The 112,687-nt window shown below is 64.0% G+C and carries 104 protein-coding genes (2 of these 104 running past the window's edge); 74 read left to right on the top strand and 30 right to left on the bottom strand.

Going from position 1 to position 112,687, the window contains the following annotated elements:
• Together exaC and KAQ61_RS13825 are read right to left on the bottom strand one after the other, a co-directional pair.
• Window positions 1-630, bottom strand: partial view of an acetaldehyde dehydrogenase ExaC gene (gene exaC / locus KAQ61_RS13830; RefSeq protein ID WP_043383123.1) — the beginning only. 891 nt of this gene lie to the left of the window's left edge; only the first 630 of its 1,521 coding nucleotides appear in the window; its start codon is at window positions 628-630; the stop codon falls past the left edge of the window.
• Window positions 631-761: 131 nt separating this feature from the next.
• A complete protein-coding gene (locus tag KAQ61_RS13825) occupies window positions 762-1,994 on the bottom strand; it encodes a multifunctional CCA addition/repair protein (RefSeq protein WP_210929546.1) in 1,233 nt (410 codons plus the stop codon).
• A gap of 116 nt (window positions 1,995-2,110) precedes the next feature.
• Between KAQ61_RS13825 and KAQ61_RS13820 the strand changes: the two genes are divergently transcribed.
• A complete protein-coding gene (locus tag KAQ61_RS13820; protein ID WP_210929545.1) occupies window positions 2,111-2,566 on the top strand; it encodes a hypothetical protein in 456 nt (151 codons plus the stop codon).
• Window positions 2,567-2,607: 41 nt separating this feature from the next.
• Here the strand turns inward: KAQ61_RS13820 and KAQ61_RS13815 are convergent, their stop codons facing one another.
• Complete coding sequence (locus KAQ61_RS13815; protein ID WP_210929544.1) at window positions 2,608-3,291, bottom strand: glutathione S-transferase family protein; 684 nt, start codon at window positions 3,289-3,291, stop codon at window positions 2,608-2,610.
• Window positions 3,292-3,355: 64 nt separating this feature from the next.
• On the opposite strand from KAQ61_RS13815, the gene queC reads away from it, so the two are divergent.
• Window positions 3,356-4,060, top strand: a complete 705-nt coding sequence (queC, locus tag KAQ61_RS13810) for a 7-cyano-7-deazaguanine synthase QueC (RefSeq protein ID WP_210929543.1) — start codon at window positions 3,356-3,358, stop codon at window positions 4,058-4,060.
• Window positions 4,061-4,363: 303 nt separating this feature from the next.
• Here the strand turns inward: queC and KAQ61_RS13805 are convergent, their stop codons facing one another.
• Both KAQ61_RS13805 and KAQ61_RS13800 read right to left on the bottom strand, forming a co-directional pair.
• Window positions 4,364-4,573, bottom strand: a complete 210-nt coding sequence (locus tag KAQ61_RS13805) for a hypothetical protein (protein ID WP_231907219.1) — start codon at window positions 4,571-4,573, stop codon at window positions 4,364-4,366.
• A gap of 74 nt (window positions 4,574-4,647) precedes the next feature.
• Window positions 4,648-5,220 carry a 5-formyltetrahydrofolate cyclo-ligase gene (locus tag KAQ61_RS13800; protein ID WP_210929542.1) on the bottom strand — a complete coding sequence of 191 codons (573 nt, stop codon included), beginning with the start codon at window positions 5,218-5,220 and terminating at the stop codon, window positions 4,648-4,650.
• 14 nt (window positions 5,221-5,234) lie between these two features.
• Here KAQ61_RS13800 and KAQ61_RS13795 point away from each other — a divergent pair, with 14 nt between their 5' ends.
• Complete coding sequence (locus KAQ61_RS13795; protein WP_210929541.1) at window positions 5,235-7,220, top strand: lytic transglycosylase domain-containing protein; 1,986 nt, start codon at window positions 5,235-5,237, stop codon at window positions 7,218-7,220.
• Window positions 7,221-7,263: 43 nt separating this feature from the next.
• Here the strand turns inward: KAQ61_RS13795 and KAQ61_RS13790 are convergent, their stop codons facing one another.
• Both KAQ61_RS13790 and KAQ61_RS13785 read right to left on the bottom strand, forming a co-directional pair.
• The gene (locus KAQ61_RS13790; protein WP_210929540.1) at window positions 7,264-8,208 is read right to left on the bottom strand and encodes an MBL fold metallo-hydrolase; all 945 of its coding nucleotides are present in this window, start codon (window positions 8,206-8,208) and stop codon (window positions 7,264-7,266) included.
• Between the two features lie 2 nt (window positions 8,209-8,210).
• Entirely contained in the window at window positions 8,211-9,932 is a 1,722-nt protein-coding gene (locus tag KAQ61_RS13785) for an AMP-binding protein (RefSeq protein ID WP_210929539.1), read from the bottom strand.
• Between the two features lie 217 nt (window positions 9,933-10,149).
• On the opposite strand from KAQ61_RS13785, the gene KAQ61_RS13780 reads away from it, so the two are divergent.
• From KAQ61_RS13780 to KAQ61_RS13735, 10 genes are all read left to right on the top strand, one after another.
• The gene (locus KAQ61_RS13780; RefSeq protein WP_042417951.1) at window positions 10,150-10,632 is read left to right on the top strand and encodes an Lrp/AsnC family transcriptional regulator; all 483 of its coding nucleotides are present in this window, start codon (window positions 10,150-10,152) and stop codon (window positions 10,630-10,632) included.
• Window positions 10,633-10,976: 344 nt separating this feature from the next.
• A complete protein-coding gene (locus KAQ61_RS13775) occupies window positions 10,977-11,687 on the top strand; it encodes a GNAT family N-acetyltransferase (RefSeq protein WP_210929538.1) in 711 nt (236 codons plus the stop codon).
• 115 nt (window positions 11,688-11,802) lie between these two features.
• Entirely contained in the window at window positions 11,803-12,687 is an 885-nt protein-coding gene (locus tag KAQ61_RS13770) for an HlyC/CorC family transporter (RefSeq protein ID WP_210929537.1), read from the top strand.
• Between the two features lie 2 nt (window positions 12,688-12,689).
• Complete coding sequence (gene lnt, locus KAQ61_RS13765) at window positions 12,690-14,255, top strand: apolipoprotein N-acyltransferase (RefSeq protein WP_210931925.1); 1,566 nt, start codon at window positions 12,690-12,692, stop codon at window positions 14,253-14,255.
• 172 nt (window positions 14,256-14,427) lie between these two features.
• On the top strand, window positions 14,428-14,952 hold the full coding sequence (fabA, locus tag KAQ61_RS13760) for a bifunctional 3-hydroxydecanoyl-ACP dehydratase/trans-2-decenoyl-ACP isomerase (protein WP_043383086.1): 525 nt from the start codon (window positions 14,428-14,430) through the stop codon (window positions 14,950-14,952).
• Window positions 14,949-16,169, top strand: coding sequence for a beta-ketoacyl-ACP synthase I (fabB, locus tag KAQ61_RS13755; RefSeq protein ID WP_210929536.1), 1,221 nt, complete (start codon window positions 14,949-14,951; stop codon window positions 16,167-16,169). The genes fabA and fabB overlap by 4 nt, the downstream gene beginning before the upstream one ends.
• A gap of 100 nt (window positions 16,170-16,269) precedes the next feature.
• The gene (locus tag KAQ61_RS13750) at window positions 16,270-16,830 is read left to right on the top strand and encodes a D-glycero-alpha-D-manno-heptose-1,7-bisphosphate 7-phosphatase (protein WP_183302841.1); all 561 of its coding nucleotides are present in this window, start codon (window positions 16,270-16,272) and stop codon (window positions 16,828-16,830) included.
• A 57-nt stretch (window positions 16,831-16,887) separates the two neighbouring features.
• Window positions 16,888-17,661 (top strand): lysophospholipid acyltransferase family protein, encoded by a 774-nt coding sequence (locus KAQ61_RS13745; protein WP_154163545.1) that lies wholly within the window; start codon window positions 16,888-16,890, stop codon window positions 17,659-17,661.
• Window positions 17,658-18,410, top strand: a complete 753-nt coding sequence (locus tag KAQ61_RS13740) for a M48 family metallopeptidase (protein ID WP_210929535.1) — start codon at window positions 17,658-17,660, stop codon at window positions 18,408-18,410. Before KAQ61_RS13745 ends, KAQ61_RS13740 begins: the two co-directional genes overlap by 4 nt.
• A gap of 154 nt (window positions 18,411-18,564) precedes the next feature.
• Entirely contained in the window at window positions 18,565-18,993 is a 429-nt protein-coding gene (locus KAQ61_RS13735; RefSeq protein ID WP_042417922.1) for a rhodanese-like domain-containing protein, read from the top strand.
• Window positions 18,994-19,000: 7 nt separating this feature from the next.
• Here KAQ61_RS13735 and galE read toward each other — a convergent pair whose 3' ends face one another.
• A complete protein-coding gene (galE, locus tag KAQ61_RS13730; RefSeq protein WP_210931923.1) occupies window positions 19,001-20,020 on the bottom strand; it encodes a UDP-glucose 4-epimerase GalE in 1,020 nt (339 codons plus the stop codon).
• 106 nt (window positions 20,021-20,126) lie between these two features.
• Window positions 20,127-20,606, bottom strand: a complete 480-nt coding sequence (gene lysM / locus KAQ61_RS13725; protein WP_043383079.1) for a peptidoglycan-binding protein LysM — start codon at window positions 20,604-20,606, stop codon at window positions 20,127-20,129.
• A 182-nt stretch (window positions 20,607-20,788) separates the two neighbouring features.
• On the opposite strand from lysM, the gene KAQ61_RS13720 reads away from it, so the two are divergent.
• The 5 genes from KAQ61_RS13720 to rfbC all read left to right on the top strand — a co-directional run bounded on the left by KAQ61_RS13720 (window position 20,789) and on the right by rfbC (window position 25,098).
• Window positions 20,789-21,562 carry a type III pantothenate kinase gene (locus KAQ61_RS13720; RefSeq protein WP_042418018.1) on the top strand — a complete coding sequence of 258 codons (774 nt, stop codon included), beginning with the start codon at window positions 20,789-20,791 and terminating at the stop codon, window positions 21,560-21,562.
• 74 nt (window positions 21,563-21,636) lie between these two features.
• Entirely contained in the window at window positions 21,637-22,707 is a 1,071-nt protein-coding gene (gene rfbB / locus KAQ61_RS13715; RefSeq protein ID WP_210929534.1) for a dTDP-glucose 4,6-dehydratase, read from the top strand.
• Entirely contained in the window at window positions 22,704-23,594 is an 891-nt protein-coding gene (gene rfbD / locus KAQ61_RS13710) for a dTDP-4-dehydrorhamnose reductase (RefSeq protein ID WP_210929533.1), read from the top strand. Before rfbB ends, rfbD begins: the two co-directional genes overlap by 4 nt.
• A 65-nt stretch (window positions 23,595-23,659) precedes the next feature.
• Entirely contained in the window at window positions 23,660-24,547 is an 888-nt protein-coding gene (gene rfbA, locus KAQ61_RS13705) for a glucose-1-phosphate thymidylyltransferase RfbA (RefSeq protein WP_210929532.1), read from the top strand.
• A complete protein-coding gene (rfbC, locus tag KAQ61_RS13700) occupies window positions 24,544-25,098 on the top strand; it encodes a dTDP-4-dehydrorhamnose 3,5-epimerase (protein ID WP_210929531.1) in 555 nt (184 codons plus the stop codon). Before rfbA ends, rfbC begins: the two co-directional genes overlap by 4 nt.
• A 132-nt stretch (window positions 25,099-25,230) precedes the next feature.
• Here rfbC and KAQ61_RS13695 read toward each other — a convergent pair whose 3' ends face one another.
• Window positions 25,231-26,391, bottom strand: a complete 1,161-nt coding sequence (locus KAQ61_RS13695) for a TFIIB-type zinc ribbon-containing protein (RefSeq protein WP_244982903.1) — start codon at window positions 26,389-26,391, stop codon at window positions 25,231-25,233.
• 111 nt (window positions 26,392-26,502) lie between these two features.
• Entirely contained in the window at window positions 26,503-27,633 is a 1,131-nt protein-coding gene (locus tag KAQ61_RS13690) for an SPFH and helix-turn-helix domain-containing protein (protein ID WP_210929530.1), read from the bottom strand.
• Between the two features lie 356 nt (window positions 27,634-27,989).
• Here KAQ61_RS13690 and glyQ point away from each other — a divergent pair, with 356 nt between their 5' ends.
• The 8 genes from glyQ (at window position 27,990) to KAQ61_RS13650 (ending at window position 36,107) form a co-directional block, all read left to right on the top strand.
• Window positions 27,990-28,928, top strand: a complete 939-nt coding sequence (glyQ, locus tag KAQ61_RS13685) for a glycine--tRNA ligase subunit alpha (RefSeq protein WP_210929529.1) — start codon at window positions 27,990-27,992, stop codon at window positions 28,926-28,928.
• A gap of 87 nt (window positions 28,929-29,015) precedes the next feature.
• Window positions 29,016-31,130 carry a glycine--tRNA ligase subunit beta gene (glyS, locus tag KAQ61_RS13680; RefSeq protein WP_210929528.1) on the top strand — a complete coding sequence of 705 codons (2,115 nt, stop codon included), beginning with the start codon at window positions 29,016-29,018 and terminating at the stop codon, window positions 31,128-31,130.
• A 201-nt stretch (window positions 31,131-31,331) separates the two neighbouring features.
• On the top strand, window positions 31,332-31,730 hold the full coding sequence (locus KAQ61_RS13675) for a sugar 3,4-ketoisomerase (protein ID WP_210929527.1): 399 nt from the start codon (window positions 31,332-31,334) through the stop codon (window positions 31,728-31,730).
• A complete protein-coding gene (locus KAQ61_RS13670; RefSeq protein WP_210929526.1) occupies window positions 31,727-32,248 on the top strand; it encodes a GNAT family N-acetyltransferase in 522 nt (173 codons plus the stop codon). Before KAQ61_RS13675 ends, KAQ61_RS13670 begins: the two co-directional genes overlap by 4 nt.
• Window positions 32,245-33,366 (top strand): DegT/DnrJ/EryC1/StrS family aminotransferase, encoded by a 1,122-nt coding sequence (locus KAQ61_RS13665; protein WP_210929525.1) that lies wholly within the window; start codon window positions 32,245-32,247, stop codon window positions 33,364-33,366. The genes KAQ61_RS13670 and KAQ61_RS13665 overlap by 4 nt, the downstream gene beginning before the upstream one ends.
• On the top strand, window positions 33,357-34,604 hold the full coding sequence (locus tag KAQ61_RS13660) for an O-antigen translocase (protein ID WP_210929524.1): 1,248 nt from the start codon (window positions 33,357-33,359) through the stop codon (window positions 34,602-34,604). The genes KAQ61_RS13665 and KAQ61_RS13660 overlap by 10 nt, the downstream gene beginning before the upstream one ends.
• A complete protein-coding gene (locus tag KAQ61_RS13655; protein WP_210929523.1) occupies window positions 34,601-35,230 on the top strand; it encodes an acyltransferase in 630 nt (209 codons plus the stop codon). Before KAQ61_RS13660 ends, KAQ61_RS13655 begins: the two co-directional genes overlap by 4 nt.
• The gene (locus KAQ61_RS13650; protein ID WP_210929522.1) at window positions 35,217-36,107 is read left to right on the top strand and encodes a glycosyltransferase; all 891 of its coding nucleotides are present in this window, start codon (window positions 35,217-35,219) and stop codon (window positions 36,105-36,107) included. Before KAQ61_RS13655 ends, KAQ61_RS13650 begins: the two co-directional genes overlap by 14 nt.
• Before the next feature lie 2 nt (window positions 36,108-36,109).
• On the opposite strand, the gene KAQ61_RS13645 is transcribed toward KAQ61_RS13650, so the two are convergent.
• Genes KAQ61_RS13645 through KAQ61_RS13635 form a run of 3 tightly spaced genes read right to left on the bottom strand, consistent with a single transcriptional unit; the run spans window position 36,110 to window position 39,110 of the window.
• Window positions 36,110-36,994, bottom strand: coding sequence for a glycosyltransferase family protein (locus KAQ61_RS13645; RefSeq protein WP_210929521.1), 885 nt, complete (start codon window positions 36,992-36,994; stop codon window positions 36,110-36,112).
• Window positions 36,994-38,142 carry a glycosyltransferase family 4 protein gene (locus tag KAQ61_RS13640; RefSeq protein ID WP_210929520.1) on the bottom strand — a complete coding sequence of 383 codons (1,149 nt, stop codon included), beginning with the start codon at window positions 38,140-38,142 and terminating at the stop codon, window positions 36,994-36,996. The genes KAQ61_RS13645 and KAQ61_RS13640 overlap by 1 nt, the downstream gene beginning before the upstream one ends.
• Entirely contained in the window at window positions 38,124-39,110 is a 987-nt protein-coding gene (locus KAQ61_RS13635) for an MraY family glycosyltransferase (RefSeq protein WP_244982902.1), read from the bottom strand. Before KAQ61_RS13635 ends, KAQ61_RS13640 begins: the two co-directional genes overlap by 19 nt.
• 259 nt (window positions 39,111-39,369) lie before the next feature.
• On the opposite strand from KAQ61_RS13635, the gene argB reads away from it, so the two are divergent.
• The 14 genes from argB to KAQ61_RS13565 all read left to right on the top strand — a co-directional run bounded on the left by argB (window position 39,370) and on the right by KAQ61_RS13565 (window position 54,731).
• Entirely contained in the window at window positions 39,370-40,260 is an 891-nt protein-coding gene (gene argB / locus KAQ61_RS13630) for an acetylglutamate kinase (RefSeq protein WP_210929518.1), read from the top strand.
• A 198-nt stretch (window positions 40,261-40,458) separates the two neighbouring features.
• Entirely contained in the window at window positions 40,459-41,181 is a 723-nt protein-coding gene (locus KAQ61_RS13625; RefSeq protein ID WP_154163522.1) for a response regulator transcription factor, read from the top strand.
• A 102-nt stretch (window positions 41,182-41,283) separates the two neighbouring features.
• The gene (locus tag KAQ61_RS13620) at window positions 41,284-42,357 is read left to right on the top strand and encodes an ATP-binding protein (protein WP_155895409.1); all 1,074 of its coding nucleotides are present in this window, start codon (window positions 41,284-41,286) and stop codon (window positions 42,355-42,357) included.
• A gap of 90 nt (window positions 42,358-42,447) precedes the next feature.
• A complete protein-coding gene (gene slmA, locus KAQ61_RS13615; RefSeq protein ID WP_043383042.1) occupies window positions 42,448-43,137 on the top strand; it encodes a nucleoid occlusion factor SlmA in 690 nt (229 codons plus the stop codon).
• Window positions 43,138-43,308: 171 nt separating this feature from the next.
• Window positions 43,309-44,004 (top strand): TetR/AcrR family transcriptional regulator, encoded by a 696-nt coding sequence (locus KAQ61_RS13610; RefSeq protein WP_210929517.1) that lies wholly within the window; start codon window positions 43,309-43,311, stop codon window positions 44,002-44,004.
• Window positions 44,005-44,049: 45 nt separating this feature from the next.
• Complete coding sequence (locus KAQ61_RS13605) at window positions 44,050-45,846, top strand: acyl-CoA dehydrogenase C-terminal domain-containing protein (RefSeq protein ID WP_210929516.1); 1,797 nt, start codon at window positions 44,050-44,052, stop codon at window positions 45,844-45,846.
• 57 nt (window positions 45,847-45,903) lie between these two features.
• Window positions 45,904-46,338 (top strand): DUF2147 domain-containing protein, encoded by a 435-nt coding sequence (locus KAQ61_RS13600; RefSeq protein WP_210929515.1) that lies wholly within the window; start codon window positions 45,904-45,906, stop codon window positions 46,336-46,338.
• A gap of 88 nt (window positions 46,339-46,426) precedes the next feature.
• A complete protein-coding gene (locus KAQ61_RS13595) occupies window positions 46,427-48,829 on the top strand; it encodes a 3-hydroxyacyl-CoA dehydrogenase/enoyl-CoA hydratase family protein (RefSeq protein WP_210929514.1) in 2,403 nt (800 codons plus the stop codon).
• A 168-nt stretch (window positions 48,830-48,997) separates the two neighbouring features.
• Complete coding sequence (locus tag KAQ61_RS13590) at window positions 48,998-50,191, top strand: acetyl-CoA C-acyltransferase (protein ID WP_210929513.1); 1,194 nt, start codon at window positions 48,998-49,000, stop codon at window positions 50,189-50,191.
• 4 nt (window positions 50,192-50,195) lie between these two features.
• Window positions 50,196-51,242, top strand: coding sequence for an alpha/beta hydrolase family protein (locus KAQ61_RS13585; RefSeq protein ID WP_210929512.1), 1,047 nt, complete (start codon window positions 50,196-50,198; stop codon window positions 51,240-51,242).
• On the top strand, window positions 51,220-52,077 hold the full coding sequence (locus KAQ61_RS13580) for an acyl-CoA thioesterase (protein WP_042418059.1): 858 nt from the start codon (window positions 51,220-51,222) through the stop codon (window positions 52,075-52,077). The genes KAQ61_RS13585 and KAQ61_RS13580 overlap by 23 nt, the downstream gene beginning before the upstream one ends.
• 86 nt (window positions 52,078-52,163) lie before the next feature.
• Window positions 52,164-52,952: an enoyl-CoA hydratase gene (locus KAQ61_RS13575; protein ID WP_210929511.1), complete on the top strand. Its 789-nt coding sequence runs from the start codon at window positions 52,164-52,166 to the stop codon at window positions 52,950-52,952.
• A gap of 506 nt (window positions 52,953-53,458) precedes the next feature.
• The gene (locus tag KAQ61_RS13570; protein ID WP_183302891.1) at window positions 53,459-53,947 is read left to right on the top strand and encodes a thioesterase family protein; all 489 of its coding nucleotides are present in this window, start codon (window positions 53,459-53,461) and stop codon (window positions 53,945-53,947) included.
• Between the two features lie 196 nt (window positions 53,948-54,143).
• Window positions 54,144-54,731: a bactofilin family protein gene (locus KAQ61_RS13565; protein WP_210929510.1), complete on the top strand. Its 588-nt coding sequence runs from the start codon at window positions 54,144-54,146 to the stop codon at window positions 54,729-54,731.
• A gap of 81 nt (window positions 54,732-54,812) precedes the next feature.
• Here KAQ61_RS13565 and KAQ61_RS13560 read toward each other — a convergent pair whose 3' ends face one another.
• Window positions 54,813-55,265 carry an acyl-CoA thioesterase gene (locus KAQ61_RS13560; protein ID WP_043383025.1) on the bottom strand — a complete coding sequence of 151 codons (453 nt, stop codon included), beginning with the start codon at window positions 55,263-55,265 and terminating at the stop codon, window positions 54,813-54,815.
• Window positions 55,266-55,307: 42 nt separating this feature from the next.
• Between KAQ61_RS13560 and KAQ61_RS13555 the strand changes: the two genes are divergently transcribed.
• From KAQ61_RS13555 to KAQ61_RS13535, 5 genes are all read left to right on the top strand, one after another.
• A complete protein-coding gene (locus KAQ61_RS13555; protein ID WP_210929509.1) occupies window positions 55,308-57,128 on the top strand; it encodes an ABCB family ABC transporter ATP-binding protein/permease in 1,821 nt (606 codons plus the stop codon).
• 38 nt (window positions 57,129-57,166) lie between these two features.
• Window positions 57,167-58,780, top strand: a complete 1,614-nt coding sequence (locus KAQ61_RS13550; protein WP_210929508.1) for a PIN domain-containing protein — start codon at window positions 57,167-57,169, stop codon at window positions 58,778-58,780.
• A 98-nt stretch (window positions 58,781-58,878) separates the two neighbouring features.
• Entirely contained in the window at window positions 58,879-59,820 is a 942-nt protein-coding gene (locus tag KAQ61_RS13545) for a 2-hydroxyacid dehydrogenase (protein WP_210929507.1), read from the top strand.
• Window positions 59,821-59,947: 127 nt separating this feature from the next.
• The gene (locus tag KAQ61_RS13540; protein ID WP_210929506.1) at window positions 59,948-61,786 is read left to right on the top strand and encodes a Na/Pi cotransporter family protein; all 1,839 of its coding nucleotides are present in this window, start codon (window positions 59,948-59,950) and stop codon (window positions 61,784-61,786) included.
• Between the two features lie 271 nt (window positions 61,787-62,057).
• Complete coding sequence (locus KAQ61_RS13535) at window positions 62,058-62,414, top strand: DUF1304 domain-containing protein (RefSeq protein WP_174435618.1); 357 nt, start codon at window positions 62,058-62,060, stop codon at window positions 62,412-62,414.
• A gap of 128 nt (window positions 62,415-62,542) precedes the next feature.
• On the opposite strand, the gene KAQ61_RS13530 is transcribed toward KAQ61_RS13535, so the two are convergent.
• From KAQ61_RS13530 to KAQ61_RS13520, 3 genes are read right to left on the bottom strand one after another with little or no spacing between them, the layout of a single operon-like run.
• A complete protein-coding gene (locus KAQ61_RS13530; protein WP_210929505.1) occupies window positions 62,543-63,583 on the bottom strand; it encodes a DctP family TRAP transporter solute-binding subunit in 1,041 nt (346 codons plus the stop codon).
• A gap of 55 nt (window positions 63,584-63,638) precedes the next feature.
• The gene (locus tag KAQ61_RS13525) at window positions 63,639-64,937 is read right to left on the bottom strand and encodes a TRAP transporter large permease (RefSeq protein WP_042418081.1); all 1,299 of its coding nucleotides are present in this window, start codon (window positions 64,935-64,937) and stop codon (window positions 63,639-63,641) included.
• Window positions 64,934-65,479, bottom strand: a complete 546-nt coding sequence (locus tag KAQ61_RS13520; RefSeq protein WP_210929504.1) for a TRAP transporter small permease — start codon at window positions 65,477-65,479, stop codon at window positions 64,934-64,936. Before KAQ61_RS13520 ends, KAQ61_RS13525 begins: the two co-directional genes overlap by 4 nt.
• 197 nt (window positions 65,480-65,676) lie before the next feature.
• Here KAQ61_RS13520 and KAQ61_RS13515 point away from each other — a divergent pair, with 197 nt between their 5' ends.
• The 5 genes from KAQ61_RS13515 to KAQ61_RS13495 all read left to right on the top strand — a co-directional run bounded on the left by KAQ61_RS13515 (window position 65,677) and on the right by KAQ61_RS13495 (window position 70,184).
• Complete coding sequence (locus tag KAQ61_RS13515; RefSeq protein ID WP_081770705.1) at window positions 65,677-66,627, top strand: LysR substrate-binding domain-containing protein; 951 nt, start codon at window positions 65,677-65,679, stop codon at window positions 66,625-66,627.
• 346 nt (window positions 66,628-66,973) lie between these two features.
• Window positions 66,974-67,873 (top strand): amino acid ABC transporter substrate-binding protein, encoded by a 900-nt coding sequence (locus tag KAQ61_RS13510; protein ID WP_045266183.1) that lies wholly within the window; start codon window positions 66,974-66,976, stop codon window positions 67,871-67,873.
• 107 nt (window positions 67,874-67,980) lie between these two features.
• Entirely contained in the window at window positions 67,981-68,736 is a 756-nt protein-coding gene (locus KAQ61_RS13505; protein ID WP_042418090.1) for an amino acid ABC transporter permease, read from the top strand.
• A gap of 3 nt (window positions 68,737-68,739) precedes the next feature.
• Window positions 68,740-69,411 (top strand): amino acid ABC transporter permease, encoded by a 672-nt coding sequence (locus KAQ61_RS13500; RefSeq protein WP_045266184.1) that lies wholly within the window; start codon window positions 68,740-68,742, stop codon window positions 69,409-69,411.
• A gap of 32 nt (window positions 69,412-69,443) precedes the next feature.
• Complete coding sequence (locus KAQ61_RS13495; protein WP_045266185.1) at window positions 69,444-70,184, top strand: amino acid ABC transporter ATP-binding protein; 741 nt, start codon at window positions 69,444-69,446, stop codon at window positions 70,182-70,184.
• Window positions 70,185-70,290: 106 nt separating this feature from the next.
• On the opposite strand, the gene KAQ61_RS13490 is transcribed toward KAQ61_RS13495, so the two are convergent.
• Window positions 70,291-71,073, bottom strand: a complete 783-nt coding sequence (locus KAQ61_RS13490) for a siderophore-interacting protein (protein ID WP_210929503.1) — start codon at window positions 71,071-71,073, stop codon at window positions 70,291-70,293.
• Between the two features lie 85 nt (window positions 71,074-71,158).
• Between KAQ61_RS13490 and pyrC the strand changes: the two genes are divergently transcribed.
• The 4 genes from pyrC (at window position 71,159) to KAQ61_RS13470 (ending at window position 75,105) form a co-directional block, all read left to right on the top strand.
• Window positions 71,159-72,202 carry a dihydroorotase gene (gene pyrC, locus KAQ61_RS13485; RefSeq protein WP_210929502.1) on the top strand — a complete coding sequence of 348 codons (1,044 nt, stop codon included), beginning with the start codon at window positions 71,159-71,161 and terminating at the stop codon, window positions 72,200-72,202.
• Between the two features lie 151 nt (window positions 72,203-72,353).
• Window positions 72,354-73,238 (top strand): NYN domain-containing protein, encoded by an 885-nt coding sequence (locus tag KAQ61_RS13480; protein WP_154163503.1) that lies wholly within the window; start codon window positions 72,354-72,356, stop codon window positions 73,236-73,238.
• Between the two features lie 198 nt (window positions 73,239-73,436).
• Entirely contained in the window at window positions 73,437-74,309 is an 873-nt protein-coding gene (gene htpX / locus KAQ61_RS13475) for a protease HtpX (protein ID WP_154163502.1), read from the top strand.
• Between the two features lie 142 nt (window positions 74,310-74,451).
• Window positions 74,452-75,105 carry a YXWGXW repeat-containing protein gene (locus tag KAQ61_RS13470; RefSeq protein WP_210929501.1) on the top strand — a complete coding sequence of 218 codons (654 nt, stop codon included), beginning with the start codon at window positions 74,452-74,454 and terminating at the stop codon, window positions 75,103-75,105.
• A 117-nt stretch (window positions 75,106-75,222) separates the two neighbouring features.
• Here KAQ61_RS13470 and KAQ61_RS13465 read toward each other — a convergent pair whose 3' ends face one another.
• Complete coding sequence (locus KAQ61_RS13465) at window positions 75,223-76,128, bottom strand: LysR family transcriptional regulator (protein WP_210929500.1); 906 nt, start codon at window positions 76,126-76,128, stop codon at window positions 75,223-75,225.
• 126 nt (window positions 76,129-76,254) lie between these two features.
• Between KAQ61_RS13465 and KAQ61_RS13460 the strand changes: the two genes are divergently transcribed.
• From KAQ61_RS13460 to KAQ61_RS13415, 10 genes are all read left to right on the top strand, one after another.
• Window positions 76,255-78,372, top strand: a complete 2,118-nt coding sequence (locus tag KAQ61_RS13460; protein ID WP_210929499.1) for a 3-hydroxyacyl-CoA dehydrogenase NAD-binding domain-containing protein — start codon at window positions 76,255-76,257, stop codon at window positions 78,370-78,372.
• Between the two features lie 286 nt (window positions 78,373-78,658).
• On the top strand, window positions 78,659-79,855 hold the full coding sequence (locus KAQ61_RS13455) for an acetyl-CoA C-acyltransferase (RefSeq protein ID WP_210929498.1): 1,197 nt from the start codon (window positions 78,659-78,661) through the stop codon (window positions 79,853-79,855).
• Window positions 79,856-79,996: 141 nt separating this feature from the next.
• Window positions 79,997-81,196 carry an acyl-CoA dehydrogenase family protein gene (locus KAQ61_RS13450; protein WP_210929497.1) on the top strand — a complete coding sequence of 400 codons (1,200 nt, stop codon included), beginning with the start codon at window positions 79,997-79,999 and terminating at the stop codon, window positions 81,194-81,196.
• A gap of 144 nt (window positions 81,197-81,340) precedes the next feature.
• Window positions 81,341-82,477 carry an acyl-CoA dehydrogenase family protein gene (locus KAQ61_RS13445; protein ID WP_210929496.1) on the top strand — a complete coding sequence of 379 codons (1,137 nt, stop codon included), beginning with the start codon at window positions 81,341-81,343 and terminating at the stop codon, window positions 82,475-82,477.
• An 82-nt stretch (window positions 82,478-82,559) separates the two neighbouring features.
• Entirely contained in the window at window positions 82,560-83,366 is an 807-nt protein-coding gene (locus KAQ61_RS13440; protein ID WP_042418126.1) for an oxepin-CoA hydrolase, alternative type, read from the top strand.
• 36 nt (window positions 83,367-83,402) lie between these two features.
• The gene (locus KAQ61_RS13435) at window positions 83,403-84,644 is read left to right on the top strand and encodes a CaiB/BaiF CoA transferase family protein (protein ID WP_042418129.1); all 1,242 of its coding nucleotides are present in this window, start codon (window positions 83,403-83,405) and stop codon (window positions 84,642-84,644) included.
• A gap of 101 nt (window positions 84,645-84,745) precedes the next feature.
• Window positions 84,746-85,747 carry a Bug family tripartite tricarboxylate transporter substrate binding protein gene (locus KAQ61_RS13430; RefSeq protein ID WP_210929495.1) on the top strand — a complete coding sequence of 334 codons (1,002 nt, stop codon included), beginning with the start codon at window positions 84,746-84,748 and terminating at the stop codon, window positions 85,745-85,747.
• 73 nt (window positions 85,748-85,820) lie between these two features.
• Window positions 85,821-86,789 carry a Bug family tripartite tricarboxylate transporter substrate binding protein gene (locus KAQ61_RS13425; protein WP_244982901.1) on the top strand — a complete coding sequence of 323 codons (969 nt, stop codon included), beginning with the start codon at window positions 85,821-85,823 and terminating at the stop codon, window positions 86,787-86,789.
• A gap of 168 nt (window positions 86,790-86,957) precedes the next feature.
• Window positions 86,958-87,707 carry an electron transfer flavoprotein subunit beta/FixA family protein gene (locus KAQ61_RS13420; protein ID WP_210929493.1) on the top strand — a complete coding sequence of 250 codons (750 nt, stop codon included), beginning with the start codon at window positions 86,958-86,960 and terminating at the stop codon, window positions 87,705-87,707.
• Window positions 87,708-87,727: 20 nt separating this feature from the next.
• Window positions 87,728-88,660: an electron transfer flavoprotein subunit alpha/FixB family protein gene (locus KAQ61_RS13415; RefSeq protein WP_210929492.1), complete on the top strand. Its 933-nt coding sequence runs from the start codon at window positions 87,728-87,730 to the stop codon at window positions 88,658-88,660.
• A 188-nt stretch (window positions 88,661-88,848) separates the two neighbouring features.
• Here KAQ61_RS13415 and KAQ61_RS13410 read toward each other — a convergent pair whose 3' ends face one another.
• A complete protein-coding gene (locus KAQ61_RS13410) occupies window positions 88,849-89,085 on the bottom strand; it encodes a hypothetical protein (RefSeq protein ID WP_043380634.1) in 237 nt (78 codons plus the stop codon).
• A gap of 177 nt (window positions 89,086-89,262) precedes the next feature.
• Here KAQ61_RS13410 and KAQ61_RS13405 point away from each other — a divergent pair, with 177 nt between their 5' ends.
• Window positions 89,263-90,654, top strand: coding sequence for an aminotransferase-like domain-containing protein (locus tag KAQ61_RS13405; RefSeq protein WP_210929491.1), 1,392 nt, complete (start codon window positions 89,263-89,265; stop codon window positions 90,652-90,654).
• Between the two features lie 274 nt (window positions 90,655-90,928).
• Here the strand turns inward: KAQ61_RS13405 and KAQ61_RS13400 are convergent, their stop codons facing one another.
• The 4 genes from KAQ61_RS13400 to KAQ61_RS13385 form a co-directional block, all read right to left on the bottom strand.
• Entirely contained in the window at window positions 90,929-91,984 is a 1,056-nt protein-coding gene (locus tag KAQ61_RS13400; RefSeq protein ID WP_210929490.1) for a porin, read from the bottom strand.
• A gap of 221 nt (window positions 91,985-92,205) precedes the next feature.
• Window positions 92,206-93,183, bottom strand: a complete 978-nt coding sequence (locus tag KAQ61_RS13395; RefSeq protein ID WP_043381330.1) for a GMP reductase — start codon at window positions 93,181-93,183, stop codon at window positions 92,206-92,208.
• Window positions 93,184-93,448: 265 nt separating this feature from the next.
• A complete protein-coding gene (locus tag KAQ61_RS13390; protein WP_210929489.1) occupies window positions 93,449-94,438 on the bottom strand; it encodes a Bug family tripartite tricarboxylate transporter substrate binding protein in 990 nt (329 codons plus the stop codon).
• 101 nt (window positions 94,439-94,539) lie between these two features.
• On the bottom strand, window positions 94,540-95,724 hold the full coding sequence (locus KAQ61_RS13385; RefSeq protein ID WP_210929488.1) for a M20 family metallopeptidase: 1,185 nt from the start codon (window positions 95,722-95,724) through the stop codon (window positions 94,540-94,542).
• 226 nt (window positions 95,725-95,950) lie between these two features.
• Here KAQ61_RS13385 and KAQ61_RS13380 point away from each other — a divergent pair, with 226 nt between their 5' ends.
• The 3 genes from KAQ61_RS13380 to KAQ61_RS13370 all read left to right on the top strand — a co-directional run bounded on the left by KAQ61_RS13380 (window position 95,951) and on the right by KAQ61_RS13370 (window position 100,589).
• Complete coding sequence (locus KAQ61_RS13380) at window positions 95,951-96,853, top strand: MurR/RpiR family transcriptional regulator (protein WP_210929487.1); 903 nt, start codon at window positions 95,951-95,953, stop codon at window positions 96,851-96,853.
• An 88-nt stretch (window positions 96,854-96,941) separates the two neighbouring features.
• Complete coding sequence (locus KAQ61_RS13375; RefSeq protein ID WP_210929486.1) at window positions 96,942-99,371, top strand: UvrD-helicase domain-containing protein; 2,430 nt, start codon at window positions 96,942-96,944, stop codon at window positions 99,369-99,371.
• A gap of 120 nt (window positions 99,372-99,491) precedes the next feature.
• Entirely contained in the window at window positions 99,492-100,589 is a 1,098-nt protein-coding gene (locus KAQ61_RS13370) for an NAD(P)-dependent alcohol dehydrogenase (RefSeq protein WP_210929485.1), read from the top strand.
• Window positions 100,590-100,651: 62 nt separating this feature from the next.
• Here KAQ61_RS13370 and KAQ61_RS13365 read toward each other — a convergent pair whose 3' ends face one another.
• The 3 genes from KAQ61_RS13365 to KAQ61_RS13355 form a co-directional block, all read right to left on the bottom strand.
• Entirely contained in the window at window positions 100,652-101,494 is an 843-nt protein-coding gene (locus KAQ61_RS13365; protein WP_210929484.1) for a BPSS1780 family membrane protein, read from the bottom strand.
• A 106-nt stretch (window positions 101,495-101,600) separates the two neighbouring features.
• On the bottom strand, window positions 101,601-102,572 hold the full coding sequence (locus KAQ61_RS13360; protein ID WP_042419260.1) for a homoserine kinase: 972 nt from the start codon (window positions 102,570-102,572) through the stop codon (window positions 101,601-101,603).
• Between the two features lie 72 nt (window positions 102,573-102,644).
• Window positions 102,645-102,980: a hypothetical protein gene (locus KAQ61_RS13355; protein WP_042419288.1), complete on the bottom strand. Its 336-nt coding sequence runs from the start codon at window positions 102,978-102,980 to the stop codon at window positions 102,645-102,647.
• A 137-nt stretch (window positions 102,981-103,117) separates the two neighbouring features.
• On the opposite strand from KAQ61_RS13355, the gene polA reads away from it, so the two are divergent.
• From polA to KAQ61_RS13335, 4 genes are all read left to right on the top strand, one after another.
• Window positions 103,118-105,913, top strand: a complete 2,796-nt coding sequence (polA, locus tag KAQ61_RS13350; protein WP_210929483.1) for a DNA polymerase I — start codon at window positions 103,118-103,120, stop codon at window positions 105,911-105,913.
• A 134-nt stretch (window positions 105,914-106,047) separates the two neighbouring features.
• Window positions 106,048-106,743, top strand: coding sequence for an AzlC family ABC transporter permease (locus KAQ61_RS13345; protein WP_210929482.1), 696 nt, complete (start codon window positions 106,048-106,050; stop codon window positions 106,741-106,743).
• Window positions 106,740-107,048, top strand: a complete 309-nt coding sequence (locus KAQ61_RS13340; RefSeq protein ID WP_210929481.1) for an AzlD domain-containing protein — start codon at window positions 106,740-106,742, stop codon at window positions 107,046-107,048. Before KAQ61_RS13345 ends, KAQ61_RS13340 begins: the two co-directional genes overlap by 4 nt.
• 170 nt (window positions 107,049-107,218) lie before the next feature.
• On the top strand, window positions 107,219-108,043 hold the full coding sequence (locus KAQ61_RS13335; RefSeq protein ID WP_042419270.1) for a ZIP family metal transporter: 825 nt from the start codon (window positions 107,219-107,221) through the stop codon (window positions 108,041-108,043).
• An 84-nt stretch (window positions 108,044-108,127) separates the two neighbouring features.
• Here KAQ61_RS13335 and KAQ61_RS13330 read toward each other — a convergent pair whose 3' ends face one another.
• Together KAQ61_RS13330 and KAQ61_RS13325 are read right to left on the bottom strand one after the other, a co-directional pair.
• A complete protein-coding gene (locus KAQ61_RS13330; protein ID WP_210929480.1) occupies window positions 108,128-108,907 on the bottom strand; it encodes a LytR/AlgR family response regulator transcription factor in 780 nt (259 codons plus the stop codon).
• Window positions 108,908-108,935: 28 nt separating this feature from the next.
• Window positions 108,936-110,015, bottom strand: coding sequence for a sensor histidine kinase (locus KAQ61_RS13325; RefSeq protein ID WP_210929479.1), 1,080 nt, complete (start codon window positions 110,013-110,015; stop codon window positions 108,936-108,938).
• A gap of 52 nt (window positions 110,016-110,067) precedes the next feature.
• Between KAQ61_RS13325 and argH the strand changes: the two genes are divergently transcribed.
• A complete protein-coding gene (argH, locus tag KAQ61_RS13320; RefSeq protein WP_210929478.1) occupies window positions 110,068-111,525 on the top strand; it encodes an argininosuccinate lyase in 1,458 nt (485 codons plus the stop codon).
• A gap of 219 nt (window positions 111,526-111,744) precedes the next feature.
• Window positions 111,745-112,687, top strand: the 5' portion of a protein-coding gene (locus tag KAQ61_RS13315) for a Bug family tripartite tricarboxylate transporter substrate binding protein (protein WP_210931919.1). The gene runs 50 nt beyond the window's last position; 943 of the gene's 993 nt are visible here — the first part of the coding sequence; the start codon lies at window positions 111,745-111,747; its stop codon lies beyond the right edge, outside the window.

Raw genomic sequence — 112,687 nt, 5'->3', positions numbered from 1 at the left:
GGGCGGCAGCAGGTCACCGACCAGGCCCATCAGCACCAGGATGGACACGGGCGTGGATTCGGCGGGCTTGAGCACCACGCAGTTGCCCGCGGCCAGCGCGGGCGCCAGCTTCCAGGCCGCCATCAGGATAGGGAAGTTCCAGGGGATGATCTGCCCGACCACGCCCAGCGGCTCGTGGAAGTGGTAGGCCACGGTCTCGTTGTCGATCTGGCTGATGCCGCCTTCCTGGGTGCGCACCGCGCCGGCAAAGTAGCGGAAGTGGTCGGCGGCCAGCGGAATGTCGGCGGCCAGCGTCTCGCGGATGGCCTTGCCGTTGTCGATGGTCTCCACATAGGCCAGCAACTCGCGGTGGGCATCGATGCGGTCGGCAATCTGCAGCAGGATGTTGCTGCGCTCGGTGGCCGAGGTCTTGCCCCAGGCATCGGCGGCGGCGTGGGCCGCGTCCAGGGCCTTTTCGATGTCGGCCGCCGTGCCGCGTGCCACGCGCGTGTAGACCTGGCCGGTGATCGGCGTGACCACATCGAAATACTCGCCACCGCTGGGCGGCACCCACTGGCCGCCGATGTAGTTGTCGTAGCGGTCTTGGTAGTGGTGCAGCGCACCGGATTGGCCGGGAAGGGCATAAGCCATGGCAAACCTCCAGAACAAAGGAAACGAGGGTGGGTGTGGGCCGACGGGGGCCCAACCGGCACATGTTCCTCTGTGTCCCTGTCCGGGTGTTTGGCGGTTTTCCCTGGGAAGCGCTGCCTCGGCGTCCCCGCCTACAGCACCTGGGCCACGGCCTGCTGGCGCGCGCTGGCCACGGCCTCGCCAATCGCCGGGCCCTTCAGCCCGCGCTGGGCGGCGGCCTGGGCGACGGGGGCGGTGTCCACGGCCAGGGCCGCGTCCAGCGCCGTCTGCAGGCGCTGGCGCTGGGGGTAGGGGCGGTCCTCGAAGCCGGTGCGGCCGCGGGCATCGCATTCGCAGGCCAGCAGGGCCTCGGCAAAGCGTGCGGGTTTGCGCAGGGCGTCGCAGCGCTCCAGCAGGCGCAGCACGGCCGCGGCGTTCAACTCCCCGCTGCGGTGGATGTTGCCGTGCTCGCGCGCCACCACGTCGGCCAGTTCCTTGCAATCGTTGGGCACGCGCCAGCGCGCGCACACGCCCTGCAGCAGCCGGGCGCTGCGCTGTTCGTGGCCGATGTGGCGCGGCAGCATCTCGGCCGGTGTGGTGCCCTTGCCGAAATCGTGGCACAGGCAGGCAAAGCGCACGCTCAGCGGCGATTGCAGCTGCGCGGCCATGTCCAGCACCAGCATGGCGTGCACGCCGCTGTCCACCTCGGGGTGGTATTCGGCGCGCTGGGGCACGCCCCACAGGCGGTCCAGCTCGGGCAGCAGCACGCGCAGGGCGCCGCAGGCGCGCAGCACCTCGAACATGCGCGAGGGCTGGGCTTCCATCAGCCCGCGGCTGATTTCCTGCCAGACGCGCTCGGGCACCAGGTGGTCGGCTTCGCCCGCGGCCACCATCTCGCGCATCAGCTGCAGGGTCTCGGGGGCCACATGGAAGTCGGTGAAGCGCGCGGCAAAGCGCGCCACGCGCAGGATGCGCACCGGGTCTTCGCGGAAGGCCTCGGTCACATGGCGCAGCACCCTGGCCTGCAGGTCGGCCTGACCGTGATAGGGGTCAAAAACGTCTTCAGCGCCCGTCCAGCCTGCGGGAGCTGCTATCGCATTGATGGTCAGGTCACGCCGCGCCAGGTCTTCTTCCAGCGTCACGTCGGGGGCGGTGTGGACCACAAAGCCGCGGTAGCCCATGCCGCTCTTGCGCTCGGTGCGCGCCAGGGCGTATTCCTCGTGGGTCTCGGGGTGCAGGAACACCGGGAAATCGCGCCCCACGGGCGTGAAGCCGCGCGCCGTCATGTCCTCGGGGGAGGCGCCCACGACCACCCAGTCGGTGTCGTGCACCGGGCGCTGCAACAGGCGGTCGCGCACCGCGCCGCCAACCATGTAAATCTTCATGCGGCCAAGTGTAGGGCCGCCGCCGTCCCCGACGCCCGGCAGCGTGCGATGCACCGCACCCGCCGAGGGACGGATTTTGTTTGTATAGTCGCCCCCTTCTTGCCCTGGGGTGCGCCATGTCCTTGCTTTCTTCCCTCACCATTGCCCAGTTGAACCCGGATGGCAGCGTGCCCGTGCCCGAGGCCCCGGACGCCCAGGCCCAGGCCGCCGCCGCGGCGCTGGAGCGCGAAGCGCAGCTGGAAACCCTGCAGGAACAAATGGAAGCACTGCAGGAGGTGCTGGCCAAGCCGCTCAAGGACATCCTGGCCGACCACGCGCACAGCCAGAAGACCGCCGCCGCCTGGGAGTCCTTTGGCGCCATGTGGATGCTGTCGCAGCGCGCCATGCGCCGCGTGGCCCTGGAGCTGGCCGCGCAGCAGGGTGTGAGCGAGGACGAGGTGGTGGCCCGGGCCCTGCGCTACGCCAACGCGGTGCTCAACACCGAGGACGAAGACCTGGGCGGCACCCTGGCCCCGGCCCAGCTGGCGCACATTGCGCGGCACAAGCCCATGCTGCGCAAGCAGTTCAAGTAGGCCTGGCCCGCCAGGGGGCACCGGTGCGCCGCCGGCGCGTTTCAGCGCTGGGTGCGGTAGGGCTCGTCGAAGTCGCGGAAGTCGTGTTCGGCCTCGGCCTGCGCGATCCAGGCCTGGACGGCCGGCACGGCGCGCACGCGCTGCACATAGTCGGCAATCGCGGGCGGCACGGGCAGGCCGTAGGTGTGCAGGCGCATGCACACCGGGGCGAAGTAGGCGTCGACCATGCTGAACCGGCCGAACAGCATAGGGCCGCCGTGGGATTGCAGCAGTTCGCTCCACATGTCGACCAGGCGGGCCACATTGGCGCGCACGGCCGCCTGCTCGGCCCAGATCTTGGCGCCAACTTCGGGCAGCCGGGCCTCGATGTTCATGGGGCAGTGGCTGCGCAGGGCAGTGAAGCCGCTGTGCATCTCGGCGCAGAGGCTGCGGGCGCGGGCGCGGTCGGTCACCGACGCCGGCCAGATGCCAGCCTGGGGGAAGGTCTCGGCCAGGTACTCGGCAATCGCCAGCGTGTCCCAGATGGCCAGATCGTCGTGCACCAGCACGGGCACGGTGCCCGTGGGCGCCAGCGGGCGCAGCGTGCGCTTGAACTGCGAATCGGGCGCGAAGCTGTCGAAGCGCACCATGACCTCGTCGAAGGCGATGCCCAGCTGGCGCATCGCCACCCAGGGGCGCATGGACCAGGAAGAGTAGTTCTTGTTGCCGATGTAAAGCTGCAGCATAGGGGGGCCGTTCTCACAACCATGTGACGTCGTGGCACTGTAGCGCGTGTTGTAATTCCGGCCTATGCATAACTCTGCGCTTGTGATGTTTTCGGGTGGACAGGACTCCACCACCTGCCTGGCCCACGCCCTGTCGAAGTACGACCGGGTCGAAACCCTGGGCTTTGACTATGGCCAGCGCCACAGCGTGGAGCTGCAGGCGCGGCTGACGGTGCTGCAGCAGCTGCGCGCGCAGTTTCCCCAGTGGGCGCACAAGCTGGGTGAGGACCATGTGCTGAGCCTGGACGTGCTCAAGCAGATCGGCGGCTCGTCCCTGACCGAGGATGTGGCCTTCGCCATGCAGGCGGACGGCCTGCCCAACACCTTTGTGCCTGGGCGCAACCTGCTGTTTCTGACGCTGGCAGGGGCTCTGGCCTACCGGCGCGGGCTGCAGGTCCTCGTGACCGGTGTCTGCGAGACGGATTTCTCCGGCTACCCCGACTGCCGCGACGACACCATGAAGGCCATGCAGCTGGCGCTGAACCTGGGGCTGGAGCGGCGCCTGCGCATCGAGACGCCGCTGATGTGGATCGACAAGGCCGCCACCTGGCAGATGGCCCAGGACCTGGGCGGTGACGCCCTGGTGCAGCTGATCGTGCAGGACACGCACACCTGCTACGAGGGCACGCGCGATGTGCTGCACGCCTGGGGCCACGGCTGCGGCCACTGCCCGGCCTGCGACCTGCGCGCCAAGGGCTGGCAGCGCTGGCGCGCAGCCCAGGCCGCCTGAGCGCGCAGGGGGCTGAAGCTGCGCCCGGGAAATGGCAGGCTGCCAAGCCCTCAGCCCTCAGCCCTCAGCCCTCAGCCCTCAGCCCTCAGCCCTCAGCCCTCAGCCCTCAGCCCTCAGCCCTCAGCCCTCAGCCCTCAGCCCTCAGCCCTCAGCCCAGGGATGGCGCGTCCGATGGACATGCCCGGCACCTGCTGCGTGCCATCGGGGGGAAGAAGACAACTGCTTATTTTCAGGAGCTGCCTGCGCACGCTGTCCAAGCGTTTGCAGGTGTTTTAAGCCTGCATCGCAAGGCAGGTGTGCGCATCACGCTTCCTTTTTTGAACGTGGACGCAGCCCGGCCTGGGCGGCGCGGGTTTGCGCCACCATGTCGGCCATCCAGGCCTGGCTTTCGGGCAGGGCGAACAGGAAGTCCCAGATGGCGTCGTGCTGGCGCGGCGTCAGGCTGTGCGGGCCGTGGCGGCGCATGTGGCCTTGCAGGCGCTGCACCTCGGCGCGGGTCAGTGGCAGGTGCATGGGGGTGAGGGGTGGGCGCGATTGCAGACGGCGCTGCGGGACGGATTTTTGCTTGCGAACGGGCATACCAACAGTCAAACAGGCCAGACCACGCCGTTGTCGTTCAGGATGGCATCCAGCGGCAGGTCGTGGGATTCCGGCAGGAAATCTTCAATGAAACCCTGGGTGAAGCCCAGCCCCACCGTGTGCGGGACAGGGCGCAGGCCGGCCAGGGTGCGGTCGTAAAAGCCCCCGCCGTAGCCCAGGCGGTAACCGCCGGGGCCGTAGCCCACGCAGGGCACGAACAGCAGGGTGGGGGTGATCACCTCGGTGTCCTTGGGCTTGGGAATGCCGTAGGCATCCTCCTCCATGGGACAGCCGGGGTGCCAGGCATGGAAGCGCATGGTCTTGGTGACCTTGTCGATCACCGGCAGGCCGATGCGGCGGCGCTGGGGCTTGTCCAGCAGTTCGCCGTCCTCCTTCCAGCGGTGCAGCACGGGCAGGGGGTCGAACTCGCCCTTGATCGGCCAGTAGGCACCGATCACGGTGTCCGGACGGTCCACCAGCCAGATGCGCATGACACGTTGCAAATCGTCTGCACGCTGTAGGCGATCCACCATAGTGAGGCGTTGCTGTACCAAGGTGCGTCGAAGGGCCGCTTTGTCCATCACATAATTCCTCTATGCCATTGCACAAGATTCTGACACCGCTTTGCGCGGCCCTCGTTTTTAGCGTTCCAGTTTTCTCGGCCGCTGCCCAGACCGCCGCGGGCGACAACGTGTTGCTGCAGATGCAGGAAGCGGCGCGCAAGGGCGACAAGGCACGGCTGGCGGCCCTGCTGCCCCAGACCGCCGGACACCCGCTGGAGCCCTGGGCAGCCTACTGGGAATTGAAGGCCCGCCTGGAAACCTCGAACCAGGCCGAGGTCGATGCCTTCCTGCAGCGTTGGCGCGGCACCTACCAGGAAGACCGTCTGCGCAACGACTGGCTGCTGCTGCTGGGGCAGCGCCGCCAATGGTCCGACTTTGCCCGCATGTTGGCCGATTTCCGCATGCAGGACGACCGCGAGGTGCGCTGCTACGACATGGCTGTGCAGACCATCGAGCGCCGCCAGCCCGAGCATGCCGCCCAGGAGGTGGTGCGCCTGTGGCACGCCCAGCGCGATGCCGACGATGGCTGCACCTATGCCGCCAGCGAGCTGTACGCCATCAAGCAGCTCGACGATCTGGCCGTGTGGAAGCGCGCGCGCCTGTCCGCCGAGCAAAACCGCCAGACTGGCACACGCCGTGCCGTCACCATCGTGGCGCCGGATGCCCTGTCGCACCTGACCGAAGTGTTTGCCTCGCCGGCCAAGTACCTGGCCGGCACCAGCAAGGTGCGCGGCAACACCCGGCGCGAACTGGCCGTGCTGGCGCTGATCCGCATGGCCAGCACCGACCCCGACCAGGCCGCCAGCCTGATGGACAACCGCTGGGCGGCCCAGCTGCGGGCCGAAGAGCGTGACTGGGTCTGGGGCGTCATCGGCAAGGTCAGCGCACGGCGCCTGGACAGCAATGCGGTGGCCTATTTCGACAAGGTCGGCAAGCCGGAGCGCATGTCCGACGAGTCGCAGGAATGGATGGTGCGCGCCAACCTGCGGGCCGGCCAGTGGCACACCGTGCGCAAGACCATCGATGCCATGCCACCGTCGCTGCAGGCCGACAGCGCCTGGGTCTACTGGAAGGCCCGGGCCCTGCTGAACGACCGCCGCGGCGGCGAGGCCGAGCGTGCCGAGGCCCAGCGCCTGCTGCAGAGCATTGCCAGCGTGAAGGGCTTCTACGAAAAACTGGCGCTGGAGGACCTGGGCCAGGCCGTCACCGTGCCGCCCGCCCCACAACCGCTGACGGCACAGGAACAGGCGGCCGCGGCCAGCAACCCCGGCCTGCAGCGCGCGCTGTATGCGATTCGCATCGGCCTGCGCAGCGAGGGCGTGCGAGAGTGGAACTACAGCGTGGGCCTGCATGTGCCAGGCGGCATGAATGACCGCGAGCTGCTGGCTGCGGCCGATCTGGCCTGCAAGGCCCAGGTCTGGGATCGCTGCATCAACACCAGCGAACGCACGCGCGAAGCCATCGACTGGAAGCAGCGCTTCCCCATGCCTTTCCACGACGCGGTGATCGCCAAGGCCAACAGCATTGGTTTGGACCCGGCCTACGTCTACGGGCTGATCCGCCAGGAAAGCCGCTTCATCATGGATGCGCGTTCGCACGTCGGGGCCTCGGGCCTGATGCAGGTGATGCCGGCGACCGCCAAGTGGACGGCGCGCAAGATCGGCATGACCGACTTCCAGCCGCAGATGATCAACGACCGCGATGTGAACATCACCATCGGCACGTCCTACCTGAAGCTGGCGTTGGATGACTTCGAAGGCTCCATGGCCATGGCCGCCGCCGGTTACAACGCCGGCCCGGGCCGCCCGCGCAACTGGCGCAACGGCCCGGTGCTGGAGGGTGCCATCTGGGCGGAGAACGTGCCGTTCACCGAAACGCGCGACTACGTCAAGAAGGTGCTGTCCAACACCACCAACTACGCGGCCATGATCACCGGCCGCCCCCAGTCGCTGAAGGCGCGCCTGGGCACGGTGGGCCCCAAGGTGACCACGGCCGAGTACAACCCCGACCTGCCCTGAGCGCCATTCGGCCCCAGCCCCACGGCGTGGGGCCTGCGCGATCTCAGCGGTTGAGCAGCAGCGGGGTGCCGTCGCGCACCTCCAGCGCGGCGGCCTGGCTGGCCACCAGCTCCTGCACCAGGGTTTCGACCCACTGCGCGGGCGACTGGGCGTCAAAGTACCGGGCGTGCAGCAGGCCCAGATAGGGCGTCTGCCGGCACCAGGCGTGCACCTGGTCCAGCGGCAACTCCTGCCACTCCAGCAGCTTGTACTTGAGCAACACTTTGGCGGCGTAGCGGGCATGGCGCTCGGGCTGGGCGATGAACCCCTGCAAACGCTGGCGCGCCCGGGCCAGGGCCGCGGCCACGTCCGTGAACAGCGGGCCGTGGCCGGGCAGCACCAGGGCGGGCTGCAACTGCTCGATTACGTCCAGTGTGGCGGCCACTTCGGCAAACGCCTGCGCCCCTTCGATTTCCGGAAACACCACACCAAAGCCGTGCTCCCACAGCGCATCGGCAGAGATCAGCAGCCGGCGCTCGGGCTCGAACAGCACGATGGAGTGCGGGTCATGGCCGGGCGCGGCGTGCACCTGCCAGGGGCGTCCGCCCAGGGTGACGGTGCTGCCGGGCTGCAGCACACCATCGGCCCGAAAACGGGGGCAGGACTGGCCAGTGGGGGTGTAGCTCAGGGCCACGGGGTCCCAGTCCTGCACCTGGGCAGCCTGCCCCGGTGCAATCCAGGTCTGCACGTCCGGCCAGCGCGCCTGCAGGGCGGCATTGCCGCCGCAGTGGTCGCTGTGCAGGTGGGTGTTCAGGACGTGGGTGAGCGGCCGAGTGTCCAGGGTGCTGACCACCAGGTCCACCGTCTGCTCCGCATGGCTGCAGTAGCCGGTGTCCACCAGGGCGGCGTCGTCGGGGCCCAGCAACAGGATGTTGTTGGCCGAGAGCCAGCCGCGTTCGAAAAAAAACATGCCGGGCCACAGGCCCGGCGTGGTCGAGTCCTGGGGCATGGCTAGTGGGCGGTGGTCTCGGGTCGGGCGGCCGGCGCGGGCGCTACCGTGGGGCGCAGCTCGCGGCGCAAGATCTTGCCGACGTTGGTCTTGGGCAGCTCGTCGCGGAACTCGATGTACTTGGGCCGCTTGTAACCCGTGAGGTTGTCGTGGCAGTAGCGCAGCAGGCGCTCCTCGGTCAGCGTGGGGTCGTTCTTGATGACAAACACCTTGATGGCCTCGCCGGAGTGTTCATCCGGCACGCCCACGGCGGCGCATTCCACCACGCCGGGGCACAGGGAGATGACGTTCTCCAGCTCGTTCGGGAAGACGTTGAAGCCACTGACCAGGATCATGTCCTTCTTGCGGTCGATGATCTTGAAGAAGCCCTGCGCGTCCATCAGGCCGATGTCGCCGGTGCGCATGAAGCCATCGGCGGTGAAGGCCTTGGTCGTTTCCTCGGGCTGGCGGTAGTAGCCCTGCATGACGTTGGGGCCGCGGATGCAGATCTCGCCGTGCTCACCCTGCGGCAGGGTGTTGCCGTCATCGTCCTTGATGGCCAGGTCAATCCCGGGCAGCGGCAGGCCAATGGTGCCGCTGAAGCGGGTGGCGTTGACCGGGTTGTTGGTGCCGATGGCGCAGGTCTCGCTCATGCCCCAGCCCTCAATCATGGCCTTGCCGGTCACTTTCTGCCATTCGCGGGCCGTGCCTTCGGAGGCCGCCATGCCGCCGGCCTGGGACACGGCCAGTGCCGAAAAGTCCAGGGCGCGGAACTTGGGGTTCTGCAGCAGCGCGTTGAACAGGGTGTTCACGGCCGGCAGGGTGTGGAAGGGGCGCTTGCGCAGCACCTCGACAAACTTGGGGATGTCGCGCGGGTTGGGAATCAGGCTGAGGCTGGAGCCCTGGCGCAGCGACAGCAGCAGCAGGGTCAGCGCGAAGATGTGGTACAGCGGCAGCGCAGCGATACCGTGGATCTTGCGCATGTCGCTCTGCCCGGCATAGGCCGGGGCAAACCAGGCCTCGGCCTGCAGCGTGGCGGCAATGATGTTGCGGTGCGTCAGGATGGCGCCCTTGGACAGGCCGGTGGTGCCGCCGGTGTACTGCAGGAAGGCGATGCTGTCGCCGCTGACGTGGGGCTTGCGCAGCTGCAGGCGCGCACCGCGCGCCAGGGCTTGCTTGAACGGGGTGACGCTGCGGCCGTTCAGGGGCAGCTCGTAGGCGGGCACCATCTTGGCCAGGTGGCGCACGGCGAACGTGATCCAGTGGCCGTACCAGAAGCCCAGCAGGTCGCCCATGGAGGCCATGCACACGTGCTGGACCGGGGTGCGCGGCAGGACGTCGGCCAGCGTGTGCGCGAAGTTTTCCAGGATGATGATGGCGGTGGCGCCGGAATCTTTGAGCTGGTGCTCCAGCTCGCGCGCCGTGTACAGCGGGTTGACGTTGACGCAGGTGTAGCCGGCACGCAGCACGCCGGCCATGCTGACGGCGAACTGCGGGATATTGGGCAGCATGATGGCCACGCGGGCGTCGGGCTCCAGGTGCAGGCTTTGCAGCCAGGCGCCCAGGTGCCGCGAGTGCTGGTCCAGGTCGCGGTAGCGCATCCATACGTCCATGCAGACCGTGAAGGGCTGGTCGGCATTGGTCCGCAAGGATTCCTCCAGCAGTTCCACCACCGAGGGGTAGGCCTCGGGGTCGATGGCATGGGGCACCCCGGCGGGGTAGTGGTTGAGCCACGGACGATCCATATCAGCGCCTTTCTGTCTGAAAACCACAATCAATATGCAGAGCCCATTGTTGGAGGGGCGGCTGACGCCCCGGGATGGGGCTTTTCCTAGGAACGCGGGCAAACCAGGGGGTGGGTAGGCCTGGACGCTCAAGAAAAATGCGTGCAACGTGCGGTTTTCGCAAATATCGTGGCACAACCCGCCTGCCTCCGTGGTGGGGTGCATAAAATCTTCCGACATGAGCACAGAACACACCCTCGATAAGCTGGACCGTTCCATCCTGCGTCGTCTGCAGGAAAACGGCCGTGAGACCTATGACGTGATCGGCGAGCAAGTCGGCCTGTCGCCCAGCGCCGTGCTGCGCCGGGTCAAGCGTCTGGAAGAGGCGGGGGTGATCGAGCGCTACGTGGCCCTGGTGCCGCCGGAAAAGGTGGGCCTGGGGCTGACGGCCTATCTGAATGTGCGCCTGGAAAAGAGCACCGAAATTCACAAGCGCAACCCCATGGATGCCTTCAAGCAGAGCGTGCAGAACTGGCCCGAGGTGGTGGAATGCGCCTCGCTGACCGGGGACATGGATTACCTGCTGCGCGTGGTGGTGTCGGACATGCAGCACTACAGCCGCTTCATCATGGAAACCCTGCTCAAGCACCCCAGCGTGGCCGACTGCAAGACCAGCTTTGTGCTGGACCGCGTCAAGGCGACCACGTCGGTGCCGGTCTGAGCTTCTAAAAGCAGAGCGCTGAGCGCTGGCTGCATCAGCGATTCAGATGTATACCTGACTGAATCAAAGATTGAACAAGCGCTGGCAGCTACGTTTTTTGCGAGTAGCGCTACAACTCGCCACCACAGCACCGACCGGTGCTGTTTTTTTGTGGTGCAAATGCTGCGCAGCGGTCGCCAGAATGACAGCCGCTTGCCCATGCGGGTACACAGTGCATGCGTTTTATGTTGCAATGCAGCAATTAAGCGTAAACCCTAGGTTTGTGCGCCGCCTGGGAAACACCGCTGTGGATGTGGCGCGCGATGCCTGAAAGAATGTGCCCAGCCGCACAGGACTTTTGACCCATGACCGAGCCTCTCCGTTGGATCACTGCCCCTTGGAAAGCCAGCCAGCAATGGCTGCGCAAAGCCGCGTCGGCCCGCAGCGTGCCGACCCTGGTGCCCATCCGTGAACTGTCGCCCCGCCACCGCGATCGCATCCGTGCGCACCTGCTCAAGCTGGACCCCAGCGACCGCTACCTGCGCTTCGGCTACGCCGCCAACGACGAGCAGGTCAAGCGCTATGCGGACAACCTGGACTTTGATCGCGACGATATCTTCGGCATCTTCAACCGCCGGCTGGAGCTGATCGCCATGGCGCACCTGGCCTATACCGACCTAGCGCACCACAGCAACTGCGCGGAATTCGGGGTGTCGGTGCTGAAGACCGCACGGGGGATGGGCCTGGGCACGCGCCTGTTCGCCCGCGCCGTCCTACATTCGCGCAACCAGGGGGTGGAGATGATGTTCATCCACGCGCTGAGCGAGAACACCGCCATGCTCAAGATCGCCCGCAACGCCGGTGCCCGCGTGCAGCGTGACGGTACCGAGTCCGAGGCCTACCTGCAGCTGCCCGCCGCCGGGCTGGACACCCATGTCTCCGAGCTGTGGGACAACCAGGTGGCCGAGGTGGACTACCAGCTCAAGAAGCAGGCCAAGCAGTTCTGGTCCATCTTGGCCGACGTGCAGGAAATCCGCCAGGACGTGCGCGAAGGCCGCCACAAATCGGCGCAGTAAGTCCCGCTCCCCGGGGCAACTGTGCCCAGGCGCGCGACACCGAGGTTGGAGGCCCGCAGTGAATCCGCTATCCTTGGTGCCCTCTCCACAACTGCATGTCCTGCACTGAACGTCTGTGTCAGACCCGCACCCTGCGCGCCACCCGGAGCGCGAAGACAAGCGCAGCTTTCTGCAAAAGATTGTCGAATTCATCCACCCGGGGCTCGACTCCAAGGATGAACTCATCGAAACCCTGGCCGAAGCCGAGGACAACGAAGTCATCGGCACCGAGGCCCGCGTGATGCTCGAGGGTGTGATCCGCATGGCGGACCGCACGGCCACCGACATCATGGTGGCGGCCCCGCGCATGGACGTGCTGGACATCCACGCCCCCTACGACGAACTGCTGGCCCAGGTGATCCGCACGGCGCACTCGCGCTTCCCGGTCTACGAGGGGGAGCGTGACAACATCATCGGCATTCTGATGGCCAAGGACCTGCTGAAGCTGCAGCGCTCGCCGTCCTTGAATCTGCGCTCCCTGCTGCGCCCGGCGATCTTCGTGCCGGAGACCAAGGGCCTGTACGACCTGCTGCGCGAATTTCGCACCAACCGCAACCACATGAGCATCCTGATCGATGAGTTCGGCAAGGTGTCGGGCCTGGTGACCATGGAGGACGTGCTGGAGGAAATTGTCGGGGAGATCGAGGACGAGTTCGACATCCCCGAAGAGCACGGCGACATTTTCGCCCTGGCCGACAACACCTACCGTGTGGCAGGGCACACCCCGCTGGAGCGGCTGGCCGATGCTTTTGGCGTGCGCTTCGACCAGGAGGCCCAGGCCGAAGACTTTGAAACGATTGGTGGCTGGGTGAGCCATGCCATGGGGCGCCTGCCCAAGCGTGGCGAGTCCTGGGAGGTAGCCGGTCTGCAGTTCGTGGTGTTGCACGCCAAGGGCGGCGCGGTGCGCTGGTTCCAGGTGCGGCGCATAGACGATGGAACGACGGAAAGTGTGAGCGAATGACGATGGCGCGGGCCCATGGGCTCTCTTTCAGGGCACCTGCCCGACCCGCCTGGGGATGGTGGTGCGGGGTGCTGCTGGCCGGTGGGCTGCAGGCTACGGCCCTGGCCTGGCCTGGCAGCGGACAACCGCTGTGGTGGCTGCAAATCCTGTCACTCAGCCTGCTGTGCCTGGGGGTGCAGCGCGCGTCCAGTGCCAGGCAGGCCGCATGGCGCAGCTGGCTGTTTGCCACCGCCTGGCTGTGCGGCACCTTCTGGTGGTTGTTCATTTCGATGCATACCTATGGCGGCCTGCCGGCGCCCCTGGCGGTGCTGGCCGTCCTGGCGTTGGCCGCCTTCCTGGGCAGTTACTACGCCGTGGCCGCCTGGGTCTGGCGCCGTGCGGACTGTGCCGGATGGCGCGCCGTGCTGTTGTTTGCCGCATGCTGGACCATCGCAGAACTGGCGCGTGGCACCTTGTGGACCGGTTTCCCCTGGGGGGCAGGCGGCTACGCCCATGTTGAGGGCCCATTGTCGGTTTGGCCGCGCTGGCTGGGGGTCTACGGCAGCGGTGCGGTGGCTGCCGCCTTGGCGATGGCGCTGGTCCAGGTGGCACCGCTGTGGCAGCGCGCCCGGGTGTCGCTGGGCGTGGGCGCGGTGGTGCTGGGTCTGTGGGTGGCTGCCGCCTGGGTGCAGCAGCAGGCCCAGGCCGTGCCGGGGCGTGCACCGGTGTCGGTGGCCTTGCTGCAGGGCAATATTCCGCAGGATGAAAAATTCATCCCCAGTGGCGGCATCGCGCGGGCCTTGGAGTGGTACGGGCTGCAACTGCTGCAAAAGCCCGCAGCGCTGGTGGTGGCGCCCGAAACGGCGATTCCGGTGTTGCCCCAGCAATTGCCTGCGGACTATCTGGCCGCTATCTCGGCCCCCTACCGGGAGCCGGGCAGCCCTTCGGCCGCCCTGATCGGCATGCCCTTGGGGAGTGAAACGCAGGGCTATAGCAATGCGGTGGTGGGTTGGTTGCCGGGGGAAATGACAGAATATCGGTACGACAAGCACCACTTGGTGCCCTTTGGCGAGTTCGTGCCGCCCTTGTTCCAGTGGTTCGTCCGCATGATGGACATTCCCCTGGGGAGCTTTGCCCGCGGCAGCGTCGGGCAGGCGCCGATGGCGTGGCATGGCGAGCGCTGGGCCCCGAATATCTGCTACGAAGACCTGTTTGGTGAAGAACTGGGGGCGCATTTCAGCCAGGCTGCGACCGCCCCCACCGTGCTGGTCAATGTGAGCAATATTGCGTGGTTTGGCGACAGCATTGCGGTGGACCAGCATTTGCACATCAGCCGCATGCGGGCGCTGGAGTTCGAGCGTCCGATGCTGCGTGCCACCAACACCGGGGCCACTGTGGTGATCGATCACCGGGGGGCGGTCACGGCCTCGCTGCCGTCGCACACCCAGGGGGTCCTGGTGGCCGAGGTGCAAGGGCGTGATGGCGTGACGCCGTTTGCCTTCTGGGTGTCGCGCCTGGGTTTGTGGCCGCTGTGGCTGTGCTGCGTGGCGGTGGTGGTCTGGGGTGCCAGACCGCGCAGAAAAAATTGAGCAAACAGGGTGTGATTGACACGTTGTGCGGAGTTTGCAGGGACTTTCGGCCGAGAAACGGCCTGTGAACTTCCATAATGTGCGGCTGTACGCCGCGCATGTATAAACTCCTGCGATTACACACACGAGAAACCAAGCAGTGGCAAATGCCACTGCCAAGCAAGTTAGACAAATGGCTGATTCTTTTTCCTACGAACAACTGATCGCTTCCGGTGAGGGTAAGTTGTTCAAGCCCGACAGCGGGCGTTTGCCCCTGCCTCCGATGCTGATGTTCGACCGCATCACGCACATCGATACCGACGGTGGCGCGCACGGCCTGGGCAAGATCGTGGCGGAGCTGGACGTGAACCCCGATCTGTGGTTCTTCAAGTGCCATTTCCAGGGCGACCCCGTCATGCCTGGCTGCCTGGGCCTCGATGCCATGTGGCAGCTGATCGGCTTTTACCTGACCTGGCTGCAACTGCCCGGCCGTGGCCGCGCGCTGGGTGCCGGCGAAGTCAAGTTCACAGGCGAAGTGGGTCCGAATGTGAAGCTGGTGCGCTACGAGATCGACATCAAGCGCGTGATCAAGCGCAAGCTGAACATGGCGATTGGGGATGCACGTTTGCTGGCCGACGGCCAGGAAATCTATGTGGCCAACGATCTGCGCGTGGGGCTGTTCCTGCGTGAAGGCGACGGCCAAGGGACAGCGGCATGAAAAAGCGCGTAGTCATCACGGGCGCGGGCATTGTCTCGTGCATTGGTAACGATCTGGCCACCGTAGAGACCTCCCTGCGGGAAGGTCGCTCTGGCATCAAGGCCATGCCACAGTTCACCGAACTGGGCATGCGCAGCCAGGTTGCCGGTATTCCCGAGATCGACATCGAAGCGCGCATTGACCGCAAGCAGCTGCGTTTCATGGGCGATGCGGCAGCCTATGCCCAGATCGCGCTTGAAGACGCGATTGCCCAGGCGGGCCTGACGCCCGAGATGGTGAGCCATCCGCGCACCGGTCTGATCATGGGTTCGGGCGGCGGTTCGCCGGCCAACCAGATCGAGGCGGCCGACACCCTGCGCGAAAAGGGCATCCGCCGCGTCGGACCGTACCAGGTCACGCGCTGCATGAGTTCCACGGTCTCGGCCTGTCTGGCGACCAACTTCAAGGTCAAGGGCATCAACTACTCAATCACCTCGGCCTGCTCCACCTCGGCCCACTGCATCGGTGCCGCGGCCCAGCAGATCGCCTGGGGCATGCAGGACGTGATGTTTGCCGGCGGCGGTGAAGAGCTGTCCTGGGGCATGTCCCTGCTGTTCGACGGCATGGGCGCCATGTCCAGCAAGTACAACGAGACGCCCGAGAAGGCCTCGCGTGCCTACGACGCCCATCGCGATGGCTTTGTGATCGCCGGCGGCGGCGGTGCCGTGGTGCTGGAGAGTCTGGAGCATGCGCTGGCGCGCGGTGCGACCATCCTGGCCGAAGTGGTGGGCTTTGGCGCCACCAGCGATGGCGAAGACATGGTGGCGCCTTCGGGCGACGGCGCCATTGCCTGCATGAAGCAGGCCATGGAAACTGTGGATGGTCCTATCGACTACATCAACACCCATGGCACCTCGACCCCGGTGGGTGACATGCAGGAAGTGCGCGCGATGCAGGTGCTGTTTGGCGACCAGGTGCCGCCCTTCTCGTCCACCAAGTCGCTGACCGGCCACTCGCTGGGGGCGACCGGTGCGCAGGAAGCCATCTACTGCCTGATCATGCTGAACAAGGGCTTCATCGCCGGGTCCGCGAACGTGGACACGCCCGACGACAGCCTGGGCACCATGCCGCTGGTGACGAAGACGCGCGATGCGCAGCTGACCACGGTGCTGTCCAACAGCTTCGGCTTTGGTGGCACGAATGCCAGCCTGGTGCTGCGTCGCTGGACGGGGGCCTAAAGCTGCCCCATCATAGAAGCGGCGTGCACGGGCGGCGCAAGCTGTTGCCCGTGGCGCCGCTGGCAGTTGCCCTCCCTCACGTTTGCTGCGGTTCACACCTATGAAGCTGGCCATCCTGGATCGGATCGGGACCCTCCATGCTGAGGGCGAGGATGCACTTGTCCCTCTCAAGGACTGGCAGCCCCAGCCCGGCGTGCTGGAGGCGATTGCGCAGCTCAACCGGGGCGGCTGGCACGTGGCGCTGGCCACCAACCAGCCCGGCCTGGGCCGTGGGAGCTTCGATGTGACGGAGCTCAACACCCTGCATTTGCGCATGCAGCGCGAGCTGGCGGCGGTGGGGGCCCGGGTCGAGGCCGTGTTCTTCTGCCCGCACACCCCCGACGAAGCCTGCCAGTGCCGCAAACCGGCACCCGGTTTGCTGCAGCAGATCGCCAGCCGTTATGGGGCTGAGCCGCACCAGGTGTGGGTCATCGGCCAGGACGCCGTCCACCTGCAAGCCGGCGAGGCGATGGGCGCCCGCCTGGTGTGGGTGGGCCCCGATGCCGCCCAGACTGCCGTGTCCCCCGTGGCGCAGCCGGTGGCCTGTTACCCAGACTGGGCCGCGGTGGCGGATGCGCTGGCCCCGGATGCCCAGGCATCGCCCCCCTTGCAGGCGGCATGAGGCCGGATCGCAACCGTTTGGCAACGCCGGCCTCTTTGCATTTTTAGGATTGTTCCCATGTCATTTCTGCGTTCCCTGGTCCACATGCTGTGGATGGGCATCACCGTCATCCCCTACACGCTGCTGATCTTGCTGGTGCGTGTGTGCGGCGGCTCGCCGGCGGCCCGCTGGACGATTGCGCGCGCCTGGCTCAAGCTGAGCGTGGACAGCGCGGGCTGGTTCTGCGGCGTCAAGTACCGCGTGCAGGGCATGGAGCACCTGCCCACCGACCCGCAGCAGGGTGTGGTGCTGCTGTGCAAGCACCAGTCCACCTACGAGACCTTTCTGATGCCGGCCATCATGCCGCGCGCCTTGGCCTATGTGTTCAAGAAGGAGTTGCTGAGCATTCCCTTCTTCGGCTGGTCCATCGGCAGCCTGGACATGATCCACATCGACCGCAAGCACGGCTCGCGCGCCTTCCACAAGGTGGTGGAGCAGGGCAAGCGCCTGCTGGCCCAGGGCATCTGGGTCATCATGTTCCCCGAAGGCACGCGTGTGGCGCGTGGCGAAGCGGGCGAGTACAAGACCGGCGCCACGCGCCTGGCCATCATGACCGGTGTGCCCGTGGTGCCGATCGCCGTCACCTCGGCCAAGTGCTGGCCGCGCAAGTCTTTCGTTAAGACCCCTGGCGTGGTGGATGTCTCCATCGGCCCGATGATCCCCAGCGCGGGGCGCAAGCACGAAGAGCTGATGGAAGAGGTGCAGGCCTGGATCGAAGGCGAGATGCGCCGCCTGGACCCCGCGGCCTATCCTGCGGCACTGCCTGACCGCTCCAGCACCCCTGCCGCTTGAACGCCCCGGCCTACGCCCACCCGCAAGCCACGCACACCGTCCCTCTGGGCGGTGCCCGCGTGGCTTATTTGCTGGTGCGCAGTCGCCGGCGCAGCATCGGGCTGGAAGTCGGGGCCAGCGGCCTGACCATCCGCGCGCCCTTGCGCGTCAGCGTGGCCCAGATTGAATCCGCCCTGCAGGACAAGGCCCAGTGGGTGCTGGACAAGCTGGCCGCCTCGGCCCTGCGCGTGCAGCAGACCCCGCAGGTGGACTGGGGCCAGGGCGCGCAGCTGCCTTATCTGGGCGGGCTGCTGACCTTGCAGTTGCACCCGGCCGCCCCGCGCGGCTGCGAGCTGCTGGCCGTGGGCGAGGGGCACTGGGTGCTGCATGTGCCGTTGCCGGTGGATGCGCCGCCCGCCAGCGTGCGCGCCCAGGTCCATGCCTGGTGGTTGCGCCACGCGCGCCAGCTGTTGACACAGCGCCTGCAGCGCTTCGCCCCGGACTTGGGCGTGCAATGGCGCAGCCTGCGGCTGACGAATGCGCGCACCCGTTGGGGCAGCGCCAAGCACGACGGCGGCATCATGCTGAACTGGCGCCTGCTGCACTTTCGCCTGCCGGTGCTGGACTATGTGGTGGTGCACGAGCTGTCCCACCTGCGCGTGATGGACCACAGCCCGCGTTTCTGGGCGGTGGTGGCCACGGTGTGTCCGGACTACACCCGCCTGCGCGCCGAGCTGCGCCAGCAGCCGATTCCGGAGTGGGTGCTGTAAAAAGTGAGCGCTTGGCGCACGGTTGGCTGCACTTTGAAAGCCATTTGTACTTGAAGTGATCGTTGGGCAGGCGCAAGCAGCTATGCTTTTTGCTGCGCCTGGATTGGCAGCCCATGCCCGCTGTGCCACACTGGCGGGCAGTTTTTCCCCAAGGATGGCCATGACCACACCCCAAGATTTGACCGTGATTCCTGCTGCCGCCTATGCCGGCGATATTCCGGCCGCGCTGGCCTGGCAGTGGGTGCAGGCCGGTTCGGCCGTGCTGGTGGATGTGCGCACGGACGCCGAGCGGGCCTGGGTGGGCCAGGTGCCCGGTGCCGTGCCGGTCGAGTGGAAGCAATGGCCCGGCATGGCCAACAACCCGAATTTCGACGCCCAGTTGCAGGCGGCGGTGCCGCCGGGCGGCAAGGTCGTGCTGCTGTGCCGCAGCGGCGTGCGCTCGGTTGCCGCAGCCACGCGGGCGGCGCAGTTGGGCATCGAGGCTTACAACATCCTCGAGGGTTTCGAGGGCGACATCGACGCCAACGGCCACCGTGGCCAGCTCGGCGGCTGGCGCAAGCAGGGGCTGCCCTGGCGCCAGTGATGAGGGCTTAACCGCGATAACCCTTAGGATTTGCGCTTTGCCAGCGCCATGCGTCAGCGCACATGGTGGCGAGGTCATATTCGGCGGTCCAGCCTAGCAACTCCTGGGCTCGGGCTGGGTTGGCGTAACAACTGCCGATGTCGCCTGGGCGCCGCGGAGCCATGATGTATGGCAAGCTTTTCCCGCAAGCTTGTTCGAATGCCCGGATCACTTCCAGCACGCTATGGCCTTGACCAGTTCCCAAGTTGATGGTTTGCAGGTCGGGCCCTGTGAGATGCTGCAGCCTTTCAAGGGCCTTGACGTGCCCACGTGCCAAATCTACGACGTGCAGATAGTCTCTAACCCCTGTTCCGTCCGGGGTGTCGTAATCGTTGCCCAGTACTTGAATGTGTTCACGCCGGCCAACTGCAACTTGGGCGATGTATGGCAGCAGATTATTGGGAATATCCGCGGGGTCTTCACCAATACGTCCACTGGGATGAGCTCCAATAGGGTTGAAGTAGCGCAGCACTGTCAAAGCCCAGTTTGAGGAAGAATGGTGAACATCGGCCAGGATTTCCTCAACCATCAATTTGCTGCGGCCGTAGGGATTGGTGCTGGATGTGGGATGGTGTTCGTCCAAGGGCAGGTAACTGGGTGTTCCATACACAGTTGCGGAAGAACTGAAAACCAGTTTGAACACCTTGCAGGCTTGCATGGCGCGTAGCAGGACCAAAGTGCCGTTGACGTTGTTATCGAAGTAATCGATAGGCTGGCTCACCGACTCGCCGACGGCCTTCTTCCCCGCAAAGTGCACGACGCTGTCGATGCCATGCTGGGTCAATGCATCTGAGAGTGCGTTTTGATCTCGTACATCACCTTGTATTGTGGGAACGTGCTTCCCCGTAATGGCTTCGACACGGCGAACGGCTTCGATGTGGCTGTTAAAAAAATTGTCAAAGATCACCACATCATGACCGTGTTGCAATAGTTCAATCGCCGTGTGTGTGCCTATGTATCCGGCACCGCCGGTCAGCAGGGTTTTCATTGTCAAAGGCAGTTCGTAGGAAAACGCAAATTGTAGAAAAAGAACGCGCGTATTCCTCGGAACCACAAAAAGCGCCCTGCGGGCGCTGGACGCTGTGAAGAAGTGATTAAAGCGCCGGAATGCGCAGCTTCTGTCCCGGGTAAATCTTGTCTGGGTGGGACAGCATGGGCTTATTGGCCTCGAAGATAGCGGGGTACTTGTTGGCATCGCCGTAGTACTTCTTGGCAATCGCCGACAGCGTGTCGCCGCGCACCACGTCGTGGTACTGGGCCTCGGGCTCCGGCTGGGTCACGGTCATCTGGTTGTCCACGGCGGTCACGCTGGCCACGTTGCCGCAGCACAGGGTGACCTTTTCCTTGATGGCCTGGGTGGGGGCCTCGCCGGTCACGGTGACCTTGCCCTGGTTGCCGTCGTAGTGCACCTTGAGCTGGCTGACGCCCAGCTTCTGCACCCCGATGTAGGTTTCAATCGCCGCTGCCGCCTTGGCATTCAGCGCCTCCTGGGAGGTGTCGGGCGCCGCGGCGTGGGCATCCTTGCCGCCGAACAGCTTTTCGCCGGCTTCCTTGATGAAACTGAACAGGCCCATGCGTGTACTCCTGAAAAAGGGTGGGGATGGAACTGGCACTGTAGCGGCAAGGTGCGGGGGGACTGGGTCAGACCGTTCCTACGTGGAATTTTTTGACAATCTGTGGCGCGCCAGGGGCTGGTGGGGGGCTGAATCGCCAAAAGCACAGAGGTGGCCGGGCAAAAATCTTGATAATGCCGCCCATGACTTTTTTGGCCATCGATATCGGCAACACCCGCTTGAAGTGGGCGATGTATGACTCTCCCCGTCCCGGCGCGGCCTTGCTGGCGCATGGCGCGGAGTTTCTGGAGCACATTGAGCGCCTGGCGGAAGGCCCCTGGAGCAAGCTGCCACCGCCGACGCGCATGCTGGGCTGCGTGGTGGCCGGTGAGACCGCGCGCCGCCGGGTGCACGATCAGATGGAGCTGATGCTGGGCTGGGAGGTGGAGCCGCGGTGGGTGGTGCCGGCGCTGCAGGAGGCGGGCGTGACCAATGGCTACGACCATCCCTCGCGCCTGGGCGCCGACCGCTGGGTGGCCATGATCGGGGCGCGCCACCACATCCTGCAGCGTGGCAACGAGCGGCCCCTGATCGTGGTCATGGTGGGCACGGCCGTGACGGTGGATGCCCTGGATGCCCAGGGCCACTTCCTGGGCGGACTGATCCTGCCGGGCCACGGCATCATGCTGCGCGCGCTGGAAAGCGGTACTGCCGGCCTGCATGTGCCGACCGGATCGGTCACCCCGTTTCCCAGGAACACCAGCGATGCGCTGACCAGCGGCGGCACCTATGCGATTGCCGGGGCGGTGGAGCGCACCTACCAGCACCTGTACCTGCACTGCAGCATGGAGCCGGCCTGCATCATGGCCGGTGGTGCGGGCTGGAAGATGGTGCCCAGCATGACGCGCCCGTTCGAGCTGGTGGACAACCTGATCTTCGAAGGCCTGCTGGTGATGGCACAGCAGCGCTGGGGCTGAGGCCGGCAGCGCCAGGGCGATGGTAGCTGTCCGATAATGCAGCCTCTGTCTTTTGCAACCCTGGACCCTCATCCATGATTTTTGTCACCGGCGGCGCCGGCTTCATTGGCGCCAACTTCGTGCTCGACTGGCTGGCCACCACGGGCGAGCCCGTGGTCAACATCGACAAGCTGACCTATGCCGGCAACCTGGAGAACCTGGCGTCGGTGCGTGATAATGCACGCCACACCTTCGTCCAGGCCGACATCGGTGACAGCGCCGTGATCGCGCAGCTGCTGGCGCAGCACCAGCCGCGTGCCGTGCTGAACTTCGCGGCGGAAAGCCATGTGGACCGCTCCATCCACGGTCCGGAAGACTTCATCCAGACCAATGTGGTGGGCACCTTCCGCCTGCTGGAGTCCGTGCGCGCCTATTGGAGCGGTTTGCCGGCGGACGCCAAGTCGGCCTTCCGCTTTCTGCACGTGTCCACGGACGAGGTCTACGGCACGCTGGGCGCCACCGACCCGGCCTTCACCGAATCGCACAACTACGAGCCCAACAGCCCGTATTCGGCCAGCAAGGCGGCCAGCGATCACCTGGTGCGCGCCTGGCACCACACCTATGGCCTGCCGGTGCTGACCACCAATTGCAGCAACAACTACGGCCCGCTGCATTTCCCTGAAAAGCTCATCCCGCTGATGATCGTGAATGCCCTGGCGGGCAAGCCCCTGCCCATCTATGGCGATGGCCAGCAGATCCGCGACTGGCTGTATGTGCGCGACCATTGCAGCGCCATCCGCCGCGTGCTGGAAGCCGGTCGGCTGGGCGACACCTACAACGTCGGGGGCTGGAACGAGCAGGCCAACATCGACATCGTGAAGACCGTGTGCGCCCTGCTGGACGAGTTGCGCCCGCGCGACGATGGTCAGTCCTATGCCGCGCAGATCCGCTTCGTGCAGGACCGCCCCGGCCACGATCGCCGCTATGCCATCGATGCGCGCAAGCTGGAGCGCGAGCTGGGCTGGAAGCCCGCCGAAACCTTCGACACCGGCATCCGCAAGACCGTGCAGTGGTACCTGGACCACCCTGAGTGGGTGGCCCACGTGCAGTCCGGCAGCTACCGCGACTGGGTGCACCAGCAGTACAGCGCGCAGGAGCCGGCATGAAGATCCTGCTGCTGGGCTGCGCGGGCCAGGTCGGCTGGGAGCTGCAGCGCAGCCTGGCGGTGCTGGGCGAGGTGGTGGCCCTGGACCGCCGCAGCACGCCGCTGTGCGGCGACATCGGCCAGCTGCAGGCCCTGGCGCAGACCGTGCGCACGGTGCGCCCGGACGTGATCGTCAATGCCGCGGCCCACACGGCCGTGGACCGCGCCGAAGGCGAACCCGAACTGGCGCGCCTGTTGAATGCGGCGGCCCCGGGTGTGCTGGCGCAGGAGGCCCTGGCCCTGGATGCGCTGCTGGTGCACTACAGCAGCGACTATGTGTTCGATGGCAGCGGCACGGCGCCGCGTGACGAACAGGCTCCGGTGGCGCCACTGTCGGTGTACGGCCAGACCAAGCTGGAGGGCGAGCAGGCCATGCAAGCCAGTGGCTGTCGGCATCTGATCTTCCGCACCAGCTGGGTCTACGCCGCGCGCGGCGGCAACTTTGCCAAGACCATGCTGCGCCTGGCCCAGGAGCGCGAGCGCCTGACGGTCATCAACGACCAGTGGGGTGCCCCCACGGGCGCGGACCTGCTGGCCGATGTGACGGCGCATGCCATCCGCCATGTGCAGTGCCACCCCCAGGACCAGGGCCTGTACCACTGCGTCGCCGGCGGCGCGACCACCTGGCATGCCTATGCCAGTGAGGTCATCGACCAGGCGCGGCAGCTGCGCCCGGACCTGCACTGGCCGGTGCGCGAGGTGGCGTCGGTGCCGACCAGCGCCTTTCCCACACCGGCACGGCGCCCGGCCAATTCGCGGCTGTCGTCCGATAAGCTGCAGCGTACGATGGGCCTGTACCTGCCGCCGTGGCAGCAGGGCGTGGCCCGCATGCTGCGCGAGATTTTGTAGTAAACCGTTAAAACCGGATCCAGCCCTGATCCAGCAAGCGCTGACAGCTCCTTATTTTTTGAACCATGACCACTCCACGCAAAGGCATCATTCTGGCGGGCGGCTCGGGCACACGCCTGCACCCGGCCACGCTGGCCATCAGCAAGCAGCTGCTGCCGGTCTATGACAAGCCCATGATCTATTACCCGCTGAGCACCCTGATGCTGGCGGGCATCCGCGAAATCCTGATCATCAGCACCCCCCAGGACACGCCGCGCTTCACGCAGCTGCTGGGCGACGGCAGCCAGTGGGGCCTGAACCTGCAGTACGCCGTGCAACCCAGCCCGGACGGACTGGCCCAGGCCTTCCTGATTGGCGAGCAGTTCCTGGATGGCGCACCCAGCGCCCTGGTGCTGGGCGACAACATCTTCTATGGCCACGACTTCCAGAAGCTGCTGCGGGATGCGGATGCGCAGCAGACCGGCTCGACCGTGTTTGCCTACCACGTGCAGGACCCCGAGCGCTACGGCGTGGCCGAGTTCGATGCCCAGGGCCGCGTGCTGTCGCTGGAGGAAAAGCCGAAGGTACCCAAGTCCAACTACGCGGTGACCGGCCTGTACTTCTATGACGCGCAGGTGGTGGAGCTGGCCAAGTCCCTCAAGCCCTCCGCGCGTGGCGAGCTGGAGATTACCGACCTGAACACGCTGTACCTGCAGCAAGGCCAGCTGAATGTGCAGCTCATGGGGCGTGGCTATGCTTGGCTGGACACCGGCACGCACGACAGCCTGCTGGAAGCGGGACAGTTCATCGCCACGCTGGAGCAGCGCCAGGGTCTGAAGGTGGCTTGCCCCGAGGAGATCGCGTTCCGCAGCGGTTGGATCGATGCCGCCCAGCTGGAGCAGCTGGCCCAGCCGCTGCTGAAGAACGGCTATGGCAAGTACCTGGTGCAATGCCTGAAAGGCAGCATGCGATGAAGGCCACGCCCACCCGCATTCCCGACGTCATGGTGGTGGAGCCCAAGGTGTTCGGGGATGCCCGCGGCTTCTTCTACGAAAGCTTCAACCAGGCGGCGTTCAATGCCGCCACGGGCACGGCGTTCACGTTCGTGCAGGACAACCACAGTCGCTCCAGCCAGGGCGTGTTGCGCGGCCTGCACTACCAGTTGCCGCCGCACGCCCAGGGCAAGCTGGTGCGCGTGGTGCGTGGTGCGGTCTGGGACGTGGCGGTGGACATTCGCCAGGGTTCGCCCACCTTCGGCCAGTGGGTGGGCGAAGAACTCACCGAATACAGCCACAAGCAGTTCTGGATTCCGCCCGGCTTTGCGCACGGCTTCGTGGTGCTCAGCGAGAGCGCGGATTTCCTGTACAAGACCACGAACTACTACGCACCGCAGGCGGACCGCGGCATCGCCTGGAACGACCCGGACCTGGACATTGCCTGGCCGAACCTGGGCATGGACTTTGTGCTGTCGGACAAGGACCGGCAGCAGCCGGCCTTGCGGCAGGCCGAGGTGTTCACGCTGTAAGAGGCATCCAGGGCGGCGCGCACGCGCCTTGGGCGACGTGGTGCGTCGTCGTGCCGCTGGGCCATCACTGCTTTCCGGGCTGCCGTGGCAGCCCTTGGGCTGTGTGGGACGACGGCGGGGTCCGCCACGCCGTCAGGCGTTCTGGGCCACGCTCCACACCAGCACGGCGACGATCAGGGCGGCCACCACGGCCAGGGCGATCTTCACCCAGCTGTAGGGCCGCTCGCCGGCGATCGCACCGGTGTAGCCATTCGCCACGATCTGGTAGTTCTGGCTGCCGTAGGTGTAGCCCACCAGCCACACCGGCACCAGCACGTGCTTGAAGGTGCGGCCGCTGTACGTGCGCTGCACCTGCAGGTTGCGGTAGGTGTCGCCAGGGATCTGGCGTGCGCACAGGGCGCGCACCTCGGCGTCCATGTCCTGCTCGTTGAGCTGGGCGGCCTTGCGCAGGTCCACCTGGTAGCGTTCCACCGTCCAGCCGCGCACGAATTCGGGGGTGTAGGGCTGCAGGTCCGTGGTGGTGGGAAAGGGTTCGACCTGGCGCAGCAGTGCGGTGTGCACGCCCACGGCGCCGGGCACCAGGGCATCGTCGAAGAAGTGGCGCAGGCTGCCGGAGGCCGATTCCCAGTGCACATGGCGGACCTCGCGCGTCTGCGTGTTGCCGCTGGCGTCGCGGTAGGTCTCGGTGGTGTAGTAGTAATAGCCGGCCTCGGCCTGCCAGCGGGCGCTGACGTGGGCGTCAAACGTCCAGTAGGGCAGGTAGACGCCGTGCAGCGTGTCCGTCAGCGCGGCGTGCTTGAGCTTGTTGGGCGCAAACCAGCGGCTGCCGTACCACTGGCGGATGCGGTCGCGGATCTGGCCGTCGCTGACCTTGAAGGGCAGGATGCTTTGCGGCGTGATGGCGTCGCTGCGTTCCTCGTGCGCGACGATGGACGGCGAGCCGCAGAAGTCGCAGCGCTGGGCCACGCGCCCGTCGACGAAGACCGAAATCGCACGGCAGTTCTGGCATTGCACTTCATAGCGCTGTGGCCCCCAGCCGCGGCCGTTCTGCGGGTTGCGCAGGGCCTCGGCCAGGTCCTGTTCGACCACGGCCTGGCCCAGCTCCTCGCGCAGTTCCTCGCTCCACGGCACCACGGTGCCGCAATACGGGCATTTCAGCGACTGCGCGCGGGCATTCCACTCCAGGTTGGCGCCGCACTCCGGGCAAGGGTGCTTGCCCACCATGGAGGGCGGGGCCGCATCAGGGGCTGCATCAGGGGCTGCAGTGTAGGCAGAGGCGGGGGTATCGGTCACGGCAGGATGGCCACAGGGCGCGGAAAATAGCGGGGCACCGCGCAGTGCGGGCCGCCGCGCTGCGGTTCACGATAGGAACGCCGCGCAGCGGCAGTGCGGTGCAGGGTGGGCTCAGCCCTGGAGGAATTCGTCCAGGGCGGCCTGCGCAATGCGCCAGTTCGCACCGATCTTGCGGCCCTTGAGGTGGCCGGCCTCCAGCTCGGCCAGCACGTCGGCCACGTCCACGCCCAGCAGCTGGGCGGCCTGCTCTGGCGTGTAGACCTGCAACGCCGGGGCGGCGCCGGCTGGCGTGGCCTGGGCAGCTTGGGCGGCCTGGGCCGCAGTGGGCGAGAAGGCATCGTGCGCCCCCTGTGCCCCCAAGGCCGGCTGGCCGGCAGCCGTCGCGGGCTGCTGCATCTGTTTCATCATCTCCTGGGCCATGCCAAAGCCCATGGCCATGGTGGCCGGCATGGTGGCTGCTGCCGCGCCTTCGCCGCCGCTGGCCATGGCCTGGCCCATCTGGTACTTCACATAGTCGTTGAGGTTGCCAATGGCGCCCATGCTGGAGCGTTTGTCGATGGCCTGTTCCACCTCGGGCGGCACGGAGACGTTCTCCAGCACAAAGCTGGTCACCTCGATGCCGTACTTCTCGACCATCGCCGGGTTGATGATCTGCACCAGCGCCTGGCCCAGGTCGCCATAGCGCGTGGCCACGTCCAGCACCGGCACCTGGGCCTTGGCCAGGGCCTCGGTGAAGACGCTGACGATGCGCGAGCGCATGGTGTCGGCAAACTCGTCGATGCGGAAGTTCTGGTCCGTGCCCGCCACTTCCTTGAGGAACAGCGCGGGCTGCACGATGCGGAAGTCGTAGGTGCCGAAAGCGCGGATGCGCACCACGCCAAAGTCCTTGTCGCGCATCAGCACGGGGTTGGAGGTGCCCCACTTGTTGCCCGTGAACAGGCGCGTGTTGATGTAGTAGACGTCGCACTTGAAGGGCGACTGGAAACCGTACTTCCAGCCCAGGATGGTGGACAGCACGGGCACGTTCTCGGTGCTCAGCGTGTGCTTGCCGGGGCCGAACAGGTCGGCGTACTGGCCGGCGGCCACGAACTGCACCTGCTGCGATTCGCGCACGATCAGCTGGGCGCCGTTCTTGATTTCCTTGTCGTCGTCCGGCCAGCGGTAGGAGAGCGTGTCGCGCGAGTCATCGGTCCATTCGATGACTTCGATCAGTTGGTTCTTGATGATGTTGAACAGGTTCATGCCACGCCTCGCCCGCAGGGTTACAGGAAAAAGATGGAAAACATTGTAGGGGCCGGATACACCGCCCCTGGCGGGGGTGTTTTCAAAAAATGTAGCTGTTTGCGTACGTCTATCGGGTGTTTTGAAGTCATTTCGATTGAAAGCCATTGAAAAACAAGCGCTATCAGCTCACTTTTTGATGCAAGCCGGCCTGCCGGGCGCTGCGGCGCCGGGGCCGGCTGCGTCAAACCCCGGCCCGCGGGCCTAAAATCACTCTTTTGCGCGCCCGTGCGCGGCACCCCGCGTGCCCGCTGGCCGGGTGCGTCCACACCGACCCCAACGCGCCCGCTCCGCGCACCAAGACACCTTCTGAAGTCATGCTGACCTTCCAACAAATCATTCTGAAACTGCAGTCCTACTGGGCCGAACACGGCTGCGCACTGCTCCAGCCCTATGACATGGAAGTCGGCGCCGGCACGTCGCACACCGCCACCTTCCTGCGCGCCATCGGCCCCGAGTCCTGGAAGGCCGCCTACGTGCAGCCCAGCCGCCGCCCCAAGGACGGCCGCTATGGCGAGAACCCCAACCGCCTGCAGCACTACTACCAGTTCCAGGTGGTGCTCAAGCCCGCGCCCGACAACATCCTGGAGCTGTACCTGGGCTCGCTCGAAGCCCTGGGGTTCGATCTGAAGAAGAACGACATCCGTTTCGTCGAAGACGACTGGGAGAACCCCACCCTGGGCGCCTGGGGCCTGGGCTGGGAAGTCTGGCTCAACGGCATGGAAGTGACCCAGTTCACCTACTTCCAGCAGGTCGCCGGCATCGACTGCAAGCCCGCCACGGGCGAGATCACTTACGGGCTGGAGCGTCTGGCCATGTACCTGCAGGGCAAGGAATCGGTGTACGACCTGGTCTATACCGACGGCCTGAGCTACGGTGACGTGTTCCACCAGAACGAGGTGGAGCAGTCCACCTACAACTTCGAGCATTCGAACGTGGACTTCCTGTTCAGCGCGTTCAATGCCCACGAAGGCACAGCTAATAAGTTGATGGAAGCGCAACTGGCGCTGCCGGCGTATGAGCAGGTGCTCAAGGCCGCCCACACCTTCAACCTGCTGGACGCGCGCGGCGCCATCTCGGTGACCGAGCGCGCCGCCTACATCGGCCGCATCCGCAACCTGGCCCGCGCTGTGGGCAAGAGCTACCTGGACAGCCGTGCGCGCCTGGGTTTCCCCATGGCCCCCAAGGCCTATGCCGAGGAAGTGCTGGCCGAGCTGGCCAAGGCCGCCGAGCAGCAGGCCAAGAAGGCCGCCTGAGCGCGCCGTGCGCCCCGTGTCCATCGATTAACGCATTAATTGGCCGCCAGCCCTTATCCATTAAGCGCTGGCAGCTATCAAAACACCATGAACGCATCCAATCTGCTTGTTGAACTGTTTGTCGAAGAGCTGCCTCCCAAGGCCCTGCAAAAGCTGGGTGAGGCCTTTGGCGCCGTGCTGTTCGAGCAACTCAAGGCCCAGGGCCTGCTGGCCTCCAGCGAGTCGCGCCTGACCGCCTACGCCTCGCCCCGCCGCCTGGCCGCCCACATCACCGAAGTGCTGCCCCAGGCCGAAGACAAGGCCGTGTCGCAAAAGCTGATGCCCGTGGCCGTGGGCCTGGACGCCGCAGGCCAGCCCACCCCCGCGCTGCTCAAGAAGCTGGCGGCCCTGGGCGCCGATGCCTCCGCCGTCGCCGGCCTGCAGCGCCAGGGCGAGGGCAAGGCCGAAGCCCTGTTCTACGCTTCCACCGTCAAGGGCGTGGTGCTGACCGACGGTCTGCAAAAAGCCCTGGACGACACCATCGCCAAGCTGCCCATCCCCAAGGTCATGCGCTACCAGCTGCAGGACGGCTGGACCAGCGTCAACTTCGTGCGCCCCGCGCACGGTCTGGTGGCCTTGCATGGCACGCAGGTGCTGATCGGGGTGAAGGCCCTGGGCCTGAGCGCCGGCACCGCCACCCACGGTCACCGCTTTGAAGCCAAGGTGGACCCCGTGGTCATCCGCGATGCCGACAGCTATGCCGAGCAACTGCGCGAAGAGGGCGCCGTGATCGCCAGCTTCGCCGAACGCCGTGCCGAGATCGTGCGCCAGCTGCAGGCCGCGGCCGACCGCGTGGGCGGTGGCGTGCGCCCCATCGACGACGACGCCCTGCTGGACGAGGTGACGGCCCTGGTCGAGCGCCCCAACGTGCTGGTCTGCGAATTCGAGAAGGAATTCCTGGCCGTGCCCCAGGAATGCCTGATCCTGACCATGAAGGCCAACCAGAAGTACTTCCCGCTGCTGGACACCCAGGGCAAGCTGACCCACCAGTTCCTGATCGTCAGCAACATCACGCCCCAGGATGCCAGCGCCGTCATCGGCGGCAACGAACGCGTGGTGCGCCCCCGCCTGGCCGATGCCAAGTTCTTCTTCGACCAGGACCGCAAGAAAACCCTGGCCAGCCGCGTCGAAGCCCTGGGCAAGGTGGTCTACCACAACAAGCTGGGCACCCAGGGCGAGCGCGTGGACCGCGTGCGCGCCATCGCCAAGGGCATTGCCCAGCAACTGGGCAACACCGCCCTGGCGCAGCAGGCCGATCTGGCCGCCATGCTGGCCAAGACCGACCTGATCACCGACATGGTCGGTGAATTCCCCGAGCTGCAAGGCACCATGGGCCGCTACTACGCCCAGAACGACGGCCTGGATGCGGCCGTGGCCGATGCCATCGAAGACCACTACAAGCCCCGCTTCGCCGGCGACGAACTGCCGCGCGGCGATGTCGGCGTGGTCGTCGCCCTGGCCGACAAGCTGGAAACCCTGGTCGGCATGTTCGGCATCGGCAACCTGCCCACCGGCGACCGCGACCCGTTTGCCCTGCGCCGCCACGCCCTGGGCGTGATCCGCATGCTGGTCGAAAAGGATTTGGCGCTGGACCTGGACACTTTGCTGGTCAGCACCCTGCCGGCCTTCGGTGACAAGATCACCGATGCGACCGCCCAGCTGCAGGAATTCTTCTACGACCGTCTGGCGGTCAGCCTACGCGAACAAGGCTTCAGCGCCCAGGAGATCGACGCCGTGCTGGCCCTGCGCCCACAGCGCCTGTCCGAGGTGCAAAAACGCCTGGAAGCCCTGCGTGCTTTCGCCGCCCTGCCCGAAGCCCCCGCCCTGGCCGCCGCCAACAAGCGCGTGGGCAACATCCTGAAGAAGGCCGAGACCGCGGTACACGCCCAGGTGAACGCAGCCTTGCTGGCGGAGCAGGCCGAAAAGGACTTGTTCGCCGCCCTGCAGACCGTGGCCCCCAAGGCCGAGCAACTGCTGGCAGCCGGCGACTACACGGCCAACCTGCAAGCCCTGGCGGCCCTGCGCACCCCCGTGGATGCCTTCTTCGAGCACGTCATGGTGAATGCCGAAGATCCAGCGCTCAAAGCCAATCGGTTGGGTCTGCTGGCCGCTTTGCACGAGACAGTGAATCGTGTCGCAGATATCTCAAAGCTAGCAATATAAAAAATAAGATTGTTTTTGCGATGGAAAACTTTCTCTAGTTTGAAACTAAAAAGTTTTCCTTTTTTATTGATGGTCAAAATCTACTTGATTGATATAGAGACTGTAAATATTTTTTATTAGCGTGATTACACAACAGAGAATAAGTGTGAAGAGAATAGATCAGGCATCTATTTAAACCATTATTTAAATTAGAACCATTGCATGTCACTTGTTTGCTGGACAAATTTCCCCCCGCTAGGCGACGACCGAGGATCCCTGGTTGCCTTAGAAGGCGAAAAAAACGTACCATTCGCCATTCAGCGTGTTTATTACCTGTTTGGCACCAAATCGGGCGTTTCACGCGGCTTTCATGCGCACAAAAAATTGCAGCAAGTGGCTGTGTGCGTGACAGGCAAGTGCCGCATGGTGCTGGATGATGGCCAGAAGCGCGAAGAAGTGTGGTTGGATTCATCCACCAAAGGGATTGCGTTACCGGCTATGGTTTGGCATGAAATGCACGACTTCAGCCCCGATTGTGTACTGCTGGTTTTGGCGAGCGAATATTATGATGAGTCAGATTACATTCGGAATTATGAAGATTTTCTGAGATTAATTAAATGATTTTAAAATCTAAAACAATTCAAATTCGCTTAGTTGAAGAAGTTGACGCTGATTTTATTTTGAAATTGCGATTAGATAAAAAATATAATTTATTTTTATCTGATGTTAGTCCGGATGTTAAAGCGCAAAAAGAGTGGATAAAAAAATATAAAAATGATGAAGCCAATAGCGAACAATTTTACTTTATTATCGAGCGTAACGATGGAACACCATGTGGAACAGTTCGAATTTATGATTTAAGAGAAAATTCATTTTGTTGGGGAAGTTGGATATTAAATGAGGATAAAACACCTTATGCGGCTTTAGAAAGTGCATTGCTTGTTTATGATTTTGGATTTAATCAACTGGGATTTGAATTTTCACATTTTGATGTCCGCAAAGGTAATGAAAAAGTAATTTCATTCCATAAAAAGATGGGAGCATTAAAAACAGGGGAGGATGATTTAAACGAATATTTCATTATCTCTAAAGATTCTGTCCTAAAAATAAAAAAAAAGCTAAGTGTAAAAATACAATGATTCCCTTCCTTGACCTCCAATCCATCAATGCCCAATACCGGACAGAACTGATTGAAGCCTGTACCCGCGTCATTGACTCCGGCTGGTATATCGGCGGTAATGAACTCAGTCAGTTCGAGCAGGAATTTGCAGCCTATTGCGGCAGTGCGTATTGCATAGGTGTTGCTAATGGGCTGGACGCGCTCACCCTCACCCTGCGTGCCTGGTTGGAGTTGGGGCGCTTGCAACCCGGTGATGAAATCATCGTGCCTGCGAATACCTATATTGCAAGCATTCTTGCCATCAGCGCGAATGACCTGAAACCTGTATTGGTAGAGCCTGATGCGGCAAGTTTCAATATCAGCCCTGCCAACGCCCGCGCCGCCATCAATCCTAAAACGCGCGCCATTTTACCTGTGCACCTTTACGGCCAGTTGGCCGACATGCCAGCCATCATGGCCCTGGCACGTGAGTATGGCCTGCTGGTGCTTGAAGATGCTGCTCAGGCCCACGGGTCAGCAATTGATGGCAAGAAAGCTGGTAGCTGGGGCCATGCGGCTGGTTTCAGCTTCTACCCTGGAAAAAACTTGGGCGCATTGGGTGATGCTGGAGCTATCACCACCGACGACGCCGAGTTGGCGCAAACCCTACGTGCCTTGCGCAATTACGGTAGCCATGAAAAATACAAAAACCTGTTTAAAGGCGTGAACAGCCGGCTGGATGAAATACAGGCCGCCATGCTGCGTGCCAAATTGTCTTATCTGGACGCTGACTCACAACATAGACGAAAGATCGTACAGGTTTATCTGAATGAGATTGTGCATGAAAAAATTAGACTTCCATTTTCTTGCAAGACGGATATCTCTACATTAAGCAGCCATGTCTGGCATCTTTTTGTTGTCAGAACACCTTACAGAGATGCCTTGCAGAAGCACTTGCTTGCGCAAGGGATTCAGACATTGATTCATTACCCGATAGCACCGCATAAACAGCAGGCCTACTCTGTTTGGAACGATACATCCTATGTTTTGACTGAGGTATTACACCAAGAGGTTTTGAGCCTACCGATAAGTCCTGTGATGACAGTACAAGATGCTAAATATGTTGCAGATGCTGTGAACAGTTTTCAATGGGACTGATCAAGACAAGCTTGCTCAACGGAATTGCCGTTGTGGTGAAGATGCTGACGTTACTTGGCATCAACAAGGTACTTGCTGTTTATGTTGGTCCTTCAGGATACGCGGCCATCGGTCAGTTTCAAAATGCGGTGCAAATGATTACCACCTTGGCAAGTGGCGCGATCAACACTGGGGTAACCAAGTATACCGCTGAATATCATTACAGCGAGCAAAAGCAGCGTGCAGTGTGGCGTACAGCAGGAACGATGGCAATTATTGGTTCATTGCTGACTGGGGCACTGCTCATAGCCTTTAGTCGTCCAATTGCTATTTGGGTGTTTAATACAGAATCTCTGTCCAGCGTTTTTTACTGGGTGGCTATTGCCCTTGTTTTTCAGGTTTTTAATAGCCTTTTGCTTGCTATTCTGAATGGTAAGAAAAATATCAGAAAATATGTGATTGCCAATATTTCTGGAAGCATTTTTTCGCTGATTATTATAACAATATTGACATTTTACGGTGAGTTATATGGTGCTCTTGTAGGTTTGGCTATTTATCAGGCACTGGCATTTTGGGTGACATTGTTCATTTGTTTTAAAGAAGATTGGTTTAAAAAAGATTTTCTTGTTGGTAAATTGAACAAGTATATAGCTGTTGATCTTTCAAAATACATGCTGATGGCTTTGACAAGCGCCATCTGTGTGCCTGTTAGTCACATGCTAATAAGAAATCATTTAGGTTCAACTCTTGGCTGGGAGGCTGCTGGGTATTGGGAGGCGATGTGGCGTCTGAGTACGGCTTATTTGATACTAGTGACCAGTACTTTGAGTATTTACTATTTGCCTCGATTGTCAGAATTGACAAATCCGGAAGATGTAAGGCGGGAAATTATTTTAGGATATAAAATAATACTGCCTTTTGCAATTTTTTGTGGTTTTTTAATTTATGTATTTAGAGATTTTATTGTTAGTATTTTGTTTTCTAATGATTTCTACCCGATTCGTGATCTTTTTGCTTGGCAAATGGTTGGTGATACTCTAAAAACTGCTAGCTGGATTTTAGGGTATTTATTGGCAGCAAAGGCAATGGTCAAAGCTTTTTTGTTGACAGAAATATTTTTCTCCTTATTTTTTTATCTTCTTATCTATTGGGGAACAGATTTTATAGGATTAAATTTTGTCAGCGTGGCGCATGCCATTAATTATGGGGTGCATCTGGTTGTTATGTTTTTGATTGTAAAAAGATTAAAAATAATATGAATAAAATTTTTGGATTTATAAAAAAACACGGCATTCGAAAATTACTTTTTGAAATTTTTATTCGGTTTATTCAATTTTTCAGAGTCAATTTTTATAGATATTGTTTTTCAAACAATTCTGTAAGTGGAGTGGGATTTAAAATAAACTCAGCGACTCAATTTGTCGGCAGTGGATCAATTCTGATCGATCATGCCTCAATTGGAGTTTGGCCTTCTCCTGGTTTTATTAATGGAGTAAACTATCTTGAGGCAAGAAGCAAAGACGCTGTGCTTGAAATTGGTAGATCTACATTTATAAATAACAATATAACGATTATTGTCGATAGAACTAGAGTTCTAATAGGTGAGCGTTGCTTGTTAGGGAATAATGTTTTTATTTCTGACTCTGATTTTCATGGGTTGGAAATTGCAGATAGAAATAATGGCAACTATAAGTGTCTACCTGTCACCATAGAAGACGATGTATTTGTGGGAGGAGACGTAAAAATTCTTAAAGGCGTACGTATTGGGGCAGGTGCAATTATTGCGAATGGCAGTATTGTTACTCGGAATGTTGAGCCCTATACTGTAGTAGCAGGTATTCCAGCACGGGTAGTAAAGGTTTTAAAAAAACATGGAAAATCATAAAAGTAGCTTAGTAACAGTCGCTATTCCATGCTACAACCATGCACAATATATTTCTCAAAGTATTCAAAGTATTATTGATCAAGATTATGAGAATATCGAGCTGGTGATTATAGACGACGGTTCTAAAGATGATTCTGTCGAGATAATTAAGAAATTTATACCAATTTGCGAAAAGCGTTTTAAGCGATTTGAATTCATAGCCAGATCAAACAAAGGTTTGTGTATAACGCTGAATGAGTCGATAGAGTGGAGTCAAGGTAAATATTTTTCAGCAACTGCATCGGATGATCTGCTTCATCCAAAAAAAATATCTGAACAGGTAAGAGCTTTTATAACACATCAGAATAATAAAGAACTTGTTGGGATATTTACTGGGTTGAGTGTAATTGATGAACATGGCAACGTTCTCTACGTTCGAGGCCGTGATTCGTACTTCGGATTTAAGGAGGTTATCCGAAGGACGGCATTCATGCCGGGTTGTGCCGCCATGTTTCTAACGATTGCAATGAAGCAGGTCGGGGGATATAACCCTAGCTACAAGATCGAGGATTTATACCTCGCATTAAAACTTTCAAATCGAGGTGGAAAATTTTTATCAATTAAGCAGCCTTTGGTTTTTTACAGGCGACATGACGATAATCTCTCATCCAAGAGTGAATTGATTTGGAATGCTGTTGAAGAAATTTTAAATGAATATAAAGAAGATTATTTTTATAAACAAGGGCTTGCTTGTAGCCTCTTGATCCAAGCACACGATTTGCAAAAAAACTCGAAAAAAAAATCTCTACTTTTTGGGGGGCGTGCTTTAAAAATTTATCCGTTAATTATTTTTAGTCGTTCTTTTTTTTGGTGGTTTTTGAAGTTTTTTAAATTGTAAATTCATTTAAAAGCAATTGATTTTAAAAAATAAATAAAATTTGCCTCTTTTAATATATTTTCCCATCTATATTTTTCCATAGAGGGAGTGTGGCGAGGGGGGTGATGTAAAAAATCTTTGTTTTTTATCTCTTCATTCCAAATAAATTGAGCATTCATTTGGTTTGAAAAATCAATAGCCCATTGATACTTGTTAGAGATGCAGTGTAAGCCAGACGCCAAATATTCAAGGGTTTTGGTGCTGGTTTGAATGTTGAAAGGATAAATGTCTGGGGTGTAATTCAGTCCAGCAGCAGATTTTTTATAATATTCAGGAATTTCTTCTCGGTGCAGTCTTCCAGTTGTGTGTATATTTTTTTTATTATTTATGATTAATTTAAAGTCTTCAGGTATTTCTCCAATCAAACATAATTTGAAACCAATTTCATGAAGTCTTAGTATTTCTTGTTGAAGACCTTTCCTACCTGAAAAACTGCCGCAGTAGACAATATCAAAATCTGGATTTTTCGACGGTGTTTGAAAAAAAGCATCATCAACACCCATGTCTCTGTAAATTTTTGGAATTTTATCGTTGAAGAAAAAATTTTTTTCAACAGTGGAATTTAAAAAAATTCTACCATCTGGTTTGCAATTGATTATTGATTTAGTTAAATCTTTGATTCTTGAAAATGATGGGGTAGAAAGACTCTGATATTCGTGTATTTCTTTGGCTTTTCCTATATTTTTTTTGTTTTTTAAGCCAAGAAAATAAATGTTGAGATGATTGTCTGGCGCGAGATTGTTTGCAACGTCCAGTTGCACTTGATGTCCATGGATCTCCAGAAATTTTTTGTAAGCATAAGCTTCTGGGGTGTATGAATGGGGGGTGATGGTAATTCCAATATTCATTATTCACCCCCGAGAAATTTTATTAATTTTTTAGAATTTGTTGTCGTGCAGAAATGCTTTTCTGCCAATTCTCGGCTTTTTATACCTTGGATATTTATTTGATTTGTACTATTGATATATAACATCATTGCATCAACTAAATCCAATTTAGATTGGGGTTGTATGAGAATGCCATTTTTATTTTGAAATATGGTTTCTTTACACCCAGGCACGTTGGTTGTAATGATCGGACGGCCACAGGCCATGGCTTCTTGTGTGCTGCAGGGAACTCCTTCGCGATAAGAAGGTAGTACAAAAACACTGGATTCTTCAATCCATTTTTTGACGTCTTCTACATGCCCAGGGTGTATGATGATTTTTTCTTTCTTATAATATTCAAGATCCTTGAATGAAAGACAGCTTGGATTTTCTTTATCAATTGAGCCTAATACAATAAACTCGACTTCAGGGTGTGTTTTTTTGACAATTTCAGCAGCTTGCAGGAATTCGAAAATTCCTTTTTCAGCTAGCAAACGGCCAATAAATAAAAATCGAACCGGATCTAATGAAGGTGGCGAGGGCTTAAATTTATCTAGGTCTACGCCGATGCCACCCAGTATTTTAACGTCTTTGACCTTGATTTTGTGTTTTTCAAGCAAATCAACAGGATCATCTGAGTTTAGAAAAATAATTCTATCCAAATATCTAAAAGATATTTTGTATAAAAGTACTTGTATTTTTCTGACGATTTTTTTCTTGGTACTCTCTTTTTTTTGTGATGGTTCTGATGTAAAAGCATAACCAAGACCTTCCAGCATACCTACAATCCGTGGCACTTTTGCTAATTTAGCTGCCAGAGTGCCAAAGATGACGGGCTTGGAGAAAAAAGAAAAAACAATATCTGGATCAATTCCCTTGATTAAATTTTTGAGTTGTATGGTACTTTTTATGTCAGCCAAAGGGTTGAGTCCACCTCGATTGATCTGATAGCTAACTGGAATTCCGCCTAGATCAGAAATTGTACGCAAGGTTTTATCTGAAAAATCAGTGGCAAAAATATAAACTTCGTGACCTTCTTGTAGCAGAAGATCAATCAATTTTTTTCTGAAATTAAGCGTGCTGCTGGCAACAGTACCAATCAGGCATATTTTCATTTTTTTGGAATCCATCGAAAAAAAGCCAGCTTGCTATACATGACAAGATAGATAAAGACACTAAAGAACAAAGCAATCAGCGTCCACATGGTGTCGGTATATGAATACACAGCCATCGAACAAGGAAGCAACGCGTACAGCCACAAAAAAGGCGATGTCATTCCGTTTTGAGTGGTCTTTGAAGCTTTCGGAAGTAGCTTTTTTGTCCAACGTTTGTTGGCCAACATGTGCAGGTGCACGCCATCAGGTTGGCTGGGATGATGGCCTGTGCGTAGCGATTTGCGTATGAAGCTAAATCCCACCTCAATAATTGGGTAAGCGCAAATCAGCAGGCTGGTCCATGGAGAGATGCTTGTATTGCGTTCAGGTAGTAGAACAGCAATCCACGCAAGGGTGAATCCCAGAAAATAAGCACCGCCATCACCCAGAAATATCTTTCCATGAGGCCAATTCACTAGAAAGAAACCTATGACAGAACCGGCAATCAATAGACATGTGAAGGCGAGTGGAATATCGCCAACTTGCCTAGCGATCAGTCCGAAGGCAGTCAACATGATGATGGCAACCCCTGCCGTCAGTCCGTTGAATCCATCAATGATATTGATGGCATTGGCGACGCCACCTACGGCAAATGCGGTGAAGATGACCGAGACCACCGTAAATCCGAGAAGCCAATCTACACCAGGAATATCGACATGGGTGAGCGAAACACCAGTGATGCCCCAGCCCAAAACACCCGACGCCATGGTGGCGAATAGCCGGGTTTTGACCGAAACTTTTTTGGTGACATCTTCCAGCAGTCCGAAGATAAAAGCAGGCATTCCGGCCATCAGAATGGCGCTGAGGATGGCGCGCTTCTCTGCGGCTGGCAGACTTTGACTGGAAGCGGCAAATCCTGCAAACACTCCAAGGACAATCGCAATCCCTCCGATGCGTGGGGTCGGGTTGGTATGAAATTTTTGTACGCCCGTGGTGCCATCCATGGACAGGCCTCCGTGCCATGACTTGGTTAGCACCAGAAAGATGCAGGTGAGAAAAGATGCCAAGCCTGCGACCAAAGCGTCAAAACGCAGTAACTCAAGGGGAATGTAATGGTGTGGCTGCATGGGGCTTCAAGCGTTGGCTTGTATGGGTCCAATACGTTGAGATGTGTTGGAGCCCTGTCTGTCGCAATCTAGTTGCGGCACAATGCAGGGCTTTATTTTGCTACCTATTGTCCCATGTGACTGAGGGATTGAATTCATGACCACCATCACCCACATCGCCCCCCGCGACAAAGCCGAAATCCTCGCCCAGGCGCTGCCCTACATCCGCAAGTTCCATGGTAAGACCATGGTCATCAAGTATGGCGGCAACGCCATGACCGATCCTGCGCTGCAGGCGGACTTCGCGGAAGACGTGGTGCTCTTGAAGTTGGTGGGGATCAACCCGGTGGTGGTGCATGGCGGGGGGCCGCAAATTGAGACCGCATTGAACCGATTGGGCAAGAAGGGCGAGTTCATCCAGGGCATGCGCGTGACCGACGCGGAGACCATGGAAGTGGTGGAGTGGGTGCTGGCTGGCGAGGTGCAGCAGGACATCGTGGGTCTGATCCACCAGGCGGGTGGCAAGGCCGTGGGCCTGACCGGGCGCGATGGGGGGCTGATCCGTGCCAAGAAGCTGAAGATGCTCGACAACAAGGATCCTTCGATCGAGCACGATGTGGGGCAGGTGGGCGATATCGTGGCGATCGACCCCAGCGTGGTGCGCGCGCTACAGGACGATGCCTTCATTCCCGTGATCAGCCCCATCGGCTTTGGCGAAGAGAACGAGAGCTACAACATCAATGCCGACGTGGTGGCCAGCAAGCTGGCGACGGTGCTGCAGGCCGAAAAGCTGGTGCTGCTGACCAACACCCCCGGTGTGCTGGACAAGGGCGGCAACCTGCTGACCGATCTGACCGCGCGTGAGATCGACGGGCTGTTTGCCGACGGCACCATCTCGGGCGGCATGCTGCCCAAGATCAGCGGTGCTCTGGATGCCGCCAAGGCGGGCGTGAACGCCGTGCACATCATCGATGGCCGTGTGCCGCATTCGATGCTGCTGGAGATCCTGACCGATCAGGCCTATGGCACCATGATCCGCAGCCACTGAGCGCGCGACACCCCAACGCCGAGATTGTTGACAGTCTCGGCGTTTTTTATGGGCGAACGGAGGGGGCGCATGCCGAGGGGGCCCCGGAAAAGCTTCTAATATTTCAGCATAGACCGGTGGAGCGGGGCCGAGGCGCCGCGCCACCGCAAGCCATGGAGCGCTCTGCAGACCAAGAAGCGCACACAAAGGGGGCATCTGATGCGGTTGTTGTTGGTGGAAGACGATTTGATGGTGGCCAGCGGGATCAAGCTGGGCCTGACCGATGCTGGCTATGCGGTGGATTGGGTCAGCAGCGCCGAGCGTGCGCTGGACGTGCTGGAGCACGAGTCGTTCGACATCGCCATCCTGGACATCGGACTGCCTGGCATGGATGGGCTGGAGTTGCTGCACCGCATGCGTGCCAAAGGCATGGCCTGCACCGGCATGCCGGTGCTGATGCTGACGGCGCGCGATGCCTTGCACGACCGGGTGCGCGGCCTGGATCTGGGGGCGGACGACTACATGGTCAAGCCCTATGAGCTGCCCGAGCTGCTGGCGCGGCTGCGCGCCTTGTTGCGCCGCTCGCAGGCGGCGAACTCCGCCGTGCTGAGCTTTGGGCCGCTGGTGCTGGACACGGCGGCGCGCAGTGCCGGGGCCCGGCTGGGCGGACTCGAGGGCGAGGGGGAGCTGCATTCCATCGACCTGGGCCCGCGCGAATGGACGGTGCTGGAGTACCTGCTGATCCATGCGCCCAAGCCGGCCAGCAAGGAAAAGCTGCTGCAGGCCTTGACCGGCTGGGACAAGGAGATCACACCGAATGCGGTCGAGGTCTATGTCTCGCGCCTGCGTGCCAAGCTGGAGCCCTACGGGGTGGCATTGCGCTCGATCCGCGGCTTTGGCTACCGGCTGGATGTGCAGACGCAGGAAACCGAAGCTGCTTGATTTTTGATAGCTTGCTGCGCAGCTACAGTGAACAATACTGATAGTTTGTAGTGAGAAGTGCGCAGCATCGCTGCGCAACGCGCTCACTTTTTTGATAAGGCCATGTCTTTGCCGGTCCACAAGCGTCTGTTGGCATTGCTTCTGCCCATGTTGTTGCCGGTGCTGGGACTGGTGCTGGCGGCCGTGTGGCTGGGCTACAGCGTGGCGGCGCAGATTGCCCGGTCGCCGGAGCAGTCGCCCGATCTGGCCGAGATCGGGCTGGCGGTGCTGCCGGCCTTGCTGATGCTGCTGTTGCTGGGCGTGATGGCCCACATGGCGGCGCGCAAGGCCCTGATGCCCTGGGTGCTGCTGGCGCAGACGGTGCAGGCCCGCTCGCCCAAGGACCTGCGGCCCATCCCGATTGCGCCACACACGCCGGCGGACGTGCAGGTCATGGCCGAGGCGCTGAACCGCCTGTTCGCGCGTGCGAACGAGGAAAGCGATGCCCAGCAGCGCTTCATCGCCGATGCGGCGCACCAGTTGCGCACGCCGCTGGCCGCATTGCAGTCGCAGGTCGAAGCCTGGGCGCTGATGGCGCAGTCGGCCCCGGACAAGAGCATCCACCTTCCCGTGACCCAGGTCGAACGCCTGCGCCAGGCCTCGCGCCGCACCACGCAGCTGGCCAACCAGTTGCTGGCCTTGTCGCGGGTCGAAAGTTCATTGGGGCAGGCGGCGGGCACGCAGCGCGTGGACATCAAGAACCTGTGCGAGACCGTGCTGGAGTCCTTCCTGGATGACGCCCTGGCCAAGCAGCTGGACCTGGGGCTGGAGGCCGAGGCGGCGCATGTCACCGGCCACGAATGGCTGTTGCGCGAGTTGATCGCGAATGTGCTGGACAACGCCGTCAAGTACACCCCGCAGGGCGGGCGGGTCACCTTGCGCTGCGGCCGCAGGCTGTCGCCGCAGCGACAGATCCGGGTGTATGTGGAGGTGGAGGACGATGGCCCCGGCGTGCCCGTGGGTGAGTACGCACGCCTGACGCACCGCTTTTACCGAGGGCCTGGCACCACGGTGGAAGGCACGGGATTGGGGCTGGCGATCGCCCAGGAAATTGCCCAGGGCCATGGTGCGCACCTGCAGTTCGCCCCCGGTGCCCTGGGCCGTGGCATGCGGGTGACCCTGATGTTTGGCGAGTGACGGCGGCGGATTTTGTTGGCCGGATAAACGGTTACTTCTGCATATGTCTGTGAGAGAATGAATCGATTTACCTGTTGATTTGTCTGCCTTATGTCCGTATCTGAAGTTCTGACCCCTCCGACCGAAACAGCCGAGACTGTCGTTGCTAACGCCACATTGGAGGAGCAGCCCCGCACGCGTAAACGCCCCAAACCGGGCGAGCGCCGCGAGCAGATTCTTCAGGCACTGGCCTCCATGCTGGAGAAGCCTGGCAGCGACCGCATCACCACGGCGGCCCTGGCTGCCAACCTCTCCGTCAGCGAAGCGGCCCTGTACCGCCATTTCGCCAGCAAGGCGCAGATGTTCGAGGGGCTGATCGACTTCATCGAGCAAACCGTGTTCGGTTTGGTGCAGCAAGTCGCTGGCCGCGAAGGCGAACCCCTGGAGTGCACCCCCGAGGACGGCGCCCGCCGTGCGGCCCGCATCGTGGCCCTGTTGCTGCAGTTTGCCGAACGCAATCCCGGCATGGTGCGCGTGCTGGTGGGCGACGCCCTGCTGCTGGAACACGACCGCCTGCAGGCACGCATGAACCAGTTCTTTGACCGCATCGAATCCACGCTGCGCCAGTGCCTGCGTCCGGCGGCGGGCGCGCTGGGTTCCAGCACGCCGACGGTGGATGCCCAGGTGGCCGCCAGCGTGCTGATGTCCTTCGTGCAGGGGCGCTTGCAGCGCTATGTGCGTACCGGCTTCCGCCGCCAGCCGACCGAGCACTTGGATGCCAGCCTGGCCATGCTGATCTGAGCGGGCCACACGACCACCGAACACCAGGGCGGCTGCACAGTCGCCCTTTTTTATGCCCGGTCGGGGGAGGCATGACTAAATCGGGGGCGCAAGGGTTTGCACCTATGCTCAAAGTTCGAGGAAGTTTTTACGATCCAAAAAAGAACGAACGTTCGTTTTTATTGGTGATGCATGCCCTCGACCCCACACATTTTCCCCGCCGTCCCCAGCAGCCCGACCGCCGATCGTAAACCGCGCGGCGCGGCAGCGGGGCACCGCATTTCCCCCAAAGGCCTGCAGACCAAGGCCCACATCGTGGATGTGGCCCTGCAACTGGCCATGCACAACGGGCTGGAAAGCCTGTCGATCGGTGGCCTGGCCGAAGCCACGCAGATGAGCAAATCCGGTGTGTTTGCTCACTTTGGTTCCCGCGAAGAGCTGCAGATTTCCGTGATCCGCGAGTACCACCACCGCTTCGAGCAGGAGGTGTTCTATCCCGCCCTGCAGGCCGAGCGCGGGTTGCCCCGTCTGCGCGCCCTGTTCGACCACTGGATGAAGCGCACCACCATCGAGCTGGATTCCGGCTGCATCTACATCAGCGGCGCGATCGAGTTCCACGACAACATCGGCCCCGTGCGCAACGCGCTGGTGGAGTCGGTCAGCATCTGGCACGCCGCCATGCGCCGCACCATCAACCAATGCAAGGAGCTGGACGACCTGCGGCCCGATGCCGACGAGAACCAGATTCTGTCCGAGATCCATGCGCTGATCCTGGTGCTGCACTACGAAGCGCGCTTCCTGCGCAGCCCGGGCGCCATGCAGCGTGCCCTGACCGGTTTCGACAACATCCTGTGGCGCTATGGCGCCCCGGCCCCGGCAAAGAACTGAGGCCGCCTCCCCACCCCCTTGATTGCTGATTTACAGGAGACAACCATGCCCAGCTACACCCCGCCTCTGCGCGACATGCAATTTCTGATGCATGAAGTGTTCAAGATCGAAGAAGAATTCAAGGCCCTGCCCAAGCATGCTGAGGTGGATGCCGACACCATCAATGCCGTGCTGGAAGAGGCCGGCAAGTTCGCCGCCAACGTCACCTTCCCGCTGAACATCAGCGGCGACGAAGAGGGCTGCCAGCTGGACAAGACCACGCACGAGGTCACTACGCCTAAGGGCTACAAGGAGGCCTACCAGCAGTTCGTCGAGGGCGGCTGGCCCGCACTGTCGTGCGACCCCGAATATGGCGGCCAGGGCCTGCCGTTCGTGGTGAACTCGGCGCTGTACGAAATGCTCAACAGCGCCAACCAGGCCTGGACCATGTACCCCGGCCTGTCGCATGGCGCCTATGAAGCCCTGCACGCCCACGGTGCCCCGGCATTGAAGGCCAAGTACCTGCCCAAGCTGACCAGCGGCGAGTGGACCGGCACCATGTGCCTGACCGAACCCCACTGCGGCACCGACCTGGGCCTGCTGCGCAGCAAGGCCGAGCCCCAGGCCGACGGCACCTACAAGATCACCGGCAACAAGATCTTCATCTCCGCCGGTGAGCACGACTTCACCGACAACATCGTCCACCTGGTGCTGGCGCGCCTGCCGGACGCACCGGCCGGCTCCAAGGGCATCAGCCTGTTCGTGGTGCCCAAGTACTTGGTGAATGCCGACGGCAGCCTGGGCGCGCGCAACGGCATCTACTGCGGCGGTCTGGAGCACAAGATGGGCATCAAGTCCAACGCCACCGCCCAGATCGTGATGGAAGACGCCGTGGGCGAACTGGTGGGCCAGCCCCACAAGGGCCTGCAGGCCATGTTCGTGATGATGAACGCGGCCCGCCTGGGCGTGGGCAACCAGTCCCTGGGCCTGACCGAAGTGGCGTTCCAGAACGCCCTGGCCTATGCCAAGGACCGCCTGCAGATGCGCAGCCTGTCCGGCACCAAGGCCAAGGACAAGCCCGCCGACCCCATCATCGTCCACCCCGATGTGCGCCGCATGCTGCTGACGGCCAAGGCCTATGCCGAAGGTGGCCGCGCGCTGTCGACCTTCTGCGCGCTGCTGATCGACAAGGAACTGAACCACCCCGATGAGAAAGTGCGCAGCGACAGCGCCGATCTGGTGGCGCTGCTGACCCCCATCGTCAAGGCCTTCCTCACCGACAACGGCTGGATCGCCACCACGCAAAGCCAGCAGGTGTTTGGCGGCCATGGCTTCATCAAGGAATGGGGCATGGAGCAGTTCGTGCGCGACAACCGCATCAACATGATCTATGAGGGCACGAACGGCGTGCAGGCGCTGGACCTGCTGGGTCGCAAGGTGCTGGGCAACCAGGGCGCCACGCTGAAGAAGTTCGGCAAGCTGGTGGCGCAGCTGGTGGAAGAAGAGGGCGTCAACGAAAAGATGGCCGAATTCATCAACCCCATCGCCATGCTGGGCGACCAGATGACCAAGTTCACCACCGAGATCGGCTTCAAGGGCATGCAGAACCCCGACGAAGTGGGCGCGGCGTCCGTGGACTACCTGCGCGTGGCCGGCCACCTGGTGTTCGGCTACCTGTTTGCCCGCATGGCCCAGGTGTCGCTGCGCGCCATTGCCGCTGGCAGCACCGATCCGTTCTACACCGCCAAGCTGCAGGTGGCGCGCTTTTACTTCGCCAAGCTGTTCCCCGAGACCGCCACCCTGATGCGCACCGCCCGTGCGGGCAGCAAGGTGCTGATGGACTCGGACGCTGCTCTCGCTTAAGTAGCGGCTAGCGCACGCATTTCCTTGAATGTAGAAGCCTTTGAGACGGAGGTTCTTATGAAGCAAGCGTTGGCAGCTCTGTTTTTCGTAGTGCTCGGTGCGCCCGCGATGGCGCAGATGACCCCCGTGGGGGTGTGGAAGAGCCTGGACGACAAGACCGGCGCACCCAAATCGCAGGTGCGCATCAGCGACCACGGTGGGGTGCTGACCGGCCAGGTCGAGCGCGTCCTGCGCGAGGGGGCCGATCCCCAGGCCGTGTGCGACAAGTGCACGGACGACCGCAAGGGCAAGTCCATCGTGGGGCTGGAGATCATCCGCGGTGCCAAGCAGGCCGAGGGTAAGACCGTCTGGGAGGACGGCAAGATCCTCGACCCCGAAAACGGCAAGACCTACACCCTGCGCCTGACGCCGGTGGAGGGTGGTAGCAAGCTGGAAGTGCGTGGCTCCATCGGTCCCTTTGGCCGTACCCAGACCTGGGTGCGTGTGCAGTAACGAACAACCTTGCTGACCCTGCCCGCATGGCGCCATCCTGGTGGGGCGCCATGCGGGCGTCTGGGCAGCATTCCATGGAAACCATCCCATGTCCCGATTCAATGTGAAGAAAGTCGCCGTGCTGGGTGCCGGCGTGATGGGCGCGCAGATTGCCGCCCATCTGGTCAACGTGAAGGTGCCGGTCATCCTGTTTGACCTGCCCGCCAAGGAAGGCCCCAAGAACGGCATCGCCGAACGTGCCATCGCCAACCTGAAAAAGCTCAAGCCCTCGCCCATCGGCGTGGCCGAGGATGCCGACCTGATCCAGGCCGCCAACTACGAGGAGCACCTGAAGCTGCTCAAGCAGTGCGACCTGGTGATCGAGGCGATTGCCGAGCGCATGGACTGGAAGCTGGACCTGTACACCAAGATTGCGCCGTTTGTGGCCAAGCACGCGCTGGTGGCATCCAACACCTCGGGCCTGAGCATCACCAAGCTGTCCGAGGCGCTGCCCGAAGCCATCAAGCCGCGTTTTTGCGGCATCCACTTCTTCAACCCACCGCGCTACATGCCGCTGGTGGAGCTGATTGCCACCCCCACCACCGAACCCCAGGTGCTGGACCAGTTGGAAGCCTTTGTCACCAGCGGCCTGGGCAAGGGTGTGGTGCGCGCCAAGGACACGCCCAACTTCATCGCCAACCGCATCGGCATCGCCGGCATGCTGTCGACCATGAAGGAGGTCGAGAACTTCGGCCTGACCTACGACGTGGTCGACGACCTGACCGGCAAGAAGCTGGGCCGGGCCTCCAGCGGCACCTTCCGCACCGCCGACGTGGTGGGCCTGGACACCATGGCCCACGTCATCAAGACGCTGCAGGACAACCTGAGCCTGGAGACCGACCCCTTCTACGGCAGCTTCGGCACGCCGCCCGTGCTGGCCAAGCTGATCGAACTGGGCCGCCTGGGCCAGAAGACCAAGGCCGGCTTCTTCAAGAAGGTGGGCCGCGACATCCTGCAGTTCGAGCTGGACAGCGAGGACTACATCCCCGCTGGCGGCAAGGCCGACGAGGTGTATGCGCGCATGCTCAAGAAGCCTGCGGCCGAACGCCTGCGCCTGCTGCGCAATGCCGAAGGCGCACCCGGCCAGTTCCTGTGGGCCATCCTGCGCAATAGCTTCCATTACGCCGCCCTGCACCTGGCCACGATTGCCGAGTCCGCGCGCGATGTGGACCAGGCCATGCGCTGGGGCTTCGGCATGAAGCAGGGCCCGTTCGAGCTGTGGCAGGAAGCCGGCTGGCTGGAGGTGGCCAAGATGATCCAGGAGGACATCGACGCCGGCAAGGCGCTGTGCAAGGCGCCCCTGCCGAAGTGGGTGTTCGAAGGCCCGGTGGCCGAGGCCGGTGGCGTGCACACGTCCCAGGGTTCGTGGAGCCCGGCGCTGCAGAAATTTGTAGCGCGCCGCGTCCTGCCCGTCTACGAAAGACAGCTTTTCCCTGAAAAACTGCTGGGCGAGGACAACCTGCCCGACTGGAAGACGGCCGGCACCACGGTGTTCGAATCCAAGGCGCTGCGCACCTGGACGCTGGATGGCGAGATCCTGATCGCCAGCATCAAGAACAAGATGCACGCCATCAGCCCCGAAGTCATGGAAGGCCTGATGGAGGCCGTGGACACGGCCGAAAGCGACTTCCAGGGCATGGTGATCTGGTCCGGCGATGCCCCGTTCAGCGTGGGCGCCGACCTGGAAGCCACCATGCCGGCCTTTGTGGTCGGCGGTGCCGATGCCATCGACAGCATCGAGAGCGAGCTGCAGAACCTGATGCTGCGCATCCGCTATGCGCAGGTGCCGGTGGTCGCGGCCATCCACGGCATGGCGCTGGGTGGTGGGTGCGAGCTGGCCGTCTACAGCGCGCGCCGCGTGGCCCACATGGAAAGCTACATCGGCCTGGTGGAAGTGGGCGTGGGCCTGGTGCCCGGCGCCGGCGGCCTGACCTACATCGCCCGCCGTGCGGCCGAGAACATGGCCAGCTCCACCGGCAAGGACGTGCTGCCCTTCCTGACCGAAGGCTTCACCGCGGCCGCCATGGCCAAGGTGGGCACCAGTGCCATCGAGTCGCGCAAGCTGGGCTACCTGCTGGACAGCGACCTGATCGTGCCGCACAAGGACGAGGTGCTGTTCACCGCCATCAACGAGGCCCGCAGCATGGCCGCCGGGGGCTGGCGCCCCCCGCTGCAGCGCCCCTTCCCCGTGGCGGGCCGCAGCGGTCTGGCCACCATCAAGGCCCAGTTGGTGAACATGCGCGACGGCGGCTTCATCAGCGCCTACGACTTCAAGATCGCCGCCATGATCGCGGAAGTGGTCTGCGGCGGCGAGGTGGATGCCGGTTCGCTGGTGAACGAGGAATACCTGCTCAAGCTGGAGCGCAAGGTGTTCTGCCACCTGATCGGCCAGCCCAAGACGCACGAACGCATCCTGGGCATGCTCAACACCGGCAAGCCGGTTCGCAACTGATGAAGCTACTGCGCGTCCTGCATGCCGCGTTGGGCGGTGCTCACCATCCTCACGTACAGCAAGTACGTTCCGGTGGTTGCGCTCCGTCCGCCTTGCCTGCAGGCCGCTCGCGACGCTTCCTCAGCCGCGAACGCAGTGTCTTTCAACCGCATCACTGAAAGATCCAACATGAAACAAGTACAAGACGCCTACATCGTTGCTGCCACGCGCACGCCCATCGGCCGCTCGGGCCGGGGCTATTTCAAGAACACCCGCCCCGACGATCTGCTGGTGGCCAGCATCCGTGCCGCCATGGCCCAGGTGCCCACGCTGGACCCCAAGGCCATCGAGGACGCCATCATCGGCTGCTCCTTCCCCGAGGGCGAGCAGGGCATGAACATGGCGCGCATCGCCGTGGGTCTGGCGTTCGACCATCCCATCGGCGGCGTGACGGTGAACCGTTTCTGCGCCTCGGGCATCACCGCCATCCAGATGGCGGCCGACCGCATCCGGGTGGGCGAAGCCGATGTGCTGATCGCGGGCGGTGCCGAGTCCATGAGCATGGTGCCCATGGGCGGCAACAAGCCCTCGTTCAACCCCGAGGTGTTCGCCCGTGACGAGAACGTGGGCATCGCCTACGGCATGGGGCTGACGGCCGAGAAGGTGGCCCAGCAGTGGAAGGTGAGCCGCGAGCAGCAAGACGCTTTCGCGCTGGAGTCGCACCTGCGCGCCGTCAAAGCCCAGCAGGCGGGCGAGTTCGCCGATGAAATCACGCCCATCGAGATCGTTGACCGCTTTCCCAACCTGGCCACCGGCGAAGTCGGCACCCGGACCCGCACCGTGCACCTGGACGAAGGCCCGCGCCCTGACACCACGCTCGAAGCCCTGGGCAAGCTGCGCCCGGTGTTTGCCGCGCGTGGCAGCGTGACGGCCGGCAACAGCTCGCAGACCAGCGACGGCGCCGGCGCGCTGATCCTGGCCAGCGAAAAGGCGGTCAAGCAGTTCGGCCTGACCCCGCTGGCCCGCTTTGTCAGCTTTGCCGCCCGCGGTGTGCCGCCGGAAATCATGGGCATCGGCCCCATCGAAGCCATTCCCGCAGCCCTGCGCTACGCCGGCATCCACCACCAGGACATCGGCTGGTTCGAGCTGAACGAGGCCTTTGCGGCCCAGTCGCTGGCGGTGATCAACACCCTGGGCCTGGACCCCGCCAAGGTCAACCCCATGGGCGGTGCCATCGCCCTGGGCCACCCGCTGGGGGCCACCGGTGCCATCCGCGCCGCGACCGTGGTGCACGCGCTGCGCCGCCACAACCTGAAGTACGGCATGGTGACCATGTGCGTGGGCACCGGCCAGGGCGCGGCCGGCATCATCGAGCGCGTCTGAACCCATGACGCAGGCGCGCGCAGCCAACTCGGGCGTGGAGGTGCGCTGGCAGGCCGGCACGCTTGAGGTGCCGGGCACCGCAGGGCCGTTGGCCCTGCGCCAGTGTCAGCCTGTCAGCCAGGCGGTCTGTGCCCAGGTGGTGATTGCGGCTGCGATTGGCGTGCCGCAGCGTTTTTACGCTGCGTTTGCGCAGTGGCTGGCGGCCCATGGCTATGCCGTCACCACCTTCGACTACCGAGGGCATGCCGAGTCCCTGCATGGCCCCTTGCGCCAGGTCCGCGCCGATTTGCGCGACTGGACGGCCGACTGCGCCGCCGTGGCCCAGCATGTGCGCGCCCAGGCCCCCGGCCTGCCGGTGCTGTGGGTGGGGCACAGCGTGGGCGCCCAGTTGCCGGGCATGAGCGCGCAGCCCCTGCCCATCGACGGCATGCTGTGCGTGGCCAGCGGCAGCGGCTACTGGCGTGACAACGCACCGCCCACGCGGCGCAAGGTCTTGCTGTGGTGGTATGGCATTGCACCGCTGCTCACGGCACTGCATGGCTGCCTGCCGGGGCGGCGCTGGGGCCTGGTGGGGGATCTGCCCGCCGGTGTACTGTGGCAGTGGCGCCAGTGGTGCCTGCATCCCAACTATGGCATCGGGGTGGTGGGCGAACCGCTGCGCACGGCCTATGCCGCGGCGCGCTATCCGCTGCATGCCTTTTCGATTGACGACGACGAGATGATGTCCTGGCGCTCGACCACCTCCCTGGTCAGCTGGTACCGCCATTGCCCGTCGCGCGTGGAGCGCCTGCATGCCGTGCATGTGCCGGCCGGGCGCATCGGGCATTTCGGTTTTTTCCGTGCCGAGATGGAGGGCCCGCTGTGGCCGCGCGCCCTGGCGGTGCTGGAGCGCTGGCGCGACCGTGCGCAGGCCATGACGCCTAGGGGTCAGCCATATCCGGAGCGGCGCTCTACAGTCACTAAGATGGACCCTGGTGCGGGCTCGCCACAGCCCGGACAAGGTGAGCTTTTCTCGGAGACCGCATGCTATGAACACCCCGCAAGCCCCTGAGCCGGGCGCCACACCCGGCGTCCACCCTCTGGATATGGCCCTCAGACTGATTCCCGAACACGACGGCAGCGCGCGCGGTGTGGCACCGGCTGCGTACTGGAACATGGTGGGGCCGTATGGCGGCATCACCGTCGCACAGATGCTGCAGGCCGTGCTGCAGCACCCCGAACGGCTGGGCGACCCGCTGTCCATCACCGTGAATTTTGCCGGGCCGGTGGAGGCGGGCGATGTCCGCATTGAGGCCGTGCCCGTGCGCACCAACCGCTCGACCCAGCACTGGACTGTGTCGATGGGCCAGCGCGATGCGCAAGGGGCCTTCGTGGTCAGCACCACGGCCACGGTGATCACGGCCGTGCGCCGCGACACCTTCAGCGTGGACGACCTGCCGCGCCCCGCCATGCCGGACCCGATGCGTTGCGAACGCTTCGACACGCGCGGTGCCATGGAATGGCTGCAGCGCTACGACATGCGCGTGGTGCAGGGCGCGATCCCCAAGACCTGGGATGACAGTGGCCATGAAAGTCTGTCCCAGCTGTGGGTGCGCGACGATCCACCGCGCCCGCTGGACTTCGTGGCGCTGTCGGCGCTGTGCGATGTGTTCTATCCTCGCGTCTGGCTGCGCCGTGCGCGCCGGGTGCCGGCCGGCACCGTGGGGATGACCATCTATTTCCACGCCGATGCCGCACAACTGGCACGCCAGGGCGACAAGCACCTGCTGGCGCAGGCCAGCGCCCAGGCCTTTCGCAACGGCTTCTTTGACCAGACCGCCCAGCTGTGGGACAGCGAGGGCGTGCTGCTGGCCACCAGCCACCAAATCGTTTACTACAAGGAGTGACTGGCGCCGGTTGCGCCACCGGCCCGCAAGACCGCGGGTGGGGCGCAGCCTGGCCTGGTGCTGCTTGGTTTTTTGCAGGAAATTTCATGACCACGACCGCCTCCCCCGACATCCTGGTGCACACCGAAGCCGGTGTGCGCACCATCACGCTCAACCGCGTCGACAAGAAGAACTCCATCACCCAGGCCATGTACAGCCGCATGGCCGAGGCGCTGACCAGCGCCGCCACCGACGAGGCCGTGCGCGTGGTCGTGCTCCAGGGTGACGCCACCGTGTTCAGCGCCGGCAACGACATCGGCGACTTCCTGGCGCGCCAGGGCGGCCAGGGCCTGCCCGAGCAAAGCCCGGTGTTCCAGTTCCTGCACGCGCTGGCCGACTTCCCCAAGCCGCTGATCGCGGCCGTGGCCGGCCCCGCCGTGGGCATCGGCACCACCATGCTGCTGCACTGCGACCTGGTCTATGCGGGCGACAACGCGGCCTTCTCCATGCCCTTCGTGAACCTGGGCCTGTGTCCCGAAGCCGCCTCCAGCCTGCTGCTGCCCCGCCTGATGGGCTACCAGCGCGCGGCCGAAGCGCTGCTGCTGGGCGAGCCCTTCATGGCCGAAGCGGCCCTGGAAGCCGGCCTGGTCAACCGCGTGGTGCCGCCCACCGAAGTCAACGGCGTGGCCCAGGCCCAGGCGGCCAAGCTAGCGGCCAAGCCGCTGTCGGCGCTGATGGTGACCAAGCGCCTGATGAAGGCCGGCCAGCGTGCCGAGATCAAGGCCCAGATGGCCGAGGAAGGCCAGAGCTTTGGCCGCATGCTGACCGAACCCGCGGCCCGCGAAGCCTTCACCGCGTTCATGGAAAAGCGCAAACCCGATTTCAGCCAATGCTGAAGCCGGTCGTGCCGCGTGAGCGGCGCGCTCTGCGCGGCCAGTGAGCGTTTTCACCCCAAGAGACACGCGGATTGCAGGCCGTGTGGAAACCGTGGCCTGGCGGGTCCCGGCTTGGGTTCGTCACAGGTGGCGTTCCTCCCCAAAAACGCTAGCCTGATGTCGGCCCGCGCTGAAGTGGGGCGGTCCGTGGGAGTGCGACCAGGGCCGCAGCCGGCACACGTTGCCGCGTGAAGCGCACGCCAGGCCTGCAACCGAGGCCGGCGCTTGCCAGCGCCGCGGGCACAGGCCGGGCGGTGGGGCGGTAGCGCGGGGGCAGCCCCAATCCCCGTCCGCCGTCACACCGTGCCGCAACCGGCGCAGACACCGTGGCAGGCCGCACGGTGGGTGAGCGTGGGGAATCCTGTTTCATGAGCTTGCTGCGCACGTATTTCAAGGGTTTCAGCATGTTTTCTATCTGAAATCCTTTTTTATCGTGCGCAACCAGCTCTTCTTTTTGAAGTGTTGCCATGCATGCCAAAAAAACCGAAGCCGCGCCCGTGACGTTCGAGCCGGAGTTCATCGCGGCCATCAAGCAGCTGTCCGAGGAGCTGATCTGCTTCAACCAGGTGCTGGGCCTGAAGCTGGACCACATCACCCCGACCGAGGTCACGGCGCACATCGACATGCGGCCGCAGCTGGTGGGGCACTTTGCCTACAACCGCATCCACGGCGGCGCAATCAGTGCCGGGCTGGATGCCATGGGCGGCATCGCCCTGATGGTGGCCCTGGCCGCCAAGCACATGGATGAGCCGGTGCTGCAGCGCATGCAGCGCTTTGCCAAGATCGGCACCATCGACCTGCGCGTGGACTACCTGCGCCCCGGCATCGGCGAGCGCTTCACGCTGCGGGCCGAGGTGCTGCGCCTGGGCTCGCGCGTGGGCACGACGCGCATGGAATTTTTGGGCGCCGATGGCGCGCTGCTGTCGGCGGGCATGGCCGCCTACATCGTTTCCTGATTTTTTTCATAGCACGCCCCGCTGCGCTGTCGGCCTGCGCAGGCATGAACGCGCCAGCATGGCCCAGGGGTGTGTGCGCAGGCAACAGCCGTAAGCAGACGCCACGGTCGTAGTCTTTGCTTACGCATGTTGCGAAACGAGGGATGGTGTGGCGCGCGGTGCTTTCTAAGCTCATGGCTTTCTATCAGGAGGATGCATGGCCGTGAACAACCCCTTTTTCACCAAGCGCGACACACAGAACTTTGCGACCCGCCCTGGCACGGTCGGCGGCTTGAACAGCACCCCCGGCAACGGCCTGAACAGCCACACCCCGGTGGCCGAGCCGCAGCAGCCCCGTGCCGTGGCCCCCGAGGTCAGCGCCGCACCCGCCACCACGGACAGCCCCGTGGCCGAGCAGGGCGGCAGCAAGCTGACCGTGGGCCCCAACATCAAGCTCAAGGGGGTCGAGATCACGGACTGCGACACGCTGGTGGTGGAAGGCACGGTGGAGGCGACCATGGACTCGCGCGTCATTCACATCGCGCAGCAGGGGGCTTTCCACGGTTCGGCCGAGATCGACATCGCCGAGATCCATGGCGAATTCACCGGCGCCCTGACCGTGCGCCAGAAGCTGGTGATCCACAGCACCGGCAAGGTCAGCGGCAAGATCCGCTACGGCAAGCTGGTGGTCGAAGAGGGTGGCCAACTGGCCGGTGAGGTCGAGGTGGGCGTGGGCAGCCGCACCGAGCGTGCACCCGTCAGCGCACCGGCCGCCAAGCCGGCCGCGCAGATCGCCGTCGCCTGAGCGGCGCCTGGGGCCATGCCAGCCCCATGCACAAAGCCCGGTGCGGTCACGTACCGGGCTTTTTTGCCGGGTGGTGGTGGGTCAGCCCTGGGGCACCAGGCTGGCGGGCGCGGGATCGGCCGCGGGCAGGTCCAGCGGGCGCGAGTTGCCGTGCGCGTCGATGGCCACGTAGGTCAACACGGCTTCGGTCACCTTCACGTACTCGCCCTGGTGGGTCATGCGTTCGGCAAACACCTCGACATCCACCGTCACCGAGGTGCGGCCCACGCGCGTGACGCAGGAGTAGAACGAGAGCACGTCGCCCACGCGCACGGGCTGCTTGAAGATGAATTCCTTCACGGCCACGGTGGCCATGCGGTTGCCGCCGGCCAGGCGCATGGCCAGCACGCAGCCGGCCAGGTCGACCTGCGACATGACCCAGCCACCGAAGATGTCCCCGTTGGCATTGCAGTCCCCGGGCATGGGAACGACCTTGAGCACCAACTCTTTGTCCGTGGGCAGTGCAACGCTGGGTAAGTCTGGGGAACGGGGCATGGGAGACAATCCGGGAACAAAAACAACCCGGAATTGTCCCCCATGCGTCGCAGCGGTGAAACAGCCTCCCCACAACCCTCAGCTTCCAACGTGGCTAATGCCGCCGAATGGTCCGCCCTGCGCCGTTTGCTGCCCTACCTGTGGCAGTACAAATGGCGCGTGCTGGCCGCGCTGCTGTTCATGGTGGGCGCCAAGCTGGCGAACGTCGGCGTGCCGCTGCTGCTCAAGCAGCTGGTCGATGCCCTGGGCGTGCGCCCTGGCGATGCCAGCGCGCTGCTGGTGGTGCCGGCGGGCCTGCTGCTGGCCTACGGCGCGCTGCGCTTTTCCACCTCGCTGTTCACCGAGCTGCGCGACTTGGTGTTCGCCAAGGCCACGCAGGGCGCGGCGCGTTCCATCGCCCTGGCCACCTTCCGCCACCTGCATGCCCTGAGCCTGCGCTTTCACCTGGAGCGCCAGACCGGCGGCATGACGCGCGACATCGAGCGCGGCGTGCGCAGCACCGAATCGCTGGTCTCGTACTCGCTCTACAGCATCCTGCCCACGCTGATCGAAATGCTGCTGGTGCTGGGCATTCTGGCGTTCACCTTTGACTGGGGCTTTGCCGCCATCACGGCCGTGGCGCTGCTCACCTACATCACCTTCACCGTCAAGCTGACGGAGTGGCGCACCCAGTTCCGCCGCGCAGCGAATGTGCAGGACTCGGCCGCGCACACCAAGGCCGTGGATGCGCTGCTGAACTACGAGACCGTCAAATACTTCAACAACGAGGACTTCGAGGCCCGCCGCTACGACGAGAACCTGCAGGAGCTGCGGCGTGTGCGCCTCAAGAGCCAGCGCTCGCTGAGCCTGCTCAACGGCGGGCAGCAGCTCATCATCGCCACGGCCCTGGTGGCCATGCTGTGGCGCGCCACGCAGGGCGTAGTGGCCGGCGAGATGACGCTGGGCGACTTCGTCATGGTCAACGCCTTCATGATCCAGCTGTACATCCCGCTGAACTTCCTGGGCACGCTGTACCGCGAGATCAAGCAGAGCCTAGCGGACCTGTCGCGCATGTTCGTGCTGATGGACCAGGCCCGCGAGGTGGCCGATGCGCCGGGTGCGGTGCCCCTGCAATTGCAGGGCCAGCCCGAGCTGCGCTTTGACGACGTGCAGTTTGCCTACGACCCGGCACGGCCCATCCTGCAGGGCGTGAGCTTCACCGTGCCCGCCGGGCGCACGGTGGCCGTGGTGGGGGCTTCGGGCGCGGGCAAGAGCACCCTGGCGCGGCTGCTGTACCGCTTCTATGACGTGCAGGCGGGCCGCATCACCATCGCCGGCCAGGACATCCGCCAGGTCACCCAGGACAGCGTGCGCCGCGCCATCGGTATCGTGCCGCAGGACACGGTGCTGTTCAACGACACGGTGGCCTACAACATCGCCTATGGCCGCCCCGGCGCCACGCAGGCCGAGGTGGAGGCCGCCGCCCGGGCCGCGCGCATCCACGACTTCATCCAATCCACCCCGCAGGGCTATGCCACCAAGGTGGGCGAGCGTGGCCTGAAGCTGTCGGGCGGCGAAAAGCAGCGCGTGGCGATTGCACGCACCCTGCTGAAGAACCCGCCCATCCTGATCTTTGACGAGGCCACTTCCGCCCTGGACAGCCACACCGAGCGCGCCATCCAGCAGGAGTTGGCCAGTGCCGCCCAGGGCAAGACCACGCTGGTGATCGCGCACCGCCTGTCCACGGTGGTCGATGCCCACGAGATCCTGGTGATGGACGCGGGCCGCATCGTCGAGCGCGGCACGCATGCGGCTTTGCTGGCCCAAGGGGGGCGCTATGCCCAGATGTGGGCGCTGCAAAATACCGGAGACAACGCCGAGTAATCAGACCGTGTCAGCAGGCAAAGCCAGAGGGGAGGCGCATGGATATTCAGGGTTTGCAGCAGCAATTGAGAGACTTCGCCGCCGCGCGCGATTGGCAGTCTTTTCATTCGCCCAAAAATCTGGCCATGGCCTTGATGGTGGAAGCTGCCGAATTGCTGGAGCTGTTTCAGTGGCTGACCACTGAGCAGTCACACACCTTGACGCGCGATGCGGGCGACAAAACCAAGGTGGCCGATGAAATCGCAGATGTTTTCTTGTACCTGCTGCAAATTGCCGACAAGACGAACATCGATCTGGAGCAGGCGGTGCAACAGAAGCTGCGCAAAAACGCCGCGAAGCACCCTACCAAGCTGCAGCAGGCACAGGCAGCACAGCCCAAAGTCCATGCGCTGTTGGATTGGGAAAACGTGCAGCCTGATGCAGATGCCCTGCAAGCCCTGGTGCCTGCGTGTACGGATGTGTGGCTGTTCCACAGCCCGGGGGTGGTGCCCAAACCTGCGAAGCTCGATGCGTTCCACGCACGGTATGGTGCGGACCACATCACGCTGGTGGAGCGCACCGGCCAGGGTAAGAATGCGCTGGATTTTCAGCTGAGCTATTACGCGGGCTACCTCATGGCACGCCAGCCAGAAGCGCAGTTTGTGGTGGTGTCCAACGACAAGGGCTATGAACCCATGCTGGCCCATGCCCGTACCCTGGAGTTCAAAGCGCAGTTGACCGCCTGCACCAAGCCGGCGATGGTCGATCCTTTACCAGCACCAGCACCAGCACCAGCACCAGCACCAGCACCAGCACCAGTGCAGGCCAAATCCAAAGCCAATCGCGTGCTGCGTAATGCCACCACTGCGCAGCGTGCGACACCGCATGCGGGGCAAACCCTTGCGAAGGCAGCGCCTCCCGCCCCGCACCAACTTCCTGATCCACCATCGGCAGCCCTGATTGCTGCCAGGGCGCGGGAGGCACTCATTGCTTTGCCCGTGGATCAGCGTCCCATGCATCTGTCGGGCTTGGAACTGTGGACTGCCCGTCTGATCCATGAACCTGCTGCCGGGTTGAAGCCCGACATTGCCCGCATGGCTTGCCGTCTGCTGCAAATTCGCGGCACGGTTGCATGCGATGCCCTGACGGGAAACCTGCAATACCACTGTCCAAGTCGCGCGGCGGTGCCCCCTGCCCAGGCAGCCATTGCATTTCCCGTCCAGCACCAGACGCAAAGTCCCCTGACCACCCAGATCACCAAAGCAGCTTCGGCCTCAGGCCGCCGCAAGGCACCAGCCCTGGCACCCCGGCCGACGCCTTCAGCCACCAAGGCGGCCGTGAAAAAGAGCGTGGTGCAGGTGGCGCTGAAAGTCGGTATTGCCCTGCGTCGCTCAGCGCACACCCGACCCACGAGCAGCAAAGCACTGCTGCAAATGATTCAAGCGCACATTCCTGCCACCGTGGCGCACATGGTGACGCCCCAGCAGGTGTGTGCCGTGTTGCAAGCCCAGCAAGTGGTCAAAATGGCCAAAAATGCGCCGCTGAGTTACCCGCACGGTGGTCGTGCCTTCCAGCCCCAAACTGCGTCTTCCAACGCCGGCAGTTCAAAAAAGCAGCCAGCCTCGTCGGAGCGCGTGCAGCCTGTGCCACCACAGCCAACGGCTATGGGGTGATGCCTATTCAAGCAGAGTGCACTGCCCAGATCCGGGGCTGCATCCGGGCGCAGATGCGGCAGAATTCTTATACTTTTTGATAGCTTGAAGTGCTTGTTATGCCTAACTCTAAGCCCCTTTTATTGATATTGCATGTGTTGTCGGAGGCGCACCGTGACCAATTGGGTGCGCATTTCGAAGTGCTGTATGCCCCCGATAGCACGCGCTGCGCCGAGGCGCTGACCGCCCACGGGCCCCGGGTGCAGGCGGTGCTGACTGTGGGCGCCATCGGCCTGAGCGCGGCGCAGATGCAGGCCATGCCCCAGCTGCGCTGGGTGGGTGCCCTGGGGGCAGGCTATGAAAACATCGATGTGGCGTATGCCCGGGCCCACGGCATCGCCGTGAGCAACGGTGCCGGCACCAACGACCAGTGCGTGGCCGACCACGCCTTCGGGCTGGTGATTGCCGCCGTGCGTGGCCTGGTGCGGCTGGACCGACTGACACGGCAGGGCGTGTGGCGCAACGACATCCCGCTGCCGCCCAACGTCTCCGGCAAGCGCCTGGGCATTCTGGGCCTGGGCACCATCGGCCAGAAGATTGCACGGCGCGCGCAGGCCTTCGACATGCCCGTGGGCTACCACAACCGCCGCCCCAAGGACGGCGTTGACTTCACCTATTTCGACAGCGTGCTGGCGCTGGCGCAGTGGGCCGATGTGCTGCTGGTGGCCACCCCGGGCGGCGCCGGAACCCGGCACCTGGTCGATGCGCCGGTGATCGCGGCGCTGGGGCCGCAGGGCTATGTGGTGAACATTGCGCGTGGCTCGGTGGTGGATACCGCGGCCCTGGCGCAGGCCCTGCGCACCGGGGCGCTGGCCGGTGCCGGCCTGGATGTGTATGAAAGCGAGCCGCTGCCGCCCGCCGAGTTGCTGGACCTGGACAACGTGGTGCTGACCCCGCACGTGGCGGGCTGGTCGCCCGAGGCGGTGCAGGCCACGGTGGATTTGTTCCTGGACAATGCGCGCCGTCATTTCGCCGGCCAACCGCTGGTGACGCCGGTGTAAGCCCCTGCGCCCACCTACACTGCGCAGTTGGCCGCCACCGCCCGCCTGTGCGGGGCCCGGGCCTGCCGGGGCGCCCGGCGGTTTCCGGGGCGGTACCACCCCTCCCAACGACTGCCCAAGGTGTGATGTGCTCAGTCCTCCCGCTTATTCCAAACATTCGCTGATCGTCCTGGCTTTTGCGGCGCTGGCCTGGTCGTTCTGGTTCAGCCACGGCTGGCTGGTGCTGTGCGCGGGCCTGGCCCTGTTCCTGTTCGGCATGCAGAACCTGGAGCAGGGCCTCAAAAGCCTGGCCGGGGGCAAGCTGGAAGGCTGGCTGTCGCAAAGCACGGCCACGCCGTTCAAGGGGCTGCTGTTCGGCACCGCCGCCACCTTTGTGCTGCAGTCCAGCACCCTGGTGTCGCTGCTGACGATCGCCTTCCTCAGTGCCGGGCTGATCACGCTGGCGGGCAGCATCGCCGTGCTGTTCGGCGCCAACCTGGGGGCCACCAGCGGCATCTGGCTGCTGGCCATGGCGGGGCAGAACCTGAGCATGGCGCCTCTGGCCATGCCCCTGCTGGTGTTCGGCGTGCTGCTGGGCTTTGCCGGCGACAAGGGCAAGGCCATCGGCCGCTTCCTGCTGGGCATTTCGCTGATCTTCCTGGGGATTGACGAGATCAAGCAGGGCTTCTCCAGCTTCGGGGATCTGCAGCTGAACCGCTACAGCGCCGAAGGCGTGCGTGGCGCGCTGCTGTTCGTCGGGGTGGGCACGCTGATCACGGTGGTGCTGCAGTCCAGCCACGCGACCCTGATGCTGACCCTGGCCGCCCTGGCCAACCAGCAGCTGGAGCTGCCCCAGGCCCTGGCGATCGCGATTGGCTCCAACGTCGGCTCGGCCGTGTCCACGGCCGTCATGGGCATGATCGGCAGCGCGCGCCCCGGCCAGCGCTTGGCCGTGGCGCACGTGGTGTTCAACTGCACCACGGCGGTGATCGCCTTTCTGTTGCTGGCGCCCATGACCTGGGGGGTGCAGCAGACGGCGGCGGCTGTGGGCCTGGGCGACAACCCGCTGATCCAGCTGGCCATGTTCCACACCCTGTTCAACGTCATGGGGGTGCTGGTGTTCTGGCCCCTGCAGCGCCAGCTGGCGCGGGCCCTGGAGCGCTGGCTGCCGGACCTGCAGGAGCCCGAGGTGCTGATTGCCACGCACACCGAGCAGGTGGCGCAGACCACGCGCGCCCGCTACCTGCAGCCTGCCGCGCTGCAGTCGGTCGAGAGTGCCTGCAGCGCGGTGTCCAAGGAGCTGCAGCACATGGGCCGCCTGGGGCTGGAAGTGGTGGCCCACGCGCTGTACGCGCCGGTGCAAAGCCTGCAGGCACCGCTGGAGCGCGAGGATCCCGAGCTGCGCCTGCGCCTGCAGCAGCAGGCCATCAATGCCGACCTGCTCTACAAGACCCACATCAAGGGGGTGTACGCCGATTTGCTGGAATTCATGGGCAGCATGGTCGTACCCATGGATGGCGCGCAGCAGGACTACTGGCACAACAGCCAGGTTGCGGCCTTCCAGCTGGTGGAAGCCGTCAAGGACGCCCACCGCCTGCAGCGCAACATGCACCACTACCTGCAGGGGCCTGACGATGCCCCGGCCCGCAGCAGCTACCTGGAGCTGCGCCTGCACATGCTGCAGACGCTGCGGGACATGCGCATGCTCAGCGTCTCCGACATGCCCGAGCCCGAATGGGCGGCGCAGTTGCAGGCCATGGACGAGCGCATCGCTGCCTTCGACGCCCAGTTCCGCAAGCACCTGTTCGCGGCCATCCGCGGCGGGCTGCTGGACAGCCTGACGGTCAGCTCGCTGATGAACGACCTGGGCTTTTCGCACAGCATCATCCAGGGCTTGCGCCATGTGCTGCTGCTGGGCGAAGGCCATGAAGCGGCGCGCCAGCAGCAGTTGCTGATGGGGGAAGCACCGCTGATCCAGGCGGCCTGAGGATGGGCATCCAAAAGGCCGTTGGCCCAGGTCCATCCTGCGCAGGTAGCTATATTTTTCTGCAATTTCCAGGTTTTGCAGGGTTCTGTGGTGGCGGTCGCCAGTCCCGATGGCGCGGTGCGCGGGCCGCGTGCTTCGTGGCAACCCGGCTGGTGCTGCGCAGGCGCCGCCCCTAAGATGGCGGACCCCGGCGCCCGTTGCCCCATGGGCGCCCCTGCGGGGCGCGGCCCTGGGGCCTCCACCATCACTACACACATCGGGAGCCTCACACATGCAATGGCTGGCCAGTTTTCTTGTCGCCGCGGTGGCGATCTTGCACCTCTACATCCTCGTGCTGGAGATGTTTCTGTGGACCAAGCCCCAGGGCCGCCGGGCATTCGGCATGACGCAGGAGCAGGCCCAGCAGACCAAGGTGCTGGCGGCCAACCAGGGGCTGTACAACGGCTTCCTGGCCGCGGGGCTGATCACGGGCCTGTGCATGGGCGCCGAAGGGCTGGCCTTCCAGGTCTTCTTTCTGGTCTGCGTCATGGTCGCCGGGGTCTATGGCGCGATGACGGCGTCCAAAAAGATCTTGTTCATCCAGACCGTGCCGGCCGCCCTGGCCCTGGCCGCCGTGCTGGCGGCGTGAGCCGGCGCGTGCACCGGCCTGCGCCGCCCCTGCGGACACAGGTGCGGGCGGGGCAGGCATAAAAAAACGGCGCAGACCGGGCGGGGGGCTGCGCCGTGCAAGCGGGGCCGGTCAGGCCCCGGAATGCATCACTGCTTGCGTGCAGCAATTGCCTTTTCGGCCATGTCCACCAGGTTGGTGCCGATCTGCGGCTTCCACTTGGTGTAGACGCTCTTGGTGGCGTCGGCAAACACCTTGCGCTGCGCGGGGTTCAGGTCGGTCACGGTCACGCCCTGGGCGGTCAGCTCCTTGACCAGGGGCTTGTCGGCCTCGCTCATGCCCTTGCGGGAGATGGCGATCTGCTCCTTGGCGGCATCCAGCGCGGCCTGCTTGACGATGGCTTGGTCGGCCGTGGTCCAGCTGGCCCACACGTCCTTGTTCACCACGTAGATCAGCGGGTCGTTCATGTAGCCCCACAGCGTCATGTGCTTCTGGCCCACGGTGCTCAGCTTGGCCGCCATGTACACGGACACGGGGTTTTCCTGGCCGTCCACGGCGCCGCTGGCCATGGCGGGCTGGGCGTCGGCCCAGCTCATCTGCGTGGGGTTGGCGCCCAGTGCGGTGAAGGTGTCCAGGAACAGCGGCGAGCCGACCACACGGATCTTCATGCCCTTGAGGTCTTCGGGCTTGCTGATGGCCTTCTTGGAGTTGGAGATCTCGCGGTAGCCGTTCTCGCCCCAGGCCAGGGGCAGTACGCCGGCTTTGTCGATGGTCCTGAAAATTTCCTGGCCGACCTGGCCCTGGACCACGGCATCGACGGCCGCATAGTCGGGGAACAGGAAGGGCAGCGAGAACAGGTTCAGCGCCTTGACCTGGGGCGACCAGTTGATGGTGGAGCCCACGGCCATGTCGATTACGCCCTGGCGGATGGCGCTGAATTCACGCGTCTGGTCGCCCTGGACCAGGGAGGTGCCGGGGTAGAGCTTGATGTTGATGCGGCCCTGGGTGCGCTCGCGCACCTTGTCGGCCCAGATTTCCGCGCCCTTGCCCCAGGGGAAGGCCGTGCCCAGCACCACGGACAGGCGGTACTCGCTCTTGTAGTTGGCGGGCGCCTGGGCGTGCGCAGGCAGGCCCAGGGCCAGCAGGGTGGCGGCAGCGGCCGAGGCCGTCAGAAAGGTACGCAGTTGCATGGGTTGTCTCCTCTTGGGTTGGGTTTTTGCAAGCACTCGGGGGAAAGCAGGGGGCTCAGTAGCCCAGTCGGGCCGGCAGCCACAGCGCCAGCTGCGGGAAGGCAATCACTAGCAGCATGACCAGGAACATGGCGATCAGCATCGGAATGACCCAGCGCACGGTGGATTCCATGGGCACGCCGGCGATGCGGCAGGACACCATCAGGTTCACGGCCAGCGGCGGCGTGAACTGGCCCAGCGCCACCTTCAGCGTCAGGATCACACCGAACCACACGGGGTCCCAGCCGTAGTGCTGCATGATGGGCAGCAGCAGCGGCACGAAGATCAGGAAGATGGAGATGCCGTCCAGGAACATGCCCACGGTGATCAGCAGCAGGATCAGCAGCATCAGCACGCCGTACTCGCCCAGGCCCGACTGCACGATGGCCTTGGCCACCGGATCGATCACGCCCAGCGTGGACAGCGAGAAGGCGAAGATGCCCGCCAGCGACACCACCAGCAGGATCACGGCCGACAGCTCACCCGCCTCGCGCAGGATGGGGAACAGGTCGCGCACGCCGATGGTGCGGTGGATGCACATGCCCACGAACAGGCCGTAGAACACGGCAACCACGGCCGCCTCGGTGGGGGTGAACCAGCCGGCGCGCATGCCGCCCAGGATCAGCACCGGGGCCGCCAGGCCCCAGATGGCCTCCTTGAAGCTTTGCCACAGCGCGGGGCGCGGCAGATCGGCTTCGAGGTGGCCCATCTTGTGGCGGCGCGCCATCCACACGGCGGGTACCACCAGGGCCAGGCCGGCCAGGATGCCGGGGATCATGCCGGCCGCAAACAGCGCCGGCACCGAGGCGCCGGGCACCAGCACCGAGTAGATGATGAACGCCACGGAGGGCGGAATCAGAATGTCCGTGGCGGCGGCGGCGCCGACCACGCTGGCCGAGAAGCTGCCGGGGTAGCCGGCCCGGTACATGGCCGCAATCATCACCCCGCCCACGGCGGCGGCATTGGCCGGGCCGGAGCCCGAGATGCCGCCCAGGAACATGGCCACGGCAATCGCCACCAGCGGCAGCATGCCGGGGCCGCGGCCGACGATGGCAATCGCAAAGTTCACCAGCCGTGCGGCCACGCCGGAGCGGTCAAAGATGGACCCCACCAGCACGAACATGGGGATGGCCAGCAGCGGGTACTTGCCCAGGCCGGCATAGAAGTTCTGGGGCACGGCCAGCAGGCCGAACCATTGCACATCCAGGTTGGCCAGCGCAATGCAGGCCGCACCCGCGAGGCCCAGGGCCGCGCCGATCGGCACGCCCAGGAACATCAGGACCAGAAAGGCCACGAACAGCAGGGCAGCGATCATGCGGACTCCTGCTCTTCGGTGGCGACTGCCTCGAACTGCGCCAGGCGGCCCTGGCGCCGGAACAGGCCGATGGCCCGCGCCGTGATGGCCAGCGAGCAGATCGGCAGCCACATGGAATACCACCACTGCGGCACACCGATGCCGGGCGAGGTTTCCTCATAGCGCCAGTCGTCCCAGACGACGCGTGCGCTGAGCGCTGCAATCAAAGCAAAAAGCAGAGCTACTGACGCAGACCCCAGGCGGGCTAGCAGCTGTTTTCGTGCAGAAGTGCCGCGACTGGTCAGGAATTCGATGCGGATGTGCTGGTCGCGGGCGACGGCGGCACTGCCGGCCACCATGGCCAGCAGGATCATCAGGAAGATGGAGATTTCCTCGGTCCAGGCAAACGAGGCGTCGGTGAAATAACGCACCAGGACGTTGGCGAAGGTGATCAGGGCCAGCAAGGCCATGATGATGACGGTGAGCCAGTCTTCAATGCGCAGGGCACGTGGCTGCTCGGGGCCTTCGGCCTGTGGGGCCGGGCTGTGGGAAGGTTCGGACATGTCGCGGAATCGTGAACAAAAGCAAGGCAAACGCTAGTGCGATTCCGGTCCTGTCGGTGTTGTGCACGCACAGCCGGACGCTGAGCCCTAGCACGGATGGCAGCGAGAACTCGAAACGCATTATTGAGACTTTCGCAGCCCTTGGCTATGCGGGTGGCCCTAGGGTGTCAGGCTACGGCAAGGCGATAATCAGGGGCATGGAAACCAAATGGCTTGAAGATTTTGTCAGTCTGGCTGAAACGCGCAGCTTCAGCCGCTCTGCCCAGTTGCGCCACGTCACGCAGCCAGCTTTCTCGCGCCGTATCCAGGCGCTGGAGGCCTGGGCCGGGACCGACCTGGTGGATCGCAGCTCTTACCCCACGCGTCTGACGTCGGCGGGCAAGACCATGTACGACCAGGCGCTGGAGATGCTGCAGTCCCTGCAGAGCACGCGCTCCATGCTGCGGGCCCATGCCAGCAGCGACAAGGGCATGGTCGGCTTTGCCGTGCCGCACACCCTGGCCTTCACCTTCTTTCCGGCCTGGGTGTCGCAGGTGCAGGAGCAGTTCGGCTCCTTCAAGAGCCGGCTGATCGCCCTCAACGTCCACGACGCGGTGATGCGTTTGGTTGAAGGCGGCTGTGACCTGCTGATCGCCTACCACCACAGCTCCCAGCCTTTCCAGTTGGACATGGCGCGCTACGAAATGGTGCGCCTGGGTGAAGAGTTGCTGGCGCCGTATGCCAAGCCTGATGCCAACGGCAAGCCCCTGTTCATGCTGCCGGGCCATGCCAGCGAACCCCTGCCTTTCCTGGCCTATGGCCCGGGTGCCTACCTGGGGCGCCTGACTGAATTGCTGCTCAAGGAGGCATCCATGCCGGTGCACCTGGAGCGGGTCTACGAAACCGACATGGCCGAAGGCCTCAAGGCCATGGCCATCGAAGGCCACGGCGTGGCCTTCCTGCCGTACAGCGCGGTGCGCAACGAGCTGCAGTCCGGCCGCCTGGTCAGTGCCGTGCCCGAGGGGTCGCAGAAGTTCCAGCTGCCCATGGATGTGCTGGCCTACCGGGAAAAGCCCACCGGCAAGGACGGCGCCAAGAGCGTGGTCCAGGCCCTGTGGAGCTTCCTGCAATCCCAGGCCGAAGGGCTGGAGAAAGCCAAGGCGCAGTGAGGTTTTCGCTCTAAGAATTGGCACAGGTATTGCTTGCATTTGCGGCAGTGCCTCCCGAGAAAAAAGCGACTTTCCCGAGGCCGGGAACGTCGCTTTTTTTCATTGGTCCGCGGTCTGGATGCAAGAAAACTGCCTGTTCTAGGTGTTTCTCCGCATCAAACTTCTTCTTCAAATTGGTGCATACCTTTTAGGATGGAAGTCATTCCGCTTGGCTATGCCGGGTGGCGGAAAAGTCTGTCGCGTAGCTGACAAGTTGTGGCAGATTATGTACATTGTGCATGACCTCATGCGTAAGCTGTCGGCTGCATGAGATTGCGTTGTCTCTAGTAAATCTGAGGAGCACTGAATGAAGAAACATTTGCTGGCCGTGGCTGTGATGGCATTGGCTGCTGGTAGCGCCATGGCGCAAGCCAACGACACATTGGCCAAGGTGAAATCGTCGGGCAGCATCACCCTGGGTGTGCGCGAATCTTCGGGTGCACTGGGTTACACCCTGGGCGACGGCAAGTACGTGGGCTTCCACACGGCCATGGCGGAAAACATCGCTTCCGACCTGCGCAAGCAGCTCGGCATGACCAATCTTGAGACCAAGTACCAGCCCGTGACGTCGCAGAACCGTATCCCCCTGGTGGTGAACGGCACCGTGGACCTGGAGTGCGGCTCCACCACCAATGACCTGAACCGTCAGAAGGACGTGGACTTCGCCAACACCACCTACGTGGAGCAGGTGCGCATCGCCGTGAAGGCCAACTCCGGCATCAACGATGTCAAGGACCTGAACGGCAAGACCGTGGCCACCACCACGGGCACGACCTCGGTGCAACTGCTGCGCCAGAACAAGCGCGCCGAAGGCATCGAGTTCAAGAACATCATGGGCAAGGACCACGCCGACAGCTTCCTGCTGCTGGAAACCGGCCGTGCCGATGCGTTCGTGATGGACGGCTCCATCTTGGCGGGCAACATCTCCAAGTCCAAGAATGCCAAGGACTTCAAGATCGTGGGTGAGCCCCTGTCCACCGAGCCGATCGCCTGCATGGTGCGCAAGAACGATCCCGCCTTCCTGAAGGCCGTGAACGACTCGATCGCCCGCCAGGTCAAGGATGGCACGCTGGCCAAGCTGTGGGACAAGTGGTTCATCCAGCCTATTCCTCCAGCCAACGTGGCAGTGGGTCTGCCCCTGTCGGAAGCCACCAAGAATGCTTGGAACAACCCCAACAACAAGCCTAAGGAAGATTACAACAAGTAATTCTTAGCCGACGGGATGCGCCCCACCTGCATCTTGCGGGCCGGGGCGTTTTCCGTTGGAGGGCCCGTCATAGACGGGCATAAGGTGGTTAACTGGAAGGAAATCCTATGAATTGGGATTGGCAAATGTTCTGCGAGGACACGCTGGACCGCACGGTGCGCGAAGGCTGTTTTGGCAAGGACGGCGACATCACCTACCTGGACTGGATGCTGTCGGCCTGGGGCTGGACGGTGTCCGTGTCCCTGCTGGCGCTGGTGCTGGCTTTGGTGGTGGGTGTGGTGATCGGTACCTTGCGTACCTTGGAAAACCGTCCCTGGACGGTGCGTTTCGGCAATGCGTGGGTGGAGTTTTTCCGCAATATCCCGTTGCTGGTGCAAATTTTTATCTGGTACCACGTGGTGCCATCCATCTTCCCGGCGATGAAGTCCGTCTCGGGCTTTGTGCTGGTGGTGTTGGCCTTGGGCTTTTTCACTTCGGCGCGTATTGCCGAGCAGGTGCGCTCCGGCATCCAGGCGCTGCCACGCGGGCAGCGCTATGCGGGCATGGCCATGGGGTTCACCACCTGGCAGACCTACCGCTACGTGCTGCTGCCGAATGCCTTCCGCATCATCATTCCGCCGCTGACCAGCGAGACGATGAACATCTTCAAGAACTCGTCGGTGGCGTTTGCGGTGTCGGTGACCGAGCTGACCATGTTCGCTATGCAGGCACAGGAAGAAACGGGTCGCGGCATCGAGGTCTATTTGGCGGTGACCGGCCTGTACATCGTGTCGGCCTTCACCATCAACCGCATCATGGCCTTCATTGAAAAGCGCGTGCGTGTGCCTGGTCTGGTGGCGCCCGGTGCGGCGGGAGGGCACTAAACCATGAATTTCTCTTTGGACTGGTCGTTTTACAACTGGGACCTGATCAGCAACTTTGTGATCAAGGGCCTGGGTTTCAGCCTGATGCTGACCGTCATCGCCACCCTGGGCGGCATCTTCTTCGGCACGGTGCTGGCGTTGATGCGGCTGTCGGGCAAGAAGTGGCTGGATCTGCCTGCCACCATCTATGTCAATGGCATGCGCTCCATTCCGTTGGTGATGGTGATCTTGTGGTTCTTCTTGCTGGTGCCGCTGGTCATTGGCAAACCGATTGGCGCCGAAATGTCGGCCATCATCACCTTCATCGCGTTTGAGGCCGCCTATTTCTCGGAAATCATGCGCGCGGGTATCCAGTCGATTCCACGGGGACAGGTGTTTGCAGGGCAGGCTATGGGCATGACTTACGGCCAGAACATGCGCCTGATCATCTTGCCACAGGCGTTCCGCAACATGCTGCCTGTGCTGCTGACGCAAACCATCATCTTGTTCCAAGACACCTCGCTGGTGTATGCGATTGGCGCTTACGACATGCTCAAGGGCTTTGAAGTGGCGGGCAAGAACTTTGGTCGCCCCATGGAAGCGTATTTGGCGGCGGCTGTTATTTACTTTGTGATCTGCTTTGCCCTGTCGTATATGGTCAAGCGGCTGCACAAAAAGATCGCCATCATTCGTTGATGCGCACGGTCTGAAAGATTGAGGATTTATTCATGATCGAACTCAAGAACGTCTCCAAGTGGTATGGCAGCTTCCAGGTGCTCAACGACTGCTCCACCCGCATTAAAAAGGGTGAAGTGGTGGTGGTGTGCGGCCCTTCGGGCTCTGGCAAGTCCACGCTGATCAAGACCATTAACGCGCTGGAGCCCATCCAAAAGGGTGAGATTTGGGTGAATGGCACGGCCGTGCACGACACCAAGCACACCAACTTGCCCAAGCTGCGTTCCACCGTGGGCATGGTGTTCCAGCACTTTGAGCTGTTTCCCCACCTGACGGTGACCGAGAACCTGACGATCGCACAGATCAAGGTGCTGGGCCGCAGCCCCGACGAAGCCAAGGTGCGCGGCCTGAAGATGCTGGACCGCGTGGGCCTGATGGCGCACAAGGACAAGGTGCCCGGCCAGCTGTCGGGTGGCCAGCAACAGCGCGTGGCGATTGCCCGTGCGCTGTCCATGGACCCGAACGTGATGCTGTTTGACGAGCCCACATCGGCACTGGACCCCGAAATGGTGGGCGAAGTGCTGGACGTGATGGTGAGCCTGGCCAACGAAGGCATGACCATGATGTGTGTGACGCACGAAATGGGCTTTGCCAAGAAGGTGGCCAGCCGCGTGATCTTCATGGACGTGGGCGGCAAGATTTTGGAGGACTGCACCAAGGAAGATTTCTTTGGCAACCCCGATGCGCGCCAGCCGCGTACCAAGGACTTTCTGGGCAAGATCCTGCAGCACTGAGCGCAGGCCCCAGGCACCCCAAAAGCCGCTGTCACCAGCGGCTTTTTCATGACCTCAAAGGCCTGCAGTGCTTATGCAGACTGCGCTGGGTGCTATGGTTGCTGCATCAGTCTTGGTCGGCCAGTTCGGCGTGGTGCGCGGCTTCGCCGTGCTTCCAGTAGGCGGCGATGCGCATGCGCTTGGGCGAGGCACCCTTGGCCAGTGCGATCTTGCGCAGGGCGGCCATGTCGCTGTGTTCGCCGGCGGCCCAGACAAAGCCGCTGCCCTCGGGCAGTGCCAGTGCCTCGGCCGCGTCGGTCAGCGCATCGACCCATTGCAGGTCGACCTGGGCCTGCGAGGGCAGGGCGCGGCGGTCGGCCTCGGGCACGGCCAGGCGCACCGTCACCTGGGCGCTGGCGGGCAGCTCGGCCAGGGCGCGCTCGACGGCCGGCAGGCCGCTGGCATCGGCCAGCATCCAGTACCAGTCGAAGTCCTTGCGGATCACCAGCGAGCCGCGCGGGCCGGCCGCGCCCACCCACGAACCCATGGCGGCGGTGCGCGCCCATTCGGTGGCGGGGCCGTGGTCGTGCAGGGCAAAGTCCACGGTCAGGGTGTTGGTGGTCCAGCGCAGCGGTGTGTAGTCGCGCATGGTGGGGCGGGGGCCGTCGACCATGGGCTTGCCGTCCACCAACTGGGGCAGCAGGGGCTTGTCCAGGCCAGACTGCGACAGGATGAGCTTGAAGTGGTCGTCAAACCCCGCGCTGGCGAAGTCGCGCAGCTCGCCCACCAGGGTCAGGCGCAGAAAGCCGGGGCTGATCTGCTCGCGCGAGAGCAGTTGCAGGTGGCGGGCCTTGAAGGGGTGGCGCACGCGTTCGAAAGCGGGGGCAGGGGCGGTCACGTCGGTGGTCATGCTGGATTTTATTAAATGAGAGTGCTTCTCATTATGCACATGCGCAGGATTTCTGCAGGACCGCAGTCAATGGGACAATACGGCCATGACTGCCCCCACGACCCTCACCCTGACCCGTCCCGATGATTGGCACCTGCACGTGCGCGATGGCGATGCCATGCGCTGCGTGGTGCCGCACAGCGCCCGCCAGATGGGCCGCGCCATCATCATGCCGAACCTGAAGCCGCCCGTGACCACGGCCGAGATGGCGCTGGCCTACCGCGCGCGCATTCTGTCGGCCGTGCCCGCCGGCAGCCGCTTCCAGCCGCTGATGACGCTGTACCTGACGGACAACCTGGGCCCCGAGGAGATCGTGCGCGCCAAGGCCGCCGGCGTGGTGGCCTGCAAGCTGTACCCCGCCGGGGCCACGACCAATTCCGACCATGGCGTGACCGACCTGCGCAAGATCTACCCCACGCTGGAGGCCATGCAGCGCGAGGGCCTGGTGCTGCTGGTGCACGGCGAAGTGACCGACGCCAGCATCGACCTGTTCGACCGCGAAGCGGTGTTCATCGAGCAGCAGCTCCAGCCCCTGCGCCAGGATTTCCCCGAGCTCAAGATCGTCATGGAGCACGTGACGACCAAGGAAGCGGTCGAGTACGTGGCCGCCGCCGACGACTTCCTGGGCGCCACCATCACGCCCCAGCACCTGCTGTTCAACCGCAACGCCATCTTCCTGGGCGGCGTGCGCCCGCACTTCTACTGCCTGCCGGTGCTCAAGCGCGAAACCCACCGCCTGGCCCTGGTGCAGGCCGCCACCAGCGGCAGCAAGAAGTTCTTCCTGGGCACCGACAGCGCGCCCCATGCCGCCCACCTCAAGGAAGCGGCCACGGGCTGCGCCGGCTGCTACAGCGCCCACGCGGCGATCGAGATGTACGCCGAGGTGTTTGACAACGCGGGTGCTCTGGACAAGCTGGAAGCCTTTGTCTCCTTCCATGGCGCGGACTTCTACGGCCTGCCGCGCAACACCGACACCATCACCCTGGTCAAGGAAAGCTGGACCCCGCCTGCCAGCTTCGAGTACGGCGAAGGTGCCCAGCTCAAGCCGCTGCGGTTCGGCGAAGCCCTGCCCTGGAAGCTGCTGGACTGAAAAAAGAGAAGCGGCCTGCGCTGGATTCGCAAGGAATTCAGGCGCAAAGTGCTCTGAAAACCAGCAAGGAGCTGCGCAATCAGCTCCTTTTTTTGTATTGGCAAGCCGCGGTGGCTCGGGTAGGCTGTACAGCAGTCCAAGGAGTGCCTGCATGCCCACCGATGTCCAGCCGCGAATCGCCCTCTTGATCGATGCCGACAACGCCCCGTCGGAGATGATCGATGAAATCCTGACCGAGCTGTCCACCTTCGGTGTCATCAACACCCGCCGCGCCTATGGCAACTGGACCAAGCCCGGCCTGCACGGCTGGCAGTCCAAGCTGCTGGAGTACGCTCTGCGGCCCATGCAGCAGTTCGACTATTCCAAGGGCAAGAACGCCACCGACATGGCCATGACCGTGGACGCCATGGAGCTGCTGTACACCGAAAAGCCCGATGCCTTCGGCATCGTCTCCTCCGACGCCGACTTCACCCCGCTGGTCATGCACCTGCGCGCCAAGGGGGCGGCCGTCTATGGCTTTGGCGCCAGCCAGACGCCCAAGGCCTTCGTCAACGCCTGTTCGCGCTTTCTGTACTTCGATGCCCTGTCGGAGCTGGGCGACGGCGTCACCAGCCGCGCCGAGCGCCGCAGCCTGGCGCAGGAGGCGGAGGCCGGCGACAGCCTGGATCTGCCTGGCGTGCCGGTGCCCGAGCCGGCCACCACGGCGCCGGCCGGGGCGCCGCTGGCGCTGGATGTGGCCCAGCCCTGCGGCTTCAGCCTGCGCGTGCCCTCGCAGCAGCTGCGCCAGGACCGCCAACTGGTCGCCATGCTGCGCGATGCCGTCAAGGCCACCCAGGACGAAAGCGGCTGGGCCCGCGTCGGCGCCGTGGGCACGCACATCGGCAACAAGCTGCCCTTCGATGCACGCAACTACGGCTACGCCACCCTGACCAAGCTGCTGGCGGCCACCCAGATGTTCGAGCTGCGCGACGAGGGCACCTCGCGCGTGGCAGTGCGCGACAAACGCTTTGTGGAACTGCCCGCGCCCGGCAAGTAGGACGATGCTGTCAGCAGGCCGGGCCGGCGAACTTTTCCTTCTATGATGACTCCCTCACATCGCGCGGCAGGCACTCCATAAGATCACGACAACATCGGAGCCTGGGACTGGTGACAAGCGCTTGAATCTGGCTGCCAGCGCCCCCAACTGGCAGGCTGTGGGCCATCGGCCCGATTTCCCCTGGTGGAGAAACTCACAATGAAACGAATCGCTCTTTTTCTGTTGACCAACATTGCCGTGGTGGCGGTGCTGGGCATCACGGCCAGCCTGCTGGGCGTGAACCGCTTCCTGACCTCCAATGGCCTGAACCTGGGGGCGCTGCTGGGCTTTGCCTTCATCATGGGCTTTGGCGGCGCCATCATCTCGCTGCTGATCTCCAAGCCCGTGGCCAAGTGGAGCTCGGGCGTGCACGTGATTGAGCAGCCCCGCAACGCCGACGAAGCCTGGATCGTGGACACCGTGCGCAAGTTCGCCGACAAGGCCGGCATCGGCATGCCCGAAGTCGGGATCTACGAGGGTGAACCGAACGCCTTTGCCACCGGCGCCTTCAAGAACAGCGCCCTGGTGGCCGTGTCCACCGGCCTGCTGCAGGGCATGACGCGCGAAGAGGTCGAGGCCGTGATCGGCCACGAGGTGGCCCACATCGCCAACGGCGACATGGTGACCATGACGCTGATCCAGGGCGTGATGAACACCTTCGTGGTCTTCCTGTCGCGCGTCATCGGCTATGCCGTGGACAGCTTCCTGCGCAAGGGCGATTCCGAAAGTTCCGGCCCCGGCATTGGCTACTACGTGACCACCATCGTCATGGACATCCTGCTGGGCTTCGTGGCTGCCATGATCGTCGCCTGGTTCTCGCGCCAGCGCGAGTTCCGTGCCGATGCCGGTGCTGCCCAGCTGATGGGCCGCAAGCAGCCCATGGTGAACGCCCTGGCGCGCCTGGGTGGCATGGTCCCTGGCGAGCTGCCCAAGAGCATGCAGGCCATGGGCATCACCGGTGGCATTGGCAAGCTGTTCTCCAGCCACCCGCCCATCGAAGAGCGCATTGCTGCGCTGCAAAACAGCCACTGAGGCGTGCGATGTGCCGGCCCTGCCTGCGCCGACACATCTTGCGCGGCTTCTTTACCCGCGCTTTACAGCTTCGACAAGAACCCCGGTCAGCATGCTGCCGGGGTTTTGCGTTATGGAATGTGTCACCTTGTTAGGAGCTGCTATGCGATGGACTGATTTCTCTGTGCGATGGACCCGCTTCAGCCCTCGCGGCTGGGCGGCGCTGGGTGTGGCAGGGGCCGTGGCCCTGCTCAGTGGCTGCGTGGTGGCTCCGGTGGATGACGGCTATGCCGACTATGGCTACTCCAGCACCACGGTCTACACCACCTATGGCTATCCGCCACCCCCGCGCGTCGAGTACCGCACTGTGGCACCCGCGCCCAACTACATCTGGATTGGTGGGGACTGGTTCTGGAGCGGCAACCGCTATGACTGGCGCCCTGGGCGCTGGGCACCCCCCGGCTACCACTATGTGCCGCCCCCACCACCGCGGCCCCATTTCCGGCCGCCGCCACCGCCGGTGCGCCCGGCGCCCTGGCCTTCGCGGCCCGAAGTGCGCCCCGACGACCGGCCCCGTCCGCCGTTCTGGCGTCCTGACGACGGACCGCGCCCGCCCCAGGTGCGGCCCGATCGCCCAGACCGTCCGGACCGTGGGGAGGGCCGCCCACCGCAATGGCGCCCGGATGGCGATGGCCGCCCCCAGGTGCGCCCGGACCGGCCGCGCCCCCCCGAGGGCCGGCCCGAGCGTCCGTCGCGGGAAGAGGGGCGTGCCTGGCCCTCGCACCGGCGTGACCGTGAGGAGGGTGGCCGCAACTGAGCGTGCGCGGCGATCCCACAGCACCCGCAGGCCTGGGCCTGCGGGTTTTTTTATGGCCGTGGGGCCGGGGCCGGGGCCCGTGGTGTTGGGCCGCAGCGATGGCCGCCGGCCCTGGCGTCATGCCGTCGTGGGCTGGACCTCGCCGCGGGCCTTGGCCAGCAGAAAGTCGATGCAGGTGCGCACCGCCCGGGTCTGGTGGCGGTTGGGCAGGTACAGCAGGTACATGTGTGTGCCGAAGATGCTCAGCCGGTAGTCGTGCAAGGTGGTCAGCACCTCGCCGGTGGCCACCTTGTCCTGCACCACATAGTCGGGCACCAGGCCCACGCCCAGGCTGGCCAGGATGCCCTGGCGCAGGAAGGGAAAGTGCTCGGAGATGATGGTTGGCTCCAGCGTCACCTCCTGGCGCTCCAGCCCTTGGTAGGCCGCCAGGCGCAGCTGGCGCCCCATCACGCCGGCGGTGATCAGCGGGCTGGCGCGCAGCTCCATCAGCGTCTGCGGCAGGCCGTGCTGCGCGGCGTAGTCCCTGGAGGCGCAGGCCACGTAGCGCACATCGCCCAGGCTGCGCGCCACCACGGACAGGGGCGGCTCCTGCATCACGCGGATGGCGATGTCGACCTCGTCACGCAGGTTGTCGGCACGGTTCTCGAACAGCACGTCCAGCACGATGCCGGGGTACAGCCGCTTGAACTCGATCAGCCAGTCGCTCACCACGATCTGGCCATAGCCGCTGGGCACGCTGATGCCCACGCGCCCGCGCAGCTCCTGGCCCAGGCTGGTGATGGTCTCGCGCGCGGCCAGCATTTCGTTGTGGATGTTGCGCCCGTGCTCGTACAGGCGCAGCCCGACCTCGGTGGGCTCCACCCGGCGCGTGGTGCGCTTGACCAGCTGCACGCCGACCGACTTTTCCAGCTGTGACAGGTGGTAGCTGACGTTGGCCCGCGTCATCTTCAGCTTGCGCGCGGCCTGGCTGAGGTTGCCGCTGTCGATGATCTCCACCAGCAGGGTGAGGGACTGCAGGTCCATTGCGGGTTTTCCCTGGTGATTGTCTAAATTTATTTGACGGTCTGTCAATTATCGAGGTGATTGTAAAGAGCCTTTGTCGTAGTACAAACGGCTTTTCCCTGAAAACCGATTTCCGGAGACACGCGCATGAGTTCCGACAACACCGCTTCTGTGGTCCAAACCCGCCTCGATGGCGAGGTGCTGGTGGTCAGCATCCACAACCCCCCCGTCAATGCACTGGGTCAGGCCGTGCGCGCCGGTTTGCTGGCCGCCGTGGAACAGGCCGCGCCCGATGCGGCCGTGAAGGCTTTGCTGATCATCGGTGAGGGCAAGGCCTTCATCGCTGGCGCCGACATCCGTGAATTCGGCAAGCCCGCCATGCCCCCCTCGCTGCCCGAGGTCTGCAACGCGATCGAAGCCAGCCCCAAGCTGGTGGTGGCGGCCATCCACGGCCCCGCCCTGGGTGGCGGCCTGGAAGTGACGCTGTCGGCCCACTACCGCCTGGCACTGCCCAAGGCGCTGCTGGGCCTGCCCGAAGTGAACCTGGGCCTGCTGCCCGGCGCTGGCGGCACCCAGCGTGCCCCCCGCGTGATGGGCGTGAAGGCCGCCACCGAGCTGATGCTCAGCGGCAAGCACCTGTCGGCCAAGGCCGCTGCCGCAGCCGGCCTGGTGGATCAGCTGGTGGACGGTGACGATGTGACCGCCGCCGGCCTGGCCTATACCCGCGGCCTGCTGGCGGCCGGCGCCCCCGTGCGCCGCACCCGCGACATCGAGATCACCGACAAGGTCGGGGCCCTGGCCGAGCTGGAAGCCCTGGCCATCGATACCGCCAAGAAGGCGCGTGGCCTGTTCTCGCCGCTGAAGATCATCGAGTGCGCCAAGGCCGCCGTGAACCTGCCGTTCGAGCAGGGTCTGGCCCATGAGCGCGCCCTGTTCGTGCAGTGCCTGGAAAGCCCCCAGCGCCAGGGCCTGATCCATGCCTTCTTCGCCGAGCGCGAGACCGCCAAGATCCCCGAAGCCAAGGCCGCCGCACCGCGTGCCTTTGCCAAGTTGGCCATCATCGGTGGCGGCACCATGGGCGCCGGCATCACCGTGGCGGCGCTGGACGCCGGCTACCCCGTGATCATGGTCGAGCGCGATGCCGAGTCCATCGCCCGGGGCCAGGCGAATGTGGAAAAGGTTTACAACGGCCTGATCGCCAAGGGCCGTATGACCGAAGAGGGCAAGGCCGCCATCATGGCGCGCTACACCGCTTCGACCAGCTACGACGATCTGCAGGACGTGGACCTGGTGATCGAGGCCGTGTTCGAAGACCTGGAAGTCAAGAAGGCCGTGTTCAAGGAACTGGACCGCGTCTGCAAGCCCGGCGCCGTGCTGGCCACCAACACCTCCTACCTGGACATCGACGCGATTGCCGACGCCACGGCCCGCCCGCAGGATGTGATCGGCCTGCACTTCTTCAGCCCCGCCAACATCATGAAGCTGCTGGAGATCGTGGTGCCCGCCAAGGTCTCGGCCGATGTTGTGGCCACCGCGTTTGAGCTGGCCAAGAAGCTCAAGAAGGTGCCCGTGCGCGCCGGCGTCTGCGACGGCTTCATCGGCAACCGCATCCTGGCCGTGTACAAGCAGGCCGCCGACTACCTCATGGAAGACGGTGCCTCGCCCTACGAGATCGACGCGGCCGTGCGTGGCTTTGGTTACCCCATGGGCCCCTTCCAGGTCACCGACCTGGCTGGCGGCGACATCGGCTGGGCCACGCGCAAGCGCCGCGCCGCGACGCGCGACCCCAAGGCGCGCTACGTCGAGGTGGCCGACCGCATCTGCGAGAACGGCTGGTTCGGCCAGAAGACCGGCCGCGGCTTCTACCTGTACCCGCAAGGCGCGCGCGTCGGCCAGCCCGACCCCGAAGTGCTGGCGATTGTCGACGCCGAGCGCGCCAAGAAGGGCGTGACGCCACGCCAGTTCACCCCCGAGGAAATCATGCGCCGCTACATGGCCGCCATGGTCAACGAAGGCGCCAAGGTGGTCGAAGAGGGCATCGCCCTGCGCCCCCTGGATGTGGACGTGACCTTCATCTCCGGCTACGGCTTCCCCCGCTGGCGCGGCGGCCCCATGAAGTGGGCCGATATGCAGGGCCTGGACAAGATCCTGGCGGACATCCAGGCGTTCGAGCAGGAAGACCCGCTGTTCTGGAAGCCCGCCGCCCTGCTGAAAAAGCTGGTCGCCGAAGGCAAGAACTTTGACAGCCTGAACCAGGCGGACTAAAGCCTGCCCAGGGGCGGCCACCTGCACAGGGCGCCGCCTCCGTCAGGCTGCGTGATCGGCGTGCGCCGCCGCGTGCGGCGCACAAAGAGGAAGGGCCGCAAGGCCCATCAGGGAGTGCCGGGGGCACATAAAAACCAGGCCACCGGGCCGCACGTTCAAGGTGCGGCATCAAAAAGAGAAGCTGGAAGCGCAATAACAATAAGGCTTTCCATATCAAAAGTATGGGGAAACCTTGAAACAACAGCGCTGACAGCTATCCAAACCAATTCAACCGAGACAACACACCATGCGCGAAGCCGTCATCGTTTCCACCGCCCGCACGCCGCTGACCAAGTCGCACCGCGGCGAGTTCAACATCACGCCCGCCGCCCAGCTGGCCGCGTTTTCCGTCAAGGCCGCGGTGGAGCGCTCGGGCGTGGACCCCGCCATGATCGAGGACCTGATCCTCGGCTGCGGCAACCCTGACGGCTTCCAGGGCCGCAACCTGGGCCGCCAGACCGTGCTGCGCGCCGAGCTGCCGCTGAGCATTGCCGGCACCACCATCACGCGCTACTGCGCTTCGGGCCTGCAGTCCATCGCCATCGCGGCGGGCCGCGTGGTGGCCGAAGGCGTGGACGCCATGCTGGCCGGCGGTGTGGAAACCATCTCCGGCATCCGCGCCGGCAACAACCTGCCCACCGACATGGACCCCTGGCTGGTCGAGCGCAAGCCCGAGCTGTTCATGGCCATGATCGACACCGCCGACGTGGTCGCCAAGCGCTATGGCATCAGCCGCGAAGACCAGGATGCCTTCTCGCTGCTGAGCCAGCAGCGCACCGCCGCCGCGCAGGCAGCCGGTCTGTTTGACAACGAAATCATTCCTTGCGCCACGAAGATGGCGGAGAAAAACAAGGACACCGGCGAAGTCACCTACCGTGACGTCATCGCCACCCAGGACAACTGCAACCGCGCCAGCACCACGTTGGAAGGCCTGGCCAAGCTGGAGCCCGTGAAGGGCCCCGGCAACTTCATCACCGCGGGCAATGCCTCGCAGCTGTCCGACGGCTCCAGCGCCTGCGTGGTGGTCGAGGCCAAGGTGGCCGAGCGCCTGGGCCTGCAGCCGCTGGGCGCCTTCCGCGGCTTTGCCGTCGCCGGTTGCGAGCCCGACGAGATGGGCATCGGCCCCGTGTTTGCCGTGCCCAAGCTGCTGGCCCGCCACGGCCTGACCGTGGACGACATCGACCTGTGGGAGCTGAACGAGGCCTTCGCCTCGCAGGCGCTGTACTGCCAGCGCCAGCTGGGCATTCCCACCGAACGCCTGAACGTCAATGGCGGCGCCATCTCCATCGGCCACCCGTTTGGCATGACCGGCGCACGTCTGGCCGGCCACATCCTGCTGGAAGGCCAGCGCCGCAAGGCCAAGGACCCGTCGGTCAAATACGGCGTGGTGACCATGTGCATTGCCGGTGGCATGGGCGCAGCCGGCCTGTTCGAGATTTATTAAGACCCCTGAGGCGCTGCGCGCCTTCCCCCTGAAAGGGGGACGACAGCCTCGCTGCGGGGCGGCCTTTGCTCGCTGTCTCTGGCGGGGGCCGCGCGGTTGGCAAGGCGGAGTGCACAGCGTCGGATTACTGAGGACATAGCAATGGATTTGCAATTCACCCCCAAAGAAGAGGCGTTCCGCGCCGAAGTGCAGGCTTTCCTGAAGGACAAGCTGCCTAAAAACATCGCCAACAAGGTCAAGGCCGGCCAGCGCCTGAGCAAGGAAGACCAGGCCCAGTGGCACGCCATCCTGAACGAGCGTGGCTGGTACGCCAACCACTGGCCCCAGGAACACGGCGGCCCCGGCTGGGGGGCGGTGGAAAAGTTCATCTTCGACACCGAGTGCGCCCTGGCCGGTGGCCCGCGCATCGTGCCGTTTGGCGTGAACATGCTGGGCCCGGTGCTGATCAAGTACGGCAGCGAGGCGCAGAAGAAGTACTGGCTGCCCCGCATCCTGAACGGCGATGACTGGTGGTGCCAGGGCTATTCGGAACCCGGTGCGGGCTCCGATCTGGCCTCGGTCAAGACCACGGCCGTGCGCGACGGCGACCACTACATCGTCAACGGCCAGAAGACTTGGACCACCCAGGGCCAGCACGCCAACATGATCTTCTGCCTGGTGCGCACCAACAAAGACGCCAAGGCCCAGGCCGGCATCAGCTTCCTGCTGGTGGACATGAACACCCCCGGCGTGGAGCTGCGCCCCATCCGCACGCTGGACGGCGACAAGGAAGTCAACGAGGTCTTCTTCACCGACGTGAAGGTGCCCGTCGAAAACCTGGTGGGGGAAGAGAACAAGGGCTGGACCTATGCCAAGTACCTGCTGACCTATGAGCGCACCGGCATCGCCGGCGTGGGCTTTTGCATCTCGGCGCTGGCCAAGCTCAAGGTCATCGCCGCCAAGGTGCACAAGAATGGCCAGCCGCTGAACCAGGACCCTCTGTTCGCCGCCCGCATGGCGCGCGTCGAGATCGACCTGGAAAACATGAAGACCACCAACCTGCGCGTGATCGCCGCCGTGGCCGGTGGTGGCGTGCCCGGTGCGGAAAGCTCCATGCTGAAGATCCGCGGCACCGAGATCCGCCAGGAAATCCTGTCGCTGATCCGCCGTGCCATGGGCGTGTATGCCGTGCCCTACATCGACGAAGCCCAGTACGAAGGCTACGAAGAGGCGCCGGTGGGCGGCATCGACGAGGCCGCCACGGCCTCGGCCAACTACTTCAACTACCGCAAGCTGTCGATCTTCGGCGGCTCCAACGAAATTCAGAAAAACATCATCTCCAAGATGATCCTGGGCTTGTAAATGTCCACCCCCTGAGTCGCTGCGCGCCTTCCCCCAAGGGGGACGACACCCTTGCTGCGAGGCGGCTCTTGCTCGGTGTCTCCCTCGAAAGCGGTGATGCCGAGCGATCTGGATAGATGACCTGTTGGGTAGAAAGAATTTGTCATGAACTTCACACACACCGAAGACCGCCGCATGCTGGCGGACAGCCTGAACCGCTTCGTGGCGGAGCAGTACGGCATCGAGCACCGCAACCAGTTGGCCTATGGCGACGAAGGCCACAGCCCCGCGCTGTACGCCCAGTTTGCCGAGCTGGGCGCCATCGGCGCGCTGTTCCCTGAAGACGCGGGCGGCTTTGGCGGCTCGGGCTTTGACATCAGCGTGGTGTTCGAATCGCTGGGCCGCGGCCTGGTGGCCGAGCCCCTGCTGGGCGCCCTGGTCGTGGGCCAGGCGCTGATTGCCGCGGGCTCCGAATCGCAAAAGCAGCGCCTGGACGACATCATCGCCGGCGGCGTGATCGCTGCCCTGGCGCACGACGAACCCGGCAGCCACTATGAGCTGAACAAGGTCACCGCCACGGCCGCCAAGACGGCCACAGGCTGGGTGCTGAACGGCGCCAAGAGCGTGGTGGCCTTGGGCGAAAAGGCCGACCTGCTGCTGGTGTCGGCACGCACGGCCGGTGGTGCTTTTGACGAAGCCGGCATCAGCCTGTTCCTGGTGGATGGCACGACGGCCGGTATCGGCAAGCGCGGCTACAGCTGCTTTGAAGGTGGCCGCGCCGCCGAGCTGACGTTCAACAACGTGCAGTTGGGTGCCGACGCCCTGCTGGGGGCCGAAGGCCAAGGCTATGGCGTGCTGGAGCACATCCAGGGTTATGCCCTGTTGGCGCTGGCGGCCGAGGCCCTGGGCGCCATGGACGTGGCCAAGCAGCACACGCTGGAATACCTGCAGACCCGCAAGCAGTTCGGCGTGGCCATCGGCACCTTCCAGGCCCTGCAGCACCGCATGGCCGACCTGCTGCTGGAGGTGGAGCAGGTGCGTTCGACCGTGATCAACGCGGCCGATGCCATTGACAACGCCCAGGGCGTGGAGCGCGCCAAGATGCTGGCCGCGGCCAAGTACACCGTGGGCTACGCGGGCACGCTGGTGGCCGAGGAAAGCATCCAGATGCACGGCGGCATCGGCATGACCTGGGAGCTGCCCCTGGCGCACTACGCCAAGCGCCTGGTCATGATCGACCACCAGTTCGGTGACGAAGACCACCACCTGGCGCGCTTCATGGCGCTGAGCCAGGCCGTCTGAGTCCCAGGCCACCGGGCGCTGTGCGCCCGGGCGGCCGGCCCCGGCACCCACCGACCACGACAACAAGCCAAGGAGACATGCGGTGAACGATGCATTGCTGATTCGTCGCGAGGGGAATGTGCTCATCCTCTCCAACAACAACGTGGCCGCGCGCAACGCGCTGTCGCCCGAGTTCTATGCGGCCGTCACCACTGCGCTGGCGGACGCTGCGGCCGATGCCAGCATCGGCGCGGTCATCCTGACCGGTGAAGGCGGGCATTTCTGTGCCGGTGGCGATCTGCGCCAGCTGGCCAAGCGCCGCGAACTGCCCGTGGAGCAGCGCCGCGAAAAGCTGGAAGGCCTGCACGACCTGATCCGCGCCGTGCGCGACTGCCCCAAGCCCGTCATCGCGGCGGTCGAAGGCGCGGCGGCCGGCGCCGGCCTGTCGCTGGCACTGGCCTGTGACATGCTGGTGGCCGCGCGCGACAGCGTGTTCTCCGTGGCCTATGTGAAGGTCGGCCTGACGCCCGACGGCGGCGCGACGGCTTTCCTGTCCGAATTCGTCTCGCGCCAGGTGCTGACCGAGCTGTGCCTGACTGGCGAGCGCATCAGCGGCGAGCGCATGGAGCGCCTGGGCGCCGTCAACCGCCTGGCCGAACCCGGCCAGGCCATCGTGCTGGCACTGGCGCTGGCGCAGCAGATCGCCCAGGGCCCCGAACTGGCCATGGCGCGCATCAAGGACCTGTGCCGCCAGGCCCCCCGCAACACGCTGGAAGCACAGCTGGAGCTGGAAGCCCGCTACATGGTGCAGTCGCAGGAGACCGCCGAGTCGCGCGAAGGCATTGGCGCCTTCCTGGAAAAGCGCGCCCCCAGCTTCCGCCAGGCACCCAGCGTGCCGTTGACGCAATAAACACCAGAAGAACCACAGGCCCAGGGAGACCCTCACATGACCACCCAACCATTGCCCGACGACATCGACTTTCCGCTGGAAGGCGTGCGCGTGCTCGATCTGTCGCGGGTGTTTGCCGGCCCCTTGTGCGGCCAGGTGCTGGCCGACTTCGGTGCCGAAGTCATCAAGGTGGAGCACCCCGGCCGCGGCGATGACACGCGCGACTGGGGCATGCGCATTGGCCAGACCGAGACCACCTACTACAACAGCATGAACCGCAACAAGCGGTCCATCACGCTGGACCTGCAAAGCGCCGAAGGCGTGCAGATCATCTATGACCTGCTGCCGCAGTTCGACGTGGTGATCCACAACTTCAAGCACGGCGGTGCCGACAAGCTGGGCCTGGGCTACGACAAGCTCAAGTCCATCAAGCCCGACCTGATCTATTGCAGCGTGGCCGGCTACAACAGCGACACCCCCGAGGCCAAGCGCCCCGGCTACGACCTGGTGATCCAGGCCGAGGCCGGCCTGATGGCCATCAACGGCGAAGAGGGCACGCCCCCGCTGAAGTTCGGCGTGGCCGTGGTCGACCTGATGACCGGCATGTACGCCGCCCAGGCCGTGCTGGCGGCGCTGTACCGCCGCAGCCGCAATGGCCGGGGTCGCCAGATCGAGCTGGCGCTGTACGACTGCGGCATCACCATCAACGGCTACTACGCGCTGGACGCGATGCTGCTGGGCCACGACACCCAGCGCTACGGCAACGCCCACCCGTCCATCGTGCCCTACGGCCTGTTCGAGGCGGCCGACGGCCCGCTGATCATCGGCGTGGGCAACAACCGCCAGTTCGAGGCCTTCTGCCGCCACGTCATCGACCGTCCCGACATCTTCGAAGACCCCCGCTACGCCACGAATGTGGAGCGGGCGCGCAACCGCCTCGAAGTGCTGCCCATGCTCAAGCAGATCATCGCCAGCCATCCGCGCCAGCAGCTGCTGGACCGCATGCACGCCGTGGGCATCCCCTGCGGCGAGGTGGCGGGCCTGCACGAGGCCCTGACCAGCCAGCGCACCCAGCAGGCTGGCATGTTCCACCAGATGCCGCACCCCGTGGCTGGCCAGACCTGGGTGTTTGCGCCGCCGTACCGCCTGGATGGCCAGCGCCTGCCGATCCGCAACGCCCCACCCACCCTGGGGGAGGCCACGCGCGAAGTGCTGCAGCAACTGCTGTCCATGAGCGATGCGCAGCTGCAGGCGCTGAAGGACAAGGGCGTGCTGACGCTGCCCGAGCAACAAGGCTGATTTTTGCCAAGCCGGACCGCCTGCGACGGCCTCACCAGAGGGCTGCGCGGCAAGGACCGAGGGCCGGCTTCCACCGTTCCGTTCAACAGGGAGACAACCACATGGACCGTATCACCATCCTCCGCCGCCAGTTCCTGGCCGCCACGGCCGCGGCCGCCGGCACCAGCCTGGTCGGCCTGCCCGCCTGGGCCAAGGCCGCCTACCCCAGCAAGCCCGTGCGCTTCATCGTGCCCTTCAATCCCGGCGGTGCCACCGACATCGTGGCGCGCGTGCTGGCCGAGGCCGTGTCCAAGAAGCTGGGCCAGCCCGTCATCGTGGAGAACAAGGCCGGTGCCTCGGCCATGCTGGGCACGGACATGGTCGCCAAGTCGGCACCGGATGGCTACAACGTCGTGGTCTCGCTCAGCACCTCGCTGCTGATCAACCAGTTCCTGTACACCAAGATGGCCTACAACCCGCAGAAGGACCTGCTGATGCTGTCCCTGCTGGCCTCGGCCCCGGTGACCCTGGTGGTCCACCCCTCGGTGCCGGCCAACAACATGAAGGAGCTGCTGGCCTGGGTGAAGGCCCACAAGGGCAAGGTGTCCTATGGCTCCTGGGGCGTGGGCTCGTACGCCCACCTGGGCGGTGCCTACATGAGCAAGAGCATGGACGCCGACATGACCCACGTCGCCTACAAGGGCGAGGCGCCCATGATCCAGGAGCTGATCGGTGGCCAGCTGCAGCTGTGCTTCTCCAGCGCGCAGAACACCAAGCCCTTCATCGACAGCGGCCGCCTCAAGGCCATCGGCGTGACCGGCAAGAGCCGCATGTCCGTGCTGCCCCAGCTGCCCACCATCTACGAGCAGGGCGTGACCGATGACGCCTACGCCATCGCCGGCTTTGTCGGCATGGCCCTGCCTGCCGGCACGCCCAAGGAAGTGGTGGACGTGCTGTCCGCTGCCATCCAGGACGCCGCGCAGGACCCCAAGGTCAAGGAGCGCATCGACGGCGCAGGCTTCCTGCCCGTCTTCAGCAGCCCCGAAGGCTTTGCCAAGACCTATGCGCAGGCCGCACCCGTGTGGAAGTCGCTGATCGAAGTGGCCGACGCCCGGGTGGACTGACCCCCCCCCGCAGGGCCTGGCCCTGCGCATGCATGACAACCAAACAGGAGACAAAGCAATGTACGCACACCCCATGACCCGACGCCTGGCGCTGGCCGCCGCCGCCACCGTGGTGGCCGGTTCCGCCTGGGCCCAGGCCGCCTGGCCCACCAAGCCCATCACCCTGATCGTGCCCTTCCCACCGGGTGGCCCCACCGACGTGGTCTCGCGCATCGTGGGCAAGGAACTGTCCGATCGCCTGGGCCAGCCCATCATCGTGGAAAACAAGTCCGGTGCCTCGGGCGCCATCGCCGCCGGCCAGGTCAAGCGCGCTGCCCCTGATGGCTACACGCTGATGACCCTGGCCACGCCCACGCTGTTCGCGCCGCTGTTCTACAAGAACACCGGCTACGAGGTGACCCAGGACTTCACCCCCATCGCCATGGTCTACGACCTGCCCATCGTGATGGTCGTCAACCCCGAAAAGCTGCCCGGCGTGACCACGCTGCAGCAGCTGATCGACACCGCGCGTGCGCAAAAGGGCGCCCTGAACTACACCACCAGCGGCGCCGGCAGCTTTGGCCACATGAGCATGGAACTGCTCAAGGACCTGGGCAAGTTCGACATGCAGCACGTGGCCTACAAGGGCGGCGTGCCCGCCATCACCGACACCATCGGTGGCCAGGTGCCCATCATGTACGCCGACCTGGTCGCGGCCCTGCCGCACATCAAGTCCGGCAAGCTGGTGGCCGTGGCCGTGGGCTCGCCCGAGCGCGTGGCCATGATCCCCGAGGTCAAGACCATCGCCGAACAAGGCATCCATGGCTTCTCCGCCGTGTCCCTGGGCGCCTTCCTCGGCCCCAAGGGCCTGCCCCCGGCCGTGGTCGAGCGCCTGAACAAGGAACTCAAGGACATCCTGTCGCAAAAGGCCGTGCAGGACCGCATCCTGGGTGCCGGCGCGATTGCCCGCTACCTGCCCGCTGCCCAGCTGCAGCAAAGCCTGACCACCGACTACGCCAAGTGGAGCAAGGTGGTGCGTGAAAAGGGGATGGCAGCGGAGTGAGTCTGTGAGCGCCCCAGCCGCCCGCCAGGGCGGCGGGCAGGGCCGCCATCGCGCAGGTTTCACCCAACGTGATGGCGGTATTTTGAAATACTGAATTCATAGCTGCCAGCGCTTGCTGTATAAGCGTTGGTGACCGTTTTAACCAACAATCATTGAAAGAGCAAAACCATGAAGGTATTGGTTCCAGTCAAGCGCGTGGTGGACTACAACGTCAAAGTCCGCGTGAAGTCCGACGGCACAGGCGTGGACATCGCCAACGTCAAGATGAGCATGAACCCGTTTGACGAAATCGCCGTGGAAGAGGCAGTGCGTCTGAAGGAAAAGGGCGTGGTCAGCGAGGTGATCGCCGTGTCCTGCGGTGTGACCCAGTGCCAGGAAACCCTGCGCACCGCCATGGCCATCGGTGCCGACCGCGCCATCCTGGTGGAGAGCGACGCCGAGCTGCAGCCCCTGGCGATTGCCAAGCTGCTCAAGGCCCTGGTGGACAAGGAACAGCCCGGCCTGGTGATCCTGGGCAAGCAGGCCATCGACGGCGACAACAACCAGACCGGCCAGATGCTGGCGGCCCTGGCCGATCTGCCCCAGGCCACCTTCGCCTCCAAGGTCGAAGTCGCGGGCGACAAGGTCAATGTCACCCGTGAAGTGGACGGCGGCCTGGAAACCCTGGCGCTGAGCACCCCCGCCATCATCACCACCGACCTGCGCCTGAACGAGCCCCGCTACGTCACCTTGCCCAACATCATGAAGGCCAAGAAAAAGCAGCTGGATGTGGTCAAGCCCGAAGAGCTGGGCGTGGACGTCGCACCCCGCATCCAGACCCTGAAGGTGGCCGAGCCCGCCAAGCGCGGCGCCGGCGTGAAGGTGCCCGATGTGGCGACGCTGGTCGACAAACTGAAGAACGAAGCCAAGGTCATCTAAGCGTCCAGGAGAGAAACATCATGTCCGTACTCGTTATTGCTGAACACGACAACGCCTCCATCAAGGGCGCCACCCTGAACACTGTGACCGCGGCCAAGGCCTGCGGCGGTGACGTGCACGTGCTGGTCGCCGGTGAAGGCGCCGCAGGCGCGGCCCAGGCCGCTGCCCAGATCGCTGGCGTGTCCAAGGTCATCCACGCCGATGGCGCCAGCCTCAAGGACGGCCTGGCTGAGAACATCGCCGCCCAGGTGTTGGCCATCGCTGGCAATTACAGCCACATCCTGTTCCCCGCCACCGCCTCGGGCAAGAACGCTGCCCCCCGCGTGGCCGCCAAGCTGGACGTGGGCCAGATCAGCGATATCACTGCCGTGATCGCCGCCGACACCTTCGAGCGCCCCATCTACGCCGGCAACGCCATCGCCACCGTGCAGTCCGCCGACGCCACCAAGGTCATCACCGTGCGCTCCACCGGCTTTGACGCCGCGGCAGCCACCGGTGGCTCTGCGGCGGTGGAAACCACCGCCGCTGTGGCCGACTCTGGCAAGAGCGCCTTCGTGGGCCGTGAAGTCACCAAGAGCGACCGCCCCGAGCTGACCGCTGCCAAGATCATCGTCTCCGGTGGCCGTGCCCTGGGCAGCGCCGAGAAGTTCAACGAAGTCATCACCCCCCTGGCCGACAAGCTGGGCGCCGCCATCGGTGCCAGCCGTGCGGCCGTCGATGCGGGCTACGCCCCCAACGACCTGCAGGTGGGCCAGACCGGCAAGATCGTGGCGCCGCAGCTGTACATCGCGGCGGGCATCTCGGGCGCGATCCAGCACCTGGCCGGCATGAAGGACTCCAAGGTGATCGTGGCGATCAACAAGGACCCCGAGGCACCGATCTTCTCGGTGGCCGACTATGGGCTGGAAGCCGACCTGTTTGCGGCCGTGCCCGAGATGGCCGGCAAGCTGTAAAGAACTTTTCAGCGGCTGCGCTGAACGTACAAAAGGAGCCATGCGGCTCCTTTTGTTTTGATAGCACCTCGCGCTGACTGGGCTTGCACGGAAGGCCGATTGTGGCCCGATGGCCCGGGGCGATCCCAGGGCTCGCAGCGCCGCTCTGCGCTAGCAAGGCAGGGCAGCCACCCGCCCCGTCAGGGCCCTCAGTTCAGGCTCAAGTCCAGGCCCAGCGTTTTGGCCAGGGTGAAGGTGAACAGCATCACGCCCAGCAGGGCCAGCATGAAGAGTGCGGCCACCTTGCCGCCCGTGAGCAGCAGGGCGCGCCGGCTCGCCCCTTTTTTCTTGCCCTGGTCGTAATGCCACTTGATGGCGAAGAACATGCACGTGACAAAGATGCCGACCTTGAACGTGACGAAGACTACGGGGACCCAATCGATCATTTGAAAACTTCCAAGCTATGACGTGGCACGGTCTGCCCTGGGGCGCACCGCCGCCCGCAGGGGGCGGCCACATGGTCAGCGACATCCCTGCAAAGACCGTGTTGCTACCGGCTCTGGAACATACTCTACTGAAAAGCAATTTCCATACATCGCGCGCGCATCTCGGCGTTGAAAACCATGCAAGAGGACCCTTCCCCCCCTTGGTTGCCGCAATTGGCCCGGCAGGGCGGCCCACGTTTTCTGCAGATCGCCGATGCGCTGCAGGCGGCGGTGGCGGGCGGCGCCCTGCAACCCGGTGACCGCCTGCCACCACAGCGCCACCTGGCCGCACAGCTGGGCGTGGACCTGACGACGGTCACGCGCGCCTACGACGAAGCCCGGCGCCGCCACCTGCTGGAGGGGCGCGGTGCCCGCGGCACCTACGTGGCAGCGCCCAAGGTCGAACTGGCGCCCATCCTGGACCTGAGCATGAATACCCCGCCACCGCCCGATGGCGTGGACTTCGGCGACCTGCTCCGGCAAGGGCTGGCCCAGGTGCTGATGCGGGCCGATGCGCCACTGCTGATGACCTACCACCTGGGTGGGGGCAGCGACGCCGACCGTCAGGCGGGTGCGCACTGGCTGGCGCCGATGTTTGGCCCGCTGGAGGCTGCGCAGGTGCTGGTCTGCCCGGGGGCGCAAGCAGCGATCGCGGCCCTGATCCTGGCGCTGACCGAGCCTGGCGATGTGATCCTGGCCGAGCCCGCCAGCTACCCCGGTCTGCGCACCGCCGCCACCCAGTTCGGGCGGCGCATCGTGGCGGTGGATGCGGACCACCATGGCATGCTGCCGCAGTCGCTGGAGCAAGCCTGCCGCGCGCACCAGCCCAAGCTGGTCTACCTCAACCCGACCTTGCAGAACCCGACGGCCATCACCATGCCGGAGCCCCGGCGCCAGGAGATCGCCCGCATTGCCCAGCGCTGCCAGGTGCGCATCGTCGAAGACGACCCCTACTGGCTGCTGGCCGAGGCCCCGCCGCCGCCGATTGCCACCTGGGCCCCGGCGCAGGTGATCTACATCTCCACCCTGTCGAAGTGCCTGACCCCCGGCCTGCGGGTCGCCTTCGTGCGCATCCACGACCCGCAGGAGCGCGAGCGCTTTCTGGTTGCGCTCCGGTCGTTTGCGCTGATGGTCGCGCCGTTGACGGCCGCCCTGGCCACGCAGTGGATCCTGGACGGTTCAGCGCAGGGCTTGATGGTGGGGGTGCGCCAGGAGGCGCGCCTGCGCCACCGCATGGCCAGGGACGTGCTGGCGGGGCGCTACAGCGGCGCGGGCGACGGCCTGCATGTCTGGCTGGAGTTGCCGGGCTACTGGAGCTCCGCGCAGCTGGCGCAGGCGGCCGGGCGCGAGGGCATCGCCGTCACACCCGCGGAATCCTTTGCCACCGGTGACCCCGGCCACGCCTCCGTGAATGCCATCCGCATCTCTCTGGGCAGCACCCAGGACCGGGGCCGGCTGAAGGCCGGTCTGCAGCGGCTGTCGCACCTGCTGGCACGCCGGCCCGAGCCCTTCAGCCCTGCGGTGGTGTAGCGGGCCCGACCCCATATGCGGCCGGCTGTGTGGGCGCTGCTGTGCGCCGAAGCCGGCGGTGGCTGGCGGCGTCGGGCAACGTCTGGCCCGCCGCGTGGGGGGCAGAGGGTATGGTGATGGCGCTGTGCACTCCCGACCGCCAGACGCCAGCCGTACACCAGCCCATTACAAACAAAAATAGCCTCCAGCGCAGGTGTATCCTGCGCCAGAAGCTATGGTTGGAGTAGCGACAAGGTGCCCCGCAAGGCCGCTTGCGCCACCAGGTGGTCCCTCCTTAGAAGGTGTGGCGCACGCCCACTTGCAGGCCTTGCTGCTTGCCGCTGTCGCTCAGCAGGGCGGCGGGCTCCAGGCTCATGCCGCCCACGGCCGCGTCGTAGTCCTTGTTCTTCAGGAACGCGTAGGTGCCGTAGACCGCGGTGCGCTTGGACAGGTTGTGCTCATAGCCCAGGGACAGCTGGTCGGCCTTGAGTTTGGTGGCCACGCCCACGGGCTGGTACTGGTAATGGTTGTACGCCGCCTTGACCACGCCGGCCGCACCCACGGGTGCCGAGGCGCCCAGGGTGTAGGTCTCGCTCTTCACGGTGGATTGGCCTTCGGGTGTGTTGCGCGCCTGGCGGTACGCGCCCAGCAGCTTGAAGCTGCCGAAGTCATAGCCGGTGCCCACGGCGTAGGCGCGCTGGCGGATGTCGGCACCGCCGAAGTCGACGTTGTTCTGCTGCTCGGCCGCCAGGCTGGCGGACCAGGGGCCCTGGTCGTACGACACGGCTGCGTCGTAGTAGGCCTTGGTCTTCCAGGTGCTCTGGTTGGTTTCGCCGAACGCGTAGTTGGCCGAGAAGGTCACACCGCCGAAGCTGGGTGAGACATACCCGATCAGGTTGTCCTTGCGCTTGTCGTCGTTGTTGCCGATGCCCCAGGCCTGCGAGCCGCCGATGCCGGCGTGGTTGAAGACGTCGTAGCGCTTCATGGTCTTATAGGCAGCTGTTTCATCGCGGCCCAGGTTCACTTCACCGAAGTTGCCCATCAGGCCGACGGTGGCGCGACGCTTGAAGTCCACGCCACTGCCGGAGTCACCCGTGCCGGTGTCGGCATTAATGCCCGATTCCAGCCAGAACTGGGCCTTCAGGCCGCCGCCCAGGTCCTCGACGCCGCGCAGGCCGAAGTAACTGTCCTTGTTGCCGCCAGAGTTCAGGCCCGACCAAGTGTTGTGGCCATCGACCACCGTGGCCGCGGCATCCACGTTACCGAACAGTGTGACGGAGGATTGTGCAAAGGCCGAGCCGGTGACAGCCGCCGCCAGCAGGGGCAGGGTGGCCATGATTTTCTTCTTCATTCAGGAACTCCTATCGAGAAATTGACTTGCACGGGGTTGGTGCTCGCTGTCGTGCGGAAGTTCGTGGATTCATCAAAGTGTTGCAGACGTTTGCACACCGTTTACCTGGCCATGGCCATCGGCCTGTGGCGACGCACAACGAGGGGACCGTGGGCGTGCGGGCATGAAAAAAGCTGCCGGAGGGGCAGCTTTTCGGGGGGAGGGTGCGTGCTCGCGCAGGCTTACATCAGCAGGTGTTCGCCGGCGTTGTCACCGCCCAGGATCACGTAGTTGACCTTGCGGATGTCCATCAGCTTGGTGCCACCGGCGTAGCTGATCGAGGACTGCACGTCCTGCTCCATCTCGATCAGCGTGTTCTTCAGAGGGCCTTTGATAGGTTCGAGAATGCGCTTGCCTTCGACGTGCTTGTACTCGCCCTTGTTGAAGTCCGAGGCCGAGCCGTAGTACTCCTTGAACAGCTCGCCATCGACTTCCACGGTCTTGCCGGGCGACTCCTCGTGGCCGGCAAACAGCGAACCGATCATCACCATGGTGGCGCCGAAACGGATGCTCTTGGCGATGTCGCCGTGGCTGCGGATGCCGCCGTCGGCAATGATGGGCTTGGTGGCCACGCGGGCACACCACTTCAGCGCTGACAACTGCCAACCGCCCGTGCCAAAACCGGTCTTGAGCTTGGTGATGCACACCTTGCCGGGGCCCACACCCACCTTGGTGGCGTCGGCGCCCCAGGCTTCCAGGTCGATCACGGCTTCGGGCGTGGCCACGTTGCCGGCGATCACGAAGGCGTCGGGAATCTTGGCCTTCAGGTACTGGATCATGTTCTTCACGCTGTCGGCATGGCCGTGGGCGATGTCGATGGTGATGTACTCGGGGCAGATGTCGTCGGCGACGAAGCGGTCCACGGTGGCGTAGTCCGCAGGCTTGACGCCCAGCGAGATCGAGGCGTACAGGCCCTGCGACTGCATGGCCTTGGTGAAGGCCACGTTGTCGATGTCAAAGCGGTGCATCACGTAGAAGTAGCCGTGCTGCGCCAGGAATTTGCAGATCTTCTCGTCCAGCACGGTCTTCATGTTGGCGGGCACGACGGGCAGGCGGAAGGTGCGGCCCCCCAGCTCCACGCTGGCGTCGCATTCCGAGCGGCTTTCCACGCGGCATTTGCGGGGCAGCAGCAGGATGTTGTCGTAGTCGAAGATTTCCATGGTTCCAAGCTCCGGAAAGGTCACGGTGGGAATCTCACCCACCTCAATTTTCGAGGGTAGGCGCTTGGCTTGGAGACCGGTTTGGTGCGGCGCTGGCAGACAGCGGGCAAAAAAAACCGGACCTCAAAAAACTTGGGCCCGGTGATTGATTCTACCCGGCGCACGGGTTGGCTGCTTGCCCCGAAATGCATGGGGGGTATATGGGAAACCGAATGTGGCGCGTGCCGCCAGCGCTCAGCAGGGGCTGCCGGCACGCTCCATGCGCTTACTCCGGCTTGATCTTGGCGCGGCGTACCACTTCGCCGTAGCCCACCAGGCGGTCGGCCATCATCTTCTCGAAGGCGGCGGGCTTCATGTCTTCGGGGACGATCACGGCCCGGTCATTCAACTGCTTGACCATGGCCGGCTCGGTCGCGGCCTGGCGGATGGCCTTGAACAGAATGTCCTGGATGTCCGCGGGCACGTTCTGCGGGGCGGCGATGCCGGTCCAGGACGTCTGGTTGAGCATGGGCTGGTTCAGCTCGCCGAAGGTGGGCACATCGGGCAGCTGGGCCAGGCGCTCGGGCGCGGCCACGGCGAGTGCGCGTAGCTTGCCGGCCTTGATGTGTTCCAGGAAGATCACCAGGTTGTCGAACGCAAACTGCACTTCGTTGGCCAGCACGGCGGTGATCAGTGGCGAGCCACCCTTGTAGGGAATGTGCATGGCCTGGACGCCGTACTGCATCAGCATGGCCTCGGCATTGAGCTGGCCCATGCTGCCGGCACCGGCGCTGCAGAAGTTCACCTGACCCGGACGCGCCTTGAGGTAGGCCACAAATTCCTGCATGTTCTTCACTGGCAGGCTGGGGTGGACGACAACGACGTTGGGCTGGCGGCCGAGCATGGCCAGGTTGGCAAAGTCCTTGATGGGGTCGTAGCCCAGGTTGGGCTGCACCAAGGGGTTGGCCAGGTGGCTGCTCTGCGAGGACACGACCAGCGTGTAGCCATCGGGCTTGGCACGTGCCACGTATTGCGTGCCGATGGAGCCGCCGGCCCCCGGCTTGTTCTCAATCACCATGGGGACGCCCAGGATGCGGGACAGCGCGTCGCTGTACATGCGCGCCATCACGTCCACCGAGCCGCCGGGTGGGAATGGCACGACCAGTGTGATCGGCCGGCTGGGGTATTTATCGCTCTGCGCCAGGGCTGGCAGTGCGGCGCTGCCGGCCAGGGCCAGGCCAGTGCCCAGGAGGCGGCGGCGGGAGAGGGTGGTCATGGGGTGGTGGGAGGAAGGCATGCGGAAATCCGGCAAAGGTTAAACAGGTTCAGCGGCCGGCACAGGGGCCTGCCACTGAACGGGATGCAAGGAGCAAGGGATCAACCCAGTGCCTGCAGCGTCAGCAGCAGCGCCTGGGCGCGCGGCACGAAGGTGGCCAGGTCGCAGAATTCGCGCTCGCTGTGGGGGTAGCCACCGACCGGGCCCACGGCGCACAGCGAGGGGATGCCCATGGAGGAGGTGATGCCGCTGTCGGCCGCGCCCCCGGTGAATTCACCATCGACCTCGAAGCCCACCTGGGCCGCGCTGCGGCGGTAGGCCTGCAGCAGGGCATCGGGGGTGCGCGCCATCGGCAGGGTGCCGGTCATGGCGGTGATGCGGCCTTGGGTGCGTGGCAGGTGCTCGGCTTCAATGACGGCCCGCACCTGGTCCAGTGCATGCTCCAGATTGTTTTCAGCGGTGTAGCGGATGTCCAGGTGGGCCTTGGCCAGCGGTGCCACCACGTTCGAGGCCATGCCCCCTTCGATGAAGCCGACATTCAGATGCAGGCCCGGCTGGGCCTCGGTCAGCGCATGCAGTGCAAGCACCTTGTGCGCCAAGGCGGCAATCGCGCTGGCGCCCTGCTGCGGATTGACCCCGGCATGGGCGGCCACGCCCTGGACTTCAAAGTCGATGCGGTACGAGCCCTTGCGCTCGTTGACGACATTGCCACTGATGCGGCCGGGTTCGGCATTGAGCACGGCGCGTGCACCCTGCGAGATTTCGCGGATGCGCCCGCGGCAGGCGGGAGAGCCGACTTCTTCATCGCAGGAAAAGAACAGCTGCACCGGGGACGCGTTGCCCCCGAAGCGCGCCAGGGCCTCCAGCACAAACACGTTCATCACCAAGCCGGACTTCATGTCGGCCACGCCGGGGCCGTAGGCCCGGCCGGCTTCGACACGGAACGGGCGTTGCGCCGCCGTGCCACGCGGGAAGACCGTGTCCATGTGCCCCATCAACTGCAGATGGCCTGTGGCTGCGGGGTTGTGGCCGGGGACACGGGCCAGCAGGCATTCGCCCCAGCCTGGCTCCGGCAGGGTCTGGACGGCAATGCCGGCGGCCTCCAGGCGTGCGCGCAGCAATGCGGCCACGCGCTGTACGCCTTCAACATCGCCGCTGCCGCTGTCGGTGTCCACCACTTGCTGCAGCAGTTCCTGCATGGCGCTGGCCTGTTCGGCCAGCCATTGCAGCGCGGCCGCTGTGGCGTCGGGGGAAGGAGGGGAAGAGGGCGCGGTTGAGAGGGGCATGGCAGTGCTTATGAAATGAAAATTTCAATAATCATAAAAATTATGTGAAATTGAAAAATCATTATTCCGATAAGTCGTCAGGAATTGCAAGCCGGTGAAGCATGGGCATGGACCGGTCAGTTCGGGCTTGCCTGGCGGCGTGCCATGCAGGACCATCGCCCCGGATGCATGCCACTGCCTGGCGGTGTGCACACGACCTCTTTCCTTTGACCTGTGTCCGCTGCTTATGTTTTTGCCGCAACGTATTGATCTGTATGCCGAGGCCCTCACCGCGAGTGAGCGCAACCTGGCCGCCTCGCTGCGCCAACGCTACCCCGAAGGCTTGCTTGACCCGGCCAGCGTGATGGCGGCTGCGGCCGGCACCAGCGCGCCGACGGTGGTGCGCTTCTTTGCCAAATTGGGCTATCCCAGCATGGCCGAGGTGCGGCGGGAAGCACGCACCCAGCTGACGGCGGCGCTGCCCAATCCCTCGCAGCGCAGCAACTTCACGATTGGTGGTGAACGCAGCCTGTCCGAGTGTGTGGACGACACCGTGCTGCACGATTTGCACAACGTGCAGGCCACGTTCCAGCAGCTGGACATGGCGGCCTTCCAGGCCATGGTGCAGGCCATCTGCCAGTGCCAGGGCCGGATTTATGTGGTCGCTGGCGAAAACAGTTCGCCGGTGGCTATGTACCTGACCACGCACCTGAACATCTGCCGCCCTGAGGTGGCCGACCTCGGCAGCCGTGCCCCATTTCCGGTGGACCGCCTGCTGTGGGTGGCACCGGAGGATGTGCTGATTGCCTATTCGATCCGTCGCTATGCCCAGGGCACGCTGCAGGCAGCCCGGTATTTTCGGGAGTGCGGGGCCACGGTGTTGGGGATTTGCGACAGCATGGCCGCCCCGTTGGTGCGCCATGCCCAGCACAGCCTGCTGGTGTCCACCCACAATGCCTCGCCTTTCGATTCGTACACCGCAACGTTTGCTCTGTGCAATGCCCTGGTTTCGGCCGTGGCCCAGCAGCTCAAGGACGACGTGTCGCAATCGCTGCAAAAGCGCGACAGTCTGTGGGCGAAGATGCAGGCACAAGCGGGCGCTGCGGCAGGCCCATCGCCGCGCCGTTCCGCGCGTTCCAAGGGCAAGTGACCCCCGAGCCGGCTTGGAAAGCCGTGGTTTCGCGGCACGCAAAGCACCTGCAGGCCGCTGGCGGGCCCTGGTTTTTTAGAATGGAGGCATGTTTCCGCTAGACCTGCTCGATGCTGCCGCGCCCGGCACCCCGCCTTCCCAGAATTCGCCCCTGTTGCAGGGCCTCAATGCCGAGCAGCTGGCGGCGGTAACGCTGCCGGCTGGCCACGCGCTGGTGCTGGCGGGGGCGGGCTCGGGCAAGACCCGCGTGCTGACCACGCGCATTGCCTGGCTGCTGCAGACCGGCCAGGTCTCGCCCGGCGGCATCCTGGCCGTGACCTTCACCAACAAGGCCGCCAAGGAGATGTCGGCGCGCCTGTCGGCCATGCTGCCCTACAACGTGCGTGGCATGTGGATTGGCACCTTCCATGGCCTGTGCAACCGCCTGCTGCGCGCCCACCATGTGGCGGCCGGCCTGCCCGCCACCTTCCAGATCCTGGACACGCAGGACCAGCTGTCGGCCATCAAGCGCCTGTGCAAGCAGTACAACGTGGACGAGGAGCGCTTTCCGCCCAAGCAGCTGGGCTGGTTCATCGCCGGCTGCAAGGAAGAGGGCATGCGCCCCCGCGACGTGCCCACACAGGACCCGGACACCAAGAAGAAGGTGGAGCTGTACCAGCTGTACGAGGACCAGTGCCAGCGCGAAGGCGTGGTCGATTTCGGTGAGCTGATGCTGCGCAGCTTCGAGATGCTGCGTGATGACGCGGCACTGCGCGCGCACTACCAGCGGCGCTTCCGCTTCATCCTGGTCGATGAGTTCCAGGACACCAACAAGCTGCAGTACGCCTGGCTCAAGCAGCTGGCGGGGGAAGTGGTGAACGGCCACATGCAGTCCACCAGCAGCGTGCTGGCTGTGGGTGATGACGACCAGAGCATCTATGCCTTCCGCGGGGCGCGCGTGGGCAATATGAGCGACTTCGTGCGCGAGTTCGATGTGCAGCACCAGATCAAGCTGGAGCAGAACTACCGCAGCTATGGCCACATCCTGGACAGCGCGAACGCGCTGATCGAGCACAACAGCCAGCGCCTGGGCAAGAACCTGCGCACCGACCAGGGTGCCGGCGAGCCGGTGCGCGTGCTGGAAGCCCCGACCGACCTGGACGAGGCCAGCTGGATGGTGGGCGAGATCAAGGACCTGGTGCGCAACGACGGCTACAGCCGCCAGGAGATCGCCGTGCTGTACCGCAGCAATGCGCAAAGCCGGGTGATCGAAAGCAAGCTGTTCAATGCCGGCATTCCCTACCGTGTGTACGGCGGCATGCGCTTCTTCGAGCGGGCCGAGGTGAAGCACGCCCTGGCCTACCTGCGCCTGATCGAGAACCCGCACGACGACACCAGCTTCATGCGCGTGGTGAACTTCCCGGCGCGCGGCATCGGCGCGCGCAGCGTGGAAACGCTGCAGGAAACCGCGCGCGCCGCGGGCTGCTCGCTGTCCGATGCGGTCACCGCCGTGGGCGGGGCTGCGGGCACCAAGCTGCAGGGTTTTGTTGCCAAGATCGACGTGCTGCGCGAGGAGACCCAGGGCAAGACGCTGCGCCAGACCATCGAGCGCATGCTGGAGGTCAGCGGCCTGGTGGACTTCTACCTGAGCGACAAGGAAGGCCAGGACCGCATCGAGAACTTGAAGGAACTGGTGAACGCGGCCGAGAGCTTTGTGACCCAGGAAGGCTTTGGCAAGGATGCGGTGGCCCTGCCCGTCGACGAAACCGGGGCGCCGCTGACGCAGAGCCTGGCCAGCCAGGGCGTGGACACGGCGCGGCCGCTGCTGGACCTGCCGCTGGGGGGCACCGACGTGGAGACGGGCGAGACCCTGTCGCCGCTGCAGGCCTTTCTGGTGCACGCCGCCCTGGAGGCCGGGGACAACCAGGCCCAGGCCGGCCAGGACGCGGTGCAGCTGATGACGGTGCACGCCAGCAAGGGCCTGGAGTTCGACGTGGTCTTCATCGGCGGGCTGGAAGAGGGCCTGTTCCCCCACGAGAACGCCATGAGCGACCGCGGCGGCCTGGAGGAGGAGCGCCGCCTGATGTACGTGGCCATCACTCGCGCGCGCAAGCGCCTGTACCTGAGCCACTCGCAAAGCCGCATGCTGCACGGGCGCACCACCTTCAACCTGCCCAGCCGCTTCATCGACGAGCTGCCCGAGGCCTCGCTCAAATGGCTCAGCGCCAAGGGCGGTTTTGGCAGTTTTGCTCCCAAAAACGCAGCTGGTAGCGCTTGGCAGTCGGGCGTCAGAGGCCAATTTGGCACTTATACGCCCAAGGGGCCGGAAATCTTTGCCAGCCCGCCGGTGCCGGTGCAAAAAGCGGTGCCGGGCCACGGCATCGTCAAGGGTAAGACGGTGTTCCACACCAAGTTTGGCGAGGGCAAGGTGCTGGCGGTGGAAGGCACGGGCGACGATGCGCGTGCGCAGATCAACTTCCCGCGCCATGGCACCAAGTGGTTGGCGCTGGCGATTGCCAAGCTGACTGTGGTGGATTAGGCCCGAGTCTTGATGCAAGTCATGGCATAACCCAGCTTCACCTTGGACAGTTGGGGTGTGGGTTGTGCGGAAGCCTTGCCCTCCGCGCAGTGTGTTTTCATTTGGAATGAGGAGCACAGCATGGCACGCATGATGAAAGCCGCCGCCTTTATCGACAAAGGCCGGATCGAGATTGTCGATAAACCCGTCCCCGACGTGGGCCCCAACGATGCGCTGGTCCGCATCACCACCACCACCATCTGCGGCACCGACGTGCACATCCTCAAGGGGGAGTACCCGGTGGCCCAGGGCCTGACCGTGGGCCACGAGCCGGTGGGCGTGATCGAGAAGCTGGGCAGTGCCGTGCAGGGCTACACCGAGGGCCAGCGCGTGATCGCCGGGGCCATCTGCCCCAACTTCAACAGCTATGCGGCCCAGGATGGCTACCCCAGCCAGGACGGCAGCTACCTGGCGGCGCGCGGCCTGTGCGGCTGCCACGGTTACAAGGCCACGGCCGGCTGGCGCTTTGGCAACCTGATCGACGGCACCCAGGCCGAGTACGTGCTGGTGCCCGACGCCCAGGCCAACCTGGCGTCCATCCCCGACGGCCTGACCGACGAGCAGGTGCTGATGTGTCCGGACATCATGTCCACCGGCTTCAAGGGGGCGGAGAACGCCAACATCAAGATCGGCGACACCGTGGTGGTGCTCGCACAGGGCCCCATCGGTCTGTGCGCCACGGCCGGCGCGCGCCTGCTGGGGGCGACCACCATCATCGCCGTCGATGGCAACGACCACCGCCTGGGCATCGCCAAGAAGATGGGCGCCGATGTGACACTGAACTTCCGCAACGTGGACATCGTGGACGAGGTGATGAAGCTCACCGGCGGCAAAGGCGCGGACAGCTCCATCGAGGCCCTGGGCACACAGACCACGTTCGCCCAGGCCATGAAGGTGCTCAAGCCCGGTGGCACGCTGTCCAGCCTGGGCGTGTACTCGGAAGACCTGTCCATCCCGCTGGCGCAGTTTGCCGCGGGCCTGGGCGACCACACCATCCGCACGGCCCTGTGCCCTGGCGGCAAGGAGCGCATGCGCCGCCTGATGAACGTGATTGCCGCCCAACGTTTGGACCTGGGCGTGCTGGTCACGCACCAGCGCAAGCTGGATGACATCGTCGAGGCCTACGACCTTTTTTCGCACCAGCGCGACGGGGTGCTGAAGATCGCCATCAAGCCCTGAGCAGGGCGGCCAGCAAAAAAGGGACGCCTCGGCGTCCCTTTTTTCATGCGTGCTCTGCCGGCTTACTTGTAGTCGTAGGTCACATCGTCCACGTGCAGGCTGCGCTCGCCGTCGGGCGGCGAGAAGCAGTCGCGGAAGGTGAACACGGCCGAGGTCAGGAACATGGTGACCAGGCCCATGCCCAGCATGATGGTCAGGATGTTGGCCGCCAGGGCTACGGCCGAGCCCAGCAGCAGCGACAGCACCAGCGTCACCAGCGACAGGACCAGGCCCGCAGCGATCGCCAGGCCCAGCCAGCCCAGGGCGTACATGAAGAAGGCGCGGAAGTTGCGCACGCAGGCCACGACGCTGAAGAACACCGCCTTGACGGGCGAGACGCCGTGCCACTGCACCAGCGCCGGGGCGTGCCACATCAGCATGGCCAGCAGGTTGTAGAGCACGAAGCCGCTCCACAACGCGATCTGGAAGCCCGGTTGCTGCACCAGCTCCTCCGCCACTTCGGGGGTGATGGGGTCGTTGCTCAGCGACAGGCGCGCCAGGCTGCCGTCGTCGAACAGTGAGGTCAGGCTGACGATCAGCAGGATGCCCAGCATGTAGAACAGGCCCAGGATGGCTAGCGCCTGGATGCGCGACGGGCCGCTGCGAAACGGCGCCAGGATCAGGCTGGGGCGGGGGATGCGGTCCTGCGAGGCCTCGGCGGCGCCCAGCATCATCACCAGGAACACGGTGGGCATCAGGATCAGCGCCAGGTAGGACCCGATCACCGGCAGCATGCCCAGCAAGGAGACGGCCGCCATGCTGAGGAACAGCAGGGCTGTCAGTGCCATGGGCTGGCGCCAGAAGGTTTGCATGCCAAGCTTGACCCATTGCAGGCCGGTGCTGGCGGGAACGATGTGGAGTTTCATGTCTGTGGGGCGCAGGAAGGTGCGGCTGCGGGCTGGGCGCCCAGCATGCGCACAACTGTACCCCACGGCTGCGGCGCAGCAGTCCGTGGGGCTGATCGTGCAGGGCTCAGTGCGGGGCGGCGCTGCCCAGGTCCACGGGGTAGGCCACGCGCTGGCGCAGCACGCGCTCGAAGTGCGTGGGGTCGTGCGGCACCAGCATCGAGGCTTCGCGCGGCAGGTAGAAATCCCACAGGCGCGAGATCCAGAAGCGCAGCGCGCCGGCCCGCAGCATGGCGTTGAACAGCTGGCGCTCGGCCGCTTCCAGCGGGCGCACGGCCTGGTAGGCCTGCAGCATCGCCTGGGCGTTGTCGGCGCGGTGGGCGCCGCTGGCATGGTCGATGCACCAGTCGTTCAGGCACACGCACAGGTCGAACAGGAAGGTGTCGGTGCCGGCGAAGTAAAAGTCGAAGAAGCCGGTGAGCTGCTCGCCGTCGAACATCACGTTGTCGCGGAACAGGTCGGCGTGCACCGGGCCGCGTGGCAGGGCGCGGTAGGCGCTGGAGGCCGCCGTGTGGTTCTGGAACGCCAGTTCGGCCTGCAGCAGCTCGGCCGCGCCGCTCTCCAGGTGAGGCAGGACCACGGGCACGGTCTGGTTCCACCAGGCCAGGCCGCGCAGGTTGGGCTGCTCGCGCGCGTAGTCGCGGCCGGCCAGGTGCATTTTGGCGAGCATTTCGCCCACGGCGGCGCAGTGCACGGGCTGGGGCTGCAACTGGCTCTTGCCGCGCAGCTTTTGCACGATGGCGGCGGGTTTGCCGCAGACCTTGTGCAGGATGTCGCCGCTCTTGGCATCGGCCTGCGGGTCGGGCACCGGGATGCCCTTGTGGGCCAGGTGCTTCATCAGGTGCAGGTAGAAGGGCAGCTGTTCGGCGGTCAGGCGCTCGAACAAAGTCAGCACCCACTCTCCTTGATCGGTCGTCAGGAAGTAGTTGGTATTTTCAATGCCGCCTTGAATGCCACGCAACTCGGTCAATTGGCCCAGGGGAACGCGGCGCAGCAGGTCGCGCGCGTCTTTGTCAGAGACTTCGGTAAAAACAGCCATCGCTCAGGATGTAGAAAGGGAACATCCCACCGCCGCCATGGGCGGTGGTGGGGCAGTGGACGCGGGGTCCGCTCAGAACTGCAGGGCGCGCCAGACCCGGCGGCCGTTGGTGCCGTCGGTGCCTTCGTTGTTCTTGGGGTCGACTTCGTAGGCGGGCAGATTACCCACCTTGGGTTGCACGGTAATGCTCTTGGTTTCGCCGCCGACGCGCAGTTCATCCACGCGGCTGCCACCATCCTCGACGCGGATGCGTTCGATGCGTTGGTTGCCCTTGTCACCCTTTTGCTCTGCATTTTGCAGCTGTTGGGGTGATTGAGCATTCGGTTGGGGCGAGTTTTCGCCATTGGCCTGGGCCAGCACGGGGGCGGCGGTCAGGAGCGAGGTGAGGAGGAGGGTGGCGGCGCGCATGCCCAAATTGTAGGCGTTGTTGCCCCGGTGCATGTGCAGCCTGCGCACCGGCGCCGGGGACAGCTGCGGGCAGGCCCTGGTGCCGGGCAAGACCATGCCCGTTCCCGCCGGCCCTGGCGACAGGCACAATTCCCGCCATGAGCAATTCCAAGACATTGGTGCTGGTCGACGGCTCCAGCTATCTGTACCGCGCCTACCATGCCATGCCCGACCTGCGGGCCGTGCCCGGGGACCCCAGCAGCCCGGCCACCGGGGCCATCCGCGGCATGGTGAACATGATGCAGTCGCTGCGCAAGGATGTGGCGGCCGATTACGCCGTCTGCGTGTTCGATGCCTCGGGCCCGACCTTCCGCGACGCCATGTACGACCAGTACAAGGCCACGCGCTCGCCCATGCCCGACGATCTGCGCAGCCAGATCGCCCCCATCCACGAGGTGGTGGACCTGCTGGGCTGGAAGGTGCTGACCGTGCCCGGCGTGGAGGCCGACGATGTGATCGCCACGCTGGCGCAGCTGGCGGCGGCGCAGGGCATTGACGTCATCGTCTCCAGCGGCGACAAGGACCTGAGCCAGCTGGTCAACGAGCGCGTGACCATCATCGACACCATGAACGGCAAGAAGCGCGACGTGGCCGGCGTGACGGCCGAGTTCGGTGTGCCGCCGTCGCTGATGGTGGACTACCAGGCCCTGGTCGGCGACACCGTGGACAACGTACCCGGCGTGACCAAGGTCGGCCCCAAGACGGCCGCCAAGTGGCTGGAGGAATACGGCACCCTGGACAACCTGATTGCCCACGCCGATGCCATCAAGGGTGTGGCGGGCCAGAACCTGCGCGATGCCATCGCCAGCGGCCAGCTGGCGCTGAGCCGCCAGCTGGTGACCATGAAGACCGACTGCGACCTGAGCGCCCATGTGCCGGGCCTGCCGGCGCTGGACGACATCACCCTGGATGCGCCGGACACCGAGGGCCTGCGGCCTTTCTATGAGAAATATGGCTTCAAGGGCCTGGCACGGGCGCTGGGTGCTCCTGCTTCGGAAGCGCCGGAGGCCGCCCCTGCCAGTGCCCAGGGCGGGCTGTTCGACGCCGACGATGCGGCCGCCACCGAGGTGGCCGTGGCCGCCCAGCAGCGCGAGGTGGTCTACACCACCATCCTGACCGAGGAACAGTTCCAGCTGTGGCTGGCCAAGATCCACGCCGCGGCGCTGACGGCCATCGACACCGAAACCGATTCGCTGGACGAGATGCAGGCGCAGATCGTCGGCATTTCCCTGAGCGTGCAGGTGGGCGAGGCGGCCTACATCCCGCTGCGCCACGAGGGCATGGACGTGCCCCAGCAACTGTCGCTGGACTGGGTGCTGGCGCAGCTCCAGCCCTGGCTGGAGGACGCCCGCCAGAAAAAGCTGGGCCAGCACGTCAAGTACGACCAGCATGTGTTTGCCAACCACGGCATCACCGTGCGCGGCTATGCCCACGACACCATGCTGCAGTCCTATGTGCTGGAAGTGCACCGCCCGCACAACCTGGGTAGCCTGGCGCTGCGCCATGTGAACCGCACCGGCATCAGCTACGAGGACCTGTGCGGCAAGGGCAAGAACCAGATCCCGTTTGCCCAGGTGTCCGTGGACAAGGCGGCGGCGTACAGCTGCGAAGATTCCGACCAGACGCTGGACGTGCACGGCGTGCTGTGGCCGCAGCTGGAGGCCGATGCCAAGCTGCGCCACATCTACGAGCTGGAGATGGCGACCAGCGAGGCGCTGTTCCGCATCGAGCGCAACGGCGTGCGCATCGACGCCGGGGCGCTGGCGCGCCAGAGCAACGACCTGGGCGCGCGAATCCTGCAGCTGGAAAACGAGGCCTACGAGATCGCCGGCCAGCCCTTCAACCTGGCCAGCCCCAAGCAGCTGGGCGAAATCTTCTTCGACAAGCTGGGCCTGCCGGTGGTCAAGAAGACCGCCACCGGCGCGCGCAGCACCGACGAGGAGGTGCTGGAAAAGCTGGCCGAGGATTACCCCCTGCCCGCCAAGCTGCTGGAGCACCGCAGCCTGTCCAAGCTCAAGGGCACCTACACCGACAAGCTGGCGCAGATGGCGCTGCCGCGCACCGGCCGCGTGCACACCCACTACGCCCAGGCCGTGGCCGTGACCGGGCGCCTGTCCAGCAACGACCCCAACCTGCAGAACATCCCCGTGCGCACGCCCGAAGGCCGGCGCGTGCGCGAGGCCTTTGTGGCGCCCGAGGGCAAGCTGATCGCCAGCGCCGACTACTCGCAGATCGAGCTGCGCATCATGGCCCACCTGAGCGGTGACGAGGCCCTGCTGCGCGCCTTCCGCGATGGCCTGGACGTGCACCGCGCCACGGCGGCCGAAGTCTTCGGCGTGGCCGTGGACCAGGTCAGCAGCGAACAGCGCCGCTATGCCAAGGTCATCAACTTCGGCCTGATCTACGGCATGAGCAGCTTTGGCCTGGCCAAGAACTTAGGGATAGAGACCAAGGCCGCGGCGGCCTACATCGACAAGTACTTCCAGCGCTACCCTGGCGTGAAGCGCTACATGGAGCAGACCGTGGAGCTGGCCCACGCCCAGGGCTATGTGGAGACCGTCTTCGGCCGGCGCCTGTACCTGCCCGAGATCAACGGCGGCAGCGGCCCGCGCAAGAAAGCGGCCGAGCGCGCCGCCATCAATGCGCCCATGCAGGGCACGGCGGCCGACCTGATCAAGAAGGCCATGGTGGCCGTGCAGGCCCGGCTGGACGCTGAGCGCCCCGAGGTGCAGGTCATCATGCAGGTGCACGACGAACTGGTGTTCGAGCTGCCGGCGGCCGCGCGCGACTGGGTGCAGGCCGAAATCCCCGCCCTCATGGCCGGCGTGGCCGATCTGTCCGTGCCGTTGCTGGCCGAGATCGGCTTTGGCCCCAACTGGGAGCAGGCGCACTGAGCGGGACCTCCCGCTCGATACCTTTAAAAAGAGAGCGGCATGCGCATGCCAATTAGGCCTTCCAGCCACTTTTGTGGCTGAAAGGATTGAAATGCATGCGCTGAGTGCTCCTGAAAACCAATCCAAGGAATGCCGTGTCAACTGGCTTTGCACTGACGCCCGCTGTGCGCATGGGGCTGTCGATTTCTGTGGCGACGGGGCTGTATGGCATCTCGTTCGGGGCCCTGGCCGTGGCGGCGGGCCTGCATGTCTGGCAGGCGCTGGCGCTGAGTGCGCTGATGTTCACCGGCGGCTCGCAGTTCGCCTTCATCGGCGTGATCGCGGGCGGGGGCGCCGGCTCGGCCGCGGTCGGCGCGGCCACCTTGCTGGGTGTGCGCAACGCCGTCTACGGCATGCAGATGAACCGATTGCTGCAGCCCCGGGGCTGGCGCAAATGGCTGGCCGCCCACCTGACCATCGACGAGTCGGCCGCCACCGCGTCCGGCCAGATCGATGCGGCCGAGCAGCAGCGCGGCTTCTGGACCGCCGGCGTCGGCGTGTTCGTGCTGTGGAATGCCTTCACCCTGTGCGGGGCCCTGCTGGGCGATGCCCTGGGCGACCCACGCCAGTGGGGGTTGGACGGTGCGGCCGTCGCCGCCTTCCTGGGCCTGCTGTGGCCGCGCCTGCAGCAGCGCGAACCCGTGGCCCTGGCTGTGCTGTGCGGCGTGGTCACGGCCCTGGCCGTGCCCCTGCTGCCGCCGGGCCTGCCGATCTTGCTGGCGGCCCTGGTCGGTGCCGCCTGGGGCTGGTGGCGCAGCGCGCGCCTGCAGCTGGATGGGAGGCCCGCATGAGCCTGTGGCACTGGATCGTACTGGCCAGCGCCGCCGCGCTGCTGACCAAGCTGCTGGGCTATGCCGTGCCGGCGCGTTTCTTGCACAACCCGCGCATGACCCAGGTGGCGGCCTGCATGACGGTGGCCCTGCTGGCCGCCCTGACGGTGATGAACACCTTCTCGCACGGCCAGGCGCTGGTGCTGGATGCGCGGCTGGCCGCCCTGGGCGTGGCCGCCCTGGCCCTGTGGTTGCGCGCGCCCTTTTTGCTGGTGGTGGTGCTGGGGGCGGTCAGCGCCGGCGTGGTGCGCTGGCTGGCGGGCTGACAGCGGGGGGGCTTGACAGCTTGTGTACGCTGGAACGTCATGGGGTTGAAGCGGGCGCGCAAGCAGCCCCGCTGACGACTCAGTCAGCGCGCAGCGGCGCAGCAAGCCGCCGCGTCTTTAGCGAAAATGCGAAGCAGTTCGGGCCACCGCCCTGAAAGAAAACAGTTGTTATGACATTGGTCGCCATCATCGTGGCCACCCTGGCTTCCGGCATCGGCAGCGTCTGGGTGGCTAACTTTCTTTTGCAAGCCGGTTTCGGCCAGCGCGCCAGCAGCCGCGCGCAGCAAGGCCTGCTCAGCCTGGCCGCTGGGGCCTTGCTGGCCACGGCCTTTATGCACCTGCTGCCCGAAGCCTTCAACAGCGAGGCCAGCGCCCAGGATCTGTTCATGACGCTGCTGATCGGCGTGGTGTTCTTCTTCCTGCTAACCAAGGCCGAGCTGTGGCACCACGGCCATGAGCATGCCCACGAGCATGAGCACCATGTGCATGACCACACCCACGCCCACCCCGGGCACACGGGGCACCACCACCATGCCAAGAGCAGCGGCTGGTCGCTGCTGACCGGCGACAGCGTGCACTGCTTTGGCGATGGCATCCTGATTGCCTCGGCCTTTGTCGCCGACATCCGCCTGGGCCTGATTGCCGCCGTGTCGGTGATGGCGCACGAGGTGCCGCACCACATCGGCGATCTGGTGGTGCTGCGCAACAGCGCCCACCGCAATCTGGCGCTGTTCAAGGTGTCGCTGGCCGGTGCGGTCACGGCGCTGGGCGGGTTGACCGGCTACTTCCTGCTGGGCCACCTGGAAACCTGGCAACCCTACTTCCTGGTGGTGGCCTCCAGCAGCTTTGTGTATGTGGCCCTGTCCGACCTGATCCCGCAGCTGCAAAAGCGCCTGTCGGCCCGGGAGTCGCTGGTGCAGGTGGCCTGGCTGCTGACCGGCATCGTGTTGGTCACCGCGGTCAGCGGGCTGGCGCACGGCGGCCACGGCCACTGAGCCGTGCGCACACCAGCGCACTTCCCACACCCAACAAAAAAGGCACCGTACGGTGCCTTTTTTGCGGCGGTAGTGTTCACTGGCTCATGCCGGTTCCGTCTGCTGGTGCTCGGGGCGGCGCGTGCCCTGCAGCACGGAACGCACGGCCGACAGCTGGCGGCGCGACACCTGCAGCATCTCGGGTACGCTGTGCAGGCGCATGGCCCAGCATTCGCCTTCCTCGTCGGTGTACTGCTTCTCCAGCATCCGCATCTGGCTGGGGTTGACCAGGGCGTTGCGGTGCAGGCGCAGGAACTGGCCGGGGTAGCGCTGCTCCAGCTCGCTCAAGGAGTTGTCGAGGATGTAGGTGCGCGAGGCAGTGCGCACGGTGACGTATTTCTGCTCGGCCTTGAGGTAGACGACCTGGTGCAGGGGTACGCGCTCGGCACGGCCACGGTCACGGATCACCAGCGCCGGGGCAGATTCGCTGCTGCTGGGCGTGCCTTCGAGGGCTCGGATGCGGCGCAGCTTGGCAATGGCCTGCTGCAGGCGCTCCAGGCGCACCGGCTTGGTCAGGTAGTCGATCGCCTCCACCTCGAAGGCGCTGGCGGCGTACATGGAATGGGCCGTGACGAAGACGATGGCCGGGGGCTTGGGCAGGTTGCGCAGGGTCTGCGCCAGCACCATGCCGTCGGGGCCGGGCATCTGGATGTCGAGCAGCACCAGGTCCACTGGCAAGGGGCTGCGGTGCACAAACTCCAGCGCCTGGGCAACGTTGGCAGCTTCTTCAATGGTGAACGGCGCGGAGGGGTCTTCGCTTTCACTCAGCAGCACCCGCAACCGGTTGCGGGCCAGCAGTTCATCATCAACGATGAGGATGTGCATCTCTTATCTCCGGATGGTTATGTACTTCTTAACTGAGCGGTAGAGATATCAAAACTTCGAAACGGCCTTCCTTGCGCGTGGCGCTGAAGCTGGCCTGCACGTCGTGCAGCAGCCGCAGTCGCCGCTCCACGTTCTTCAGGGCCATGCCCTGGCCCTGTGGTGCAGTGGCCTTGTCGCCGAGGCGTCGGGACGGATTCAGTGTATTGGTGACGCGTAACAAAATGAATTTTTTCTGAGTGAGTTGCGCGGAGATTGTTACTTTTGCGCCAATTTCAGAGGGTTCTACCCCATGTTTGACGGCGTTTTCCACCAAGGGCTGCAACAGCAACGGCGGCAGGTGGGCGTCGAGCGCCGCAGGGTCCAGGTCCCAGTGCACCTGCAGCCGTTCGCCGAAGCGTATTTGCTCGATGTCGAGGTAGCGTTGCGCCAGCTCAATCTCTTCTGACAGGGTGATCTTGCTGCGGGGGTCCTGCAAGGTGGCGCGGAACAGATCGCTCAGGTCCTGCAGCAGGCGCTCGGCCTTGCCCGGGTGCTCGCGCACCAGGGCGATCGCGCTGTTGAGGGCGTTGAACAGGAAGTGCGGGCGAATGTGGGCCTGCAGCGCGGTCAGCTGTGCCTTGGTGGCCGCCGGGGTGCGGCCCTCGGCACGCAGCACCAGGTAGCCCACCAACACGGCGGCCATCACGCCGCCGGAGATGGCGTTGGCCAGCCAGTGCAGGTGCGCCACCTGGCCGTTGATCGCCAACATGGCCGTGGCGTAGAGGCCGGCCACCATGCCCAGCACGATGCCGATCGCGTACTGGTGCGGGCCCTCCATGCGGTGCAGCACGCGCTTGAGGCTGCAGGCCATCAGCAGCCACACCAGCGTGCCCGGCAGGCCGCCACTGGTCAGCCAGGCCATCTGCAGCAGCCACTCCCAGCCGTTGGCCCCCTGGTAGAGCGCTGCCAGGGCGAGCACCAGCTCCACGCCCAGCACGGCGCGCAGCACCACCCCCAGATGGCACGCATCGAAGATCAGAACCGGCAGCGCTGCAGTAGGCTGAGGGGTTGTCCCTTCTGCGGATTCGGAGGAAGGTGATTGGCTCGATAAAATTTCAGGCTTGTGCATAGGGCATCCGGGTGTTCCGGGTGTCTGTCGTAACCGGAAATTCTGCCCTCCCATGTCTGATCACACCACCACGCAGCCCTCCCACAACCAACTCGACACCAAGGCGCAGGCGTGGTCCGCGTTGTTTTCCGAGCCCATGAGCGATCTGGTCAAGCGCTACACCTCCAGCGTGTTCTTCGATCAGCGCATGTGGAAGGCCGACATCACCGGCAGCCTGGCACACGCGGAAATGCTGGCAGCCCAGGGCGTGATCGGCCAGGACGACTACGCCGCCATCCAGAAGGGCATGGCGCAGATCCAGCAAGATATCGAGTCCGGTGCGTTCGAGTGGAAGCTGGATCTGGAAGACGTGCACCTGAACATCGAGGCGCGCCTGACGGCCCTGGTCGGCGATGCCGGCAAGCGCCTGCACACCGGCCGCAGCCGCAACGACCAGGTGGCCACCGATGTGCGCCTGTGGCTGCGCGACGAGATCGACCTGATCGAAGGTCTGCTCAAGGAGCTGCAGCTGTCGCTGGTGGAAGTGGCCGAGCAGAACGTGGACGTGATCCTGCCCGGTTTCACCCACCTGCAGGTGGCCCAGCCCGTGAGCTTTGGCCACCACATGCTGGCCTATGTGGAAATGTTCAAGCGCGACGCCGAGCGCATGCTGGACGTGCGCAAGCGCGTGAACGTGCTGCCCCTGGGCTCGGCCGCGCTGGCTGGCACCACCTACCCGCTGGACCGCGAGCGCGTGGCCCAGACGCTGGGCATGGACGGTGTCTGCCAGAACTCGCTGGACGGCGTGTCCGACCGTGACTTCGCCATCGAATTCACCGCGGCCGCCTCGCTGTGTATGGTGCACGTCTCGCGCCTGTCGGAAGAGCTGATCGTGTGGATGAGCCAGAACTTCGGCTTCATCAAGATTGCCGACCGCTTTACCACCGGTTCGTCCATCATGCCGCAGAAGAAGAACCCCGACGTGCCCGAGCTGGCGCGCGGCAAGACAGGTCGTGTGGTGGGGCACCTGATGGGCCTGATCACCCTCATGAAGGGCCAGCCCCTGGCCTACAACAAGGACAACCAGGAAGACAAGGAACCGCTGTTCGACACCGTGGACACGCTGAAGGACACGCTGCGCATCTTCGCGGAAATGATCGGCGGCCAGGTCAATCCGGCGACCGGCGCCAAGGAAGGTGGCATCACCGTGAACGCGGCCAACATGCGCGCCGCGGCACTCAAGGGCTATGCCACGGCCACTGACCTGGCCGACTACCTGGTGAAGAAGGGTCTGCCCTTCCGTGACGCCCACGAAACCGTGGCGCATGCCGTGAAGCTGGCCACGGCCAAGGGCGTGGACCTGAGCGAGTTGCCCCTGGCTGAGCTGCAGTCCTTCAACCCGAATGTGCAGGCCGACGTGTTTGACGTGCTGAGCCTGGAAGGCTCTCTGAACGCTCGCAACACCCTGGGTGGCACCGCCCCTGCACAAGTGCGCATCCAGCTGGCCAAGCACCGCGCACGCCTGGCGTAAGCAGCCAGCGACTCGGCCTGGGTGGGCCGAGTCCATCCATCGCACAAGGGACGCAGCCGCGTCCCTTTTTTTGGGGGCCGCAAGGCTAATGCGGTGCGCAACGATGCGCCACCTCGCCAAAAGCTATCCATTTTGAAGCTGTCGGCGGGCTGGGGGCTGATAAGCTCGCAGATGGCCGTGTATGGCTTTTTCTGTTTTTGATTGTTGGAGAAATTCGTGATCCACGCATCCCGTCGTCGCTTCCTGGTCCAAACTGCGCCGCAAGCCGCAGTGCTGGCTGCAGCCAGCGTGGCCGGATGGCGATGGTCGTGGGCCTCCGAAAAACCCCTGCGCATCCTGGTGGGCTTTCCGCCCGGCGGCGGTACGGACGTGATCGCCCGCCTGTTGCAGGAGCCTCTGGGCCGCCGCCTGGGGCGCACCGTCATCATCGAGAACAAGCCTGGTGCCGGCGGGCAGATTGCCGCGCAGCAGCTCAAGACCTCGGTGCCCGATGGCAGCACGCTGTTCCTCACGCACGACCACAGCATTTCCATCCTGCCGCAGGTGGTGCGCCATGCGGGCTTCGATCCGGCGGTGGACTTCGAGCCGGTGGGGGGCTTTGCCTCCTTCGTCAACACCTTCGCCGTCTCGGGACTGCATCCGGCCCGCAGCTTCGAGGAGTATCTGAAGTGGGTGCGCAAGAGCTCGCACGGGCGCAGTGCCGTGGGCATTCCCGCACCGGCCTCCACGCCCGAGTTCCTGGTCAAGCAGCTGGCGCAGCGCTACGACCTGGACCTGCAATCCGTGCCCTACAAGGGCAGTGCACCCATGATTGGCGACATGCTGGGTCGGCAGATCGAGGCTGGGATTGGCTCGGTGCAGGATTTCGTGCACTACCACAAGGAGGGCAAGCTGCGCGTGCTGGCCGTGCTGGGCGGGCGCCGCCAGCCCCTGTTGCCCGAGGTGCCAACGTTCAGCGAACTGGGGCTCAAGGGCCTGGAGGACATGCCCTACTACGGCATCTATGCCCCCAAGGGCGTGCCGGCGGCTTTCATCCAGCAGTTTGCCAAGGCCCTGGCGGACAGCGTGCAGGAGCCGGCGATCCGTCAGCAGCTTGAGGCCATTGGTCTGGTGGTCGACTCCATGAGCCCTGAGCAACTGGCGCAGCGCGAGAAGGCCTATA

This window comes from Comamonas aquatica (assembly GCF_018064205.1).
GTDB lineage: Bacteria > Pseudomonadota > Gammaproteobacteria > Burkholderiales > Burkholderiaceae_C > Comamonas > Comamonas aquatica.
The sequence above is the reverse complement of the archived record's forward strand: the minus strand, read 5'-3'. Positions and strand labels throughout refer to the sequence as shown.

Bases quoted from the DNA above. Each gene is read 5' to 3' on its own strand.
- KAQ61_RS13425 (WP_244982901.1), top strand. From the start codon at position 85,821: ATGACCCGACGCCTGGCGCTGGCCGCCGCCGCCACCGTGGTGGCCGGT.
- KAQ61_RS13665 (WP_210929525.1), top strand. From the start codon at position 32,245: ATGATTCCCTTCCTTGACCTCCAATCCATCAATGCCCAATACCGGACA.
- KAQ61_RS13625 (WP_154163522.1), top strand. From the start codon at position 40,459: ATGCGGTTGTTGTTGGTGGAAGACGATTTGATGGTGGCCAGCGGGATC.
- KAQ61_RS13775 (WP_210929538.1), top strand. From the start codon at position 10,977: ATGACCGAGCCTCTCCGTTGGATCACTGCCCCTTGGAAAGCCAGCCAG.
- KAQ61_RS13820 (WP_210929545.1), top strand. From the start codon at position 2,111: ATGTCCTTGCTTTCTTCCCTCACCATTGCCCAGTTGAACCCGGATGGC.
- KAQ61_RS13435 (WP_042418129.1), top strand. From the start codon at position 83,403: ATGACCACCCAACCATTGCCCGACGACATCGACTTTCCGCTGGAAGGC.
- KAQ61_RS13745 (WP_154163545.1), top strand. From the start codon at position 16,888: ATGTCATTTCTGCGTTCCCTGGTCCACATGCTGTGGATGGGCATCACC.
- KAQ61_RS13380 (WP_210929487.1), top strand. From the start codon at position 95,951: ATGTTTTTGCCGCAACGTATTGATCTGTATGCCGAGGCCCTCACCGCG.
- KAQ61_RS13505 (WP_042418090.1), top strand. From the start codon at position 67,981: ATGAATTGGGATTGGCAAATGTTCTGCGAGGACACGCTGGACCGCACG.
- KAQ61_RS13550 (WP_210929508.1), top strand. From the start codon at position 57,167: ATGGATATTCAGGGTTTGCAGCAGCAATTGAGAGACTTCGCCGCCGCG.
- KAQ61_RS13470 (WP_210929501.1), top strand. From the start codon at position 74,452: ATGCGATGGACTGATTTCTCTGTGCGATGGACCCGCTTCAGCCCTCGC.
- galE (WP_210931923.1), bottom strand. From the start codon at position 20,020: ATGAAAACCCTGCTGACCGGCGGTGCCGGATACATAGGCACACACACG.
- argH (WP_210929478.1), top strand. From the start codon at position 110,068: ATGTCTGATCACACCACCACGCAGCCCTCCCACAACCAACTCGACACC.
- fabB (WP_210929536.1), top strand. From the start codon at position 14,949: ATGAAAAAGCGCGTAGTCATCACGGGCGCGGGCATTGTCTCGTGCATT.
- KAQ61_RS13445 (WP_210929496.1), top strand. From the start codon at position 81,341: ATGAACTTCACACACACCGAAGACCGCCGCATGCTGGCGGACAGCCTG.
- KAQ61_RS13515 (WP_081770705.1), top strand. From the start codon at position 65,677: ATGGAAACCAAATGGCTTGAAGATTTTGTCAGTCTGGCTGAAACGCGC.
- KAQ61_RS13640 (WP_210929520.1), bottom strand. From the start codon at position 38,142: ATGGATTCCAAAAAAATGAAAATATGCCTGATTGGTACTGTTGCCAGC.
- KAQ61_RS13560 (WP_043383025.1), bottom strand. From the start codon at position 55,265: ATGCCCCGTTCCCCAGACTTACCCAGCGTTGCACTGCCCACGGACAAA.
- KAQ61_RS13530 (WP_210929505.1), bottom strand. From the start codon at position 63,583: ATGCAACTGCGTACCTTTCTGACGGCCTCGGCCGCTGCCGCCACCCTG.
- KAQ61_RS13620 (WP_155895409.1), top strand. From the start codon at position 41,284: ATGTCTTTGCCGGTCCACAAGCGTCTGTTGGCATTGCTTCTGCCCATG.
- KAQ61_RS13795 (WP_210929541.1), top strand. From the start codon at position 5,235: ATGCCATTGCACAAGATTCTGACACCGCTTTGCGCGGCCCTCGTTTTT.
- KAQ61_RS13735 (WP_042417922.1), top strand. From the start codon at position 18,565: ATGGCCATGACCACACCCCAAGATTTGACCGTGATTCCTGCTGCCGCC.
- KAQ61_RS13385 (WP_210929488.1), bottom strand. From the start codon at position 95,724: ATGCCCCTCTCAACCGCGCCCTCTTCCCCTCCTTCCCCCGACGCCACA.
- KAQ61_RS13375 (WP_210929486.1), top strand. From the start codon at position 96,942: ATGTTTCCGCTAGACCTGCTCGATGCTGCCGCGCCCGGCACCCCGCCT.
- KAQ61_RS13340 (WP_210929481.1), top strand. From the start codon at position 106,740: ATGAGCCTGTGGCACTGGATCGTACTGGCCAGCGCCGCCGCGCTGCTG.
- KAQ61_RS13500 (WP_045266184.1), top strand. From the start codon at position 68,740: ATGAATTTCTCTTTGGACTGGTCGTTTTACAACTGGGACCTGATCAGC.
- KAQ61_RS13360 (WP_042419260.1), bottom strand. From the start codon at position 102,572: ATGGCTGTTTTTACCGAAGTCTCTGACAAAGACGCGCGCGACCTGCTG.
- rfbC (WP_210929531.1), top strand. From the start codon at position 24,544: ATGAAGGCCACGCCCACCCGCATTCCCGACGTCATGGTGGTGGAGCCC.
- KAQ61_RS13605 (WP_210929516.1), top strand. From the start codon at position 44,050: ATGCCCAGCTACACCCCGCCTCTGCGCGACATGCAATTTCTGATGCAT.
- lysM (WP_043383079.1), bottom strand. From the start codon at position 20,606: ATGGGCCTGTTCAGTTTCATCAAGGAAGCCGGCGAAAAGCTGTTCGGC.
- KAQ61_RS13495 (WP_045266185.1), top strand. From the start codon at position 69,444: ATGATCGAACTCAAGAACGTCTCCAAGTGGTATGGCAGCTTCCAGGTG.
- KAQ61_RS13545 (WP_210929507.1), top strand. From the start codon at position 58,879: ATGCCTAACTCTAAGCCCCTTTTATTGATATTGCATGTGTTGTCGGAG.
- KAQ61_RS13395 (WP_043381330.1), bottom strand. From the start codon at position 93,183: ATGGAAATCTTCGACTACGACAACATCCTGCTGCTGCCCCGCAAATGC.
- slmA (WP_043383042.1), top strand. From the start codon at position 42,448: ATGTCCGTATCTGAAGTTCTGACCCCTCCGACCGAAACAGCCGAGACT.
- KAQ61_RS13510 (WP_045266183.1), top strand. From the start codon at position 66,974: ATGAAGAAACATTTGCTGGCCGTGGCTGTGATGGCATTGGCTGCTGGT.
- KAQ61_RS13655 (WP_210929523.1), top strand. From the start codon at position 34,601: ATGAATAAAATTTTTGGATTTATAAAAAAACACGGCATTCGAAAATTA.
- KAQ61_RS13335 (WP_042419270.1), top strand. From the start codon at position 107,219: ATGACATTGGTCGCCATCATCGTGGCCACCCTGGCTTCCGGCATCGGC.
- pyrC (WP_210929502.1), top strand. From the start codon at position 71,159: ATGACTGCCCCCACGACCCTCACCCTGACCCGTCCCGATGATTGGCAC.
- KAQ61_RS13610 (WP_210929517.1), top strand. From the start codon at position 43,309: ATGCCCTCGACCCCACACATTTTCCCCGCCGTCCCCAGCAGCCCGACC.
- rfbA (WP_210929532.1), top strand. From the start codon at position 23,660: ATGACCACTCCACGCAAAGGCATCATTCTGGCGGGCGGCTCGGGCACA.
- KAQ61_RS13570 (WP_183302891.1), top strand. From the start codon at position 53,459: ATGCATGCCAAAAAAACCGAAGCCGCGCCCGTGACGTTCGAGCCGGAG.
- KAQ61_RS13590 (WP_210929513.1), top strand. From the start codon at position 48,998: ATGAAACAAGTACAAGACGCCTACATCGTTGCTGCCACGCGCACGCCC.
- KAQ61_RS13660 (WP_210929524.1), top strand. From the start codon at position 33,357: ATGGGACTGATCAAGACAAGCTTGCTCAACGGAATTGCCGTTGTGGTG.
- fabA (WP_043383086.1), top strand. From the start codon at position 14,428: ATGGCTGATTCTTTTTCCTACGAACAACTGATCGCTTCCGGTGAGGGT.
- KAQ61_RS13750 (WP_183302841.1), top strand. From the start codon at position 16,270: ATGAAGCTGGCCATCCTGGATCGGATCGGGACCCTCCATGCTGAGGGC.
- KAQ61_RS13535 (WP_174435618.1), top strand. From the start codon at position 62,058: ATGCAATGGCTGGCCAGTTTTCTTGTCGCCGCGGTGGCGATCTTGCAC.
- glyQ (WP_210929529.1), top strand. From the start codon at position 27,990: ATGCTGACCTTCCAACAAATCATTCTGAAACTGCAGTCCTACTGGGCC.
- KAQ61_RS13455 (WP_210929498.1), top strand. From the start codon at position 78,659: ATGCGCGAAGCCGTCATCGTTTCCACCGCCCGCACGCCGCTGACCAAG.
- KAQ61_RS13355 (WP_042419288.1), bottom strand. From the start codon at position 102,980: ATGCGCGCCGCCACCCTCCTCCTCACCTCGCTCCTGACCGCCGCCCCC.
- KAQ61_RS13555 (WP_210929509.1), top strand. From the start codon at position 55,308: ATGCGTCGCAGCGGTGAAACAGCCTCCCCACAACCCTCAGCTTCCAAC.
- KAQ61_RS13480 (WP_154163503.1), top strand. From the start codon at position 72,354: ATGCCCACCGATGTCCAGCCGCGAATCGCCCTCTTGATCGATGCCGAC.
- argB (WP_210929518.1), top strand. From the start codon at position 39,370: ATGACCACCATCACCCACATCGCCCCCCGCGACAAAGCCGAAATCCTC.
- KAQ61_RS13490 (WP_210929503.1), bottom strand. From the start codon at position 71,073: ATGACCACCGACGTGACCGCCCCTGCCCCCGCTTTCGAACGCGTGCGC.
- htpX (WP_154163502.1), top strand. From the start codon at position 73,437: ATGAAACGAATCGCTCTTTTTCTGTTGACCAACATTGCCGTGGTGGCG.
- KAQ61_RS13790 (WP_210929540.1), bottom strand. From the start codon at position 8,208: ATGCCCCAGGACTCGACCACGCCGGGCCTGTGGCCCGGCATGTTTTTT.
- KAQ61_RS13600 (WP_210929515.1), top strand. From the start codon at position 45,904: ATGAAGCAAGCGTTGGCAGCTCTGTTTTTCGTAGTGCTCGGTGCGCCC.
- KAQ61_RS13800 (WP_210929542.1), bottom strand. From the start codon at position 5,220: ATGGACAAAGCGGCCCTTCGACGCACCTTGGTACAGCAACGCCTCACT.
- KAQ61_RS13450 (WP_210929497.1), top strand. From the start codon at position 79,997: ATGGATTTGCAATTCACCCCCAAAGAAGAGGCGTTCCGCGCCGAAGTG.
- KAQ61_RS13580 (WP_042418059.1), top strand. From the start codon at position 51,220: ATGAACACCCCGCAAGCCCCTGAGCCGGGCGCCACACCCGGCGTCCAC.
- KAQ61_RS13420 (WP_210929493.1), top strand. From the start codon at position 86,958: ATGAAGGTATTGGTTCCAGTCAAGCGCGTGGTGGACTACAACGTCAAA.
- KAQ61_RS13325 (WP_210929479.1), bottom strand. From the start codon at position 110,015: ATGCACAAGCCTGAAATTTTATCGAGCCAATCACCTTCCTCCGAATCC.
- KAQ61_RS13575 (WP_210929511.1), top strand. From the start codon at position 52,164: ATGACCACGACCGCCTCCCCCGACATCCTGGTGCACACCGAAGCCGGT.
- KAQ61_RS13405 (WP_210929491.1), top strand. From the start codon at position 89,263: ATGCAAGAGGACCCTTCCCCCCCTTGGTTGCCGCAATTGGCCCGGCAG.
- KAQ61_RS13410 (WP_043380634.1), bottom strand. From the start codon at position 89,085: ATGATCGATTGGGTCCCCGTAGTCTTCGTCACGTTCAAGGTCGGCATC.
- KAQ61_RS13365 (WP_210929484.1), bottom strand. From the start codon at position 101,494: ATGAAACTCCACATCGTTCCCGCCAGCACCGGCCTGCAATGGGTCAAG.
- KAQ61_RS13330 (WP_210929480.1), bottom strand. From the start codon at position 108,907: ATGCACATCCTCATCGTTGATGATGAACTGCTGGCCCGCAACCGGTTG.
- KAQ61_RS13460 (WP_210929499.1), top strand. From the start codon at position 76,255: ATGAGTTCCGACAACACCGCTTCTGTGGTCCAAACCCGCCTCGATGGC.
- lnt (WP_210931925.1), top strand. From the start codon at position 12,690: ATGGCGCGGGCCCATGGGCTCTCTTTCAGGGCACCTGCCCGACCCGCC.
- KAQ61_RS13525 (WP_042418081.1), bottom strand. From the start codon at position 64,937: ATGATCGCTGCCCTGCTGTTCGTGGCCTTTCTGGTCCTGATGTTCCTG.
- KAQ61_RS13815 (WP_210929544.1), bottom strand. From the start codon at position 3,291: ATGCTGCAGCTTTACATCGGCAACAAGAACTACTCTTCCTGGTCCATG.
- KAQ61_RS13805 (WP_231907219.1), bottom strand. From the start codon at position 4,573: ATGCACCTGCCACTGACCCGCGCCGAGGTGCAGCGCCTGCAAGGCCAC.
- rfbB (WP_210929534.1), top strand. From the start codon at position 21,637: ATGATTTTTGTCACCGGCGGCGCCGGCTTCATTGGCGCCAACTTCGTG.
- KAQ61_RS13400 (WP_210929490.1), bottom strand. From the start codon at position 91,984: ATGAAGAAGAAAATCATGGCCACCCTGCCCCTGCTGGCGGCGGCTGTC.
- KAQ61_RS13520 (WP_210929504.1), bottom strand. From the start codon at position 65,479: ATGTCCGAACCTTCCCACAGCCCGGCCCCACAGGCCGAAGGCCCCGAG.
- glyS (WP_210929528.1), top strand. From the start codon at position 29,016: ATGAACGCATCCAATCTGCTTGTTGAACTGTTTGTCGAAGAGCTGCCT.
- queC (WP_210929543.1), top strand. From the start codon at position 3,356: ATGCATAACTCTGCGCTTGTGATGTTTTCGGGTGGACAGGACTCCACC.
- KAQ61_RS13690 (WP_210929530.1), bottom strand. From the start codon at position 27,633: ATGAACCTGTTCAACATCATCAAGAACCAACTGATCGAAGTCATCGAA.
- KAQ61_RS13720 (WP_042418018.1), top strand. From the start codon at position 20,789: ATGACTTTTTTGGCCATCGATATCGGCAACACCCGCTTGAAGTGGGCG.
- KAQ61_RS13585 (WP_210929512.1), top strand. From the start codon at position 50,196: ATGACGCAGGCGCGCGCAGCCAACTCGGGCGTGGAGGTGCGCTGGCAG.
- KAQ61_RS13780 (WP_042417951.1), top strand. From the start codon at position 10,150: ATGAGCACAGAACACACCCTCGATAAGCTGGACCGTTCCATCCTGCGT.
- KAQ61_RS13565 (WP_210929510.1), top strand. From the start codon at position 54,144: ATGGCCGTGAACAACCCCTTTTTCACCAAGCGCGACACACAGAACTTT.
- KAQ61_RS13595 (WP_210929514.1), top strand. From the start codon at position 46,427: ATGTCCCGATTCAATGTGAAGAAAGTCGCCGTGCTGGGTGCCGGCGTG.
- KAQ61_RS13635 (WP_244982902.1), bottom strand. From the start codon at position 39,110: ATGGATGGCACCACGGGCGTACAAAAATTTCATACCAACCCGACCCCA.
- KAQ61_RS13430 (WP_210929495.1), top strand. From the start codon at position 84,746: ATGGACCGTATCACCATCCTCCGCCGCCAGTTCCTGGCCGCCACGGCC.
- KAQ61_RS13465 (WP_210929500.1), bottom strand. From the start codon at position 76,128: ATGGACCTGCAGTCCCTCACCCTGCTGGTGGAGATCATCGACAGCGGC.
- KAQ61_RS13670 (WP_210929526.1), top strand. From the start codon at position 31,727: ATGATTTTAAAATCTAAAACAATTCAAATTCGCTTAGTTGAAGAAGTT.
- polA (WP_210929483.1), top strand. From the start codon at position 103,118: ATGAGCAATTCCAAGACATTGGTGCTGGTCGACGGCTCCAGCTATCTG.
- KAQ61_RS13390 (WP_210929489.1), bottom strand. From the start codon at position 94,438: ATGACCACCCTCTCCCGCCGCCGCCTCCTGGGCACTGGCCTGGCCCTG.
- rfbD (WP_210929533.1), top strand. From the start codon at position 22,704: ATGAAGATCCTGCTGCTGGGCTGCGCGGGCCAGGTCGGCTGGGAGCTG.
- KAQ61_RS13785 (WP_210929539.1), bottom strand. From the start codon at position 9,932: ATGGATCGTCCGTGGCTCAACCACTACCCCGCCGGGGTGCCCCATGCC.
- KAQ61_RS13675 (WP_210929527.1), top strand. From the start codon at position 31,332: ATGTCACTTGTTTGCTGGACAAATTTCCCCCCGCTAGGCGACGACCGA.
- KAQ61_RS13370 (WP_210929485.1), top strand. From the start codon at position 99,492: ATGGCACGCATGATGAAAGCCGCCGCCTTTATCGACAAAGGCCGGATC.
- KAQ61_RS13650 (WP_210929522.1), top strand. From the start codon at position 35,217: ATGGAAAATCATAAAAGTAGCTTAGTAACAGTCGCTATTCCATGCTAC.
- KAQ61_RS13645 (WP_210929521.1), bottom strand. From the start codon at position 36,994: ATGAATATTGGAATTACCATCACCCCCCATTCATACACCCCAGAAGCT.
- KAQ61_RS13825 (WP_210929546.1), bottom strand. From the start codon at position 1,994: ATGAAGATTTACATGGTTGGCGGCGCGGTGCGCGACCGCCTGTTGCAG.
- KAQ61_RS13415 (WP_210929492.1), top strand. From the start codon at position 87,728: ATGTCCGTACTCGTTATTGCTGAACACGACAACGCCTCCATCAAGGGC.